Here is a 111675-nt window from a genome sequence, read left to right on the forward strand (position 1 = left end):
GTTTTCGACTCGGCCTCCGTGCCTCGATCAAAAACGAGCGGGCATCCATGCCCGCTCCCGCCTGCGGCGGCTGTTCCCGTCCGTCACCCTCGCCTACGAAACTCGCCTCGAGGGTGGGCACCGAGGGCTCTTTTCATTCATGAGGTTGGGTTGGTGGGAGAGCCGGTAGGCCTGGCGTCGACGCGCGCGCCGCCGAGTCGCGAGGCGCAGCCCTCCCGCTAACGGTGTCATCACGCCGCGCCGGTGGACGCTTCCGCTTGAGGCCATGCGATACCCCGCTTGTTGTAGGAGCCCATCCTGTGGGCGACATCTTGTCGCGAGCACGCCACAGGTCCTGTTGCGGTGAGGCGAGAGTTGTCGCTCACAGGGTGGGCTCCTACACAGGGGCGCGTGGCGGCTGGCGCGATGTTGCATCGAGCCTCACCCTCGCTCTCCGGCCCACTCACCTCAGTCATCAAACGAGACTTCGGCGCCCACCCTCGAGGCGAGTTTCGGAGGCGAGGGGGACGGGAGGGAATAGCCCCGCAGGGGGCTTGGCCATGGAGGGCCAAGCCTTTTTGACGAGACACGGATGTCTCGTCGAAAAGCCCCTCACGGCACCCGGTTCGCGGCCGTAGGCCACATAGGTACATGGCCGCGTAGCGGCATCCTTTGCGAACGCTGGAGACCTGTCTGAGCAGCGAGGGTGGGCGCCGAAGGCTCGCTGCCTCACGGCCCAAGTGTACAAAGCGATGGCGCAGCCGAGCCCCCCAACGCGATGCCGAAGGCGAGCCCTCGCCCTTACGGATCACCGCGGCACTAAAGCGCCGGGGCGAAATCCGTGCGGCGGCGGCGGTGCGGGTTTACGTTAGCCAGGCGTGATAGCGCCAGCAAGCGTGCCGTACGCATCCACGCCACCACGATCACCCCCACCTGCACAATCAAGAACGCCACCAAGGTACCGCTGCCCGCCGCCGTCGTATGCCCGCGCCACGACGCAATCAGCACCGCCAGGATGCCGCCCACCAGCGTGATCACCAGATACACCAGCAACGTCGCGAACGGGCGGCGCAGGAACTGCATGAAGCCACGGCCCAACGCACGGAACGCCGAACGCAGCGTCACATCCGCAATGTAAGCTGCGCGCGCCGACTCGACGATGCACTGCACGATCACGAATACCAGCAACGTCGCGCCCAGCGCCACGTTAGCCCACAGGTCCGCATCCGATTCCAGGAATGCCGCATCGCCCTTATCGGACGCGAGTGACGACAGGCCATGGGCCGCCAGCCCGAACAGGATGTAAGGCACCAGCGACAGGATAAGCAACCGCAACATGCGGCCATACTCCGTGGCGCCACCTTGCAGCAGAGCGCCAAAGCTCAATGCCCTGCCCGCCCGCCCCCCGGCGACGACCATGCCAGTGAGGAAAGGCGAGATCGCCAGCGTCACCAGCACGCCGGCAAAGAACGCCATCCCAGTCCAGCGGTTGTCGCGAAGGCCCGCCATCACGTCGGCAAACATCAAGCCATCGAAATGACTGGCATAGCGCTCCGCATGCACGCTGTAGCCCAGCATGCCATCAAGCAGGCTCCAGAAAGGCAGCGCCACCACCAGCGTGGGCAACAAGGTAAACAGGATCCACAGCAGCATCACGCGCCACTGCAAGCCGCCGAGCGCGCCGGCGCCGAGTGCAGCGATAGCAGAGCGTTTCACTTGGCCGTTCATAGGGTCACCAGCAGGCTGTAGATGCCCTGGAACAGGGCGGCGAAGTCTGACGTCCAGCGGCGCGTCGCGGCGTGGTTCGCGTCGACCGTGCGGCTGTCGTTGAGCTTGTTGCTGTCGAGGTAGATCTTCTGTTCGGGATCCAGTTCGGCCGATTTCGCCTTCACCGGTTTGGTGAATTCGAAGCGCGCCCAGCGCCGCTGGTCATCCCAGCGCACCGTCTCCACCGAATCATCGGCGAAGGTCACCTTCAGCACCTGCGGCACCGGCGCGCCATCGCGCCAGACAGTCACGATCGTGCGATACGGGAACGGACCGGTGCCCGGCTTGGCATCGGGGTGCGCCTTCTCCCACGCATCGCGCTGCTTGTCGATCGCATCGTCGTTGTCTTCGCTCGACAATTCGACGCGCTTGCCATCCTTCACCGAGGTACCGGCCAGCGGGAGAACCTCTTCGCTGCTGATGGCCTTCACCTGGTCATCTATGCGGTCGGTGCCATAGACGTATTGCTCGAACACCTGCGCCACGACCTCCGGCTTACCCGATACCTCGGCCAGCGTGGCCTGCAGGTCGCCGATGCCCGGATGGCGGAAGTGCCAGGTCGCGTAGTACTGGCGGAAGGCCTTCTCCGTCACATCCTTGCCGAGGCGTTCCTCAAGATCGTGCATGGCGGTCGCGGTGCGCGAATAGACCGTGCCGTACTGCGCGCTCGACAGGCGATCCCAGGCATTCTGGCCCAGTGGATCACCCGGGTGGGCCAGCGTCGCCATCATGCGTTCCAGGGCGAACACATTGATCGGGGGCTCTACGCCGAAGAACTGCCAGATCGGTTTGGTGAGGTAAACATCCTGCTTGCGCTCGCGCAGCATGCGCTCGTCCCAGTATTCGTTCAGGCCCTCATCCAGCATGGGCTCTTCGAATTCATTGGAGGCAAGCAGGCCATAGAAGTAGCCGTGGCCGAATTCATGGATGGTCACGAAATCGATGAGCCATTCCGAGAGCGTCTTCGGTTTCAGGTCCTTCGCGTTATCCGCAGTGAAGAACGTCGGATATTCCATGCCGCCGGCTTCGCTGGCATTGAACGGCGGGATCACCCCGGTAACCGTCTTGTACGGATAGGGGCCCAGCGTGTCCGAGAAATAAGTAAGCGAATCGGTAGTGGCCTTCAACACCGGTTTCGCATCCACCTCGTATTCGGCCGGGTAAAGCACCTTGACCTTGACGGTGGGGCTGCCTGGGCCGTTCCACGTGGTTTCAATGGTCTTGAAGTCGGGTGCCGCCATCCATGCAAAGTCATGCACGTCGGCCTGGGTGAAGTGCCAGGTAAGGTCGTTACCCTCCGGCACCGGGTCGCCCTGCTGCTCGCCCACGGCGGCTACGGTGTAGGCCTTGGGCACGGTCATGTGCACATCGAACTCGCCGAAGTCGGCGTAGAACTCGCTGTTGAAATGGAATTCGTGGACGTTCCAGCGTGGCTCCGTTGCCCCACGCTCGCCCGGCAGCTCGAGCACGCCGATCTTCGGGAACCACTGCGCCACCAGGTGGAACTTGCCCACGTAACCCGTTCGCTCGATCACGCGGGGCAACTGGCTGTGGAACGCCATGTCCAGCGTGACGCTGCCGCCCGCCGGCACCGGCTGGGCCAGGTCCACCCGCACCACGGTGTGATCGGTCGACGGGCCCTTATCCGGGTGGACGAAGGTCCATTTCAGCGTGGCGCCGTCCTGCTCCACATGCTGCAGGTCGATATAACCCCACTCGCCCTTCTTGGTCTTGCCCACGCCGCGGGAGCCGCCATCCGGCGCAAGCACCTGCCGCTCGGAGAAGAACGTGCTCCCTTCACCCTCGAACGCATTGAGGTAGAGGTGAAGGAACACGGCGGATACGGGACGATCGCTGCGGTTGCGCCAGGTCAGCTGCTGCTGGCCATCGACCGTGTGCTTTTCCGGATCGAGCTTCGCCTGGATCCGGTAGGAGACCACCCGATCGGATAGCGTGGCCTCGCTACCGGTGCGCGGGCCGCCCCATGCTGTTGGCGCACTCGGCGTGCGTACGAAAGCGGCATGCGGCGACGCGAACGGAATCTCGCTGGGAACCACGGGAGCGGGAACCGAACTAGCGGCGGCAGGGACCGGCGGCGGTACGGTGGGAGCCGGAGGGCTCTGGGCCCAGGCGGCGGTGGCGCAAGAAAACGCGCCCGCTATGACAAGACGTACGACCCTGGCTGCCTCGCGGCGCATGCTTCCACCCTCCCCTTGAATCCAGCGAGATTGCTGGACGCATCACAGGCCCGATATAGGCCAGAGGTCACGGGTAGCCGTCAAGCCTCAGCCGGCGAATTCGCGTTCGCGCATCCATTTGGTGACGATCCATTTCTCGCCCTTGAGCACCGGCGCCCCACCATGGAGCGACAGCGGATCGAGCGATCCATCCGCCGCGGCATATTCAAAGTACAGGCCCTGGCCCTTCCGCGGCACGTAACTGAAGTCGATGCGCGGGAAGATCGTTTCACCGCCCGCCTCCACGTTATCCAGGTACATGATGAGCGTGGAAACGCGCTGGCCGCCCGTCGCAATGTGCGGCGCACTGCCCTTCTGGTCGGGCGCGAAGTAGTCGAAGTGGGGCATGTACTCGCCGCCCACGCCGTAGCGCATGACCTGGAGGCCTTCGCCGTGTTCCTCGGTTAGCTGCATGATCGCCGCCGTACGGGCATCGATGCGCTGCACCAGCTCGTTCTCGGCGCGGTGGAAATACGCGCCCTCGCTGGTACGAATATCCATGACGGTGTTGCTACCCGAATCGGGCGCCACGACCGCCGAGCGGGCCAGGCGCGAGCGGGCCATGGCGATCATGCCAGCGCATTCCGCGTCGTCGAGCACGTTATCGAGTACGGCGATGGTGGGGCGTGCGACGCGCACCAGCACACGGATGTCCCGGTCGGGCGTGCGAATGACGTGGCCGGGCGCGAGGCGGCTGCTGAACGCGTGGGCGCCGGCTTCAGCTGCGGAGGGCGGTGCCGTTCCTCCAAAAACAGCATCCGCGATGGCATCGCGCGCCGCCCGCTCGTCGAACTGGTGCTCCTTCATGGTGGCCAGAAGGTCGGCGGGGGCATTGCCACCTGCCAATGCCTCGCCGATCCAGCGATGCCAATCCGGCGTAATCTTTGTATGTCGGCGTGCTTGCATGGCGCCATTGTGCATCGACCGGGGGGTTCCATGCAGTCCATCATCCGTGCCTCGTTTATGGTTCAGCATCGAGATCGGGGCGGACGGCGCCCCTGCGGGCGACCTTACCTATTCGCTGCCCGACTGACTCCCCAGCCATGCCAGCTTTTTTGCCTTGGGCAGGCGCTTAATCTCGTGCTCGGCACGCGAGGCCGCGGAGCGATCCGGGAAAGGTCGGGCGCCAAGCAGCTTCACGGGCGGGTTGGCGCGGGTGTAGCGCGCACCCTTGCCCGCCGCGTGCGCGGCATAGCGCGCCTCGAGGTCATTGGTGATGCCGGCATACCAGCTGCCGTTCCGGCATTCGATCAGATAGACGTACCACATACACACAGCATAATGCCCTGATGAGCTACGACCTCGCCGTCAATCTTCCCCTCCGTGCCGCGCCGGTTGCCCGCCTGCGTGAGGCGCTCGCCAGCTTCCCGCTGGACGACGGGCTCCTTGCCTATCCGACACCTGCCGGGGGCTTGGCCGTTCGCGAGGCCATCGCTGGCTGGATGCGACGGCACAGCGGGTTTAACGCAGTGGACCCGCGCCGCCTGCTGCTGACTATCGGCGCGCGCCACGCACTGGTCCTGGCGCTGGAAGAAACCTGTGCTCCGGGTGATACGTTGCTGATGGAAGAGCTCACCTTCCACGGCTTTCGTCTCGGCGTGCTCGCCCATGGCGTAAGGCCGGCGGCGGTCGCGGTGGATGCGGAAGGCATGCGCCCGGACGCGCTGGAAGATGCGGTCCACCGTACGGGTGCCCGGACGGCCTATGTGCAACCGACACTGCACAACCCAACCACCGCCACCATGTCACTGCGGCGGCGCGAGGCCATTGTCGAACTGGCCCGACGGCTGGACCTCACCCTGATCGAGGGTGATGTGTATGCCGCCCTCGGCTGGCAGGGCACCGACACGCTCCCGTCCCTGGCGGAACTGGCACCTGAGCGCGTACTGCACGCCGGCGGCATGGGCAAGGTGCTCGGCCCAGGCTTGAGGATCGGCTGGCTGCTCGCGCCGGATGACGGCTCTCACCACCGCCTTACCGAAGCGCTGCAGTTGGCCACCGACGGCCTGGCACCCTTCCTGCCGGCCATCGTCGCGGGCTGGATGGCGGATGGCACCGCCGATGGCCTGCTGGGCACCCTCGCCTCGTCCATGCGCGACCGCAACCTGCTGGCTCGGGAGATCCTGGGCGAAGGCCTGCGGACCAACGGGGGCATGCATGCCTGGCTACCGCGGGATGATGCCGATGCCGTTTACGAGCGTGCGCGCGCCGCCGGCGTGCTGGTGACACCCCCGGTGCCATTCAATGCCGAGGGAGGGGTCGGGCGTGGCCTGCGCATCTGCCTGGGCGCCGAAGAAGGACCGGGCCGCCTGGAACAGGGCCTCGCGACCCTGGCCAGCGTGCTTTAGGCCTTCTTCGCTGCGGTTAGCTTTTCGAGCGCCTTGCCTACGGCGGCGAAGGCGAATGCGCCCGTCACATGCGTCGCGGCGCCGAGGCCGCCACCACAATCCAGCTTGAGCGCATCGCTACCGGGCGGCCGCACGCCGCACACGCTGCCGTCGGCCTGCGGATACTGCACGTTCTGCAAGGAGTACACCGCCGAGACGCCGAAGAAGCGATCGGGGTTGCGCGGGAAGTTGTGCTCCTGCCTAAGCCGCTTGCGGATCATGCTGAGCATGGCGTCATGCTCCGTGCGCGACAGGTCGCGCACCCGCACCTGGGTCGGATCGGTGCGCCCGCCGGCGGAGCCCACGGTCACCAGTGGCACCTTGCGCCGCCGGCACCACACGATCGTCTCCAGCTTCACTTTCAGCGCGTCGCAGGCGTCGATCACCACATCGTAGTTGCGATCCAGCAGCTCATCCAGCGATGACGGGGTGAGGAACTGCTCCATGGCCTCGAGCCGGACGGTAGGGTTGATCGCATGTGCACGTTCGGCGATTACGCCGACCTTCGGCTTGCCATATTGGCCATCGAGGGCATGCAGCTGGCGGTTCGTGTTCGACAGGCAGACGTCATCGCCGTCAATAAGCGTAAGCCGGCCAATGCCGCTTCGCGCCAGCGCTTCGGCAGCCCACGAACCCACGCCACCAATGCCGATGACGCAGACGTGCGCGTGGGCGAGGCGGTCCAGGGTGCCGCGGCCATAAAGCCGCTCGATGCCGGCGAAACGTTCGGCCTGGGCCGTGCTCACGTGGGTCTCTGGGTGAAATTGTGTGTGCATTATCTCATATTGAAACAACAGGCCCGTCGGCTATGCTGACGGCCTCGCTAAGCCATGGAAAACCAATGCGCGCGCTGCTCCTTGTCGTGCTGGGCCTTGCCATAGGCGCGCTGGGCGCCACGTTCGCGATCTCGGCCCTGCGCCAGGGCACGCCGTTCCACGATGGGGTCATGGCCGTCATGCAGCACCACATGGGCGCGCTCCGGGCCAACGTGCGGGCGAACCAGTGCGATGCCAAGGCCTCCGCGTTCCGGCTGGGGCGGCTCCGCCAGGAGGCCGGTGATATCGGCGAGGCGTTCCCGGGCACCGACCAGGGTTTTGGCCACGCCGCGGGCAAGCTCGCTGCCGCCCTGGATGGGGCCGTGGGCGCGCAACCGGCCACCTGCGAGGCCCTGGCCGCTGCGCTCAAGCCGGTGGGCGACGCCTGTTCGGCCTGCCACCAGCAGTACCGCTAAGGCGACGCACGACCCATGGCCATGCCCTCGCCGGACGACCAGCCCCCGCCGCGCCAGCCTTACCTGAAACTGCAGCTGTGGCTGTTGCTCCGGGCCCTGGCGCGGTTCGAAACCACCATGTGGCTGCGTACTCGCTACTCGCAGCCCAAAATGGTGGCCATCGGCGTGGTCGGCAGCTTCTCGCTGGCGGTCTACTACCCGGTGTGGGCTTACCTGTTCCCGCAGCCCTACGAAAACCTGCCCATGCGGCTGGCGTGCAGCGCCACGTTCATTCCGCTCGCCCTGTTGCCCTGGTGGCCGCGCCGCCTGCGGGCCTACTTGCCCACGTACTGGTATTTCGCCATGACCGTGGCCATGCCTTTCTTCGTGGGCTACATGACCTTGCGCAACGCCACGCCGCCCTGGCTGATGACCCACATGGCCTGCGTGATGCTGCTCATGATGCTGTTCGACATCGTGAGCTTCCTCCTGGTATTCACGACCGGTAGCCTGCTGGCGGCCCTGGCCTTCGCCCTTTCCCCCGGCGCCGTGCTCCATGGCCAGACCATGCTTGAATACGTCCCGCTGCTGCTGTTCGGCATCGTGGGTGGCGCCACGTGCACCGTTTCGTCGAACATGGCCGAACAGAGCCGGATCGACGCGCTGACCGCCACCTCCAACAATATTGCCCACGAGCTGCGCACCCCGCTTGGCTCCCTGCGCATCGCCGCCCGCGCGGTGGCCCGCTATATGCCCGACCTGATCCGCAGCCACCGCCTGGCCGAAAGCGAGGGCCTGGCCGTACCTGAAATGCGGACCCAGAACCTGCACGCCCTGGAGCGCAGCATCGGCGTCATGGAGCGCGAGGTCACCTACGCCAATACCATCATCGACATGCTGCTGCTGTCGGCCCGGCCCATCGGCGAGGTACCGCTGACCCTTCTAGGCGCCCGCGATTGCGTGGAACAGGCCCTGCGCCGGTTCCCGTACGGCTCCCGGGCCGAGCGTGAACGCATTACCCTGTCGGCCACGGGGGATTTCCCCCTGCTGGGCGAAGAGACCCTGGTGGTCCATATTCTCTTCAATTTGTTGCGTAACGCCCTGTTTCATACCGATCGGGCCGGCAAAGGCGAGATCAAGGTGTATATAGAAGCAGGCGAAAACGGCAATCACGTCCGGGTCCACGACACCGGCCCCGGCATACCACCCGACGTACTTCCCCGTATTTTCAATCGTTTTTATTCGTATTCGAGCGATAGCGCGGGTACGGGCAACATCACGGGCCTTGGGATAGGTCTCGCTTTTTGTCGCGCGGCGATGGAGCATATGGGCGGAGGCATCGTATGCCGCACCAATCTGGGTGAATTCACGGAATTCACTCTCACGTTCCCGATTACGGAGGCCGGGGTCCGGCAGTGATGACGCTGAACTCGCAGGGCGATATCCAGCCCTTCCATTTCCCGACGACCACGGTGCTCGTGGATGACCACGAGGAATACCTCGATGTCGTCCCGTTGCTGCTCGACCCCATGGTCCGGGTACGCACGTTCAGTTCCCCGCGCAGCGCGCTGGCCACACTGGGCAACAACGGCAGCCGCCCTGTGCCCGGCGGCGGCTGGCTGTACCGCTGGAAGGATCGGCCATCGGAAACGCAAGAACTTGTGGCACTGGACATCGATTCCATCCACCGCGTGGTTTACGACCCTGAGCGATTCGCCGAGATCTCGGTCGTCGTCGTGGACCAGGCCATGCCCGAAATGGATGGCATCACGTTTTGCAAGCGCTTGCCGAATCCGCATATTGGCAAGATCCTGCTGACCGGCCGCGCGGACGATGCCACGGCGATCGACGCGTTCAATTCCGGGGTGATCGACCGCTTCATCCGCAAGAACGATCCCCTGGCGATAGAGAAGCTGCAGACCGCGATCGTGGAATTGCAGCGGCGGTACTTCGAGCGGGCCAGTGCGTTCGTGGCGGAAACCCTTGCCCTTGGCAATTTCCGTTTCCTGCGCGATCCGGCTTTCCGCGATGTCCTGCAGAGCGTCACGGCGACGTTCCAGCCGGTGGAATGCTACGTGCATTGCAACCCGACCGGCCTGCTGCTTGTCGATGCCTGGGGCATCGGCCGCTTCCTGCTGGTGCAAACGGACGAAGACCTGCGCACGCATTACGAGATCGCATCCGATCTGGGCGCACCTTCGGCAGTGCTGGAAGCCCTGCGCAGCGGCGAGGCGCTGCCCTGGTTCAATTCGCGCGACGGGTTCTACCACAAGGGCGTGGAAAATCCGGAGGCACACATGTACCCCGCCACGGCCGTTTCTGGCGAGCAGTGGTACTACTACGCCCTCATCGATGACGTGGAGCGCTTCCGCCTCCAGCACGTCAAGTCGTACCGCAGCTGGCTGCGCGAACAGGACCTGAGCCTTTCGGCCGATAGCCGACCGCGCTTTATCTGACCCAAACCCTAACAGCCTCTCGCTGACACCCCAGGTGCCGGATCCACCGGCGCCAAGGGGTGCGCATGCCTATATGCTCGTGGCGTGGTCGCTGCGGCAGTTCATTCCGCCTGCGCGGCCCTCTCACCAATTTGGCAGGGCTCGCGCCCAGGCCGTTCTGGCCGGCGCGGAATGCCTCTCTCGTTTACGCGCCTGCCCCAGGCGAGGCCGGCGTGCGCGTGTCGTCGCGAGACGGCGCCGTGGATATCGCCTGTCCTTAAGCCAACGAGAGAGAGAGCTCCCCATGGAAAACGTTTCCGTCCTGCATCCCATTGCCAAAGCCCCGCAGCTGCCCGAGTTCGTCCAGCGTCGCGTAGAACGATTTCACCGCGAACGCGTTGCCATCGACTGGGGTGGTCGTCACATTTTGCGCGGCCGCAAGCCAGCAGCACACGACCTGATGCTGCAGAGCAACGATTACCTCGCTATCGCGGGCCATCCTGCGATCGTCGAAGCACAGCGCGCTGCACTCGCTGCCGGCGGCCTGGGCATGATGATGTCGGCGCTGTTCCAGCAAGATGCCGACCAGCCCCTGCACCGCGCAGAGACTGAACTGGCCCGCGCCGTCGGGAGTGAGGACGGCATCCTTGCCCAGTCGGGCTTCGCCGCCAATGTGGGCCTCATCCAATCGATCGCGGGCGAACGTGTACCCGTATACGTGGATATGCTGGCGCACGCGTCGTTATGGGAGGGCATTCGCAGCGCGGGCGCCAAAGCCGTATCCATCCTGCATAACGATGTGCAGCACCTCGAGCGGCAATTGCTACGCAACGGCCCCGGCGTCATCGTGGTGGATAGTGTGTACAGCACCAACGGGAGCCTCGCGCCGCTGTGCGATATCGCGGACCTCTCCGAGGCGCATGGCTGCGTCTTCGTCGTGGATGAATCGCATTCGCTGGGCACGCACGGCATGCGCGGTGAAGGGCTGGTCGCGAGCCTTGGCCTCAACGACCGTGTTCACTTCATCACCGCCAGCCTCGCCAAGGCCTACTGCTCGCGCGCCGGCTTCATCGCCTGCACCACGCGGTTCAAGGACTACTTTGGTTGCGAGGCGTTGCCGGCAATCTTCAGCTCGTCGTTACTGCCGCACGAACTGGCGGGGCTCTCGGCCTCGCACAAGGTCATCCAGACCGAGACGTGGCGACGTCAGCGCCTGCGCGAGGTCACCCGTTACGTGCGTCGCGAACTCACCGCCATGGGTTACCCCATCGGGGACGGTACGGAGCAAATCATTGCCTTCGAAGCGGGCCAGGAAATTCTTACCGGCCATGTGCGCGATGTCATGGAAAAGCACGGGGTGTTTGGCTCGGTCTTCAGCGCCCCCGCCACGACAGTGAATCGCTCGCTACTGCGGCTGACGTTGAACGCCGGAATGGATGACCATGCGGTACAGCACCTGCTGGATGCGTGCCGCAATGCACGTGACGACATGAACCTGCCCGAATGGAGTGCGAGCCGCCGCCTGCGCAAGGAGGAGGCTCGCGCCGCTGCGGCCGAGGTGGCCTGAACGTGCGCGGCGCGCGTCCGTTGCCTTCAGCGCAGCGTGACGCGCCCGCGCAGGATGTCCCAGAACATCACCCAGTCGCCCATCAGGCTGTAAAGCGGATGCTGGAAGGTGGCTGGGCGGTTCTTCTCGAACACGAAGTGACCGATCCATGCGAACCCGTAACCGCCCACCGGCGCTAGCCACAGCCACGCCGCGTGGCCGGTGACGAAGGCCAGCATGATCGCCACGATGACCAGCAGGCTGCCGGCGAAATGAAGCCGGCGGCAACGCACATCGGCATGCTCACCGAGGTAGAACGGATAGAAGTCGCGAAACGTAGCGAAGGTGGCCATGGAAGGCTCCGCGTCAGTACGTGGGTAAGGGAATGCGCTCGTGCTCATCGCCGGGCACGATAGGAAAGCGTCCGTCGCGGTTGGTCCAATCGGCCTTGGCCTGTTCAATCAGCGCCTGAGAGCTGGCGACGAAATTCCACCAGAGGTGGCGTTCGCCATCGAGCGGCGCACCGCCAAAGAGCATAACCAATGAGTCCTGCTTCGCCTCGAGTACCGGCGGTTCACCATCATGCGCCACCGCCATGTCGAGAGCGTTGAGCTCGAGCCCGCCAAAGCTCGCCGCGCCCTCCACCACATAGGCACCCCACTCGGCATGCTGCTCGGGCATGGGCAGTCGCGCGCCCGCCGTGAGCCGTGCCTCGACAAAGAACATGGGCGCGAAAACACGCACGGGCGACTCGGTGCCAAAGGCATCGCCGGCGATCACGACAAGGCGACCGCCCTCCACGTCCACTTTGGGCAGCGCCGCTGCGGGATGATGGTGGAACTCCGGCGCCATTTCTTCATGGGTCTTCGGCAACGCGACCCACACCTGGATACCGTGCAGTTTCTGGCCATGGTGGCGCTCATCGGGCGGCGTGCGCTCGGAGTGTGCAATGCCACGCCCCGCCGTCATCCAGTTCACATCGCCCGGGTGGATATCGACGTTGCTGCCCAGGCTGTCGCGGTGGCGGATCGCACCATCGAACAGCCACGTGACCGTCGCCAGGCCGATATGTGGATGCGGCCGCACATCCATGCCGGTGTCTTCGCCGAAATCGGCGGGGCCCATCTGGTCAAAGAACACGAACGGACCCACATGGCGGGCTTTCAGGTGCGGCAACATACGACGCACCTTGAAACCATCGCCCAGATCGCGCTGTTTGCCGTCGATGAAATCGGTGGTCATGGCATGGCTCCGTTGAACATGGACGCAGGGTACCGCATGAGGGGCCGCACGCCTTGCACGTTCGCCGCGGACTAGCCCAACCACTCGCCAATGCGTGTTGCGATGTGCCCCGGTACCTTCATCCATGCGAAGTGGTCAGCCTTCGCACCCGCGAGGTCCTCCGGACCAATCACATCGATGGTTCGGGGCGCATCAGGCATTTTGTCGAGGAGAAAGCGCAGGGACGGTTCGGGTCCGAGCCAGTCATCCCGCAAGCGCAGGGCAAGCACAGGCGCGTTCTGCTGGCGCATGGCGGCATCGAGGTCCACCGCCATGCCCTTTGCGGCATAACGCCCGGTGCGGCCGCTGCGCGCCCAATCGGCGATGACACCGCGCGCCTCATTGCCGCCAAAACCGATCTGGCGCCCCGGTAGCCGGCCAACGATGCTTGCAAGCACCGGCGCGCCGATATACGCCAACCCTACCCATGGATGGAAGCGCCGCCAGTAAGGTGAGCCGCTGGCGACAAGCACGATCCCCTTCACGAGCGGATCGCCGATGGAGGCCAGGATCGTGGATAACTGCCCGCCCAGGCTATGCCCACCGACCAGCAGGGACGTGCCGGGGAAGGCCTTGGCAAGCGCTGAAAGGCTCGACGGCAGGTCGTCACCCAGCAATACGCGGTATCCCCAGTTGCAGCGCCGGCTCGCGCGCTGGTCGCTCGAACCATGGCCGCGCCATTCATGGATGCCTACTGCAATGCCCAGGCCCGCCAGCGCCCTGGCCAAGGGCTCGTAGTGACGAGCCGCCACGCCAAGTGCCGGTACCCACAGCAACGCGGCACGTGGTGCGTCCGCAGGTCGGAACAGCAGCAGGTCGGCGCGCGCACCATCGGCCATGCGCAACGGCATGGCCGCGCGCGTCCCGTCGACAAGTTCACTCATGCGTTTCGAAAGCCCATAAGTGGAAAGGCTCCTCCGGCGACAGGGGGCCGGAGGAGCCAAGGTTCTTTCAAAGGCAGACTGGGCGATGCCAGCCGCAAAGGCTTTACTTCGGCACGACGTTGTCGGCCTGCGGGCCCTTCTGGCCCTGAGTCACTTCGTACTCAACCTTCTGGCCTTCCTGGAGGGACTTGAACCCATTGCCCTGGATGGAACGGAAATGCACGAAAACGTCGGGGCCACCACCGTCCTGGGTGATGAAGCCGAAACCCTTCGCATCGTTGAACCACTTCACCGTACCTGTTGCCATCACACACACCTCTAGACTCGCACTCGAAAACCCGGCTCGAAAAGCCGGCGACTTACTGGGCATGCAGGACCGGGTGAGGCGATGGAGCGTGATCAACGAACGCGCGCACATCGGGTCACTCGCGTGACCGCGCAGACACAGTACGAGTGATCATAACCACATTCGGCGAGGATTCTGTAGGGGAATGCCTACATAGGACGATTTTTTGACACCCATCACGCACATAGACGTGAAGGAAACGCGAAATCGGGTCTTTTCCTAGGAGTTTTGGGGTGCCCTCCCCATCGATCACGCTTACGAATCGGTTCATTCGCTTTGCGAACCCGCCGATGACGACGCCTGACGCAGCAGATGTCGCTGGCGCACGCGAAGCACAAAAAAAGCCCGGCTTTCGCCGGGCTTTTTCAATCAGACGGGTTGTCCGAAGGCTTAGGCCTTCTGGACTTCCTCAGCCTGCAGGCCCTTCTGGCCGTTGACAACCTTGAAGGAGACCTTCTCGCCTTCGGCCAGCGACTTGAAGCCGTTGCCCTGGATGGCGCGGAAATGGACGAAGACGTCCGGGCCGTTCTCACGCGAGATGAAGCCGAAGCCCTTCGCGTCGTTGAACCACTTCACGGTGCCGATTTCACGATCCGACATATGTAACACTCCAAACGGAATAACTAATTGAATAACCAGCAACTTTTTATAAAGTTGCCGCTTACTGGTGTGCAAGGAAACGCGAGGAGCGAAGCGATGTGGCAGATCCGTGATCAGCGGCATCGGGTCAACGGAACTCTATGACCCCGGCAAACACAGCGGGCGGATCATACCTGTCCCCGCGGAAAATAGCGATGGAGCGCTTTTCCTTAATTTCCCGTTCGTACTAACGCAATAACGTTACGTTCACCCGTGATCGGGCAAATCGTTGGTCGCGTCGCACCCCCCGGTGCGATTTGGCCCACCATCGAATCATGCTCCGCAAAGGGGGACCGACCACCATGAAGACCATCCTGAACCGACTTGCCCCGCTGGCCCTCTGCGCCATCGCCCTCGCCGCCTGCTCGGACAACAAGCCCAAGCCCACCACCACCCAGACGGTCACCGCGGCCCCGTCCTCAACCTCCCGGACCGCTACCACCACCGTCACGAATGTACCGGCGGCGAAGAAGAGCGGCTCGGCAGCCACGCCGGCTGCCAAGGGTGGCCCGCTGCCCAACAGCACCGGTATTGCCGCGTGCGATGAATACCTGGCCAGCTACAAGAGTTGCCACCTGGCGGCCGGCATCTTTGCGCGCGACCAGATCGAGCCTCGCTATGAAATGATGCGCGAAAGCCTGCTGCGCCAGTCGCAGGATCCGGATATGCGCGACCAGCTGCAGAACCGTTGCGTATCCCTGGCCACCCAGCTGAAGGATGCCCTGCACGGCAAATCGTGCGCCGATACCCCGGCGCCCGCATCCACGCGCTGATCAGCCGGCACAGGCCAGCTTGAGTTGGGTGCGCAGCCCCTTGGGTTGCGCACCCTCCACGGCAACGCGCGGCGTCCCATGCCATGCCGCGCATTCACAGATCGCTGCGGCGATACCCTCGATCAACGCCGGCGACAGCGTGATCCCCTCTTCCAGCCACACACCCAGGACCTGGAACAGGCCGGCGCTACGGTGTGCCTTGGCATCAAGCCGCCCCACGAGGCGACCCCGGTGCAGGATGGGCAGCGCGTAGTAGCCGTAGCGGCGCTTCGCGGCAGGCGTGTAGCACTCGATCGTGTATTCGAAACCGAACAGATCAAGCGCACGGGCGCGGTCCCATACGACGGGATCGAACGGCGAAAGCAGCGTGGTGCGCGTGGCGCGCAGCGCGTTGGAAGCCGCCTTCTCGAGCAGGCCCGCATGGTCCACATGCACGTACGCCGGCTCATCCCACCCATCCACCGCCACGCGCACCAGCGTGCCCAGGGCGAGCAAGGGCTCCAGTTCGGCATCCGTCACCCGTGGCTTCAATCGGTAGTAGTCGGCGATCCAGCGGGCCGGAGCGATGCCCAGTGCCTGGACGCTGCGGGCGATGAAATGCTGGCGCACCGCGTTTTCATCCAGTGTGCCCTCCGATGGCGACTGTGGCCAGCGCGCGGTGACGCGTTCGGCCAAGTCGTATACGCGCTGGAAGCGTTCGCGGCGAAGCACCATGAGCTTACCCAGCGCGAACCACGCCTCCAGCCATTTCTTCTCTGGTTTCCATCCCCACCACCCCTTGCTGGCCGGTGTGTCACGCTCAAAATCCGATGCCATCAACGGGCCTTGGTTGCGAATGCGCTCAAGTAGCGCATCCATGTCGGCGCGCGCTTCGGCATGCGTGCGCTCAGCGAGCTTCTGGGCCCAATGGCCTGCGCGGCCCAGCCGGTAGTCACGGTGATAATGAAATTCGCCCGTGGGCACGAACGACGCCTCGTGGGCCCACGCTTCAGCCAACAACCCATCGGCCAGCGCATCATCCAGCCATTCGTTGCGGTAACTGCCCAGGCGGGAAAACAGCACCATGTAGGGACTACGCGCGACAACGTTGATCGTATCGATCTGCAAGATGCCCATACGCGCCACCGTTGCGCTAACGTCGGCCTTGCGCGCCTTGCGCGTGGCTCGCTTCAGCAGACCCTGGGCCTCCAGGTGCAGCAATTGGGCGGATCGGTGCGACAGGCGGAGCACGTTGCCTGTCGAGGTCTCGTCGGATACGCGTGATGCCACGGTGGAGGCCTTTACGCAGTTGGGCCACCATTAAATCGCCCCTTGCTAGCGTCGGCAACGATGTCACGAGCGACGCCCGTGATGCCCTACCACGCTACTTAACGGAGGCTTTCGATGAAGATGCAAGTACGCGCCGTTGCCTTAGGCGCCTCGCTGCTGCTGGCAGGCACGGCGTTCGCCCAGACCGCTCCCGCCGACCAGACTCCGCCGCCTCCGCCGCCGGGCCAGACCCTGCCCACGGACCCGTCGCAAGCGCTGCCGCCCCCGCCACCGGGCGAAGCAACGCCCCCGCCGCCGCCCGCCGATAACGCAGGCATGCCGCCACCGGCCGCAGGTGCACCGCCTCCGCCGCCCCCGCCGCCCGCCCCGCCCGTGCCCCCTGCACCGCCCGCGCCCGGCGATAACGGTGCCGCAGGCATGACCAGCGGTACATCCATGGCCACGCCGCAGGGCCAGGTGCAGGTCAACAGCGGCCCGGCTGCACCGAAGCCCGCCGGCCCGGCGCCGGACTTCAAGACGCTTTCGGGCGGCAAGGGCTATATCACCGCCGAGCAGGCATCGGCCTACCCGCTGCTGGCAAACGATTTCCAGTACGCCGATAGCAACCGTGACGGCCGCATCAGCAAGGCCGAGTACACCAAGTGGGTCGCCCATTCGGGCGCGGGTACCCAGTAACGCGCGAGCGTACGGGCCGGGAGCGGTCACCACCGCTCCCGGCCACTATTCCTGAACGGGACGTGCGCTTGCACGCGCCCCATACATTTGCGGCGGATACACTCCCGGCTTGCCGCCAGGGCGGACGGCTAAGGAGTATCACCGCATGAAACGAATCCACGCCGCGGGCGCGCTCAGCGCGCTCGCCTTTTTGAATGCTGTGCCCGCACTGGCACAGAACCCGAGCCCCATGGATATCCGCGCCTGCTCGGCGATCGAAACCGACTCGCAGCGCCTGCTTTGCTACGACAAGGCCGTTGGCCGTACGCAGATGCCGCAGGCCGCCAAGAAGGAAGACGCCAAGGGGCACTCGGTCTCCGTCGACCTGGCCACTCGCGAATCAGGGGATGTGGCCCGCCCGCTTTCGCTACTGGATAGCCGCTGGGAACTCTCACCGGAATCGAAGCTGGGCACACTGAACCTGCGTGGCTACAAGCCGACGTACGTGCTCCCATTCTTCGGCACGACCAACCAGAACAACACGCCGCACAGCCCCGCACCCGACCACACGGTATCCACGCCCCAGGAGCTGGATAACGTTGAAGCGAAGTTTCAGATCAGCCTCAAAACCAAGGCGGTCGAGAATCTGTTTGGTGATAACGGTGACCTATGGGTGGGCTATACCCAGTCCTCGCGCTGGCAGGTTTACAACAAGGACAACTCCCGTCCGTTCCGCGAAACGAACTACGAGCCGGAGGCGCTGCTGGTGTTCAGCACGCACTACAGCATCCTGGGCTGGGACGGCCGCCTGGCCAGCATTGGCATCAACCACCAGTCGAACGGCCGCGCGGATCCTCTCTCGCGCAGCTGGAACCGCGTCGTGGCCGATTTCGGCTTCGAGCGTGAGGGTTGGACGGTGATGCTGCGCCCGTGGTGGCGCATTCCGGAAGCGCGCAAGGACGATGACAACCCCGATATCCAGGATTACATGGGGCGCGGTGAGATCCAGGTGGTCCACGAAGTGGGCCGCAACGAATTCGCGCTGACGGCGCGGCATTCGTTCCGTACGGGTGACCGCTCGCATGGCTCGCTACGTGGTACGTGGAGCTTCCCGGTGGTGAACAACCTGCGCGGTTATCTCGAGGTGTTCAACGGGTATGGCGAGAGCCTGATCGATTACAACCACCGGGCGACGTACCTGGGGGTGGGTGTTTCGTTGCTTGACTGGTATTGAGCGGGGCCGAGGCGTCACCGCTCCGTTGGCTTTTCGCGTGCAAGCACGCTCCTACAACAGCGTGTCAGGCCATCGGCGGATCGCCGCGACATGACCGTGTAGGAGCGCGCCTGCGCGCGATCACGGCACCACCTTAGTGGTGGTGGCCGCCTTCACCGTGCACATGGCCGTGCGAGAGCTCTTCTTCGCTGGCTTCACGCACGTTGGTGATTTCCACCGCGAAGTGCAGGGTCTGGCCGGCGAGCGGGTGGTTGCCGTCGACCGTGACGTTATCGCCTTCGATCTTCGAGATCGTGACGTTGATCGAACCCTGGTCGTTGCGGCCCTGGAACTGCATGCCCGGCTGCAGGTCATCGACGCCCTGGAAAGCGGCCTTCGGCACGACCTGGATCAGCTCCGGGTGACGCACGCCGTAGCCCTCTTCCGGGGCCACATCCACCTTGAACTGGTCACCGGCCTGGCGGCCTTCCAGCGCCTTCTCGAGGCCCGGCACGATATGGCCTTCGCCGTGGATGTAGGCGAGCGGCTCGCGACCTTCCGAGCTGTCGATAACGTTGCCCTGGTCGTCGGTCAGCGTGTAGTGAAAGGAAACAACGTTGCGATTGCCGATCTGCATGAAATTCTCGCTCTGGGTAAGGGGGATGAAGGGGGAATTCGCCTTCGCTGCCCCGTAAGGCTAGGGGAGAGGCCGTTTCGGTGCAAATCCGGGCGCCCCCGGATGCTGCGGCGCAACCCGCCAGGGCGGCTCGATCTGCTAATTTCTCCCGTTTTCCCCCACCCCATCCGCGCGTTGCCGGGAGCCCCATGTTCGACTGCATTCTGATCGCCAACCGCGGCGAAATTGCCTGCCGCGTGATCCGGACCTGCCGCCGCCTGGGCATTCGCACGGTGGCCGTGTACTCCACGGCCGATGCCGATGCCCAGCACGTGCGCCTGGCGGACGAGGCCTGGCCGATCGGAGGCCCACGCCCGGCGGAGTCGTACCTGCGCGGCGATGCCATCATCGAGGTGGCGAAGAAGACCGGGGCCCAGGCGATCCATCCGGGCTATGGGTTCCTTTCAGAAAATACGGATTTTGCCCGGGCCTGCGCCGCCGCGGGCATCGCCTTCATCGGGCCCCGCCCGGAGAGCATCGATGCCATGGGCTCGAAGGCGGCGGCCAAGGCCCTGATGGAAAAGCACGCGGTGCCCCTGGTACCCGGTTACCACGGCGAAGACCAGGACCCGGCGCGCCTCGCCGCCGAGGCGGAGCGCACCGGCTTCCCCCTGATGATCAAGGCCGCCTCGGGCGGTGGCGGCAAGGGCATGCGCATCGTGCGCGATGCCGCGGGCTTCGCAGAGGCGCTGGCCTCGGCCCAGCGTGAAGCGGCCAACGCGTTCGGCGATACCCGCGTGATCCTGGAACGTTACGTGGAGCATCCGCGCCACATCGAATTCCAGGTGTTCGGCGATACCCACGGAACCATCATCCACCTCAACGAACGCGAGTGCTCCGCACAGCGCCGCTATCAGAAGGTGCTGGAAGAAACGCCCTCCCCGTTCCTGGATGAGGCACGCCGTACGCGCATGGGCGAGGCCGCTGTGGCCGCCGCACGGGCCGTGAACTACGTTGGCGCGGGCACCGTGGAATTCATCGTCGGCCAGGATGGCGAGTTCTTCTTCATGGAAATGAACACGCGCCTCCAGGTAGAGCACCCCGTCACCGAGGAGACGCTCGGACTCGACCTGGTGGAGTGGCAGTTGCGCGTGGCATCGGGTGAACCGTTGCCGCTGGCGCAGGACAAGGTGAAGGCGCACGGCCACGCGATCGAAGTGCGCCTGTACGCCGAGGACCCCGAGGCCCATTTCCTCCCGGGCTCGGGCAAACTGGTGTCTTTGACACTCCCGGCGCCATCCCGCCACGTGCGCCTGGATGGCGGCGTGGTGGCAGGTGATACCGTCACCATCTTCTACGATCCGATGATCGCCAAGCTCATCGTGTATGGCGAGAACCGCACCGATGCGCTCGAGCGCCTGCGCGATGCGCTGGCGCATACGGAGATCGTCGGTCCAAAGTCCAACGTCGCTTTCCTCGAGCGCCTCATCCGCCACCCCGTGGTCGTTGAAGGCCGGATCGATACGGGCTATCTCGATCGCCACCTCAATGAGTTCCTCGCAGGCGATACCCAGGCAGGTGACACCGAGCGCTTTGCCGCCGCCATTGCCATGCTGATGGCGGACGAAAACGAACACAGCAACCCGGCGCAGGATCCGCATTCACCGTGGGGCGGTGCCGATGGCTGGCGCCTGGGCCACCCGGGCAAGCGGGTGGTCGCCCTCATGGAGGGCGATACGCGTCATGAAATCGATGCGCACGGCCACGCCGGGCATTACGTACTGCGCGAAGGTGATGCAACGGCCGCCGTGACCGGTGCCCGCCTGGGCGCTGATGCGCTCTCGGCTCGTTTCGATGAGCAGGCCCGGCGTATTCCCCTGGTCGCCACCGGCACCCGCGTACGCGTGCACGATGCCGATGGCCGGCGCTGGACCTTTGAACGCGCGCCGGCGTTTGCCTGGGCCGGGGCGGCGGGCGACACCGCCCGGCACGTCGTCGCGCCCATGCCGGGTCGCATCGTGCTAGTGCGCGCCGCCGCGGGCGATACCGTGGAAGAAGGCCAGGAACTGCTCGTGATGGAAGCGATGAAGATGGAACTGGCCTTGAAGGCGCCCCGCGCCGGCCGCATCGAATCCATCTCGGCCGTGCAAGGCGATTTCGTGGATGCCGACAGCATCCTGGTCCGCTTTGCTGAATCGGCCTGACCGGAGCACGCATGAACGCCTCAAACCATGTCCGCATTGTTGAAGTCGGCCCGCGCGACGGCCTGCAGAACGAAAAAGCCATGCTGCCCGCGGCGGTGAAGATCGAACTGATCAACCGCCTGTCTGAAACCGGCCTGCAGACCATCGAAGCCACCAGCTTTGTCAGCCCCAAGTGGGTGCCCCAACTGGCCGATGCGGCCGACGTATTCCTCGCCATCCGCAAGGCCCCGGGCGTGGTCTACCCCGTGCTGGTGCCGAACCTGCAGGGTTACGAGCGCGCACGTGAGGTGGGCGCGACCGAAGTGGCCGTGTTTACCGCGGCATCGGAAGCGTTCAGCCAGAAGAACATCAATGCGTCGATCGATGAATCGATCGACCGCTTCGTGCCGGTGATGGAACGCGCGCGTGCCGATGGCGTCGCCGTGCGTGGCTACGTCTCGACGGTACTGGGCTGCCCCTACCAGGGCGAGGTGCCGGTGGCCGATGTGGTGCGCGTGGCAAAGCGACTGCACGACCTGGGCTGCCACGAGATCTCACTGGGCGACACCATCGGCGTCGGCACGCCAGCCAAGGCGCGCGCGATGCTTCGCGCCGTGGCTTCCGAGGTCCCCATGGCGGCGCTGGCGGTGCATTTCCACGATACGTACGGCCAGGCCCTGGCCAACATCCTGGCCTGTCTTGAGGAAGGCGTGCGCGTGGTCGATAGCGCGGTCTCGGGCACCGGTGGCTGCCCCTATGCCAAGGGCGCCACCGGCAACGTGGCCAGCGAGGATGTGGTGTACATGCTGCACGGCATGGGCATGAGCACGGGCGTGGACCTGGATCGCCTGGTGCAGACCGGCGCGTGGCTGGCCGCGCAGCTGGGCAAGGACACCGCCAGCCGGGTGACCAAGGCCCGTACGGCGGCCTGAGGCGTGGGCGGTGACGCCGGAACCTAAGGCATGGCAGCATGCCCCCATGGCCTCCCCAGACCCCCTCCTTCGCCCCATTGAGCCCCGCGACGACGCCCAGGTCGCCGCGGTCATCCGTGCCGTCATGCCTGAGTTCGGTGCCGACGGCCCCGGTTTCGCCATCCACGATGCCGAGGTCGACCACATGTCGGCGGCCTATTCGGGCGGCCGTAAGGCCTACTTCGTCGTAGAAATTGATGGCAAGGTCGTCGGCGGTGCGGGCATCGCCCCGCTCGAAGGCGGCGATGAAGAAACCTGTGAACTGCGCAAGATGTACTTCCTGCCCCAGGCACGTGGCACGGGTGCAGCATCACGTTTGATGCGGCTGTGCCTGGATGCCGCGCGGCGGGAGGGCTTCACGCGCTGCTACCTCGAAACCCTCACCGGCATGGATGCGGCGCAAACCGTCTACCTGCGCCATGGGTTCACGCGCATCGATGCGCCCATGGGTGGCACCGGCCACTTCAGCTGCGATCGCTTCTTCCTGCGCGCACTGAACGACGGTGACCTCATCGTGGCGCCGAAGCCGCCGTCGCTGGCCTTTGCCATCGATGACCCCGGCCGCACCGATGTAGTGGCACTGATCGAACAACTGCACGGGTACCTTTCGGACCTGGATCGCCATCCCGTATCCCCCGCCGTCACGGTCGAAAGCCTGCAGCGCCCGCACGTCACCTTCATGACTGCGCGCGTCGACGGCATTCCCCTTGCCTGTGGCGCGGGGCTCGATCACGGCGATTACGTGGAGCTGAAGTACATGTACGTGCTCCCGGCGTGCCGCGGCATGGGCCTGGGCAAACAGATGCTGGAAGCCCTGGAAACGCAGGTGCGCAAGACCGGCGGGAAGCTCGTCCGCCTCGAGACGGGGACCGCGCAGACCGAATCGATCGAACTCTACGAGCGCTCCGGCTATCGCCGCTGCCCGCCCTTCGGCGATCATCATGCGCGTCCCGGAAGCATCTTCATGGAAAAGCCCTTGTGATCCGAATCGCCACCGAAGCCGACGCTGCTGCGTGCCACGCCATCTACGCACCCGTCGTCGAAACCAGCGCCATTACGTTTGAGACTGAACTGCCAGGTGAGGCCGTGATGCGCGAGCGCATTCGCACGCGCATGCAGAACCACCCATGGCTGGTGTGGGAAGAGGATGGCGAAGTCATTGCTTATGCATATGCGGGGCGGTTCCGCGAGCGTGCCGCCTACGACTGGATCGCCGAAACGTCCATCTACGTGCACGAAAAGGCCCGCCGTCGCGGCATCGCGCGCAAGCTTTACGGGGTTCTGCTGGATGCCATGCAGCGCCAGGGCATCAATCAGGCGGTGGGTGTGATCACCCTACCCGGCGACACCAGCGTGGCCATGCATGAGGCCATGGGCTTCGCGGCGGCCGGCGTCTGGCCGAAGGCCGGCTACAAGCTGGGCCGCTGGTGGGATGTGGGCGTGTGGAGCAAGTTCATGAGTGAACCGGCCGTCCCGCCGCCGCCCGTGATCCCGTTCGCCACCCTGGCCGCAAGCGGCGCGCTGGACGACCTGCTGGGCTGAATTCGCCGGCTGTTTTTGCGGCGGCGCGGCACCGCCCGTGGGCTTGCCTCGGCTAAACTGCGCCTCTTTACCCCCGCTATCCCCGGAGTATCCATGCAGCTCGAACAGGTCAGGGCCGTTATCACCGGCGGCGCATCCGGTCTCGGCCACGCCGTCGCCCAGCGTCTTGTCGCCGCCGGCGCCAAGGTCGCGCTCTTCGACGTCAATGAAGAGAAAGGCCACGCCGCCGTCGCCGCCCTGGGCCCGAACGCCAGCTTCCAGCGTACCGACGTCACCTCCGAAGAAGGCGTGGTCGCCAATGTTGCGGCAGCCGCGCAGGCCATGGGTGGTCTGAATCTGGTCGTGAACTGCGCGGGCATCCTCGGCGCCGGCCGCGTGCTGGGCAAGGAAGGCCCTATGCCGCTCTCCACCTTCAGCACCACGGTGATGGTGAACCTCGTCGGCAGCTTCAATGTGGCCAAGGCCGCGGCGCAGCTCATGCAGGCCAACGCTACCGGTGAAGATGGCGAGCGCGGTCTCATCGTCAACACCGCATCCGTGGCTGCCTACGAAGGCCAGATTGGCCAGGCCGCGTACTCCGCCTCCAAGGGCGGTGTCGTCGGCATGACCCTGCCGATGGCGCGTGAGCTCTCGCGCTTCGGCATCCGCGTGAACACCATCGCCCCGGGCATCTTCTGGACCCCGATGGTGGATGGCATGCCGCCGCAGGTGCAGGAATCGCTCTCCGCCTCCATCCCGTTCCCGTCGCGCCTGGGCAAGCCGGAAGAGTTCGCCGATCTCGTCGCCTTCCTTGTCGGCGCACGCTACGTCAACGGCGAAACCATCCGCCTGGACGGCGCCGTTCGCCTCGCGCCGAAATAATCCAACCACACCAGCATCGAAGCCATGAAAGCATCCGAAGTCAAAAAAGGTAACGTCGTCGAGAATGACGGCACCGTGTATCAGGTGCGCGATATCGAGCGCAGCTCGCCGAGCGCACGTGGCGGCAACGTCACCTACCGCTTCACGCTGTACTCCATCCCGGGCAACCGCAAGTTCGACCTGAGCGTGCGTGCCGACGATGAGCTGAAGGAAGTCGACCTTGCCCGCCGCCAGGCGAAGTTCTCCTACATGGACGGCGAGGCCTTCGTCTTCATGGATGACGAGGACTACACCCAGTACATCCTGGACGCGGCCACCGTTGGCGACAACGCCAGTTACATCGTCGAGGACGCCGAGGGCTACTACATCCAGGTGATCGACGATGCGCCGGTCGGCCTGCAGGTGCCGAGCAGCGTGGTGCTGACCGTGGTCGATACCGCGCCCGAGCTGAAGGGTTCGAGCGCCACCAAGCGAAACAAGCCGGCCAAGCTCAACACCGGTATTGAAGTGCAGGTACCGGAGTACATCACCAACGGCGAGAAGGTAACGGTGAACACCCTCACCGGCGAATTCTCAGGCCGCGCCTGATGAACACCACGGGGCGGAGCGCGTTGACGCACCCGCCCCGTGCTTTCGCTCGCTGTCCAGTCAGGAAGATTGAGGCAGAATCACAAGCCCACAGGAAGGGCCACCCCACGCCACCATGAGCAACGGCTACTCGCTTCGCGCCAGCGTCATCGATACGCTGATCCGGACGAAGCGTCCCGATGTCCCCATGCGCGTCGCATTGCGCAATACCGCGGCCGTCATCCTGCCCCTCGCCATCGGCCTGTACGCCGGCTACCCGCAGGCAGGCATCGGCATCGCGGCAGGTGCGCTCGATACCATGTTCTCGGACCAACCCGGTCCCTACCAGCAACGCCTGAGCCGCCTGTTCCTCGCCGCGCTTTCCGCCGGCGCGGCGGGCCTCGTCGGCTTCCTTATCGGCAGCCATGTGTTGCCCATGGCCTTCGCCTGCATCGTGTGCGGTTTCTTCGGCGGCCTGCTCGTGGTGTTCGGCCCCGACCTGGCGCGCGTCGGTATGACCAGCATGCTGCTGCTCGTGATCTGTGCGGCCGTGCCGACCGACCTGCGTGGCGCGCTCGGCGGCGGGGCCTCGATCTTCGCGGGCGGCATGTTGCTCGCGGTGTTCTCCGTCGCGGCGTGGCCGCTGCAACGCTACCTGCCGGAGCGGCGCGCGCTGGCCGGCGTTTATCGCGGCCTGGCCGATCTGGCCGCGCAACCGCTGCGCGAAGGCGAGGCGCCGGGCCTCACCGAGGCCATGAACGACCTGCAGACCACCCTGCTCGGCCGCCACCACGCACGCGGCCGCGCCATGGAAGCGTTCCGCGTACTGCTGGAACTGGCCGAGCGCGTGCGCCTGGAACTGGTCGCCATGGCCGAACTGGAAACCCGGCGCGATGGCATGGGCGAGATGTTCCGCACCGACGCGGCCCGCGTGCTGCGCGCCACCGCGGCTGCCCTGGATGCCGCCGAGCCGCCGGAAAAGGCGCAGCGCGCGCTGGCTACCCTGCAGGCGAGTGAACGCGCATTGCTCGCCGCTGGCGCGACAGGCATGGGGCTCACGGCGCATATCCAGGCCTTGTCGGGCCAGCTCGCCGCCGTGGTGCGCAACACCAACTGGGCGGGCAGCCGCGGTGAAGAACGTGCGCAGCGCGAGGAAACCACGCTGCCTGAGACCCTGCGCAGCACCTCGCCGCTGGCCACGATCCGCGCCAACCTTACGCCGCAATCGGTGGCGTTCCGCCATGCGGTGCGCTGCGCGGTGGTGCTCACGCTTGCCTTTGTGGTCTCACGCTACTTCCAGCTGCCGCATGGCTACTGGCTGCCGATGACGGCCGCTATCGTGCTACGCCCCGATTTCGCGGCCACGTTCAACTTCGGCCTGCTGCGTGTCGTGGGCACGGTACTCGGCCTGATGCTCACCACCCTGCTGCTCCGCCTCACCCCCGATGCGGTGTGGGCGCACCTCACCGTCATGACCGTGTTGTGCGTGGCGTTCCGTTACCTCGCTGGCGCGCACTACGGTATCGCCGTGGCCGCCCTGACGGGCACCGTTGTGGTGCTGCTCTCGTTCGAAGGCGTGGATCCCTTCAACGCCATGTCCGATCGCGTGTTGAACACCGCGCTGGGTAGCGCCCTCGCGTTGCTGGCTTATGTGTTGTGGCCATCGTGGGAGCGCCACCGCGCACGCACGGCGCTATCGGAGATGCTATGCGCCTACGCGGATTACCTCGATGCGCTCGTCGCACCGGCAGATGCGCGCACGCGCCAGGAAGTGCGTAGTGCCACGCGTACCGCACGCACCAACGCCCAGGCATCGGTGGACCGCATGCGCGCCGAGCCCGGGACGCCCGCCCTGCTCCAGGAGCTGGCCGAAACGCTGTACGCCAACGGTAACCGCGTCGCGCGCACCGGCATGACCCTCGAAGCGCTGATCGAAGCGGGCGATGTGCCGCCCGAATGGGAGCACGTCGGCCCCTTCATCAGGGAAGCGTCCGGTGAACTGCGCCGTTTCGGCCAGGCACTCACCCACGCCGAACCCGTGGTCACCCCGCCGAACCTGCGCGAGCACCAGCGAGCGCTGGTCGAGGCCCTGGCGCGCGCGCAGGATCGGGCAATGGCCGACGTGATCGCCCGCCTCACCGACCGGCTGACCGATAACGTGGACACCATCGCGCACGTGGTGAACCGGCGGAGTACGGCGCCCGCTTAGGGCATGCTGCACCGCCAGAGGCTTTGCGGGGCCGCCGGCCCTACACTCGGGCCATGCTCAAGATCGACACCCACGCGCACATCCTGCCCCGGGACTGGCCCGATCTGGCGTCCCGTTTCGGCGACGACCGTTTTCCCGTGATGACCCATTCTGGCGGCCATCACCGGATCTATCGCGGCGGGAAGTTCTTCCGCGAGGTGTGGGAATCCGCCTTCGACATGGATCACCGGATCGCCGATTACGCCCGCTTCGGCGTGGGCGTACAGGTCGTTTCCACGGTGCCTGTGATGTTTTCCTACTGGGCCAAGGGCTACCAGGCGCTTGAGCTGCATACGCACCTGAACGACAGCATGGCCGAGGTGTGCGAGGCACGGCCGCGTCACTACGCCGGCATCGGCACGGTGCCCTTGCAGTCGCCCGATCTCGCGATCCGCGAGATGGAGCGCTGCATCGGTGAGCTCGGTTTGCAGGGTGTGCAGGTCGGTTCGCACTGCAATGACTGGAACCTAGACGCGCCGGAGCTGTTCCCCTTCTTTGAAGCGGCCGCGGACCTGGGCGCGGCGGTGCTCGTGCACCCTTGGGACATGATGGGCACCGACAGCATGCCGAAGTACTGGCTACCGTGGCTGGTCGGCATGCCTGCCGAGCAATCGCGTGCCGCGTGCTCGCTCATCTTCGGCGGCGTGCTGGAACGGCTGCCGGAATTAAAGGTGATGCTCGCCCACGGCGGCGGCAGCTTCCCCTATTCCATCGGCCGTATCGAGCACGGCTTCCGCATGCGCCCGGACCTGGTCGCCACGGATAACGCCCGCAACCCGCGCGAATACTTCAAGCGCCTGTATTTCGATTCCTGCGTGCACGATGACGCGGCATTGCGCTACCTGCTGGAAACCGTCGGCACCGACCGCGTGATGCTCGGTACCGATTACCCCTTCCCGCTGGGCGAGCAGGAGCCCGGTAGCGGCATCGAAGCCCTGGGCCTGGATGAGACCCGCCGTGCCCGCCTGTTCCATGGCACCGCACTCGAATGGCTGGGCTGCCCCCTCGCCCGCTTCCAGCCCGTCGCTGCCGTGGCGTGACGCGGCGCACACCGCCGTCGCGGCCGGTTCGCAACGGGTATGCCAAAATGGCAGGACTTCCCGGGGGAAATTCGACCAATGCTTCGCAAGTTGCTGCGCGCCCTTCCGCTTGCCCTCACCCTGGCCGCACCGGCCGCCAGCGCGACCGATGTCGCCATGGCCGATGGCGTCGTCCATTTCACGGTGCCGGAAACCTGGTCGCTGATCATGCAGTCCAGTGGCGAGACCGAGACCCAGGTGTTCCAGGTGCCCGGCTCCAGCCATGCCGATGCCACGCTCTCCCGCGTCACCATCACGCTGAAGAAGGCAGCCGACCTGCGCTCCTTCCAGACCTTCTCGGGCGAAATGCGCAGCCGTGCGACCAACCTGAAGGATTACGCGGCCGGTACGCCCAAGGCGCCGACGGAGAACGTGTACTCGGCGAAGGAAGGCACCACGAAGCTCGATTACTACGAGCGTTACTTCTTCGCCAACGGCTACGCGATCCAGCTACGCTGCGTACGACCCGATGGCGATGCGAAGTTCAGCGCAACGTTCGACAAGGGTTGCGCGGACGTCGCCAGCTCCATACCCCAATAAGTTTCCAGGTTTTTCGCTATGAACGGTTTTGAAGCCACGCGCGCCTGGGCCGAAGCCCAGGATGCTGAAGACCCGCTGCGCCGCTTCCGCGACGAGTTCCACATTCCACCGCACCACGGCCGCGACACGCTGTACTTCTGTGGCAACTCGCTCGGCCTGCAGCCGAAAGGCGTGCGCGCCGCACTCGAGGCCGAACTGCACGATTGGTCCGAACTGGCCGTAGAGGCCCATTTCCGCGGCCGTTCGCCGTGGATGCACTACCACGAGTATGTGCGCGACGCGATGGCCGAGGTGGTCGGCGCGAAGCCGCTGGAAGTGGTCGCGATGAACACGCTCGGCGTGAACCTGCACCTGATGATGGTGAGTTTCTACCGCCCCACGAAGGAGCGTCCTGCGATCCTGATGGAGGCCGGCGCGTTCCCCACCGATCGCTACGCGCTTGAGTCGCAGGTACGCTTCCACGGGTTCGATCCGGCGACCGACCTGATCGAACTGCAACCCGATGGCCCCGGCGGCACGCTCTCCATGGAGGCCATCGAAACGGCCATCGCCGAGCACGGCCACCGCGTGGCGCTAATCCTGCTGCCCGGCATCCAGTACCGCACTGGCCAGGTGTTCGAGCTGGCCCGCATCGTTGAACTGGGCCATGCGGCCGGCTGCATGGTCGGCTTCGATCTGGCGCATGCCGCCGGCAACCTGCCCCTGGCGCTGCACGAGACCGGCCCCGACTTCGCCGTGTGGTGCACGTACAAATACCTCAACGCCGGCCCGGGTGCCGTCGCCGGCGCGTTCGTGCACGAACGCCACGCCCACGCCGATGTCCCGCGCTTCGCCGGCTGGTGGGGTCACGACAAGAGCACCCGCTTCCAGATGGGCCCGCAGTTCGTGGCCACCCCGGGCGCAGACGGCTGGCAGCTCTCCAACCCACCCATCCTGGCGCTCGCCCCGTTGCGCGCGTCGCTGGATGTGTTCACGCGTGCGGGTATGCCCCGCCTTGTGGAAAAGAGCCGCCGCCTCACCGCCTACCTCGACTGGCTGATCCGTTCCCGGCTCGATGACACGCTCGATATCGTCACACCGAACGATCCCGCCCAGCGCGGCGCTCAGCTTTCCGTCCGCGTCCGTGCCGGCCGCGAGGCGGGCCGCGCGCTGTTCGAGTACCTCGAGAAGAACGGTGTAATCGGTGACTGGCGCGAGCCTGATGTGATCCGCCTCTCTCCCACGCCGCTGTACAACCGCTACACCGATTGCCTGGGCGCCGTGGAGGCGATCGAGGCCTGGCGCGCGAGCCAGGCATGAGCATCGGTGATCTCTACCCTGCGCCGCATGTGGAACGCGGCGAAGGATTCGCCATGCAGGCGACGACACACTGGCTGCGGCTGGTCCCGGGCCGCACGCTGTTCGGCATGAAGGCAGGCGGCCTGCCCGTGCAGCTGCCGGACCTTCCCGAAGGCGTGCGCCATCGTGGACTCGAAGCGGCGACGGACGGCCACCGAGTAGCCTTGATCGACGTCAGCAGTCACTGGCTGCTCGACCATCCCGAGCTCACCGACCGCTACATCGCCAACCTCCGCAGCGTGATCACCAGCAAGGCCGCCCGCATGGATGGCTATGCGAAGCACGTCGCCATCCACGGCAGCATCGAACTGTTCCTCGGCCGTGAGCTTGATCGTGTGCCGCTGGAGATCGAGGCGGGTGACGGTTCGTACGAGGTCGCCGTGGACCTGCTGGCCAATGCACCGCGTGAGGGGCGTACCGCCTTCGCGATGCCGCCCGGCGTCGGCGCATCGAAATACGACGATCCGGAATTCCTTGCCGGGACGCAGTCGTGGATTGATGGCGAGCGGTTGTTGGTGGAGTTCAGGCCTGAGGAGGGTGGGCGGCAGGAGACGATCGCGGTAGATCGAACGCAGTTTCTGGCATCGCTTAAGCGTTGTTGGATGGCTGCGCGCGCCGTGAGTGAACGGTTGCGCAGCGGGCTGGCAAACCTGGCCTGACCACGCAGCGGACATACACACGATGCGAGGCGTGCCAGAAGACGCACGCCCGCCGGTCGGCAGTCAGTCTTCCAGGATCAGGCTATCCGACCGCGTATCCCGCATGCAAAGGTAGACGATAAGCGACAACGCAATCATCACCGTGACATACCAGTAAAAGCCCTGCTCCCACCCTGCCCCTTTGAAACTGAGCGCGACGTACTCGGCGGTACCGCCGAAGATCGTGTTGGCGAGTGCGTACGGGAGCGCAACGCCGAGGGCGCGAATGTGTGCCGGGAATAGTTCGGCCTTCACCACCGCGTTGATCGAGGTGTAGCCCGTCACGATGACGAGGGCCGCCATGACCAGCAGCCCTGCGACGACGGGGTCGCGGGTTGTCTCCAGCGTGCTGAAGATCGGATAGGTGCACAGGACGCCAAGCACACCGAAGGCGATCATCAGCGGCTTGCGGCCGACGCGGTCGCTAAGTGCGCCCGCGACGGGCTGGAGCAGCATGAAGACGAACAGCGTGATCGCATTGATCTGGCTCGCGGCCTCCCGGCTGAAGCCACTGGTGTTCACCAAGAACTTCTGCATGTAGATCGAGTAGGCGTAGAAGGCGAGCGTGCCGCCGGCCGTAAGGAGCATGACCAGCATGGTCTCCTTGGGGTGGTGCCTGAACAACGCAACGAAGCCTGATTTTGGCGCATCCTTGCCCTGGCTGTTCTTGAAGCTATCGGTTTCGGCCAGGCCACGGCGAATGCGAAACACGACGATCGCGAGGACGGCGCCAATGGCGAACGGAATGCGCCAGCCCCACGCATCCAGGGCGTCCTTCGTCATCGTGCCCTGCAGTGCGACCAGCAGCAAGATGGCCAGGAGCTGCCCGGAGATCAACGTCACATACTGGAATGAGGAAAAGAAGCCTCGCCGGTCCTTCCCCGCCATCTCCGAGAGATAGGTCGCGCTGGCACCGTATTCGCCACCCACCGACAAGCCCTGCATCATGCGTGCGATGACCAACAGCGCCGGTGCCGCCATGCCAATGGCCGCGTAACCCGGGGTGCAGGCGATGATGAGCGAGCCGGCGCACATGAGCGTCACCGACAATGTCAGGCCCGCCTTTCGCCCCCGACGATCCGCATAGATGCCCATGATCCACGCGCCGATAGGGCGCATCACGAAGCCCACGGCAAACACCGCTGCCGCGCTTAACAGCTGCGCGGTCTGGTTGCCCTTGGGAAAGAAGTGCGGCGCGAAGTACAGCGTAAATGCCGCATAGACGTACCAGTCGAACCATTCAACCAGGTTACCGGTCGAGCCGCCGATGATGGATTTCAGACGGCTCTTCGTCGTAGTCGCTGCGGCGGTGGCCGCCGGGCGATGGGGTGCAGGGGATGTCATCGAAACAAGCAACCGGTACGCGAAACAGAAGTTCGAACTTACACGACGAATGGCCAGCGACGCGTGGCACCCAAACATACCCATGCAAGTCAATGACTTAGATTCGACAACCTCACCAGTGCGTACACGGTTAGACGCAAGTGCCTACGAAATCGCTCACCGAGCTGCCGATCTGTTCGCGACCGTAACGTACCTAGAGCCGATGCCGCGTCTGCCCTTCCCCCCGCACCACAAACCGCTCCACCGTCAACGACTCCGCGCCCATCGGCCCGTACGCATGCAGCCGCGTCGTGGAGATGCCGATTTCGGTGCCCAGCCCGAGTTCGCCGCCATCGCTGAAGCGCGATGAGGCGTTCACCATGACCACGGCGGAGCGCAACGCTTTGACGAAGCGATCGGCGGCGATGATGTCGCGGGTGGAGATCACCTCGGTGTGGTCCGAGCCGAAGCGGCGGATGTGGGTGATGGCTCCTTCGATATCCGTAACCACGCGTACGGCGATAACAAGGTCGAGGAATTCGGCGGCGTAATCCTCGTCGGTCGCCACCTCGACCTCGGGCGCGAGCACGCGAGAGGTCTCGTCGCCGCGCACGGTAACGCCACGCGCATGCAGTGCGGCCACCGCCTTGGGCAGGAACGAGGCGGCGATATCGTGATGCACCAGCAGGGTTTCGAGGGCGTTGCAGACGCCAGGGCGGCTGGTTTTACCATCGATGAGAAGATCGATCGCGAGGGCTTCATCGGCCTCTTTATCGACATACAGGTGGCAAACGCCTTTGTAGTGTTTGATCACCGGTACGCGGGCGTGTTCAGCAACGAAGCGGATAAGCCCTTCTCCACCGCGTGGAATGGCGAGGTCGACGATATCGGTGAGCTGGAGCAGTTCCACCATCGCGTCGCGGCTCGGGTCATCAATGACGGTGATGGCGGCTTCGGGCAGGCCATCGTCGCGCAGCGCGCGGCGCAGGGCTGCGGCGATGGCGAGATTGGAGTGCATGGCATCGGAACCGCCACGCAGGATGGCGGCATTACCGGCCATCAGGCAAAGCGCGGCGGCGTCTGCGGTCACATTCGGCCGCGCCTCGTAGATCATGGCGATGACGCCTAAGGGGATGCGTACGCGCTCCACGCTGATGCCGTTGGGACGGATCTCGCGGCGGGTCACCAGGCCGACGGGATCAGGAAGCTCAGCGACCTGGCGCATGGCGGTGACGACACCCGCTACGCGGCCCTCGTCCAGACGCAGGCGATCCAGCATCGCCGCGCTGGTGCCGTTATGGCGGGCCGCTTCGACATCGCGCGCATTGGCTTGAAGTACGTGGTGTGTGTCGGCCGCCAGTGCATCGGCCATGCGGTTGAGCAGGCGTTGCTTGGCCGCCGTATCCAGCGCCGCGATGGCAGGCGCGGCGTCGCGGCAGGCCAGGGCCTGGTCTCGCAGGTTCGTCATGGGAGCCTCGCGGGTTCGGGTAGTACCACCAGATCATCCCGGTGGACGATGGTTTCCCCATAGCTGTAGCCCAGCACGGCCTCGATGTCACGCGTGTGCCGCCGGGCGATCCGGCGCACATCGGTGGCGGCGTATTGGGCGATGCCGCGGGCGAACGGCACGCCGTCGGCCGCAATCTCGATCACATCACCCCGGGCGAACTCACCGGTGGCATCGCTCACGCCGCCGGGCAGCAGCGACGCGCCGCGGCCACGCAGGGCCTCGACGGCACCGCCATCGACGCTGATCCGCCCCATCGCCGGGGCATGGCGTAGCCAGTACTTTCGTGCTGCCAGGCGCGACTGGGGCGCACGCAGGCGCGTACCGGTGAGGAAGCCGTCGGCGAGCCGGGCGATGGACCGTGTATCCCGGCCGTCGAACAGCACGGTTTCGATGCCGGCGGCCGCGGCCTTCATGGCCGCCTCCAGCTTGGTGCGCATGCCGCCCGTCCCTGCGGCCGTCCCCGCACCGCCGGCGCTTTCCAGATGCGCCGCCGTGAGCTCCAGCACCTCGGGTACGGGAACGGCGGCGGGGTCGACGCGCGGATTGGCGGTGTAGAGCCCTGCGATATCCGAGGCGATGAACAACACATCCGCATCGACCAGCGCGGCGACGATCGCCGCGAGATTGTCGTTATCACCAAGCTTCAGCTCATCGACGGCGACGGTATCGTTCTCGTTGATGACCGGAATCGCCCCCAGCGCCAGCAGCTCGCGCAGCGTGGTACGGGCGTTGAGGTAACGGCGACGGTTGCGCAGGTCGTCGTGAGTAAGCAGGACCTGGGCGACCGGGGCATCGAAGAAGGTTTGCCACAGGCCGACCAGGCGGGTCTGGCCGAGTGCCGCGAGCGCCTGGCGGCCGCTGAGACCTGTACTTCGCGTGGGGGCGGGGGCGAGTCCTCGACCGGCAGCCACGGCGCCCGACGACACGATCACCACTTCCCTGCCCGCATCGCGGCTGGCCGTCACGAACGCGGCTAACGCGTCGGCGTGGGCGCCGGTAAGCGCACCCTCTGGCGTGGTAAGCAGGCTGCTGCCGACCTTGAGGACGGCGCGGTGCCAGTCGGGGAGTGCCTGTTCGGTGAAACCGGGTGACATCGTGCCTCCGAGTACGAAGCTGGGCTTTGTGTAGGAGCGCGCTTGCCCCCGAAGAGGGGGTAAACGCGCGATGGGCGTTGCGGCGAGCAGCCATCGCGCGCAAGCGCGCTCCTACAGGGTCACCCTAGCGTCTCAAGCCTCTTGCGCAGTATGTCGAGCATCAGGTCATGGCCTGCGCCGGGCGAGGTGCGCGCGGCCAGGCTGGACTCGGGCGAGCGGCCTTCACCGGCGGAAGCGGCGGTCTCGGCCGCGGCGCGGTAGGCGTCGCGGAACGGGACGCCGGCCACGGCCTGCTCGATCGCCACGTCCGTCGCGTACATCGCCGGCTCAATCGCCGCACGCATCTTGTCGGCCTTCCACTCGAAGCGAGCCAGCATGTCCGGCAGCAGTTCCAGCGCGCCCAGGCCCATGGAGAAACCATGGAACAGCGAACCCTTGGAGAACTGCAGGTCGCGCTGGTAGCCCGAGGGCAACGACAGCAGCTGCTCGATCTCGGTGCGTGCAGCGGCGACGCTGGCGTAGCTGGCGCGCAGCAGTTCCACCACATCGGGGTTGCGCTTGTTCGGCATGATCGACGAACCGGTGGTGTATTCCGCCGGCAGCTTCACGAAATCGAACTCGGCCGTAGTGAACAGCGACAGATCCCACGCCAGACGGCGGGTATCGAGCAGCGCGGTGCCTACGGCGTCCAGCGCGGCCATCTCGAACTTGCCGCGCGAGAGCTGGGCGTAGATCGGCGAAACCTGCATGCGCGCGAAGCCGAGCGCCTGCGTGGTGTGCGCACGATCCAGCGCCACGTTCACGCCATAACCAGCCGCCGTACCCAGCGGGTTGGCGTCGATCAGATCCAGTGCCTGGCGGGCACGCAGCGTGTTATCGATGAAGGCTTCCGCGAAGGCAGCGAACCACATGCCCGTGGAGGAGACCACGGCACGCTGGATATGCGTGTAGCCCGGCATCGGTACCGCTTCGCCACCGGCGCGCTCAAGGCACACCTCAGCGATACGGCGGCACACCGCTTCCAACGTCGCGAGCTTTTCCTTCAGCCAAAGGCGCGTCGCCACCAGGATCTGGTCGTTGCGGCTGCGCCCGGTATGCACACGGCGACCCGCATCGCCAAGGCGCTCGGTCAGGCGCGCCTCGATAGCCGAATGGCCGTCCTCGAAGCGCTCGTCGAGCACGAACGCGCCGGCCGAAAAATCGGCGGCCAGCGCATCGAGCTCGCGCTTCAGCGCATCACGCTCATCGGCCGATACCACGCCAATGTTGGCCAGGCCTTCCACGTGCGCCTTGCTGGCGGTGATGTCGTGCAGGAAAAACTCGCGATCGAGGACCACGTCGTTGCCGGCGAGGAAACGCATGATCTTTGCGTCGACCTGCGTGTCGGATTTCTGCCAGAGCGGCTGGGTCATCGTGGGGTCCTTACAAGGGAATAGCGGTGAGCTCGTCGAAGCCGAGCGCACGGTTCACGTTCTGCATGGCCTGGGTGGCAGCGCCCTTCAGCAGGTTATCCAGCGTCGCCACGACCACTACGCGCCGGCCATCGACCGACAGGGCAAAGCCGCCCACTTCGAGATAATGCTTGTGCGCGATCTGGCTCACCCACGGCGCCTCATCCACCACGTGGATCAGCTTCTCGTTCTCAAAACGAGCCTCGAAGCGGCGGACGATGTCCTCGCGCCTGGCCTGCTTGGCCAGGTACAGATTCGTCGTCACGGTCAGGCCACGGAAATGCGGCGCAACGTGCGGCATGAACTCCACCGGCATGCCCAGGTGACGGCTGGCTTCCTTCTCATGCATGTGCCCGGTGAGCGAGTACGGCATCAGGTTATCGCGCAGCTTGTCCGGGTCGTTGCGATCCGACGGCGTGGTTCCCGCGCCCGAATAGCCGGAAACGCCGAACGACACCGGTGGCGCGGCCAACAGGTCCTTGATCGGTGCGATCGAGCACTGGATGGCGGTGGCATAGCAACCGGGATTGCTGATGCGATTTTCGCCACGCCAGCGGTCGCGGTACAGCTCGGGCAGGCCGTAATACCAGCGCTCGTCGAAGCGGTAGTCCGCGGAAAGATCGACGATGACGGTGTTACCACCCGCCTTGTCGATCGCTTCCACGTACGGCGCGGCCTTACCGTTAGGCAAGGCGAGGATCACGACATCCACGCCCTGCTCTGCTACGCCGGCCGGGTCGAGGTTGGTGTAGGCAAGGTCGCCCTTGTACACGTCGTTATGCTCGGCCAGGCGCTGGCCGTCCAGCTCGCGCGAGGAGACGAACGCCAGTTCCAGCGACGGATGACGGGCGATGAGGCGGATCAGCTCGGCGCCCGTATGGCCGCGTGCGCCGACGATACCGATGGTCTTGGTGGCCATGGCTTGGGTTCAGTCCTGCAAAGTGGGCACGCGTGTCGCGCAATGCGCGACACAACGCTCGATGTCGGCGAAGTTGTCCAGGCCGTACCAGAACACCTTCCAGCGCGACTGCTTGTAGCAGCCATCCGACTCCGCGTAATAGAAGTGGTTGATGACGTTGCCATGGCGCGAGCGCCAGAACAGCTTCGGGTTCTCGTCGCGCATCACCTGCCACACAGCGCGGCCCAGGCCTTCACCCTGCGCATCGTCCAGTACGGCGAACTTGTCGAGATACGCGAAGCCATCTTCCATGGTCAGGATCATCGCGGCGCGGTAGTTTTCCGACACGTACACGCGGTAGACCCTGGTCCGTTCGAAGTAATCCGGTACCACGGTGCGGCCGAAGCTGGACTCGATCAGCGTCTTCATCCGTGGCAGGTCCACGCCTTCCCACGACTCGAAGCGAAGAACGCGTTCGCCACGGCGAACCAGCGTGCCCGAGCCCTTGTGGGTGAACAGTTCCTTGGCCAGGTCGGCCGGGCGCGTGATCGATACCGACGAGGTCAGCGGCAGGTCGTCGAGCAGGTCCTTGATCTGCTCCACCTTCAGGCGCATGCCTGAATGAAGCCACGGCTGCTGGATGAGGTGATCAAATTCGGTCGAGAGGTTGATCGAATCGATGATGTTGCCGTCGCCATCGAGCAGGCCGCCCGTGCCCGTGAGGAACACGATCTTGTACGGCTGCAGCACGCGCACCAGTTCATTGGCGGCGAAATCGGCATTGATGTTGAGGATCTGCCCTGAATCGGTTTCGCCCAGGCTCGCGATGACCGGAATGGAGCCGGCGCGCAGGCTGGCCTCGATCGGCGCCAGGTTGATCGCGCGCACCTTGCCGACCAGGCCCAGCTGGTCCGGATCGAGGTAATCGGCGGTGAACACGCCCGAAGGCACCGAGGTGGCCCGGGTATCCACTTCCTGCAGCGCCTCGACCAGGCGCAGGTTCTGCGACTGGAACACGCGGCGAACGATCGCCAGCGCTTCCGGCGACGTCACGCGCAACCCGTTCACCGTCTTCTTCTCGATGCCGGCGGCGGCAAGCTCTTCGTCGAGCTGCGGGCCGGCGCCATGCAGAACGATGGGCGTCAGGCCCACCTGCTGCAGGAACGAGAGCGACGACGTCAGGTCGGCGAGTTCATCGCGCAACACGGCGCCGCCCACCTTCACGACCGCAAAGCGTGCGGCATCGAGCTGGGAGAAGCGCTTGAGGTACTGCTGGATCTCGCGCGCGCTGCCCATGGCGGAGAGCAGGCGGACGATGGTCTTGCGGGTGTTTTTAGATTCCACGTTCGACGATCCGGTGGATGGTCTGGGCGTAATGGGCGAGCTGGTCAAGCGCGACCCATTCGTCGGCGGTATGGGCCTGGGCGATATCGCCGGGACCATAAACGAAGCAGGTGTACCCCGCCTTGGAGAACAATGCGGCCTCGGTCCAGAAATCCACGGCGTTACCCACCGGGATCTCCAGCTCATCGGCAAGATCGCGCGCGGCGAGGCGGCGCGACTCGGCCGTGGCGGTATCACCGGCCGGCAGCGAATCACCGCGGAAGGTTTCGCCAAATTCGACCGGCTGCGGATCGACCAGCGTGCGGAAGGTCTCCAGCAGCTGGTCCGCATCCATAGAAGGCAGCGGGCGGAAGCCGAAGCGCACTTCGGCCGTCGGCGCGATCACGTTGGCCTTGATGCCGCCTTCGATCTTGCCGAGGTTGAAGCGCAGGCCAGTGAGGCCACCGAAACGTTCATGCGAGAGCGCCTGCACGTGATCCAGCGCAGCCGCCCCCCAGCGCACGGCCTGGTGCAGCGCGCTGTCGGAAGGCTTCTGCTCACCCGAGGCATGGCCGGCACGTCCCTTGAACTGCATGAGCACCGAGAGGATGCCACGGTGCGCCAGCACCGCTTCACCCTTGGTCGGCTCGGCGACGATGACGGCATCGTACGCGGGCTTGTCCTTGAGGAAGCCATCGATGCAGCGTGCATCGTTGGCCTCTTCATCGGTCGAAAGCAGCAGCGCCATATCGCCGTTCGAAGCGTTCGCCACAGCAACCAGAGCCGCTGCAGCGCCCTTGATGTCACACGCGCCCAGGCCAATCGCCCGGTCCTCGGTCACGCGCAGTTCGTGCGGGCTCGCCGTCCAGTGCGGCGAATCCGGCACGGTATCCAGGTGCACGTTGAACAGCACCTTCGGCGTGCCACGCACGGCGTAAAGGTTCACGGCGCCCGCGCCGAAATCCGTGACCTGCACGTCGAACCCCGGGAGGTTCGCGCGCAGGTAATCGAAGATGCCACCGGTGCCGATCTCGCGCGGCGGGTTGCGCGTGTCGTACGAGACGAGCGCGCGCAGGTGGTCGAGGGTTTCCTTCAGGAGATTATCCATGGGTGCTCGATCACTTCCCGCCGTTGGCTCGGTCGACTTCAGCCCAGATCGTCGAGCTCATGCCGTACAGCTTGATAAAGCCTTCGGCTTCGGCGACGCCCCAGTCGGCGGCCTGCGCGTAGGTGGCCTTCTTCGAGTGGAGCAGGTTCTTCGATTCCACCTTCACGGCGTACACGGTGCCACCGCGGGTCTCGATGATGACCTTGCCATCGACCTTGCGCTGGGTGCTCACCAGGTAGGCTTCCAGGTCGGCCTTGATCGGGTCGTTGAAGAAGCCTTCGTAAGCGATCTCGGTCCACTTGCGGCCGATTTCCGGCTTGAAGCGGTTCTGCTGCTTCGACAGCACGGTCTCTTCCAACGCACGGTGCGCCGTGAGCAGCGCGGTGAGTGCCGGCGCTTCGAACACGATGCGGCCCTTCAGGCCGATATTGGTATCGCCGGTGTACAGGCTGCGGCCCACGCCGTACCTGGCGAGCTCACGGTTGAGGAAACCCAGGATTTCCGGACCGGTCGCGGCGTTGCCGTTGAGCGAAGTGGCCACGCCCTTGTCGAAGCCCAGTTCGATGCGCAGCGGTTCAGACGGCCATTCAGCGCGCGGTGCGCACCAGGCCACCGCGCCCTCTTCCGGGATCTCCCACGCATCGATCTCGCCGCCGGAGATGGTCACGCCCAGCACGTTCTCGTTGATGGTGTAGTGCTTGGTCTTGGCGCGGACTTCGAAGCCCTTGTCCTCCAGGTACTTCTGCTCGTAGGCGCGCACCTGGGTGTGCTCGCGCTGGATCTCGCGGATCGGCGCGATGATGGTGTAGTCGCCGAGTGCCTTCACGGTCAGGTCGAAGCGGACCTGGTCGTTACCCATGCCGGTGCAGCCGTGGGCGAACAGCTTGGTGCCGAGTTCGTCGCATCGCTCGAGCGACGCCTTAACGATGAGGTAGCGGTCGGACACCAGCAGCGGGTACTGGCCCTGGTAGAACTCGCCGGCCCAGATCAGTGGGGTGACGAAGCTATCCCAGATCGCCTGCGACGCATCGACCGTGCGGTGCGAGGCGGCGCCGAGTTCGTGGGCGCGCTGCTCGATGTACTCGCGCTCTTCAGCAGAGACGCCGCCGGTATCGACGAACACGGTGTGCACGGCGTAGCCGCGCTCCATCAGGTAGGGGACGCAAAAGCTGGTGTCGAGGCCGCCCGAAAAGGCGAGGACGATATCTTTGCTGGACATGCTGGCTCCGGAAATCAAGGCGTTTTAATGGGGTAAGGCGAACACAAGGGCGTTACGGGCAGGTGGCGGCGGGTACGGGCCGCCACTGCGTGATCAGAAACCGAGGCCGGACTTCACGCCGGGCTGCGCCATGAGCGACGCCATGACGGCCTTCTGGACGTGCAGGCGGTTTTCCGCCTCGTCGATGGCGATGCAGGCCGGCGAATCCATCACCGCATCCGTCGCCTTGATGTTCCGGCGCAGCGGCAGGCAGTGGCTGAAGAGGCCGTTATCGGTCAGGGCCATCTTGGCCTCGTCCACGATGAAGTGCTTGTTCGCGTCGCGAATGGCCTTCTCTTCATCCCAACGGCCAAAGTACGGAATGGCACCCCAGCTCTTCGCATAGACCACGTGCGCGCCGCTGTAGGCCGCCTCGATATCGTGCGAGACCTGCAGCGAGCCACCGTTTTCCTTGGCGTTCTGCGTGGCGAAATCCATGTAGCGCTGATCCAGGATGTACTCGGGCGTGGGGCAAAGCAGGGTGACGTCCATGCCCATCTTGGTCGCGATCAGCAGCGCCGAATTGGCCACGGCGGTGTTCAGCGGCTTCGGGTGGTAGGTCCAGGTCAGGACGTACTTCTTGTTCTGCAGGTCACCCAGGTGCTCCTTCATGGCCAGCGCATGGGCCAGCTCCTGGCACGGGTGGGTGATGGTCTCCATGTTGATGACCGGCACCGTGGCGTACTGCGCGAACGCCTTGAGCACCTTGTCCTGGCGATCGACCTGCCAGTCCTGGAATTTCGGGAAGGCACGGACGGCGATGATGTCGACGTAGCGCGACAACACGCGGGCCACTTCGGCGATGTGCTCTTCGGTATCACCGTCCATCACGCTGCCGACTTCGAACTCGATGGGCCACGCATCCTTGCCCGGCGCCAGCACCACCGCATGGCCGCCCATCTGGAAGGCGCCGATTTCGAAGCTGGTGCGGGTGCGCATGGACGGGTTGAAGAACATCAGGGCGATGGACTTGCCGGCCAGCTGCTGGCCCTGGGGCGAGCGCTTGAACTCGGCGGCCTGCTCGAGCAGGGCGTCGATTTCGGCGCGGCTGTAGTCGGTGGTGTTGAGGAAGTGGCGAACGGTCATGGCGGTCCAGATCGGTCGGTGGCCTGGCGAAGGCCGTGGGAGAAAGGTGAGATTGCGGAATCCAGAACGAAAAAACCCGGCACGGGGCCGGGTTTTTTAGTCGTTGCGTATGAAATGCGCGCGACAGCCTACCCGGCCGAGTATCCGATGTACGGTCGACGAGCACGGGACGTCATCCCTGCGGCCATGCGGGCGCTGGTGTAGACGTTCGAGGTGTAGTCGGCGTGGGACACGGTCGGGGTCGGAAAAAAGGTGAAGCGTCGATAATGCCGTGGATTGGTGCGCTGCGCAACTGCCCCGCGAAGCCGAAGGCGAGCTGTATCGAGCGCGCCAAAAGAAAAAGGCCGCGATTGCTCGCGGCCCTTCCCATCTGCCTTGCCGGAACCGGTCAGTCGGCCGGGGAGACGCTCACGCGAACGCGGAGGCGCTCGCCCGGGTCGTAGTTCAGGCGCGAAACGTAGACCTCACCGCGGTAGCGGTACTCCACGTCGTAGCCCGCGATGCGGCGCTGCTCGGTCACCGAGCTCACGTCGCGGCAGCGGGTTTCCGTGCCCTGGTACACCGTATCGCCACTGCGCGACACGTTGTTGCCCACCACGCCGCCGGCCACGGCGCCAGCCACGGTCGCGGCCTTGCGGCCATCGCCCTTGCCTACCGTATTGCCCAGGACGCCGCCCACGACGGCGCCCAGGATGGTACCGGCCGTGCTGCCACTGCCCTGCTGGCGGGTCGTCACCTGCTGGTCGTAGCACTCCTGGCGCGGGGTTTCCACGCGGGCCACGCCGTATACCGGGTCGACGCGCAGCACGTCCGCCCAGCCGAAATGGGTGTTGTCATCCGGCCCGGCCGACTGCGACGGCGGGGGCGGGCCATAACGATCCTGGGCACTGGCACCGGTAGCGAAAACCGCGAGGATCAGCGCGGGGATAAGCAGGCGAGACATTTAGGAAAACCTCCAGCCGGCGCACAAGAGCGCCTACTGGGTGCCATTTCATCAAGTTCACGCTGAATCCACGCTTAGGTCTTCCCTGCGGGAATCCGCGCTGCCCTGTCAACCATTTCGCCACTCGCGCGTGCACGGTCTGCGCCCGGCCTTGCTACTATTTCAGGCCGGCCCAGGCCGCCGGCCCGCCCCGCATGGACACCCGATGACGATCTCGCTCTACAACACCCTGACTCGCCGCACGGAAGCGTTCGCCCCGCTCGATCCGGACCGGGTGACCATGTATGTCTGCGGGCCCACCGTCTACAACTACATCCACATTGGCAACGCCCGGCCCCCGGTCGTTTTCGACGTGTTGGCCAGCCTGCTGCGCCGCCATTACCCCAACGTGGTCTACGCCCGGAACATCACCGACGTGGACGACAAGATCAACGCCGCGGCCGCCGCGGCCGGGGTGCCGATCACCGAGATCACCGGTCGCTATGCCCAGGCCTACCGCGACGATATCGCCAAGCTGGGCGTGGCCAAGCCCGACGTGGAGCCCCACGCCACGGCACATATCGCCGAGATCATCACGATGATCCAGCGCCTGATCGCCTCAAAACACGCGTACGAGGCCGAGGGGCATGTCCTGTTCCACGTGGCCTCTTACCCCGCTTACGGCGCGCTCTCGGGCCGCGACCCGGACGAGCTCATTGCCGGTGCGCGCGTCGAGGTGGCCCCGTACAAGAAGGACGCCGGCGACTTCGTGCTGTGGAAGCCGTCCGACGAGACGCTGCCCGGCTGGGACAGCCCCTGGGGCCGCGGCCGCCCGGGCTGGCACATCGAGTGCTCGGCCATGAGCGAGGCCCACCTGGGCGAAACCATCGATATCCACGCCGGCGGTGTCGATCTCACCTTCCCGCACCACGAGAACGAGATCGCCCAGAGCGTCTGCGCCCATGGCGGTAAGCCATTCGCACGATTCTGGCTGCACAACGGCATGCTGACCTTCGAAGGCCGGAAGATGTCGAAGTCGTTGGGCAACGTGCTTCAGTTGCACGAATTGCTCACCAAACACTCCGGCGAAGCGCTGCGCCTGATGCTACTGCGCGGCCATTACCGCCAGCCCCTTGATTGGTCGGATGCCGCCCTCACCCAGTCGGTACGCACGCTGGATGGCTGGTATGGCGTGCTGCGTGACCTGGCCGACGTGCCTTCGGGCGAGTTCTCGGTGCCGGCCACGGTGGAAGCGGCGCTGTGCGACGACCTCAACACCCCGCAGGCGCTGGCCGAGCTTTCACACCTGGCCGATGCGGCACGTCGCGCCACGGGCGGTGAGCGCATCGCGGCCAAGGCCGCCCTGCTCAACGGTGGTGCTCTGCTGGGCCTGCTTCAGCAGGACCCGGAAGCCTGGTTCCAGCAAGGTAACCCTGGCGACGCCATCGACGCCGCCATGGTGGAGGCCCTCCTCGAGGAACGCCGCGCCGCCCGCGCGGCGAAGGATTTTGCCCGGTCCGACGCCATCCGCGACCAGCTCAAGGCGCTGGGCGTGGCCATTGAAGACGGTGCGCAGGGCACGCGCTGGAGTGTGGTGAAGGCATGAACAACCTCGTAGATCCGCAGGAACCCACCGCCGCCGCGGCCCAGGCCGCCATCGCGGAGGAATTCGGCTTTTTCGGCGACTGGACCGAGCGCTACCAGTACCTGATCGACCTGGGCAAGCAGTTGCCGCCGTTCCCCGATCACGAGAAGAACGAAGAGAACCGCGTACACGGCTGTCAGTCGATGGTGTGGCTGACCCGCTCGGGCGACGCTGCGAAAATGCACTTTGAAGCGACCAGCGATTCGGCGATTGTTTCGGGCCTGATCGCGTTACTGCTACGCGTGTATTCCGATCGTTCCGCGCAAGAGATCGTGGATACCCAGCCGTCGTATATCCAGGACATCGGGCTGGCGAAGCATCTTTCGCCCACCCGCTCCAATGGCCTCGCCGCTATGCTCGTGCGGATCAAGGCTTACGCGGCGGAAGCGCTGGCGTAGTCTGCGCCCCCTGTAGGAGCGCGCTTGCGCGCGACGCTCCTGGCCCAGGGTGCCGCCTGCCGGCGGATCGCGCGCGAGCGCGCTCCTACAGGGCTGCCCTACTTCTCACTTCCTCGAATGTCTGGTCCCTCACCAGCACGCCGTTTTCCCACACGGTTTCCATGGCGTGTTCCCAGCCGTGATCGAGCGGCATGTCTTCGGCCCGCGCCAGCCCGTCCGGAATCGAAACGGTCTTCCAGGTCCCGTATTCGCGGTGGCGCGTCAGCGTCAGGCGCCCGCGCTGGGAGAACTTGCCGGCGTCCGTCACGGGTGCCTTGAACACATCGACCCACTGGCCATCGATACGCGCGGCCGAGCATTTCAGCGCGAACTTCTGCGTGTCGCGGTCCACCTTCTGCAGCAGCGCGCCGCCCATGCCAAAGGCGATGTTGTCGGTCGCGTAGCCGGCGCCGGTCAGGCGCTCCAGGATGGCGCGGATGCTTTGCGGGTTCACGCCATCGCCCTGGATGACGCGGACATGGTTCAGCACCTTGTAGCCCTTGCCGTTTACCGTGCTACCGAAGGCGTCATCCAGCAGCGCGACGCACTGGTGTACCACCTCGACGGGGTCGCCCGAATCAGGGCGGACCACCAGGGTCCCACCCGACGCAATGACCTCCTCGCGGAGCGTTTTTCCCCAGTGCTCGCGAACCGCGTGGAAGATGTCGTAGCTATCCGACACCACGGCCACGAGGGAACCGGGTTTTGCGAACTGGCGGAGCATGTTGCGGTACGCGTCGACCTCGCGTTCGCGCCCCCAGCTGGTGATGGTGCTGTGCTCGGCGGCCGGGATGGAGTACCCCGCCATGGGCTCGCCGTAGAAGGCTTTCGCCGCCAGCACGCCCTGCACGGTATCCGTGCCACGGAAGTTCACCAGGTGCGCCATGCCGCCGATCGCGGCGGATTCCGCGCTGGAAACACCACGTGCGCCAAAGTCGTGCAGCTTGAAGAGAAGCTGGCCGGCGGGGTCATCACTGGTTTTTTCGAGGAAGGCGGCGATACAGCGCTTGACCTGCCAACTCAGCGTAGCCACCGTCACCGGGTACCACAGGCGCAGCAACAGCGTTTCGAGGTAGCTAGGCACCCAGGCGGCCTGCGGGTCGGTCGACTCGATCGTGACCAGCGCCTGGTGCGTGGGCACGACGCTGCCCTCCGGCACCGCGCGGATGCGCATGGGCAGGCGGCCGCCATGCACATCCACCACGTGCCGCCAGCCCGGCTCGTTGAAGGGCTCGCCATGCGCGGCGAAGAAATCGCGCGCCTCGTCCACCTGCGCATGGGTTACCGGGTGGGCCAACCACGCTTTCAGGATGGCCTGGAGGCCGAAGAACACGGTGCGGTCGAACAGGCCACCGCGCGACTCGACATAGAAGAATGTCGCATCGGTCCCGGGCGGGTACTGGAGCCAGTGGCTCGCCTTGTAGCTATCCGTGTTGAGGATCAGGTTCTGCAGTTGCGGGAACATGGGGTCTCCTGGGAGCGCAAACGAAAAACCCCGCCTTTCGGGCGGGGTTTCGCGTTGGCAGGAACGATACGGCGGCTTAGTCGCCCATCTGCTTCTGCAGGTGCTCGCGGCGCTCCTGCGCATCGAGCGTAAGGGTGGCGATGGGGCGCGCATCGAGGCGGCTGACGCCGATTTCCTCGTCGGTCTCCTCGCAGAACCCGTAGCGGCCTTCCTCGATCCGGCGCAGGGCCTTGTCGATCTTGGAGATGAGCTTGCGGTAGCGGTCGCGGGTGCGGAGCTCCAGCGAGTTTTCCGTCTCGCGGGTGGCGCGCTCGGCTTCGTCGCCCACATCACGGACCTCCTCACGGAGGTTATCCATGGTCTGGCGCGATTCCTCGACCAGCTGCTCCCGCCAATCCTTCAGCTTATTGCGGAAGTAGGCCAGGTGCCGCGGGTTCATGTATTCCTCGCTGTCGTCGGGCTTGTAGCCCTTCGGCAGGTCGATGATGGTGGAAGCCGGCAGTGCATAGCGGCCGTCTTCGCGCGTGATTCCGTTTTCAAGTGTGGTGCTGTTCATGCTGGCGTGCGCGGACTTCTCGTTACTGGATGGGGTAGCGCTACCCACCGCGGACGCCTTGCGTCCGGTGGCGGGGGCGGCGGCCTTGGCCACCGGCGCCGGCGCGGGTGCCGGCGATGCCTTCACCTGCTGCTTGGGAGTGGCCTTGGCGGCGGAATGTTCCACCACCGGGGCCGATTTCTTTGCGGGCGCGGGTGCCGCCTTGGGGGCCGGTGCCTTTGCCGCGGGCTTGGCCGGCGCCTTGGGGGCCGCCGCCTTCGTCACGGGCGCCGCCTTGGCGGGCGCCTTCTTTGCGGCGGCAGGTTTCGCCACCGGTGCCGCAGCCGCCTTCTTGGCGGGTGCCGCGGATGTCTTCGGGGCCGCCTTGGCCACTGGTTTCGCGGTTTTCGCCGCGGTTTTCGCTGCGGGCTTGGCCGCCGCGCGCACCGCCGTCTTCGCCGGTACCTTGCCCCCGGCCGCAACCGTCCTGGTCTTCGTCGCGTCACCCGCCCCGCCCTTCTTGGCGGCAGCCTTGGCAACGGTGGAACTACGAGCGTTTTTCGCCATTTCCTTCACCTCGGTGGCCGTGGCGGCGGGGTGTTATAGCCCAGATGCGTTACCCCAGCAACCTATCTTCTGGGATACTGTCAGATACCCGACGCCGGCACCCACCTGGCCTTTCGAGAACGTGACCCGCCTCCTCCTCTTCCTGTTGTCCCTTTACAAGCGGTGGCTTAGCCCGCTGCTAGGGGCCAATTGCCGGTTCCATCCATCCTGTTCCGATTACACGCGGATTTCCATAGCCCGGTTCGGCCCGCTCAAGGGCTCGGTACTGGGCGGCTGGCGCATCCTGCGCTGCCAGCCCCTCTGCGAGGGTGGCCATGATCCTGTCCCTGACCAATTTGTCCTGCGCCGCTGCGGCGCCCAAGGAGCTCATACCCATGACTGATGCCTGGCTGATCAAGAACGCCGAACTGGTGAATGAAAACCAGCGATTCGTCGCTGACGTTCGCATCCGCGACGGAAAAATCGCGACGATCGCGCAGGGATTGGAAAAGGAGCGTGATGAAGAAGTGATCGACGCCAGTGGCCTGCTCCTGTTGCCCGGCATGATCGATGACCAGGTGCATTTCCGCGAACCGGGCCTCACCCAAAAGGCCGATCTCGCCACGGAATCGCGCGCCTGCGCGGCCGGCGGCATCACCAGCTTCATGGAAATGCCGAACACGAAGCCGCCCGCGCTCGATCGCGACAGCCTCGAGTACAAGTACACGCTGGCGGCCGAAAAATCGGTGGTGAACTACGCCTTTTACATGGGCGCCAGCAACGACAACCTTGAGGCGATTCGCGCCCTCGACCCCAAGGCGGCACCGGGTGTGAAGGTGTTCATGGGCGCCTCGACCGGCAACATGCTGGTCGATAACCCCGAGACGCTGGACGGAATCTTCCGCGACACCCCCGTGCCGATCATCACGCACTGCGAAGACACGCCGATGATCGACGCAAACCTGGCCAAGGCCCATGAAAAGTACGGCGAGGACATCCCCATGTGGGAGCACCCGCACATCCGCTCGCGCGAGGCCTGTATCAAGTCGACCCGGCTGGCCATTTCACTGGCAAGGAAGCACAACACCCGCCTGCACGTGCTGCATATTTCCACCGCCGATGAGCTGGCCCTGTTCGAGCCGGGCCCCATCGAGGGCAAGCGGATCACCGCCGAGACCTGCGTGCACTTCCTGCACTTTGGTGGCAAGGCCGATTACGACGAGAAGGGCTCATTCATCAAGTGCAACCCGGCGATCAAGGACGAGGCCGACCGCGAAGCGATCATCAAGGCGCTGGCCGAGGGCCGCCTGGACGTGCTCGCCACCGACCACGCCCCGCACCTGCTCGAAGAGAAAGAACAGAAGTACGACAAGGCTCCGTCCGGCCTGCCGCTGGTGCAGTTCGCCTTGCAGGGCGCCCTGCAGCGCGTGACCGAGGGCAAGCTCACCCTCGAGCGCGTGGTGGAAACCGTGTGCCACAACCCGGCGAAGCTGTTCAACGTGATGAACCGCGGCTTCCTGCGCGAAGGCTATGCGGCGGACCTGGTCCTGGTGGACCCGAACAAACCGCACACGGTGACCCGCGAGGAAGTGCTCTCCAAGTGCGGGTGGTCGCCGTTCGAGGGCTACACCTTCAGCAGTAGCATCGCCTCGACCTGGGTGAACGGCCAGCGCGTGTTCGATGGCAAGAAGGTCGATGAAAGCATCCGCGGCCAGCGCCTCGAGTTCGACCGATGAGGAAATTCGCAATGGATTGCGACGGCGCCATGCCCACGAATCGCGTGCAAGCACGCTCCTACAAACTCAGCCCTGTAGGAGCGCGCTTGCGCGCGATCGGGCTGGCGGCAGCGCTGACGTGTACCGGCGTTTCCGCCGCAGCCACCTCCGACATCCCGACAACCATGTCCCAGGGCGCCCTCATCATCGCCCACGCCCCACCCGGCTCCGCCGTGCGGGTGAACGGCAAGCCAGTCCACGTCGGCGCCGATGGCGTCTTCGTGTTCGGCGCCGGCCGTGATGAAAAGGGCCCGATCAACGTGGCCGTGGGCAGTCGTACCGTGAGCGTCGCCGTGACCCCGCGCGACTGGCCCATCGAGCGCGTGGAAGGCGTCCCGCCTAAGACGGTGAACCCGCCACCGGAGATCGCTACCCGGATCGAACATGAACAGGCCCTCGTCGTCGCGGCGCGCAACCGTGACGATGCGCGCGAGGACTTCGATCATGGGTTTATCTGGCCCGTGACCGGCCGCATCAGCGGCCGCTTCGGCAACCAGCGCATCTACAACGGCGACCCCAAGGCCCCTCATTCGGGCATGGATATCGCCGTGCCCGAGGGCACGCCGGTGAAAGCACCAGCCGATGGCATCATCACCTTCGCGCAGCCGGACCTGTATCTCACCGGCGGCACGGTGCTGCTCGACCACGGCTTCGGCCTGTCGTCGAATTTCCTGCACCTGTCACGGATCGATGTGAAGGTAGGTCAGCGGGTGCACCAGGGCCAAGTGATCGGTGCCGCGGGCAAGACCGGGCGCGCCACCGGGCCGCATGTGCACTGGGGCTTCAACTGGTTCGGGACACGGCTGGATCCGCTGTTGTTGCCGGGGATCCAGCCGGTAGCGCCGTAGTTCGTCAGCGTGCCTTGCTGGCGAAGGCCACTGCGTCGTGCGGATGCAGGCTTTCGTGGTGCGCCACGCGCACGTGGAAATCGGCGACGCCCGGATCGGCTTCCAGGGTTTTCTGGATGCGGCGGGCGGCGTCCTCGCAGAACATAAGGTTGCTGCCGTTGGCGAGCGCGAACGCCTGCTCGTCGGCACGCTTCACGGCGGTCTGCACCGGGGTACCCAGCGCGGCTTCCACGTTATCGATCATGCCGATCAGGTTGAATACACCCTCACCCTTCGGCGCCACGCGGATCGTGGCCGTGCTGCGCTGGGCGTGCGGCGTGGCGATGATGCCCTGCTCCGTACCGAGCCAGGCCAGGATGGTTTCGCGGTCCAGCGCCTGGTCGGCCGGGAACGACTTCACGAAGTTGTCCTGGATAAGCTGGCGCGACAGCGCGGCGGAGGCCGGGCACGTGGAGGAGTACACCACGTCGGTCGTCACTTCGAGATGGAACTGATCGCCGCGCATCGTGGCGTCGATCGTGATGGGATAGGCGCGCCAGCCGCTGTTGTCGCTGCGCAGCGCGCGGCGGCGAACCAGGTGCTCGAAGCCGATGGTGATGCGGGCGTGGTCGGACAGACCTTCATGCGACGACAGGAACTCGCCCAGCAGCGCGCGGATGCCCGCCACGCTGAGCGGGCCAGCCGACAGTGCCTCGGACACCAGCAGGTACAGGCGCGACATGTGGATGCCGCGCTTCTCCGGCCTGGTGAGGTTCACGAAGGCACCGACGCGGGCACCCGTGGAACGCACGTCGCCATCGCCAGCATCGAACGCGACCGGCATTTCCATGCCATCCATGCCGACCCAGTCGAGCGTGCCAATGGCCAGGGCGTGCTCCTGCGACGCAACGTCGGGCAGCAGGCGGGTCGGGGAATCTTGGATGTACATCGGGGGTTCCTTGGGACTTAAGGTCGTTTCCGGCCGTTCGCCCCGAGATGGGGGCCATGGCCAATGGCTCAATGGTGTGTGCCCGGAAACGCTGCGTTCAGCCCAACCGGCCTGCCTGCCGCGCCGCGCGCCAGGCGCGGAAGGCGGTGGCAGGGCCGGTACGGGCCTGGCGCTTGTGTAATTCGGCGAAGGGCTCAGGCGCGCGCGCGGCGCCCCGCGCCGTGGCAAGCGCCGTACGGCCCTCCAGGCCCCGGAAGGTGGACAGGGGCTGCCCCTTGCCCAGCGCGGCGCTCAGGCCGGCTGCCAGGTCGCCCAGCTGCGCCTTGATGGCCTCGCGGCGGGCCGGGGAATCGTCCTTCAGCTGCCCGCGGCTCAGGCCGTGCCGGGCCAGGCGTGACATAGGCAGCGGCAAGCGCTCACGGTCGGCATCGAACTCCAGCCGCGAAAGGGCGAAGACCAGGTGCGACAACGTGGCGATGTCGGCGGCGGCCTCGCTGGGTGCCTCCGGACCAAACCACCAGGCGTTCTCCAGTGCGGCCAGTGCGCCGTGCATATTGCGCGAGGCGACGACCTGCGCGGCGAAATCCGACGGCGTGCCCTGCTCCAGTTGGGCCATGGCCGCGAGTACGGGGGCAATCCAGAGCTGCGGCGTGACGATCTTCGCCCGCTCGCTCGTGAACAGGGCCTTGGTCAGGGGATGACGGCCGCCGCTGGCACCGGCACCGGAGAGTTCCTCCGCCCACCACTGAAGCTTCGCGGCAGCCACCTGAGGCTCGCGAATGCCGTAGGCCGAGGAGATCAGCTCTTGTTCGAACGCCGCGAGCGCCACGCGCTCATCGCGCACGGCCGGGTCGATGAAGCCCAGCGCCACGCGCTGCTGCGGCTGCACCGCCAGCCATTTGTCGATATAGCTTTGGGTCGCGCCATCGCTCATGCCGGCACCTCGCCCACGCCCAGCAACGCAGCCAGGTCATGCGGGTGGTCGACCACGACATCGGCCCCCCACGCGTCCGGGTCGCCGCCATCAAGGTAACCCCAGCGCACGGCCACGGTGAACAGGCCCGCCGCGTGACCCGCCACGATGTCGCGTCGGTCATCGCCCACGAAAACGGAACGTGCCGGGGCGCACCCGGCGGTCTCGCACGCCAGCAGCACAGGCGCAGGGCCGGGCTTCTTTACCGGCAAGGTATCGCCCGAGACCACAGCGGCCGGCTGCCAGTGCGGCACGGCCTGCGGCAGCAACGCATCGGTGAGAAAGCCCGGCTTGTTCGTGACGATGCCCCAGCGGATGCCTGCGCCAACCAGCCCGGCAATCATCGGTTCGATACCCGCGAACGGCACCGTGTGTGCAGCCATGTTCGCCTCATACAAGGCGAGATAGCGCGGCACCAGCGCGAGGACGCCGGCGTCATCCCGATGTGGGAAACCCACGCTGATGATGGCACGCGAACCACGCGACACGACCGGGCGCACCGCTTCGTACGCCGGCGGTTCGACGCCCTGCTCCGCGCACAACAGACGCAGGGCGTGGTCGAGATCCAGCCCGCTGTCGAGCAGAGTGCCATCGAGGTCGAAGAAGACCCCTTCGGGCTTGAAGGGCAGCTTGCTCACGCCGGCTTCCTTGCCGACAGCACGTAGTTCAATGCCGTGTTACGGGTGAGGCTCGCGTTGCGGGTGAGCGGGTTATAGGCGAGGCCCGAGATGTCTTCGAGTTCCAGCCCGACGTGGCGCAACATGGTCGCGACTTCCGAGGGCTTCAGGAACTGCGCGTAGTGGTGCGTGCCACGCGGCAGCAGGCGCATTACGTACTCGGCGCCGACGATCGCTGCACCGAACGCGGCTGGCGTGCGGTTCAACGTGGACAGGAACAGCTGGCCGCCCGGCTTGAGCATGGCCGCAAGGTCGCGGATCAGCACGAACGGATCGGGCACATGCTCGATCATTTCCATGCAGCACACGACGTCGAACGACTCGCCCTCGGCAGCGGCGAGTTCTTCAGACGACTGCACGCGGTAATCCACCTGCAGGTTCGATTCGAACAGGTGCAGCTTCGCGATCTCGATCAGCTTGGCGCCGAGATCGATGGCGGTGACGTTGGCGCCAGCGCGGGCCAGGGCCTCGCTGAGCAGACCGCCGCCGCAGCCCACGTCGACCACCTTCGCGCCGCGCAGGTTGGCGCGGCCGGCGACGTACGCCGAGCGCACCGGGTTCAGGTCATGCAGCGGGCGGGATTCGCCATCGGGATCCCACCAGCGTGCGGCGAGCTTTTCAAAGCGCGCGATTTCTTCCGCGCTGACGTTGGCGTTGGTTTGCATCGTGGTTGCCTCAGGGGAAACGGCGCACGCGCCACTCGTGGACGGTAAGCGTGGACGAGCCGGAAACATGCAGCGGATCGCCATGGGCGATCTGCGTGGCGGTTTCCAGATCGGCCGCGCGCAATAGGTAGGCACCGCCGGCACCATCGGTAAACGGGCCGGTCATCTCAAGCAGGCCACGCTCGATCAGGCTGTCAAGGAACACCATGTGCTCCTGAGCCGCCGAGGCCTGGAACCCGGGGTTACGCATGGCCATCACCAGGTAGAGGTGGGCAGTATCGTTCACGGGGTGTCCTCGGCAGTATCCTCGGCCGCGATGCGCTCGCGCCAGCCGCGAGCTTTGTCGCGGATGGCTTCGACATCGATCCCTACCAGGGTCTTGTCGGCGAGCTTGCGCTTGCCATCAATCCATACATCGCTGACCTGGTGGCGGCCCGTGGCGTACACCAGCTGGGATGCCACGTGGTACAGCGGCTGCGTTTCAAGATCATCCAGACGCACAGCAGCCAGGTCGGCCCGCTTGCCCGGCTCGATCGAACCGATTTTTTCGCCCAGGCCAATGGCCTTCGCGCCGTTCAACGTCGCGGCACGCAGTGCGCTCGCGGCGTCGAACGCGGCGGCATCGCCAGCCACGGCTTTCGCCAGCATGGCGGCGGTGCGCATCTCGCCGAACATATCGAGATCGTTGTTGGAAGCGCAGCCATCGGTGCCGATCGCGACGTTCACGCCAGCGGTGCGCAGTTTCTCGGCTGGGCAGAAGCCCGAGGCGAGCTTCAGGTTCGATTCCGGGCAATGCACCACCGAAACGCCGGCCGCTGCGCACGCCGCGATCTCGCCATCGGTCAGCTGGGTCATGTGCACCGCGATAAGGCGCTCGTTGACCAGGCCCAGCTTCTGCAGGCGCTGGAACGGACGCATGCCATCGCGCGCCTTCCCTTCTTCCACTTCCTGCGCCGTCTCGTGCGTGTGCAAGTGCACCGGAATATCGAGTTGTTCGGAGAGCATGCGGATGCGCTCGAAGTTCTCATCCGAGACCGTGTAGGGCGCGTGCGGCGCGAACGCGGTGGTGAGCAGTGGTTCGCCGCGCAGGCTGTCGTGCACTTCCTCAGCCCGCAGGAAGTATTCATCCGAGGTCTTCGCCCACGGCGTGGGGAAATCGATGACCGGCAGGCCAATGACCGCGCGAAAACCCATCTGGCGGTAGGTCGCTGCGATCACATCGGGGAAAAAGTAGTTCTCGTTGGCGCAGGTGGTACCACCGCGGATCATCTCGGCAACGGCCAGTTCCACGCCATCGCGGATGAAGTCCGGGCCCATCACGCGGCCCTCGGCCGGCCAGATGTGTTCCTGCAGCCACACCATCAGCGGCAGGTCGTCGGCCAGGCCACGCAGCAGGGTCATGGGGTTGTGCGTGTGCGCGTTGACCAGGCCCGGGATCAGGGCGTGCTCAGCCAGCGATACGCGTTCGCGCGGATTGTAGTGCTTGCGCGCCTCATCGGCCGGCAGGATCTCGATGATCTCTCCACCGTCGATCGCCACGGCGTGGTCGTCGTACACCACACCGTGCGGTTCCACGGGAACCACCCAGCGGGCTTCGATCAGGAGGTCGATCTCTCGGATGTCATCGGAACTCATGCATGCCTCTCGAAAAGGGTTACCACGGCGATTTCCCTGCGCCTGATAAGCGAACGGCACGGCGCCCGGGGGGCGGCCGTGCCGTCGCGTTGGGTCGAGCGAAGCCGCCTTACTTGACGCGGCTGTCGTACTCGCCCGTGCGGGTATCGACCTTGATGATTTCGTCCTGGTTGACGAACAACGGCACGCGGACCACGGCACCGGTCTCTAGCGTGGCCGGCTTGCCGCCACCGCCCGAGGTATCGCCACGGACGCCCGGATCGGTTTCGACGATCTTCAGCTCAACGAACTTCGGCGCCTGCACGGCGATGATCTGGGTTTCGTTGAAGATGGTGATGACGCACTGCTCGTCGCCCTTCAGCCACTTCCAGGCATCGCCCATGGCGGCCAGGTTGGCCCGGTACTGCTCGAAGGTCTCCGAGTGCATGAAGATCCACTCGCGGTCATCGCCGGTGCCTTCGATGTACGAGAAGCTGGCATCGGTATCGGTGGCGTTCGCCTCTTCGTACGAATCGCTCGACTTGAGGGTCAGCTCGGTGGTGCGGCCGTCCTTCAGGTTGCGAACGCGGATGCGCGTGAACGCCTGGCCCTTGCCCGGCTTGATGAAGTCCGCTTCGGTGATGACCCAGGGATCGCCGTTGTGCAGGATCTTCTTGCCCGTTTTGACGTCATTGAGGCCAAGGCTTGCCATGTGTTGCATGCTCCAGAGGTGAATCCGCCCGCCGGGCGGCTAAAATAGGGGTCTGTTACGGGCACCAAGGCCCGCCCCAAGGCCCACCATGATAACCGCAAGCCCCACTCCCCGCCTACCGACGCCAGCCCAGGGCTGGCGCGAGGCCTGGCGGGAGGCCATTACCGATGCCGGGGAACTCCTCCGGGCCGTCGGCCTGGGCCACCGCGCCGACCTGCTCCCGCCCGATGACGCGGGCTTCCCGCTGCGGGTGCCGCGCGGATTCGTGGCGCGCATGCGCCAGGGCGACCCGGCCGATCCGCTGCTCCTGCAGGTGCTGCCCCGGGCCGCCGAGCACGCGCAGGCAGCCGGCTATAGCGTGGACGCCGTGGGCGACATGGCCGCCAAGGCCGGCCATGGGCTACTGCACAAGTACGATGGCCGCGCCCTGCTGATCGCCAGCGGCTCCTGCGCGGTGAACTGCCGCTACTGCTTTCGCCGCCACTTCCCCTACGGCGAGGAAATCGCCGCGGCCGCCCAGTGGCGCGAAGCACTGGCCCATGTCGCCGCCGACACCTCGATCCGGGAAGTCATCCTGTCCGGTGGCGACCCGCTCTCGCTGGCTACCCACAAGCTCGACGAGCTCACCCGCGGCCTCGCCGGCATGCCCCACGTGATCCGGCTGCGCATCCACACCCGGCTGCCGGTCGTGCTGCCCGAGCGGATCGACGATGCGTTCGTGGCCTGGCTGGCGGCGCTGCCCGTGCAGAAGGTCGTGGTGCTCCACGCCAACCATGCCAACGAGTTCGATGCCACGGTCGACGCCGCGTGCGCTCGCCTGCGCGAGGCGGGGGCCACCCTGCTCAATCAGTCCGTGCTGCTGCGGGGGGTCAACGACGACGCGGACGCCCTTACGGCGCTTTGCGAGCGGTCGTTCGCCGCAGGCGTGCTGCCCTACTACCTGCACCAGCTCGACAAGGTGACTGGCGCCGCCCACTTCGAAGTGCCGGATGAGCAGGCCCTGGCCCTGGTGGAGACGCTGCGCGCACGCTTACCTGGGTACCTTGTCCCAAAACTCGTTCGTGAATTGCCCGGCGACCCCTCAAAGCGTCCCATTGCCGATTTCGCGCGCTAGTATGGTGCCATCCGGCCGGCACCAGCCCGGCGGGACCGCGAGACAGGGGGAGCATGCCGGTACATGGCGTGCTGGGTGGAACTGCGGTAACCAAGAAGAAACATGAAACACGACAACGTCATTCGCGTCCTCTTTATCGAAGCATCGGTGGAAGAGGCGGAACTACTGATCAATGTCCTGCGCAACGGCGGTATCGCCGTGCGCGCGTCGCGCGCCACAAGCGCCGATGAGATCCAGGCCTGCCTCGACGAACAGGTGCCCGACCTGGTGCTGATGAACCCGGCGGTGCCGGGCATCGAAGCCGCCGGGGTCCTTCGCCAGCTCGACGCCAGCGGCCGCGACCTGGCCGCCATTGCCGTGCTTGAGCACCTGGACGACGACGAGGTCTCCGACCTCCTCGCCGGCGGCGTGCGCGGCGTAGCACTGCGCAAGCGCCACGACCAGATCCTGGCCACGGTGCATCGCGAGTTCCAGTCGCTATCCATGCGCCGCCAGGTCCGCCGCCTGGAAACCGCCCTGCGCGAAACCGAGCGCCGCTGCGATTCGCTGCTGGATTCATCCCGTGATGCCATCGCTTACGTGCACGAGGGCATGCATGTCCGCGTAAACCAGGCGTACCTCGAGGCGTTCGGGTTCAACGAATACGACGACATCATCGGCCTGCCGATCCTTGACCTGATCTCCGGCACCCACGCGGATGACTTCAAGAACGCGCTGCGCGCCGTATCGAAGGGGGAAAAGACCCCGCCGCCGATGGACCTGCTCGCCCGCCGCGACGACAGCAGTACGTTCAAGGCCGTGGCGGATTTTGCCCAGGCCACCTTCGAAGGCGAGGCCTGCCTGCAAATCGTGTTCCGCCAGCAGACCGTGGACCCGGCGCTGGTGGCCCAGCTTTACCAGGATCCCGTCACTGGGCTGTTCAACCGCGCACGCACGCTCGAGCATATCGACGAGGCCGTGGCCGCGGCTGCGGCCGGCCGCGCGGGTCAGGCGGTACTCCTGATCGAGCCGGATAACTGGAAGGAACTGGTCGCCAGCGCGGGTATCGCCAACGCCGACCAGGTGCTGGCGAACCTGGCGACGCGGATCAAGGAAGCGCTTGATGATGAGGACGTGCCTGGCGTACTGGGTGACCACACGTTCGGCATCGTTCTGGCGCCGCGCGGCGACCTGGAGCACGCCGCCCTTACCGAACGCCTGCGCGCCAGCATTTCCGATGCGATTGTCGATGCGGGTACGCGCTCACTGACCGTGACGGTCACTGTGGGCGGCACCCTGCTGGCCGAGAAGAACGCCAACGCCGAAACCGTGCTTGACCAGGCCAGCGCCGCGCTGCGCAACGCGCAGAACCAGGGCGGCAACCGGGTGGAGCTGCACGATCCGGCCGCGCGTGAAAAAGCGGACGCCGAGCGCGAGCAGTACTGGCTGGACCTGGTTCGCGAAGCGCTCGCCCAGGATGGCCTGCGCCTGTACCACCAGCAGATCATCAGCCTGCAGGATGCCGCGGGCGAGTATTACGACATCCTGGTCCGCATGCGCGGGCCCAAGGGCGATGTACTGCCGTCGTATTTCTTCCCCGTGGCGGAGCGCAATGGCCTGCTGCCGGCGATCGACCGCTGGGTGCTGGGCCATGCCATCGACGCCCTCGCCCACCGCGAGAACGATGGCCTGACCACCACGTACTTCGTGAAGATTACCGCGCAATCGCTGGAAGACCCTGACCTGCTGCCCTGGCTCAAGCGCCGCCTCGAAACGGCCAAGCTACGCCGCAGCCAGCTGGTCATTGCCATGCCGGAATCGAAGGTACTCACCATGCTGCGCAAGGCCCAGGAGTTCTCCGTGGGCTGGCGTCAGTCGGGCGGCAAGTTCGCCATCGAGCAGTTCGGCTCGGGCCTGAACTCGTTCCAGATGCTGACCCATGTCGAGGCCGATTTCCTGAAGATCGACCGCAGCTACATGACCGACCTGCCGCAGCACCCGGAAAACCAGAAGCGTATTTCGGATATCTGCAAGGAAGGCCATGCCACCGGCAAGCAGACCGTGGCGGAATGGGTGGAGGATGCGGTGAGCACCTCGCTCCTGTTCGCCTGTGGCGTCGACTTCGTGCAGGGCAATTTCCTGCAGGAGCCGGCGAAGGTGCTGGCTGAGGAATACCTGCCCGTTTAACAACGGGCACTGACGGACACAAAAAAGCCCGCGATCGCTCGCGGGCTTTTTTGTATGCCTTGCGGCAGCCGATTACTCGGCGGCAGCGGCAGCGGCAGCCTTCTTCGCGACCTTGGCGGCAGCGGCGGCGGCCACGTCTTCCTTGATGCGGGCAGCCTTGCCTTCCAGGCCACGCAGGTAGTACAGCTTGGCGCCGCGGACCTTACCCTTACGCTTCACTTCGACCGAGTCGATAGCGGCGCTGTGGGACTGGAACACGCGCTCGACGCCCGTGCCGTGCGAAATCTTGCGGACGGTGAAGGCGGAGTGCAGGCCACGGCTACGCTTGGCGATGACGATACCCTCGAACGCCTGGACGCGCTCGCGGTTACCTTCCTTGACCTTGACGTTCACGACCACGGTGTCGCCAGGGCCGAAATCCGGCAGCTGGCGGGTGATCTGCTCGGCTTCGAACTGTTGGAGAAGTTTGTTCATGGCACACACCTGTCAATTTTTGTTACGGCGGTCGTCGCCGGCCGCACCGTTTGGCCGTGCATATTCACGGCGGAATTCATCCAGCAAAACCCTGGATTCATCATCCAGGACAAGCTGCGTTAGCAAATCCGGCCGGCGCAGCCAGGTTCGACCTAGCGACTGCTTCCTGCGCCAGCGGCGAATGGCCGCGTGATCGCCTGAGAGCAAAACCTCCGGCACGCCACCCCACGCATCGTGATGCACGGGGCGGGTGTAGTGCGGGCAATCCAGCAGACCGTCCGAGAACGAATCCTGCTGATGGGACTGTGCATCGTTCAACGCACCTTCCTGCAGACGACCCACCGCATCGATAACCACCGCTGCGCCAAGCTCGCCGCCAGACAGCACATAATCGCCGATTGAGAGCTCTTCGTCGACCTCGTGCTGGACCAGCCGCTCGTCCACACCTTCATAACGTCCACAGATCAGGGCAATTCGCGGCATATTTGCCAGCGCTTCCACCCGTTTCTGCGTCAGCCGCGCACCTTGCGGGCTGAGGTAAATCACGTGCACCGGCTCCGGTGCCGCTTCGCGAATGGCCGCCAGGGCCGCCCGCAGGGGTTCGATCAACATCACCATGCCTGGCCCACCGCCAAAGGGGCGGCCATCCACGGTGCGATAATTATCGGTGGCGAAATCGCGCGGGTTCCAGGTTTCCACCTGGAGCAGCTCGCGCTGCTGCGCCCTTCCTACCACCCCGATACCGGCCGACTGACGGACGAAATCGGGAAACAGCGTTACCACGTCGATGCGCATGATCTTCGGATACCGCTGTTCAGAACTCGGGGTCCCAGTCCACCACGATGCGGCCGGCGTCGACATCGACTGACTGCACGTAGGGGCCCTGGACGAACGGGACCAGACGCTCCTTTTCGCCATCCTTCACCACCATGACATCGTTGGCGCCGGTGGAGAAAAGGTGACTTACCTTGCCGAGGGAGACAGATTCCGTGGTAACCACCTCGAGACCCTCGAGATCGAACCAGTAGAACTCACCCGGCGCGGCGGGCGGAAACACATCGCGCGAGACCGTAATCTCGCAACCGATGAGCGTTGCCGCCTGGTCGCGATCCTCGATACCCGGCAGGGAGGCAACGATGCCCTTGCCCTGCGCGCGACCGCGGATACCGCTCATCTCCCGTTCCACGCCCGGCGCGGTCAGCAGCCAGGGCTGGTACCGGAAGATCTGGAGGCGGGGCTCGGTCCAGCTTTCGAGCTTGACCTCACCCTGCACACCGTGGAGCCCGACAATGCGCCCTACGCGGACGCGCCGAACAGGCTCCGTCGCCATCAGGCAGCCAGCTTGCCGGCTTCCTTGACGAGCGCGCGGACCTTATCGGTCAGCTGGGCACCCTTGGCCACCCAGGCCTGGACCTTGGTGACGTCGAGCTCGAGACGCTTATCAGCGCCCGATGCGACCGGGTTGTAGTAGCCAACGCGCTCGATGTTACGACCGTCGCGCGGGCTGCGCTGGTCGGTCACAACGATGTGATAAAACGGACGGCCCTTGGCGCCACCGCGCGAAAGACGAATCTTGACCATAAGTTACGTGCTCCAGAGTGCCGGATGCCGGCAAGGCGCGCGCGAGAAGCGGGCGCGGTAAAGCCGGACATTTTAGCCAAAGTTTTCAGAAATGGAAGTACCTGCGGGTACTTCCGTGGCCCAAAGGCCGGTTTAGCGCGGCGGCATCATCCCACCCATGCCGCCCATGCCCTTCATCGCGCCACGCATCTGGCGCATAAGGCCCTTGCTGCCGCCCTTGGACAGCTTGGACATCATCTTTTCCATCTGCATGAACTGCTTCAGCAGGCGGTTCACATCGGCCGGCTGCGTGCCCGAGCCACGCGCGACGCGGGCCTTGCGCGAGCCGTTCAGGAGATCCGGGTGACGGCGCTCCTTCTTGGTCATGGAGCCGATGATGGCGACCATTTTCTTCAGTTCGCCGTCGTTGACCTTCGATTTCACGTTCTCAGGCAGGCTGGAGACGCCGGGTAGCTTGTCCATCAGGCCAGCCAGGCCGCCCATATTGTTCATCTGCTCGAGCTGGTCGCGCATATCGTTGAGATCGAAGCGCTTGCCCTTCATGACCTTCTCGGCCAGCTTCTGGGCTTTCTCGTGATCGACCTTGCGCTCGACCTCTTCCACCAGCGAGAGCACGTCGCCCATGCCGAGGATGCGCTGGGCAACGCGATCCGGATGGAACGGCTCAAGGGCATCGGACTTTTCGCCGGCGCCAAGGAACTTGATGGGCCGGCCGGTGACATAGCGCACCGACAGCGCGGCACCGCCACGGGCGTCACCATCCGTCTTGGTCAGCACCACACCGGTAAGCGGCAGCGCATCGGAGAACGCCTTGGCGACGTTCGCCGCATCCTGGCCGGTCATCGAATCGACGACGAACAGGGTTTCAATGGGGTTGATGGCGCCGTGGAGGGCCTTGATCTCCTCCATCATCGCTTCATCGACATGCAGGCGGCCGGCGGTATCCACCAGCAGCACGTCGATCACCTCGCGGCGAGCGGCGGCCACGGCGGCCTTGGCGATATCCACCGGGTTCTGGCCGGCTTCGGACGGGAAGAACGAGACATCGACCTGCGAGGCGAGCGTGCGCAGCTGTTCAATAGCGGCCGGACGGTAGACGTCGCAGCTGACCACCATCACGCGCTTCTTCTTGCGCTCCTTGAGGAAGCGGGCAAGCTTGCCAACGGTGGTGGTCTTGCCCGCGCCCTGCAGGCCGGCCATGAGGACCACGGCGGGCGGCTGCGTGGCGAGGTTCAGCTCGCTGTTGGCAGCGCCCATGACGGCGGTCAGCTCGTCGCTGACGACCTTCACCAGGGCCTGGCCCGGCGACAGGCTCTTCATCACTTCCTGGCCAACGGCGCGCACCTTCACACGCTCGACCAGCGCCTTCACCACCGGCAAGGCAACGTCGGCCTCGAGCAAGGCGATACGTACTTCGCGCAGGGTCTCGCGGATGTTTTCTTCAGTCAGCCGGCCGCGACCACGCAGGCGGTTGACGGTGTCGGAGAGGCGTTGGCTGAGCGATTCAAACATGGCGAGAGCCGTCGGGGATGCCGTAAACGACCGATTATAGCCGGTAACCGCTGCGCAGGAGCGGCGCAGGCAAATGCCACTGTGTCGCATTCCGCTCCCCTACCCCGCTATGCCACACTGCGCGTCCATGATCGTCACCCTTTCGCTGGTCGCCATTCTCTTTTACCTGTCTGCCGCCGGCGTCCTCGCCAGGCCGCTGGTGACGGGCGGGCAACCGTTGGCCCGCTGGGGCATGGCACTCGCGCTGGTGGCCGCGCTTGCCCATGCCGGGGCGCTGCTCGGCGCTCACCGTGGCACGCTCGATCTGCACTTCTTCGCCGCGCTCTCACTGGTGGCGTGGATCGCCTCGGCGCTCACCCTGGTGGTGAACGTCTCCCGGGCGGTTGCGGGCCTGGGCATCCTGATTTTCCCGCTATCGGCGGCCTTCCTGGCGATCGATGCCTTCCTCGCTCCGCGCACCGCGCCGATGGCGATGACCTGGCAGATCGAGATGCATGTGACGATCGCCGTGTTCGCGTTCGGCTTTCTCTCCCTGGCGGCTGCCCTCGCCATCCTGCTTGCCATCCAGGAGCGCGCCTTGCGGCGCAGCCGGTTTGGGCACTGGGTGCGCGCCCTGCCCCCGCTGACACTGACCGAGGTGCTGCTGTTCCGCCTGATCGCCGTCGGTTTCGTGCTGCTTACCCTCACCCTGGTCACGGGCGCGCTATTCGTCGGCGACCTGTTCAGCCAGCACCTGGTGCACAAGACGGTGCTGTCGATCGTGGCCTGGGTGGTGTTCGGGGTGTTGCTGTGGGGCCGCTGGCGTCATGGCTGGCGCGGCATCCGCGCGGTGAACCTGACGCTGACCGGCATGGGGATCCTGCTGCTGGCATTTTTCGGCACGAAGCTGGTGCTTGAGCTGATCCTGCATCGCACGGCCTGAGAGAACGGCGTCACCGCTTCGTTGGGTTTTCGCGCGCAAGCGCGCTCCTACACCAGCAGTCACGTGGCCGATCGTTACTCCCTGGACGCATCGATCGCCTGGGAAAGGCGCTCCACCCCGATGACTTCCATATCGCCCACGCGGCCGCGCTTGGGTGCATTCGCAGCGGGCACGACGGCACGGCGGAAGCCATGCGTGGCGGCTTCTTTCAGTCGCTCTTCCCCGTTTGGCACGGGGCGGATTTCGCCCGACAGGCCCACCTCGCCGAAGGCGATGGTTTTCTCCGGCAGCGGCCGATCGCGCAGGCTCGAGAGCACCGCCATCAGCACGGGCACATCCGAAGCAGTCTCCTGCACGCGGATGCCGCCGACGACGTTCACGAACACGTCCTGGTCGTAGGCCGCAACACCACCATGCCGGTGGAGCACCGCAAGCAGCATGGCAAGGCGATTCTGCTCCAGACCCAGCACCACGCGGCGCGGATTACCCAACGACGATTGATCCACCAGCGCCTGCACCTCGACCAGCAACGGGCGAGTGCCCTCACGGGTCACCATCACCGCACTGCCCGGGGTCGGCCCGGCATGCGCGGAAAGGAAGATCGCCGACGGGTTCGGCACTTCGCGCAGGCCCTTTTCCGACATGGCGAACACACCCAGCTCGTTCACCGCACCAAAGCGGTTCTTGAAAGCACGCAGCACGCGGAATCGGCTGCCGGATTCGCCTTCGAAATACAGCACCGCATCGACCATGTGTTCGAGCACGCGGGGCCCCGCGATGCCGCCCTCCTTCGTCACGTGGCCCACGAGGAACACGGAGGTACCGGTCTCCTTGGCGAAGCGGGTGAGCTTGGCGGCCGATTCGCGCACCTGGCTTACCGAACCCGGTGCCGCGGTAAGCATCTCGGTCCAGATGGTCTGGATGGAATCGATAACCAGCACGCGCGGCCGCGCCGCGGCGGCCTGCTCAAGGATGCGCTCAATGCAGGTTTCGGCGAGCGCATGCAGCGGCGCGAGCGGCAGATCGAGCCGCTGTGCGCGGCCAGCCACCTGGGCAAGCGATTCTTCGCCCGTGACGTACAGGCTGGGCAAAACGGCACCCAGGGTGCCGAGCATCTGCAGCAGCAGCGTTGATTTGCCAATGCCTGGGTCGCCACCGATCAACACCACCGAGCCATCGACCAGGCCGCCGCCCAATACCCGGTCGAGCTCGCCGATACCGGTGTTGGTGCGGGCTTCCGCTGTGAGCAGCACCTCGGTGAGCGGCGTGATCTGCGGGGCGCCTGCGGCGTTACCGGCGTAACCGCCACGGCGCGCGCCGGTCGTAGCCACGGCGTTAGGCTTCGCCGCCTGAACGACAAACTCGGAGAGCACGTTCCATTCGCCGCATTCGGCGCACTGGCCCTGCCACTTGCTGTGTTCGGCGCCGCACTGCGTGCAGACGTAGGCGGTCTTGGCCTTGGCCATGTGCTTGGGTTTCCTGGAGAAGCAGGCGGGCTGTATAGCGCACCCGCGTCGCACGGGGCGATATTGGGGCGTTAGCCCTCGTCTTCCACGAAGAGTACGCGACGGGTCATGCCGCAGGTGAGATCGTAGGAGATGGTGCCGGCGGAGGCCGCCACCGTTTCCACCGGTAGGCCCTCGCCCCACAGGGTGACGCGGTCGCCGACACGCGCATCAGGGATGCCGCGCAAATCGAGGGTAATGAGATCCATGGACACACGGCCTACCAGCGGTGCCAGCTTGCCATTCACCAGCACCGGTGTGCCCTGCGCGGCGCTGCGCGGGTAACCGTCGCCGTAGCCGATCGCCGCGACACCTACGGCCATGTCCTCGGGGCAGGTATAGGTCCCGTTGTAACCGACGCGCTCGCCCTTCGCGAGGCGGTTGATCGCGACCAGGCGGGTCGCCAGTGTCATCGCGGGGCGAAAGCCGAAATCCGCTCCGCTGCGGCCTTCCACGACGGACAGGCCATACAGCAGGCCGCCGGTTCGGACCCAGTCGCCGCGCGCATCCGGCCAGCCGAGCACCGCCGCCGAGTTCGACAGGGCGCGCGGGCCGTCCAGACCCTGGGTCGCATCACGGAAGCGCTGGATCTGCGCCGCGGTGTCGTGGCCTTCGAACTCTTCCGACGAGGCAAAATGGGTCATGAGGCCCACTTCAGGTGCGACAGCCGGCATGGCCTTCAGCAGGCCGTGCACCTCACGCGCCCGCGCCGGGGCAAACCCGAGGCGGTGCATGCCGGTATCGACCTTGATCCACACGGTGAGCGCCCCGCGCGCCGGATCGGCCTTGGCGAGCCACGGCAGCTGGGCGTCGTGGTGGATCAACGCTTCCAGCTTCAGGCGCTGCATTTCGGCGATATCGGCGGGGGTATCGGGGCCGGAAAGTACGACGATGCGTTGCCGGTGGCCCGCTGCCCGCAGCCGCAGGCCATCGGCGATCGCTGCAACGGCGAACGCTTCGGCCTCGCTATCGAGCGCGCGTGCCACGCGCTCAAGCCCATGCCCGTAAGCATCCGCCTTGACGACAGCCATCACCCGTGCCCCCGTGGCAAGCGCACGCACGCGGGCAAGGTTATGGCGCAAGGCACCCAGGTGAATGGTGGCGACAGTGGTACGACTCATACGGGACGCGTTCTCTGTAGGAGCGCGCTTGCGCGCGTTTCCCGGCTGGGACAAGCGCCCAAGTGTACCCGCCGCGCCGGGGCACCCGCATGGCACGATGATGGCGGGCGGCGGGAAGCCGCCCGCGCGACGAACTTACTTCGCCAGATCGAAGTGCTCCGACGATACCCAGCCACGGTTGCCGTGCTCGTCTTCCACCTCCCACGCAAGCCCCGATTTCTCGCCGGTTGGATAAACGGTCATGCCGGGATCCAGCGAACGGACGATTTTCGATTTCGGCTGAGCCAGGGCACGCATGGCTGTCGGCTTGCTGATGGTGCCGGACTGGCGCGTGTTTGCCTTCGAGGCGTTGGACGGCAGGCCACCCAACTCGTCGACCAGCTTGGTGTAGGCATCGAGGTAGGCCATGGTGATGACCTGGCCCTGGGTGGTGTTGGCGTATGCGCCAACCGATGCGCCACCCGATGCATCAGAACCCCACAAACTACCCGACGCACCGAACCCAAGATCGTTCTTCTCGCCGTGGCCTTCGGTCATGGCTACTTGCTCGGAGGAGCGCACGTCTGTCACCGTGAGCACGACATCGGCCGTCTTCGAATTGATCGTGATGTTGCTGGCCAGGCGCCCGGCGGTACCGCCCACGAGGCCGCCGACCAGCGCGCCGATCCCGGCTCCGCCGGCATTGCGATTGCTTGCCACCAGATCCGGCACCATCACGTAATCAGCCGCCTTGATCTGCCCCTTGCCCAGGTTCGAACCACCGCGCAGGTCGCCACCCGCCGCAAGCTCGCGCTCACGCATGGCCGCGCCCATGCCCATGCCGCGATCGACCAGCGTGAAGCAGCCCGACTTCTGCACGAATACCTTGATCAGCCTGGTCGGCGAAGGCAGCTGCTGCTGTGTCCACCAGTGCACACCGCCCTCCGGCTCGATCACGGAAATGCTGCCGAGCTTCTTGCCGCACTTGGGAATGGCCTGCACCTTGGCCTCGTGTTCACGCTGCGATTTGGTCACCAACGGGTTCGCCGCGGTGCACGCCGACAGCATGAACGACGCGCCGATGGCCGCCACCGTAATGGCCGCGGTCTTGCTGAAGAATTCCATGAGTAATCCCTGTCCTTGCGCGCCCGGAAGAAAAGGCCTGCCCGGGTTACGGGCGCGTGGACGGACAGGCTGTCGCGAGACCGGGAAATGCTATCGGTCGCTGCGCAAGGACTGGATTAGGAGAACTCCTAAAAGTGCGTACGAATCGCCCACGATGTGTTGTGGGCGCACACCGACAAATCAGGACTTCGTATCAGCGAGTGCCGCATCAATGGCTTTCTGCGCCAGCGGCGCCATGACCTTGTAGCCCGCTGCGTTGGGGTGCAGGCCGTCGTCACTCAGGTCGGCACGCAGCTGCCCGCTCTTATCCAGCATGGCATCGAAGTAATCGATGTAGCCCAGGTGCTCGCGTGTGGTGTAATCGTGAATCCATGCATTCAGCGTGTTGATATCCGCTGGCGGCCGCCGGGTGCTGGAGGTGGCGTCGTGATAGTTGCTGATCGGCAGCAACGTGGCGATGACCACATGGATGCCGTGCGCGCGCGCCAGCTCCGTCATCGACATCAGGTTGTCCTCGATCATCTGCAACGACGAGGGACCCGTATTGCCGGCGATGTCGTTGGTACCGGCAAGAATGACGACCACGGAGGGCTTCAGCGCGATGACATCGGCACGGAAGCGCACCAGCATCTGCGGCGTGGTCTGGCCACTGATACCCCGGTTGATGTAACCCTTGCCTGGAAAGAATTCGCCAATGGGGCGGCCCCAGCCGTCGGTTATCGAATCACCCATGAAGACCACACGTTTCTCCCCCGGCTTCAACGGCGGGTACGTCGCGTTGTCCTTCGCGAAGCGCGCAAGTAACGGCCAGTCGTTCAGGCGCTGCTCGATATCGGCCTTCTGATCGGCGGTGGGGTGCTCGGGAAGCACCTGGCGTTCGTTATTCGTTGCCATGCCAGTAGCCGAAGCCGCCGACAAAGCGATCGCAAGCATGACCTTACGCAGCATGAGTCCCCTCCTCCCTTTCGGCCCGGCGCGGGCTATCCGCCGATACTGAGTGAGGGGCGCCCCGCACGCAACGGGGCGGGGTCACAACTTCGCTACGATAAGCCTCATGACCCGTGTCCTCTTCCTTTGCGGCAAGAACCGCCTGCGCAGCCCTACGGCCGAGCAGGTCTTCGCTACGTGGCCTGGCGTGGACACCGACTCCGCCGGCGTGAACCACGATGCCGATTGCCCGGTGAGCATGGAGCAGGTGCGCTGGGCTGATCTGATCGTGGTAATGGAAAAGGCGCACCTGGCGAAGTTGCGGAAGGGCTTTAAGCAAGGGCTGGGGAGGGCCCGGGTGGTGTGCGTGGGGATTCCGGACGATTACGACTATATGCAGCCGGAGTTGGTGGCGTTGCTTGAGTTGAAGGTGGGGCCGTATTTGCGTTGAGGGGTACGCCTCGCACGGATCGCGCGCAAGCGCGCTCCTACAGGAGCCGGGTGAGCAACGGGATGTACATCCGGGCAAAGCCGATCTAGAGGAAGGCGAGGATCCCGTCGTCTATGGGGTCGTCGAGCAGCACGCGGCGGTCGGCCTCGTAGCGGTGGGTAACGTGCCAGGGGCCGCTCCTGCCCTGCCTGGGTAGCTGGGCCTCACCGCGCATGACGTAGCCGGCGTGCAGTGAATCCATGATGCAGGCATCCGTAGCCTGCCCCGGCGAGGCTGGTGGAACGACAACATGTGCGCCCTGCGCATCCATGGCCTGCAGCAGGCGGCAGACATATTGCGCGGCCAGGTCCACCTTCAGCGTCCATGAGGCATTGATGTAGCCGAACAACACGGCCGCGTTCGGAATGCCTTCGAGTAGGACGCCCTTATAGGTCATGAGGCGTCCCGGGTCACGTGGCTCGCCGTCTACATCCAGCGTCATGCCGCCCAATACCTGGAGCTGGAAGCCGGTCGCGCTGATCACGATGTCCGCATCGAGCGTGGCGCCCGACGCCAGCGTCAACCCGGTGGGGGTGAAGTGAGCCACCGTATCCGTCCAGACCGATGCCTTACCGTCACGCAGGGCATCGAACAGATCGTTATCGGGTACGACGCAAAGCCGCTGTGTCCAGGGTGCGTAGGCAGGCGTGAAATCAGCGAGTGAAGCGGCGCCGTCCAGGCGACGGCGTACGCCGGCCAACAGCAGCGCGCGAATGCGCCTTGGCCAGCGCATGGCGGCTTTGTAGAGGGTCCGCTGGAGCGCGATGTTCCTGCGCCGTGCCAGTGAGTAAACGATCCGCGCCGGCAGCACATGCAGGAGCGCCGTCGAAATGGCATCGCGCGACGGCACGGAAAGCACATAGCCAGGCGAACGCTGCAGCATGGTTACGTGCGCCGCCTTCTGGGCAAGCGCAGGAACAAGCGTGACCGCCGTCGCGCCACTGCCAATGACGACGACGCGCTTTCCCTCCCAGTCCACATCGGCCGGCCAGTGCTGCGGGTGGATGAACTGGCCCTGGTACTCGTGGAGGCCGGCGAACTCGGGGACGTAGCCTTGTTCATAGGCGTAGTAGCCGGTACAGCCGACCAGGAAATCAGCGCGGAATGCATGCGCCTCGCCATCCTCGTCCACCGCCGTCACGGTCCAGCACCTGGCCGATGACGACCACGACGCATGCGTCGTCCGCATGCCGAAACGCACCAGGCGCTCAATGGCGTACTCGCGGGCCGTTTCGTTGATGTACTTGAGGATGGCCGGCCCATCGGCCAGCACCTTCAGCGCGTTCCACGGCCGGAAGCCAAAGCCGAACGTGAACATGTCGGAATCGGAACGCACACCCGGGTAACGGAACAGGTCCCAGGTGCCACCGATCGCGCGCCGCCGTTCCAGGATGCCCACCCGTTTGCCCGGGCAAGCCATGGCCAACCGGCACGCCATGCCGATGCCGGATAGCCCGGCGCCGATGATCAGGACATCGAAGTGCTCGCTGGCCATGCGCACCCCCGTCGATACGACGAGGGTACGCCGATCAATCGAACGTGCCTACGTAGGAATCCGGGGCCCAGTTCTCAAACTTGGTGTAGTGGCCCAGGAAGGCCAGCTTCACCGTATCGGTTGGGCCGTTACGCTGCTTGCCGATGATGATTTCGGCCAGGCCCTTATCGGGCGATTCCTTGTTGTAGTAGTCGTCGCGGTAAATGAACATGATGACGTCTGCGTCCTGCTCGATAGCGCCGGATTCGCGAAGATCCGACATCATCGGACGCTTGTCGGCACGCTGCTCCAGCGAGCGGTTGAGCTGCGACAGTGCGATCACCGGCACATTCAGCTCTTTAGCGAGAGCCTTGAGGCCACGCGATATCTCGGAGATTTCCGTCGCGCGGTTCTCGCTATGACCGGGAATCTGCATGAGCTGCAGGTAGTCGATCACGATCAGGCCCAGGCCATGCTCGCGCTGCAGGCGGCGCGAGCGCGAGCGCATTTCCACCGGCGACATCGCAGGCGTGTCGTCGATGAAGATCTTGGCATCGGAAAGCATGGTGATGGCCGAGGTGACACGCGGCCAGTCCTCCTCAGCCAGATCACCATTGCGCAGATGCTGCGCATGGATGCGGCCCAGCGAGGAAATGAGACGGAACGCCAGCTGGGAGGCCGACATTTCCATGGAGAACACCGCCACCGCCTTCTTCGAGCGCATGGCGGCCGCCTCGGCCAGGTTCAGGGCGAACGCGGTCTTACCCATCGATGGGCGCGCCGCGACGATGATCAGGTCGGAGGGCTGCAGGCCGGCCGTGAGCTCGTCCAGGTCGGTAAAGCCCGTCGAAAGGCCGGTCAGCTGGCCGCGGTTCTCGTAGCGCTCGGTGAGCTGGCGAAACGCGTCGCCCACGGCTTCGCGCATGGACACGATATCTTTCTTGCCACGCGCACCGGATTCCGCGATGCGGAACACGCGCTGCTCGGCAAGCTCCATCACTTCCTGGACGCTCTTGCCCTCGGGGCGGAAGCCATCCTCGGTGATCGCCGTGCCCGCATCGATCAGCTTACGCAACACGGATTTCTCGCGAACGATATCGCCATAGGCAGCAATGTTCGCGGCGCTGGGGGTGGAATTGGCCAGCTCCAGCAGATACGTGGGTCCACCGACCATTTCGTCGAGATCGTTGGACTGGAACCACTCGCCGAGCGTAATGGCATCGCAGGGCATGCCCTTCCCCGCCAGTTCGTTGATCGCCCGCCAGATCATCCGGTGATCCTTGCGGTAGAAATCCTCGTCGGTGAGCTTGTCGGCCACCTTGTCCAGCGAATCCGGCGAGAGCATTAGCCCGCCCAGCACCGCCTGCTCCGCTTCGATGGAGTTGGGCGGGACACGCAGGGCATCGATGGCGGATGGCTCGCGGCGGCGGCGCTCACCGCGCTCACCACGATCGCCGCGGTTGCCGCGCTCGGGATTGAAGGACATGGATTACCTCGTCATGCAGGCGGCGCTCACCCGGGCCCGGGTTGCCGTACAGGCATGATACGCGCAGGGGTCGCACGCGTTGAGAGGATAAGTCTGTGGATAACTTGTGGGAAAGGCCGTAAACGGGTTATTTCGGCGGTTTGCCGTACCGATATTCGCCGATAAGCCAGAATTTCCGCTCGTCCACACCGTGCCGGTGCGCCCGGTAGTCACCGTACTGGGCCTCCACCGAGAACCCCCGCCCGAGATCCACGAGCACGCCAGCATCCACTTCATCGCCAAGCATGGCGCGCCCCTGCACCGGCCGGAAATGCCGGTAGGTCACTTGCCAGGTGACGGGACGGCCCACGTCCACCGTACCGAGCAGCCCCACATAGCGCTCGCGCAGGCCGCTGTTGGGAATACGGAAGGCGACAACCCAGCCGTTGAACGCTCGGGCGGCGCCATACGCCACATTCACCGCGTTACGGCCATTGCCCTGCAGCATCTCCTCGCCCACTCGCGCCGATAGCGGCTTGTAGCCAAACGTCGCGTCCAACAGGTGGTAGCCAAGGCTGAAGTCGGCCGGGTTATTGGCGTAGTCGTGTTGCCGCGCCATTTCCGCCGTCCAGGCCAGCGTGGGACCACCCTGCCCGAGCGCCTGGGTCCCGGTGTAACGCAAACCCAGGGTCTTTACCGAATTCGTGGCGACCGTGTCATTCCGCACGAAGTAGCCATAGGCGGTGACCTTGCCGATCGGCAGCGCCTGGTCGGCATGTAGCAGGTGGGCATTGAGCTTCCAGCGGCGCTGGTCGCGATCGTGAAAATTTGCACCCACCGTCCGGTTCACCCGCCCAAGCCAGTAGTACTCGAGTTGCGCGCCCTGCCAGGCTTTCCAGGTGAGGTGTGCACCATCGAACGACTGCAGGTTCTGCCGCCACGGGTTGTTGCTGAAGAAGCGGCCGTTATCGATGCGGACGTACTGCCGCCCGGCGCGCACGGCGATATCACCCTTCTCGTAGTGGATCCACGCGTTGGTGATGCCCGTGGAGGCAGGATCCGCTTCGGCCGGGTAAGGCGTGATGCGTGCCGACCCATCGTCATACTGGCGGCCGAACAGCGACCAGGTGCGGATACCTTCACCGTAGGCGCTCCAGCCATCGCCGATCGCCCACAGGTAGCCCAGCTGTAGCCGCTGCGTGTTGGCGTGGCCCCGCTTGGGCTTACCGTCGGAATGCAGGTTGCTGTACCGGTAGCGCGTCTCGATATACGGCGCGCTTTCCTGAGGCGCCTCGGCTGCAAACGCCGACATCCCCACCATCGAACTCCCAGCCATGCCCATGCACGACCGCCACCACCACTGCTTCATTACCAACCGACCCTGCTTTGCAACGTAATCGGTAAATGTAGGCAGGCGGGTGTGCAGCGCCAAGGCGGCAGAGCTGCAGGCCTTGCGTGGCGCGGCCTTCGAAATTTGCCCCGTCCTCGCCGGCACAAGCCTGCATGAGAAATGTAGGAGCGGGGGGGGGGGGGGGGGGGGGGGGGGGGGGGCGGCCCCCCCCCGCCCCCCCCCCCCCCCCCCCCGTGTGGTGGGGGGCGGGGGGGGGGGGGGGCGCCCCCCCCCCCCCCCCCCCCCCCCCCCCCCGCTCCTACAAAGGATCAAAAAAAACGGGCGCCCCTGGGGGCGCCCGCTTCGTATCGCTAAAGGTAGTGCGGAGCTTACGCGCCGACGACCTTGACCTTGACCGTCTGCGACACGTCGGCGTGCAGCACGATGGTGACATCGTATTCGCCGGTGTTGCGGAACGGGCCTTCGGCCTGGATGACTTCGCTCTTGTCGACTTCGAAGCCCTTCGCGGTGAGCGCTTCGGCAACGTCACGCGGGGTGACCGAGCCGAACAGCTTGCCTTCCGGCGAAGCGTTCACTTCGATGGTGACTTCAGCGTTTTCGAGCTTGGCAGCGCGGCCTTCGGCGCCCGACAGCTGTTCCTTCGCCTTGGCTTCGTACTCGGCGCGACGCGCTTCGAACGCTTCCAGGTTGGCGGCGGTGGCGCGAGCGGCCTTGCCGGTCGGGAGGAGGAAGTTACGACCGTAACCCGGCTTGACGTTGACCTTGTCGCCGAGGTTGCCGAGGTTCTTCACCTTCTCGAGGAGAATGAGTTCCATGGGGTATTCCTTTCGTTAGCACGGGTGTGGCCCGCGCAGCCAGGACGGTTGTCCGAAATGTGCCTGAAGCGGAAAGCCCTCCCCCATGCGAGGGAGGGCTAACTGATCAGACGTCGTGGTTGTCCGTGTACGGCAGCAGCGACAGGAAGCGGGCGCGCTTGATAGCGGTCGCCAGCTGGCGCTGGTAGCGCGCCTTGGTGCCGGTGATGCGGCTCGGGACGATCTTGCCGTTCTCAGTGATGTACTGGCGCAGGGTGTTGAGATCCTTGTAATCGATCTCCTTCACGCCCTCAGCGGTGAAACGGCAGAACTTACGGCGGCGGAAAAACTTGGACATGTCTGTATTCCCCGATTAATCGTCGCTGTCGCGATCGTTGTCGTTGACGCCACGGTCGTCGCTGTCGTCGTCACGGCGGCCACGCGAACCCTTCTGCTCATCCTTTTCCTTGCTCTTCAGGATGAACGACTGTTCGGTGTCGGCTTCGTCACGACGGATGACCAGGTGGCGCAGGACGGCGTCGTTGAAACGGAAACCCGTCTCGAGCTCGTTCAGGGCGTTCTGCGAAACCTCGATGTTCAGCATCACGTAGTGAGCCTTGGCGAGGTTTTCGATCGGGTAAGCCAGCTGGCGGCGGCCCCAATCTTCCAGACGGTGGATCTTGCCGTTGTCGCCTTCGATCAGCGTCTTGTAACGCTCGATCATGGCCGGCACCTGCTCGCTCTGGTCCGGGTGGACCAGGAACACGACTTCATAATGACGCATGGTGGCTCCTTGTGGATGCACCCCTTGCGGGGATGGCAGCCTCCCGGACGTACGTACCGGTGAGGCAAGAAACCCCTCCGGACGGAGAGGTAGCCGCGCATTTTAAGGAGAAACGGGGAGTTAGGTCAACACAGGGGAAAACACACCCTATGGGCGCGCGCCTGCGCGCGATCCGGCCTGGCCTCAGGAAACGGTAAAGCTCTCGCCGCACCCACATTCCCCGGTGGCATTGGGGTTGTGGAACACGAAAGAGGCATTCAGCCCCTGGCGCTGGAAATCGATGACGGTGCCGTCGACCAGGATGAGGCTTTTGGGGTCGACCACGACCCGGATCCCGTCGATATCGAGCACCTGGTCCTCAGGGCCCACCACACCGGCCAGGTCCACCACGTAGCCGAAACCCGAGCAGCCCATGCGCTTTACCGCGAAGCGGACACCCGCGGCCTCGGGCGCTTTCGCGAGGAAAGCACGCATGCGGTCGGAGGCGGCGGGAGTGATCTGGATGCTCATGAAAGCGTTTTCTTACCGTGGTATACCGGGGAACGGTGCCGTTCACGCGACCGTTACTTTATTATACAGGGTCGCGTTCCTATGCGCCCGATATGCGGCGCCCTTTCTGGAGTTTCAATCGATGACGGTGGTAAGCGTCAAGCAGGCCCTCGCCGGCGGCACGGCCGCGGCGGATCAGGAAGTCACGGTACGTGGCTGGGTGCGCACCCTGCGCGAATCCAAGGGCGGCCTCTCGTTTGTAAACGTGAGCGATGGCTCCTGCTTCGCCCCGATCCAGGTGGTGGCCACCGCCGATCTCGCCAATTACGAGACGGATGTGAAGCATCTCTCGGCCGGCGCTGGCGTCATCGCCACCGGCAAGCTGGTGCCCTCGCAGGGCAAGGGCCAGGCCTTCGAGATCCAGGCCTCGAAGATCGAGGTCACCGGTTTCGTCGAGAACCCGCTCACCTACCCCATCCAGCCCAAGCAGCACTCCATGGAGTTCCTGCGCGAAGTAGCGCACCTGCGCCCGCGCACCAACCTGTTCGGCGCCGTCACCCGCGTGCGCCACACCATGATGATGGCGATCCACCGCATCCTCACGGAACAGGGCTTCTTCTGGATCAATACGCCGATCATCACCACCTCCGATGCCGAAGGCGCCGGTGACATGTTCCGCCTGTCCACGCTGGACCTGGCCAACCTGCCCCGCGACGACAAGGGCGGCATCGACTGGAAGAAGGATTTCTTCGGCCGCGAAGCGTTCCTTACGGTATCCGGCCAGCTCAACGTCGAAGGCTATGCCATGGCGATGAGCAAGGTGTACACCTTCGGCCCCACGTTCCGCGCCGAGAACTCCAACACCACCCGCCACCTGGCGGAATTCTGGATGGTTGAGCCGGAAGTCGCCTTTGCCACGCTCAGCGATATCGCCGACCTGGCCGAGGTATTCCTGAAGGGCATCTTCAAGGCCGTGCTGGATGAGCGCGCGGATGACATGGCGTTCTTCGATGAGCGCGTGATGCCGGGCGCCGTAAAACGCCTCGAAGATTTCATCGCAAAGCCTTTCGAACGCATCGATTACACCGATGCGATCAGCATCCTGCAGAAGTCCGGCAAGACGTTCGAGCACCCGGTCGCCTGGGGCGTGGACCTGCAGACCGAGCACGAACGCTTCCTCGCCGAGGAACATGTGGGCCGTCCCGTGGTCGTCATGAACTACCCGGAAGAGATCAAGGCTTTCTACATGCGCCTGAACGACGATGGCAAAACCGTGGCCGCCATGGACGTGCTGGCCCCGGGCATCGGCGAGATCATCGGCGGTGCCCAGCGCGAAGAGCGCCTGGATTACCTGGACCGCCGCATGGATCAGTTCAAGCTGGATAAGGACACCTACAACTGGTACCGCGACCTGCGCCGCTACGGCACCGTGCCCCACGCCGGCTTCGGCCTGGGCTTCGAGCGCCTGCTGGTGTACGTCTGCGGCCTGGGCAACATCCGCGATGCCATCCCCTACCCCCGTGCGGCAGGGAGCGCCGAGTTCTAATTCACCGAATCGATCATGCCCCGCATACTTACCCGCCTGTTCCCCCTTGCTGTCGCCCTCACCGTGTTGGGCGGCTGCAAGACAATCGTGCCGCCGAACTTCCGGCCGCCGGAAAATCCGTCGGTCACGGTGGATCTCGCCCGCAAGGCGCTCGATAACGCCGATCCGTGCTGCGGCAGCTTCGCCGACCTGTCCTACCAGGACATGCTGCCCTGGCAGCCGAAGCGCTTTGAGCTGACCAAGGAGACGCCGGTTGCCAACCTCAATGGCGATCGCAGCTACTTCCTTGCGTTCCGCCTGCCGCAGGGCGCGCAGACGCCCTACACGATCGCCATGAAATCCGAGCTCAACGGACGCTGGCTCAGCTCGAGCTACCTGTTCGCACCTACCGTGGTGATCCTGGACGACGCGTTCCAGCCGCTGCACGCGGAAGATATCCAGCTGTGCGAATACATCGGCTGGACCAGCGAAACGACGGGCGCGTTTGGCAAGTTCAAGGTGGAAGACGACCGCGCGCGCTACCTGGTGGTGTATTCCTCGGCCAAGCAGCAGAAGGCCCAGACATACTGGGAGCAATCGCCCACCACGTTCTCTGCCGAGGCGCCGATCAAGATGAACTCGGCGGGCAACTTCAAGATCCAGCATGGTCCGGACGGCGTCGTGTACGTCGGCATCGAGAACGACACCTACAAGAGCGCACTGAAGAACGCCGTGTGCGGCCAGGCCGCACCGGGCAATGGCGTGATCAACACCCTGAAGGATGTGGTCAGCACCGATCTGCTCGGCAAGGATGCGCAAAAGAAGGAAAAGGGTAGCTAAGGACCATGGTCGCCGCGGTTTATGTCTACCTCTTGCTCCTTATCGGTGCCGTACTGTTCTTCGTGCTGCATTTCGTATCGCAGTGGCGCTTCTCCAGCCTGCTGAAGAAGCGCTACCCCGATCACTGGAAAACCATTACCGAGGCCGATACCGGGCGCCCGAATGGCATGGCCAACTGGCTGCGCGTGCGCCGGGTGCTTCGCTCCGATGCCCCCGCCCTGTTCAACGATGCCGACCTGAACCGCTGGCAGGCCTGGTGGCGGCGCACGCCGTGGCTGGCCTGGCCGTGCTGGTTTGCCGCGATGGCGATACAGTGGTGGGCGATGAAACAGGGCTGACCGCCCGCCACCCACCAAGGAGCGCCGCATGGATCTTCGCCTCACCGGACGTCACGCACTGGTCTGCGGCGCCTCGCAAGGCATAGGAAGGGCCACGGCGTTCGAGCTGGCCGAGCTCGGCGCCAGCGTTACCCTGCTCTCCCGTTCCGCCGATGCCCTGAAGGCCCTGGCCTCGGAACTACCGGCCGCTCAGGCCGGGCAGAAGCACGACTACCTTGCCGTGGACATGCTCGATACCGAGGCCCTCGCCGCTGCCGTCGGGGCCGTGGTGAGAGACCACGCCGTGCATATCCTGGTGAACAACAGCGGCGGGCCGCCGCCGGGCGCGGTCCACACCGCCGATACCGAAGCGTTCCTCACGGCGTTCCGCCAACACATCGTCAGCGCCCAGGTACTGGCCCAGGCCTGCCTGCCGGGCATGCGCGCCGCGCACTACGGCCGCATCGTCAATGTCATCTCCACCTCGGTGAAGGAACCCATTCCCAACCTGGGCGTCTCCAACACCGTGCGCGCCGCCATGGCGGGCTGGGCAAAGACCCTTTCGGGGGAAGTGGCCCACGATGGCGTCACCGTGAACAACGTACTGCCGGGCTACACGCGCACGCCACGCCTGGATGCGCTGGTCGAATCCAGCGTGAAGGCCGGCCGTGGCCGCGATGAGGTGGAGCGCGGCTTGCTCGCAAGCGTACCCGCGGCGCGCTTTGGCGACCCCGCCGAAGTGGGCGCGGTCATCGCCTTCCTTGCCAGCCCGGCCGCCGGCTATATCAATGGCGTGAGCCTGGCGGTGGATGGCGGGCGCACCCGCAGCCTCAACTAAGGGTGCGCCCATGCTCACGCTCAGCAACCTGATTGATGGCGAGCCAAGGGCCCCACGTAGCGGCCGCTACCTGGATGTGATCGACCCCGCCGTGGGCCAGCCCTATGCCCGCTGCCCGGATTCCGCCGCCGAGGACGTCGCCGATGCGGTGGCGGCGGCATCCCGGGCGCAGTTGCGCTGGTCAACCCTGCCAGCCGACGCCCGCGCCCGCTGCCTGTACCGGTTGGCCGACCTGATCGAAACACGGCTCGAGGCGTTCGCCGCGGCGGAATCGCAGGACAGCGGCAAGCCGCTCGCCCTGGCCCGCGCGCTGGATATTCCCCGCGCCATTGCCAACCTGCGTTTCTTCGCGGCGGCGGCCACCCAGTTCGCCGGCGAGTCGCACGCCATGGAACACGGCGCTATCAATTACACCCTTCGCTTGCCGCTGGGCGTGGTCGGTTGCATCAGCCCATGGAACCTGCCGCTCTATCTGTTCACGTGGAAAGTGGCCCCTGCCCTGGCCGCCGGCAACGCCGTGGTGGCCAAGCCCTCCGAAGTCACCCCGTACACAGCGTGGTTGCTCGGCACGCTGGTGAAGGAGGCGGGCTTTCCCGACGGCATCTTCAATATCGTCCACGGCACCGGCCCCGCCGTCGGCGAAGCCATCGTCGTGCACGATGCCGTGAAAGCGGTGTCGTTCACCGGCAGCACGCGCACCGGCGTGGCGATCGCCTCGGCCGCCGCACCGCGGCTTAAAAAGGTATCGCTCGAGCTGGGTGGCAAGAACCCCGCCATCGTGTTCGATGATTTCGAGTTCAACGACACCACGATGGCCACGATTGTCCGCTCGGGCTTCGCCAACCAGGGCGAGATCTGCCTGTGCGGGTCGCGGCTGCTCGTACAACGCGGCATCTACGAGCGGTTCCGCGAAGCCTATCTCGAACGCGTGCGAGCACTGCGCGTAGGCGATCCGCAGGTGGCGAGCAGCGACCTTGGCGCGCTGGTATCGAAGGCGCACTTCGACAAGGTCATGGGCTGCATCGAGCGCGCCCGTGGCGAAGGCGGCAGCATCCTCGCGGGCGGCGAACAGGTCGCCGTGGGCGGCCGCTGCGCCGGGGGCTGGTTCGTGGCACCCACCGTGATCGAAGGCCTGCCGTTCGATGCCGCGACAAACCAGGAAGAGATCTTCGGGCCGGTCGTGACGCTTATCCCCTTCGATACTGAGGATGAGGCGCTGGCGATCGCGAACGGCACGCCCTACGGGCTGGCCGCTTCGCTGTGGACCCGCGATCTTTCCCGCGCCCACCGTATGGCGGCGAAGCTGGATTTCGGCATCGTGTGGGTGAATTGCTGGATGCTGCGCGACCTGCGCACGCCATTCGGTGGCAGCAAGCAATCGGGCGTGGGCCGCGAAGGCGGCTTCGATGCCATGCGTTTCTTCACTGAAGCAAGGAATGTCTGCATTGACCACGGACTCTGACATCGTCCGCACCGATGGCGCTCCCGCGCCGGTGGGTGCCTATCCCCATGCGCGTCGCGTGGGCAACTTGCTGTTCCTGTCCGGCGTTGGGCCGCGCACCCCAGGCACGAACGCCGTGCCGGGCAACGTGATGGATGCGAATGGCATCCTGGTGGCTTACGACATCGAGGCGCAGTGCCGGCAGGTGTTTGCCAACGTACGTGCCGTGCTTGAGGCGAGCGGCGCGCGCTGGGAGGATCTGGTGGATGTCACCGTGTTCCTCACCCATATGAACCGCGATTTCGCGACCTATAACCGGCTGTACGCAGAAGCGTTCGCGGGCGTGGATGCGTGCCGGACAACGGTCGGCGTCACCGCATTGCCCACGCCCATCGCGATCGAGCTGAAATGCGTGGCAGCGCTACCGGTGTAGGAGCGCGCTTGCGCGATGCGTTTGCTACGGAGAGCTGCAAGCTGGCCGCCTGACGGCGGATCGCGCGCAAGCGCGCTCCTACAAGGTGAGTTCCTTCGCGCCATCGAGGCAGGCCTGGAGCATGTCGCTGATCAGTAGCTGGACGCGGGCGGCCTGCTTGGGCAGGTATTCGAAACTGTCTTCGTCCATGTAGGTGATCTGCGACAGCTCGAGCTGGATGGCGCTGATGCCCTCTTCCGGCTTGCCGTAGTTGCGGGTGATGTAGCCGCCCTTGAACCGGCCATTCACCACGAACGAGTAATCGCTCTGCGCTTCGAGGATGGCGGCGACCTTCGCCTGCAGGGCGCCATGGCAACTGATGCCATCGGCGGTACCCAGGTTGAGGTCCGGTAGTTTGCCGTCGAACAGCATGGGCACATGGCTCCGGATCGAATGCCCATCCCACAACACCACGTGGCCGTGCAGCTTCCGCAGCCGGCTAAGCTCATCCCACAGGGCGCGGTGGTAGGGCTTCCACCAGTGCTTCACCCGGTCGGCGATCTCCTCGGCCTCCGGCTCGGCGCCGCCACGGTAGATGTCGTGGCCATCGAACATGATGGTCGGCACCAGGCCGGTTTCCTTCTTGCCCGGGTAAAGCGCGTGGCCATCGGCCGGGCGGTTCAGGTCCACGACGTAACGCGACACCACCGGGCGGATCACGCTCGCGCCCATGCCCCTGGCGAAGTCATAGAGCTCCGCCACATGCCAGTCCGTGTCAGGCGAACGGCGCGCCGGCCGCTTCATGCGCGCGGCGATCTCATCGGGGATGACGCTGCCGTTGTGCGGCAGGCTGATCAGGAGCGGCGCGGTGCCGCGGTGCAGGGAGTACGGGGTCATGGGCGCAGTGTAATGCTCAACCGGGGACGCGATCACCCATGGTCACCATTTCCTCGGCCGACGTCGGGTGGATGGCCATGGTGGCGTCCAGGTCGCCCTTCGTGGCGCCCATCTTCACGGCCACCGCGAAACCTTGCAGGATTTCGTCCACCCCCGGGCCCAGCATCTGCATGCCCACGATGCGCGACTCCTCGCCCACGCAGATGAGCTTGAAGCGGACATACATAGGCCGGTGGGCCAGCGCCAGTTGCATGGGCACGAAGGTTTGCTTGTACAGGTGTACCTCGTCGCCATAGGCGCTACGGGCCTCCTGCTCGCTCATGCCCACGGTGCCGAGCGGCGGATGCGAGAACACCACGCTGGGTATGTTCTGGTAATCGAGCTTCGAACGCGGGAGGTTACCAAAGAGCCGATCGGCCAGCTTGCGCCCGGCATTGACCGCCACCGGCGTCAGCGCCATGCGCTGGGTGACATCGCCCACGGCGTATACGCCGGGTATGCCGGTTTCCTGGAAATCATCGACCTCGATCTGGCCATCGCTGTTGGTGCCCAGGCCGATGGCGCTAAGGTCCAGTGAGGCGGTATTGCCATGCCGGCCGACCGCCCAGATCAGCAGGTCATATGGGCCGGGCTTCGTACCCTTGTCGCAATCGAGCACCAATGCACCGGGCGTGCCGTGCACCGCGTCGATCTGGCATTCGTAATTGATAACGATACCGTGCTTGGCCATCTCCTCACCGAGCTGGTAAGCCATCTCCTCATCGAACCCGCCCATAAGCCGGTTGCGTACATAGAGATCCACCTCGCTCCCGAGCGCACGCAGTACGCCAGCAAGCTCGACCGCGACATAGCCGCCGCCAACGATCGCGGTGCGCTTGGGGCACGCGCGCAGATCGAAGAAGCCATCGGACGACACGCCCAGGTCAAAGCCGGGCTTGTCCAGCCGGTTAGAGGAAGACCCCGTGGCGATAATGATGTGGGGTGCCGTCAGGATCCGCTCGCCGGCAGCGAGCCGATGCGGCTCGATGAAGCGCGCCGTGGCATGGACAAGGGTCACGTTCCACTTATCCAGCTGCTGCCGGTAGCTACCGTGGATGCGCTCGATGTAAGCCTGCCGCCGGGCGATGAAGCCCGGCCAGTCGAGCTCGCCGGGCTTATCGGTGAAACCGTAGTCGTGCGCGATGTATTGCGCCTCGGCCATCTGTGCGGCGTACCACATCGCTTTCTTCGGCACGCAGCCATGGTTCACGCACAGCCCGCCCAGTTCACGTGGTTCCACCAGGGCGACGTTCGCGCCGTGTTTTGCCGCGCGGATCGCCGATGCCAGGCCACCGGAGCCTCCCCCGATCACGATGAGGTCGAAGGCTTCGTCGGACATGCGTGGCTCCAGTGGGACAAGGGGTGGCGACACCGTAACAAAGTCGTCCTAGCGTTGCGTGTGAATTCGCGGCCCCGTTACAGCCCGAAGCGCGCAGGTGAGTAAGGCGCGGCATCCAGCACCGGTGCGGGGCCAGCCAGCAGCCCCGCGACCAGCTCGCCCGTCGCCGCCGACATGCTGATGCCGAGCATGCCGTGCGCCGTGGCATACACGAGATTCGACCACTGCGAGCTCGGCCCGATGATCGGCACTTCATCCACGCTCATCGGCCGCCAGCCCCACCATGGCGTGACCTCACCCTGCCCTTCGGGTTCGTGCAGGTATTCGGAGGCGCCGCGGCGCAAGGCGTCGATGCGCACCTCGTTCAAGCCCTCGGCAAAGCCCGAGAACTCCATGGTGCTGCCAAGGCGATAGCCGGAAACCCATGGGGTAACGCAGACCGCCGCCTCGCGCAACACGAGCGAGTGCGTGGGCGCGTTCACCGGTGGCCGTTCCCATGTGAGGGAGTAACCCTTGCCAGGCTGCATCGGCAGGCGGATATCGAGCAACTTGCTTACCAGCGGCGACCACGCACCCAACGCCATCACCACGCGGTCACCACTGAACACACCGCCGGTCGTACGCACATGGGTAATACGCGCACCATCGGTCACGAAAGAATCGACGCGCGCACCGGTTTCGATCGCGCCGCCGAGTTCGCGCACGCGGCGAGCGAGTTCGGCCACGTAAAGGTCGGGACGCAGGCGCGCATCACCGGGGTGCAGGAGCCCGCCGACCACGCCATCGCGCAGCGAAGGCTCCAGCGCCAGCACGTCGTCGCCCATGAGCACGCGCACGTCCATGCCCAGGCGGCGCAAGAGCTCCACGTGCGGCCGGTCGTTCTGCAGCGCGCGTTCGTCGCGGTAGACGTACAGCTCGCCCACATCCTCGAACTCGCAAGCCAGCTCATCGGTGGCGATCAGCTCGCCGATCAGCGCGCGCGATCGAGCGAGGATGGCGCCACGCGCCTCACCGGCACGCTGGTAGTCGCGCCACGTGCAACGGCGCGCAAAGCCGAGCAACCAGCGAGCGCGCTCGGGATCGGGAAGTGGATTCACGTACAGCGGCGCGTCCTTGCGCAGCATGGAGCGCAACGCCGTCCCCACCATACCGGGCATGGTCAGCGGCCCGGCATGGCTGGGGGTGATGGTGCCGCAGTTGCCGTGCGAACTGCCGCTGCCAGGCGTGTGCTGTTCGAGCACTCGCACACTGGCGCCAGCTTTGAGCAGGTAAAGCGCACAAGCCAGGCCGACCACGCCCCCGCCCATGATCAGCACATCACTTCGGGATCTATCCATGGCGCCAGTTTAACGGGCGGTCCCCGCCGTGGCGCCCTGTCCAGGAGATAAATTCGCGCAGATTGAGAGGTATTCCACGCAAATCATTGATTTGATACCCTCCCCGTGCCGATCCTGACAGGGGAAACGCCCGATGCAGCCAGTGATACCCACCCTTTCCCCGCTTCGCGCCATCGGGTGCGTAGCGCTGGGCGCCACGCTGGCGCTGCTCGCCGCCTGCGGCAGCAGCCCGCATCGTCCGTCGTCGTCGCAGCGGAACAACCCCGCGTCGGCCGTGCCGCTGGCCAAAAACCTGAACTGGTCGACCAAGCCCGCCGCCGCGCCGCCGGCAGACGCCGCGAACGACGTGCTGTTCCGCGCAATCGGCCTGGTAGGCACCCCGTACCGCTGGGGCGGCAATACCCCCGCCGGCGGCTTCGACTGCAGTGGTCTGGTCAACTACATCTACCTGACTTCCACCGGCCTGCGGCTGCCGCGCACATCGACCGAGATGGCGTCGCTCGACAAGCCAAAGGTGAGCGAATCCGACCTCGAAAGCGGCGACCTGGTCTTCTTCGGCCGTGGTCACGTCACACATGTGGGCGTGTACGTGGGCAAGGGCCGGTTCGTGCATGCGCCCAATTCCGGCGGCACGGTGCGCCTGGATGAGCTCGATGGCGCCTACTGGAAGGAAAACTTTGTCTATGGTCGACGCGTTCTAAACTGAACGAAAGGCAACATAGACCCTGCTTCCGGATAAATTAGATTGCGCGCTATTTAATTGCGTGCTCTACTAGCTTCACGGCCCGGGACGACCCGGTGCTTCCTCCCCTGTCAGCCAGAAAGGAAAGCTTCCATGAGCAACGTGTCGAAAATCGAAAAGGTCCTCTATACCGCCCACGCTGAGGTCGCCGGCGGCCGCGAGGGCCACGTCAAGAGCAACGACGGCCTGATCGACCTGCAGCTGCGCCTGCCGAAGGAAATGGGTGGCAATGGCGGCGGCAGCAATCCGGAACAGCTGTTCGCGGCCGGTTACGCCGCTTGCTTCGAAGGCGCCGTGCGCTTCGTGGCTGGCCAGAAGAAGGTCAAGGTCGACGGCGCGTCGGTGAAGAGCGAAGTCGGCATCGGTCCGCGCCAGGGTTCGGGCTTTGCGATCAACGTGAAGCTGGCCGTGAGCCTGCCGGGCGTGGATGACGCCACCGCCCAGGACATCGTCAAGACCGCCCACGAAGATATCTGCCCGTACTCGCACGCCACCCGCGGCAACATCGATGTGGACGTGAGCGTGAACGGCAAGGCACTCGCCTAAGCCTTCCACCGGATGGGGGCACCACGCCCCCATCTTCCGGCACAGGGAATGTCGCCGGGCGTGGCGCACAGTGCGCCAACGCCACGACACAGGGATGGGGCATGACACCGTTGGACAAGCAGGCCCGCATCGCCGGGCTTTGGTTTCTCGTTGTGATTCTCGCCGCCCCCGTGCGGCTAGTCGTCGTTCCCGATGGGTCGGCGCGTGATGTCATCGAGCACCTCGCACTCTTTCGTGCAGGGATACTGACCGATCTGCTGTCGGGCGTCGCGATGCTGTTCCTGACGTTCTCGCTGCGGCGGCTGCTCATCGGCGTGCACCGCGATATAGCCAATACGCTGGTGATCCTGGGTGGGATTCTTCCGGCGGCCCTCTACGTAGTAAACGTGGGTAACGATGCGGCCGCGATCATCCTTTCGAAGGGCGCGCCCTATCTTGATGCGTTTTCCGAGGCCCAGCGATTCGCCCTTGCTGAACTGTTCCTCCGGCTCCACGATCGCATGGTCGTCGCCGCCGAGCTTTTCTGGGGCCTGTGGCTTCTACCCCTGGCCATGCTGGTATGGCATTCGGGCTTCTTGCCACGCTTGCTTGCAGCCTGGCTTCTGCTCAACGGCATCGCCTACATCGCGCAATGCATCGCAGGGTTCGCATGGCCCTCGTTCGCGCCCACGCTTTCTTCCCTATGCGCCCCCGTACAGTTTGGCGAGATCGCGTTTGCGCTCTGGCTGACCGCCCTGGGCGCCCGCCCCGGTTTCCGCCAGAAGGAGCTCGCGTAATGGCAAGGCTCGAAGACACAAGGGTTCCGGTGCGCTTGCGCCTCGCCGGCCTATGGACATCGCTGATGTTCTGCTACGTGTATGGCGATTACTTCGGCTTGTACGGCAAGGGCAAGTTGCAGGAAATGATCGACGGTAGCTTCGGGCCGCTTGGGCCGACGACTGCAGGCGTGCTAGTCGGCGTAAGCCTGATGATGGCGGTTCCGGCGTTGATGGTGTTCGGCTCGATGGCACTGCCAGCTGGGCTCGGCAAATGGATGAATATCGTGCTCGGCGTGGTTTACGCCGCCATCATGCTGCTCACCATGCCAGGCGCGCCCGCGTTCTACCTGACCTTGGGCGTGATCGAGGTACTGTTGAGCCTTGCCACGGTGGTAACCGCCTGGCGCTGGCCACGGCTCGCCTGACACGAGAGACATCTGTAGGGGTGCGAAAAAAAAGGCGGCCAGATGGCCGCCTTTTTTGTTGCACCGGAAAGCGTGGCGCTTAGTGCGCGCCGTCGCCGTTCGGGTGGGCGTGGCCGTGTGCGATCTCTTCTTCCGACGCATCACGCACCGACTGCACATCGATGTTGAAGGTGAGGGTCTTGCCGGCCATCGGGTGGTTGGTGTCGATATCGACCACGCTAGAACCGACCTTCTGCACGACCACGGCCTGCTGGCCGCCTTCCTTGAGTGACAGAACGGTCGTGTCGCCAGCCTTCAGGCCCTTGCCCTGGTTCGGGAAGTACTTCTTCGGCACGCGCTGGGTGGCGCCTTCGCGACGCTCGCCGTAGCCCTGTTCAGGCGCGATTTCGAGGTCAAACTTGTCACCGGCCGACTTGCCTTCCAGACCCGCTTCCATGCCCGGGATCAGCTGGCCGTGGCCCAGCAGGATCCACAGCGGATCACCGCCCTCGATCGAGCTTTCGACCTTCTCGCCATTGACGGAGAGGGTGTAATGGAACGAGATGACCTTGTCCTTGCCAGCCTGCATGATGGTTTCTACCGGATGAAAACGGGGCATTTTACCGGGCCCCGGGCCCGGCGTCACGCCGCCCCGCTATCCCGGCCAAAGCCCCTGCCCCGGGCCTCGGGACCCAGCCAGGTCAGCACCGCCAGCAGCACGGCGACGGCGGCAATCCAGACTGACATGGCGAAGGCGAAATCGCCCCCACGCTGGTCGGCCAGCCAGGTCTGCGCCGTCGCCGTGATGGCGGCCAGCAGGTTGCCCATCTGGTAGGCGAAACCAGGCAAGGTGCCGCGCACGGCATCCGGGGAAAGCTCGTTGAGGTGGGTGGGCACGACGCCCCAGGCGCCCTGCACCATCACCTGGATAAGGAAGGCGCCCAGGCCCAGCAACAGCAGCGAGCCGCCGTACATCCACAGCGGGATGACCGGGATCGCCAGCAGGGCGGCGATGATGATCGCCTTGCGACGGCCGATTTTTTCGGACATCGAGCCAAACGTGAGTCCGCCTGCCAGGGCGCCAAGGTTCAACAACGCCGTCAGCATGAAGGCCGTCGCTGAGCCCGCCGGGATTTTCAGCGTCTCCTGCACAAAGGTTGGGTACATGTCCTGCGAGCCATGGCTGAACATGTTGAATGCGGCCATCAGCAGCATGAGGTAGACAAAGAGCTTCCAATGCCCGCGCATGGAATCCATGACGCCCTCGCGCGGCTGCTTCTTGCGCTCTTCCCATACCGGGGATTCGGGCACCTTGCGACGGATGTACAGCACCAGCAGGGCTGGCAACGCACCCACGATGAACAGGCCGCGCCAGCCGATGTGATCCACCAGCAACCAGTTGGCCAGCGCCGCGAGGAAGAAGCCGCACGGGTAGCCGCTCTGCAGCAGGCCCGATACGAAGCCGCGCGATTTTGGCGGGATGGACTCCATGGCCAGGGATGCGCCGATGCCCCACTCGCCCCCCATGGCAATGCCGAACAGGAAACGCAGCCCGAGCAGCACGGCCAGGCTGGGTGCGAACGCGCAAGCGATTTCGAGCACGGAGAAAAGCACGATATCGAACATCAAAACCGGGCGGCGGCCGTAGCGATCGGCCAGCCGGCCAAAGATGAGCGCGCCGAGCGGACGCGCCGCGAGGGTCAGGAACAAGCCGTAGGTGACCTCGGCCTTGGGCACGTTGAACTCGTGCGCCACGGCCAGGATGACGAAGGTCAGCAGGAAATAGTCGAAGGCATCGAGGGTCCAGCCCAGGAAACTGGCGATGACCGTGTGCCGCTGGGTGTGGTTCAGTTCGCGCAGCGCGGCAGGCAACGGCATCAGAATTTCCTCAATGACAGACCGCGGCAGAGGCTAGCACAGCGCGAAATACCAACATGGGGCTCACGGCCCCATGACAGGGCGCCGCTACACTTGCCCGTGCTGTCAGCAACGACACCACCACGACCAACGGAGGACGCCATGCAGTTTCCGCGCTTGATCGTTTCGCTCTGCCTCTCCAGCGCGCTCGCCACCGGGACAGCATTTGCCCAGGCCGCGCCGCAGCCGTCGCCACAACCCGCGGCGCATCCGCAGGTGGAGGCCACGGGGCAAAGCCCACATGCTTCCACACCCGGCGCATCGGGTGAATCCAGCGGCGCACCGGCCTTCTCCGACCTCGACAAGGATGGCAAGGGCATTACGCGTAGCCAGATTCCGAAAGATAACGAAGCGCTGAAGCAACTCCGCGCCCACTTTGGCGAAGCCGACCTGGACCACAATGGCCGACTGAACGCCGCCGAATACAATGCCTACGTCAACAAGGGCAGCGCACCGCCACAGAACTGATCGCTCTCAACCTGGCGGGGCATGTCCATGCCCCGCCACACCCATGGATGGCACCCAAACCATGATTCCAGACCGCCACGTGCGGCAACGCATCGCCTCCCGCTTCAGTCGCCGCGGCGATCGCTTCTATATCCACGGCAAACTGGCCACCGATCCGGTGTATTCCGCGTGCGCCGCCGCTATCGCCGGCCGGCGCCTGCCGCTGCTCGATATCGGCTGCGGGCTGGGCCTTCTTGGCCATTACCTGCACGCCATCGATGCGCTGGAAGGTTACGTGGGCCTGGATAACGACCCGCGCAAGATCGCCATGGGTCGCGAAGCCGCGCAGCGCGCCGGCCTCGCGCGCGAATTGACCCTTCGCCAGGATGAGGCGACAGCGCCGCAGGGCCTTCGCGGCCATGTGGCCTTGCTGGATGTCCTGCATTACCTGCCCGAGGATCGCCAGGCGGAACTGCTGGCCAACGCGGTGGACCACCTGGCCGACGACGGCGTGCTGATCCTGCGCAGTGTCATCCGCGATGGCTCGTGGCGTTACCGCGCCACGGTGCTCGAGGAGCGTTTCATCAAGGCCGTGGGCTGGATTCCCGGGGGTGCCCAGTACTTTCCGACCGAGGGCGATATACGCCAGGTGCTGGAGCCGCGCGGCATCCACGTCCGCTTCCGCCCCCTGTTCGGCCACACCCCCTACAACAGCTGGCTGATGACAGCCTCGCGCCATGCGGCCTGAAGATGAACGGGAGCATCGCGCTTACATGGCCAAGAACGGCTGAAACCATGGCGGCGTATGTTGCGCCGCAAAACGTGCTAGAATCGGCGAGTCGTGCCGTCGCTATCGACTCCCTTGCGGAGCTTCGGCGCCGGTCCTGAACCGTAGGACCGCGCCCCTCCCCCACCCCCGAACAGCGCGCACGACACCGGCCAGCCCGTTGCCCTTCTTGGCACGCGCGGCCGCCGAATTCATCGCTCGCGGCGCGGTTCCAGGGAACGCCCGGGCACACAGGAGTCACCCCCAATGTCCTTTGAATCGCTGGGCCTAGCGCCCGCGTTGCTGCGCGCGCTTGCTGAGGCCGGCTACGAGAAGCCGACGCCGATCCAGGCCGCCGCCATTCCCGAGGTCCTCGCGGGCCGCGACCTGATGGCCGCCGCGCAGACCGGCACCGGCAAGACCGCCGCTTTCCTCCTGCCCGTGCTGCACAAGCTGGCCAACACGCCGATGCTCGAGGGCCGCCGCCCCATCCGCGTGCTTATCCTCACCCCCACCCGTGAACTCGCGGCACAGGTGCAGGACAACCTTTCCGACTACGCCAAGTACGTGCGCATCAGCAGCACGGTGATCTTCGGTGGCGTTGGCATGGGCAACCAGCTGCACGCCCTGCGCCGTGGCGTGGAAGTCGTCGTCGCCACCCCGGGCCGTCTCATCGACCACATGATGCAGCGCTCGGTCGACCTTTCGAAGGTCGAAGTGCTTGTGCTCGACGAGGCCGACCGCATGCTCGACATGGGCTTCCTGCCGGCGCTCAAGCGGATCCTCTCCGCCGTGCCGCAGAAGCGCCAGACGCTGCTGTTCTCGGCCACGTTCGCACCGGAAATCAAGGCGCTTGCGCAGCAGTTCATGCGTGAGCCGCGCGAGGTTTCCACGGCTCCGGCCAACACCGTGGCCAACACCGTGACCCACCGCGTACACCCGGTGGATGCGGCGAAGAAGCGCGACCTGCTGCTGCACCTGCTGGCGCAGGACAGCCGCCGCCAGACCCTGGTGTTCAGCCGCACCAAGCACGGCGCCGACAAACTCGTGCGTTTCCTGGAAGCGGCCGGCCTGCGTGCCGCCGCCATCCACGGCAACAAGAGCCAGAATGCCCGCACCCGTGCGCTGTCGGATTTCAAGACCGGCCGTACCACGGTGCTTGTGGCTACCGATATCGCCGCCCGCGGCATCGATATCGACCAATTGCCGGTGGTGATCAACTTCGACCTGCCGATGGTGGCCGAGGATTACGTGCATCGCATTGGCCGCACCGGCCGCGCGGGCGCCGAAGGCCAGGCGGTATCGCTGGTCAGCCACGATGAATCGGGCCTGCTGCGGGATATCCGCCGCCTGCTGAAATCCGACCTTGAGCTGGTGAACGTGGAAGGCTTCGAGCCAAGCACGCCGCTGCGCCTGGATGCCGGTGCGCCACGTCCGAAGCAGCAGCAGCGCCAGGCCGGCGGTGGTGGTGGCGGTGGCCAGCGCCAGGGCCAAGGTGGTCAGCGCCAGGGTGGCCAGCGCCACGCGGGCAATGGCCAGGGCGAAGGCGGCCAGGGCCGCTCGGGCAATGGCGGTCGTCCGTCCTCGCACCGCCCGCACGGCCATTCGGCCGCAGGTACGGGTGAGAACACCGGCAACCACAAGCGCCGTCGCCAGCGTCGCGGCCCGGCCACCAACAAGGCCTGATGGCCTAGCCGCATGGGCGATGGTGCGCCCGTGCGGCAATCGGGATCATGCGGGGCTTGGCAGGCCCTTTCCGATGTAGGTACCACCCCGCATGACCCGTTTCCATCGCTTCACCACGCACACCCTGCGCACCCTGTTCGGCCTGCTATTCATCTTCGCCGGCCTGAACCACATCTTCGGGTTCTGGGAACCTCCGGCACCGCACACCAATGCCGGGCGCGCTTTTATCGCCGGCCTGGGTGCCAGCGGATTCATCATGCCGCTGCTTGGCGTCCTGTTTACCTACGCGGGCGTGGCACTCATCGCCCACCGCATGACGGCACTGGCCCTGTTGCTGCTCGCCGCCCCGGTCGTCGTGATCTTCGGCTTCCACTTCGTGACCGAAGGCGAGGCGTTTGGCCCGCATATCTTCGTACTGGCGAGCTATCTCTGGCTGGCCTGGGAAGAACGCGCGGCGTGGTCCGCCCTGTTCTCCGCCGATGGCAAGAAACCCACGCCCACGGGGGCGTCGCCGTTTACCCCTGCGTTCTGATCTTCGCCGTGAGCACGTGGTCTTCCCACAGGCCTTCGATCTTCAGGTAGCGCTTGGCGTAGCCTTCTTTTTCAAAGCCCAGCCGTTCCAGCAGGCGGCCGCTGCGGTCGTTGCGCGGCATGTAGTTCGCCATGACCCGGTGGAAATCCAGCGGGCCAAACGCGTAACGCACCGCCGCATCCAGGGCCTCGAACATCAGCCCCTTCCCTTCGTGCTTGTGGCCGATGCCATAGCCAAGGTGGCAGGCCTGGAAAACGCCGCGTACCACGTTGGCGAAGGTGAAGCTGCCAACCATTTCGCTGCTATCCGGCGTCAGCATGACGAAGGGAAACCCACGATCGGAGCGGGCCGCTTCCAGGCCGGCTTCGATCGTCTGGCGGCAACCCTCCAGCGTGTAATGCGATGCGTTTCTCAAGGGTTCCCACGGCCGCAGGTGCTCGCGGTTCTCCACGCGGTAGCGCAGGAGCAGCTCCGCCTCCTCGATATCGAGCAGGCGGATGAGCAAGCGCGACGTGCGCATGCGGACGGGTTCACTCATGCGGTCAGCACTTTCGCATGGTGGCGCAGGTGATCTTCCACGAAGCTCTGGATGAAGTAGTAGCTGTGGTCGTAGCCAGCGTGCATGCGCAGCTCGAGGGCCTGCTTCGCATCCTCGCAGGCCGCTTCAAAACGCTGCGGCTGCAGCTGGTTCACCAGGAAACCATCGGCCTCGCCCTGGTCGATCAGGATGGTGCCGTTGAAGCGGGCGCCGTCTTCGATCAACGCGGTGGCATCGTGTTTGCGCCAGGCTTTTTTGTCATTGCCCAGGTACCGGGGAAACGCCTTCTGGCCCCAGGGCACGTTCGCCGGCGCCACGATGGGCGCGAACGCCGACAGCGATCGATAACGGCCCGGGTTGCGCAGGGCCAGGGTCAGTGCGCCATGGCCGCCCATCGAATGCCCGAAGATGCCCTGCCGGCCCATGTCAAATGGGAAGCGTTCCTGCGCCAGCCGCGGCAGCTCATCGATGAGGTAGCTGTACATGCGGAACCGTGCCGCCCAGGGCTCCTGGGTGGCATCCAGGTAGAACCCGGCGCCCTCGCCGAATTCCCAGTCGCCGGTGGCCCCGGCGATCCCGGTGTCACGCGGGCTGGTATCGGGCATGACCAGGGCCAGGCCCAGTTCCGCGGCCAGGCGTTGGGCGCCCGCCTTGATCGTGAAGGTTTCCGCCGTACAGGTCAGGCCGGCCAGGTACCACAGGACTGGCACAGGGCCCTTTTCCGCCGCAGGTGGCTGGTAAACGGCAAACTTCATGGGGCCGCCGCACGCCTCGGAAACATGCGTGTAAAAGCCCTGTATCCCCCCGAAGCAGCGCTGCTCCGACACCGTATCAATCGCCGCCATGCCTTTACCCCTCTGGAAACTGACCGATGAGTGTAACGCCGGCGTGACAAACAGCCACGGCGTGCCACGTAAGCCCCTGATCGCTGCTACAATACCGTTACTGCCCGGCGCCGAATCCGCCGCCGCGCCCCTCCCCGAGGCTGCCATGACATCCCCCGATACTGACAACGCTCCGGCCCTGCCCGGTTTCAGCGCGCTCGCGCTCGACGCTAACGTCGTCCGCGCCCTGACCGATGTGGGTTATGAGACCCCTTCGCCCATCCAGGCCGCCACCATCCCGCCGCTGCTCGAAGGCCGCGACGTGATCGGCCAGGCCCAGACCGGCACCGGCAAGACCGCGGCGTTCGCGCTGCCGGTCCTTTCGCGCATCGACGTGAAGCCGGGCAAACCGCAGGCCCTCGTGCTTGCCCCTACCCGCGAATTGGCCATCCAGGTGGCCGAGGCGTTCCAGAAGTACGCCACCTACATGCCGGGCTTCCAGGTCCTGCCGATCTACGGCGGCCAGAGCTACGGCCCGCAGCTGCAGGGCCTGAAGCGCGGTGCGCAGATCGTGGTCGGCACCCCCGGCCGCATCATCGATCACCTGGACAAGGGCACGCTGGATCTTTCCGCCCTGAAGTTCGTGGTACTCGATGAGGCCGACGAAATGCTGCGCATGGGCTTCATCGACGATGTCGAGAAGCTGCTGCAGGCCACGCCGGAAGGCCGCCAGGTGGCCCTGTTCTCCGCGACCATGCCGGCACCCATCCGCCGCATCGCGCAGACGTACCTGAAGGATCCGGTCGAGATCACGATCAAGAACAAGACCACCACCGCGGCGAACATCCGCCAGCGTTACTGGTGGGTCAGCGGCGTGCACAAGCTGGATGCGCTTACCCGTATCCTCGAAGCCGAAAGCTTCGATGCCATGATCGTGTTCGCCCGCACCAAGTCGGCTACCGAAGAACTGGCCAGCAAGCTGCAGGCACGTGGCTTCGCGGCCGCCGCCATCAATGGCGACATGGCCCAGGCCCAGCGCGAGCGCGTGATCGAGCAGCTGAAGAACGGCAAGCTCGATATCCTGATCGCCACCGACGTCGCCGCCCGCGGTCTCGACGTGGATCGCATCAGCCACGTGCTGAACTACGACATCCCGCACGACACCGAGTCGTACGTGCACCGCATTGGCCGCACCGGCCGCGCGGGCCGTAACGGCGAGGCCATCCTGTTTGTCACCCCGCGTGAGAAGAACCTGCTCCGCCAGATCGAGCGCGCCACGCGCCAGCCGATCGAGCAGATGCAGCTGCCGACCATCGAGGCGGTGAACGACACGCGCGTGAACAAGTTCAACCAGCGCATCACCGATACGCTGGCGTCGGGCGACCTGGGCCTGTTCCAGCAGCTGGTCGAGAAGTTCGAGCAGGAACACAACGTGCCGGCGATCGAGATCGCCGCTGCGCTGGCCAAGATCGCCCAGGGCGACCAGCCGCTGCTGCTTGAGCCGCCGGCCAAGCGTGAGTACTCCGAACGCCCGCCGCGCGAGTACGACCGTGAGCGCCCGCAGCGCGATTTCGACCGCGACCGCGGCCCGCGTGATGGTGGCGATTTCAACGATCGCCGCCCGGTGCGCGAAGGCATGCGCCAGCCGCGTCCGCACACCACGGAATCGGGTAAGAAGACCTACCGTATCGAAGTGGGCCACGAGCATGGCGTGAAGCCGGGCAATATCGTGGGCGCGATCGCCAACGAAGGCGGCGTAGAAGCCAAGTTCATCGGCCGTGTAAGCATCCGTGACGATTACAGCCTGATCGATCTGCCGGATGGCATGCCGGCGGAAACGTTCAATCACCTGAAGAAGGTGTGGGTGGCGCAGCAGCAGCTGAAGATCAGCGAGTGGGATGGCACGGAGCAGCCGCAGAGCGGCGCGCCGCCGCAGCGCCCCCGCGGCAACTTCCGCCCGCAGGGTGCCCGCTCGGGCGCACCGGGTGGCGGCAAGCCGCCGCGCCGCAAGCGCGATTACTGATCGACAAAAAGCCCGGCTCTAGCCGGGCTTTTTGTTTGCGGGCTCGCCTTCGGCCTCGCGGTATCTAATCGGATCATTCGCGTTCGCGAACGCGTGTGACCAGCGGCTTGCGCCGCCTCGCTCTGGTGGGCTTGAGGCAGAGAGCCGTCGGTGCCTACCCTCGCTGCTCAGACAGGTCCTCCGCGTTCGGTGCGGAATGCCGCTGCGCGGCACGTGTACTTATTTGGCCTTCGGCCGCTCTCTTGTGCGGAACTCGCCTCGAGGGTAGGCACCGACGGCTCTTTTGATCCTAGAGGTTGGGTGGTGGGAGAGCCGCGGCATTGTCTGCGGGGAGATTGGTGCGTTCGGACACCTGCGGACGGACAGCGGCTTCGTCCGCGGACAGTGGTGGTCGTGTGGCTTGGTTCGGCGCAAGCGGCGTCGTGGCGCCGTTTGTGGGCCGTCGGCGGGATTGGCACGGCGGATGCAACGTCTTGGGCAACGGGGCCTGGCCCCAATCGCCCCACCTCACGGAACATCACCATGAAAACTGAAACCTTCCTGCTCAAGTCCTTCTTCGTCGCGGCCGTGCTGACCTGCGTCTTGGCCATGGGTTCGTTTGTCACGGCCAGCCCGTCTCAGCTGCCGGCGACTGTGGTGGCCGTCGCGCAGTGATGGGTTACGGCGTCATCGCTGCGTCGGCTGATCGCGTGCAAGCACGCTCCTACACGTGCTCCTGGCACCGGCCATCATCGGCATGCCGCACTCCGCTCTCACCCATCGGCCTACGCCGCGGCAAAGACACAGGCCGATCCTGTGGGCGACATGTTTCGCGAGGCACGCAGGCCCTGCCGCGGTATCGCGCAAGCTGTCGGCCACAGGTTGGCTTCCTGCAAGGGCATGGCGGCACAAGATGCGAGCTCGCCCATCACGCCACCTCATGGGTGAAGAGAGCCGTCGGTGCCCACCCTCGAGGCGAGTTCCGCACAAGAGAGCGGCCGTAGGCCAAATAAGTACATGGGCCGCGTTAGCGGCCATCCGGTCCGAACGCGGAGGACCTGTCTGAGCAGCGAGGGTGGGCACCGACGGCTCTTCGCCTCAACACCACCAGAGCGAGGCGGCGCAGCCGCTAGAAACACGCATTTGCCCAAAGCGAATGAACCGCTTCATCCGCGCGACGCCAACGGCGAGCGCTAGGCGAAGTCTGCCAACGTAAGCGGCGGCATGCCGTACTTAGCGCGCGCCCGGTCACACTGCGGGCTAGGCGTGCCATCTTCCCATGCCGCCTTCAACTCCCGGCAAGGCGACGGGCGCAGCGCATAAATGCCGCAATGCGTCGCCACCCCCACCTCACCCACCAGTGCCGTGCAATGCGGCTCATAGGTGTTCGTGCCCAGCATATTCACCCGGTGCGCCCCGAGTTGCTCGGTCAGCCCGGCCGGCGTCACGCCGCCGGCCGCATCAGTTTCCATCCAGTGAAACGCCACGCGAAACGCCGCGCAGCAGGCGCCGCAGCGCATGCAAGGGTGAGACATAAGCTGATCAGATCGAACCTGAAAACGTATTGCACTTACCGATATCGCCGGACTGGAAGCCAACGGTAAACCAATGCACGCGCTGCTGCGATGTGCCATGGGTGAATGAATCCGGCACCACGCGGCCCTGCGCCTGCTCCTGCAGTTTATCGTCACCGATAGCCGTCGCCGCATTGAGCGCCGATTCGATATCACCCTGCTGCAGCCAGTGCTGCCGCTGCTGCGAATGGTTCGCCCATACACCTGCGAAACAATCGGCCTGCAGTTCCTGGCGCACCGACAAGCCATTCGCGCCTTCCATGCGTGCCCCGCGACGCCGTGCTTCATTCACCTTATCGAACACGCCGACCAGGTTCTGCACGTGGTGGCCCACTTCATGTGCAATGACATAGGCACGAGCAAAGTCGCCGGATTCGTGGAACTGCTGCTGCATCTGCTGGAAGAAACCGAGATCAAGGTAAACCCGGTGGTCACCCGGGCAATAGAACGGGCCCACCGCCGATGAGGCCGAGCCGCAGGCCGTACGGACGCCATTGCGGAACAGCACCAGCTTGGGCTGCTCATACTGCTGGCCGTTGGCCGCGAAGATCTCGCCCCAGGTGTCCTCGGTCTCGCCCAGGATCGCGCGGACGAAGTCCACTTGCGGATCGTTGGCCTCGGCAGTCTGTGCGTGCCGGGGCGCTTGTTGGCTCTGTGGCGGCGCGACCGAGCCATCACCGCTAAGCAGGGCCGTGGGGTCTTTGTAGAACACCAGGCCAAGGATGGCGAGCAGGATGATGCCGCCGATGCCCAGCCCCCGGCCGCCGCCGAAGGAGGGTCCGCCGCCACCGCCGCTGTCGCCGGCGTCTTCCACGTTGTCGCTTCTACGGCCTTTTTCCCAGAGCATGGCGTCCTCCTCTCCCCGTCCGCGCGCCCCCGCGAGACCTGTGCCGCATGATCGCACGGACCGTTACCGGTAAACTCGGGGGTTTGCGTCGTCCCCCGGATCGTTTCATGAACAGTCAGCTCCCCGCCGTCGTCACCCTGCTCACCCTGCTCCTGATGTTCTTCACGGTATGGGCCGTGGGCCGTGCCCGCAGCCGCTACGGCATCAAGGCACCGGCGATCTCGGGCGATCCGGCCTTCGAACGGGCCTGGCGGGTACAGATGAACACGCTGGAAAACGCCGTGATGTTCATTCCGGCGCTGTGGCTGGCCGCCCAGTACGTGGATCCGCTGTGGGCGGGCATCGCCGGCATGGTCTGGCTGGCGGGACGCCTGTGGTACGCCATCTCGTACCTGCGCGACGCCTCGCGCCGTGGGCCGGGTTACATGGTTTCCATGCTCGCCTGGGCGGTCCTCATGCTGATGGCCGCCGGCGGGATCGGCATGGCCATCATGGAGAACAACGCCGCGCCGGCGGACGACGCGACGCAGCAGGGCTAATACCCTGCCGTCCAGGAGTCGCATCAGGCGGAGTCCGCCGGGTCAGTCGTCTGTAGCGGGCAGCTCAACAACGCGCACGCGCTGGATGCGGGCGCCCTCCATCGCGGTGACCTCGAAGGCCAGCCGTTCGCTTTCGAACGTATCGCCCACGCCCGGCAAGCGGCCCAGCTGCTGAAGTACAAAACCGGCAAGCGTGGCGAAATTGCCCTCGCTGGCGCCGGGCAGGCGGTGGCCCAGCAGGTGCTCCACGCGGCGAACGTCCAGGCTGGCATCGAGCAGCCACGCGCCATCCGGCTCACTGACCGCCGAAGGATCGCCTTCACCGCTTTCGTGGGGGAATTCACCGGCGATGGTCTCGAGCACGTCGGCCGGCGTGACCAGGCCAAGGATGCTGCCGTACTCATCGACGACCAGCGCGACCTGCAACGGCGCGCGGCGGAACTCGTCGATAAGGCGCAGGACGCTGAGCGATTCCAGCACGGTGATCGGCTTGCGCACGGCCGTTTCCGTTACCAGGCGGCCATGCTCGGTCAGGCTGGCCAGCAGGTCGCGGGATGACGTGACGCCAATCAGCTCATCCAGGTCACCGTTCGCCACCAGCATCCAGTGGTGCGGCGATTCACGGGCTTCGGTGAGCAGGCTCGACAGGTCATCGGAGGGATCGACCCAGACGATCTCGGTGCGCGGTGTCATGATCGAGCGTACGGGACGCTGCGACAGATCCAGCACGCCCTGCACCATCTCCAGTTCGTCCCGGCCGAAGACCGACGGCTCCGCCTGCTCCACGTCAGGCGCCTTCTTGCCCTCGCCTTCTTCATCCACGCTGCCGCCCAGCAGGCGCAACACGGCCTTGGCGGTGCGGTCACGCATGATGCGGCCGCCAAGCAGCAGCGAGCGGCGCCGGTTGCGGCGCATGGTCTGGTTGAACACCTCGATCATGATCGAGAAGCCGATCGCGGCGTACAGGTAGCCCTTGGGAATGTGGAAGCCAAAGCCTTCCGCGATCAGGCTGAAGCCGATCATCAGCAGGAAGGACAGGCACAGGATGACCACCGTGGGCCGCGCGTTGACGAATGCGGTGAGCGGCTTGCTGGCGGTGATCATCAGCGCCATGGCCACCACCACGCCCACCATCATGATCGACAGGTGATCGACCATGCCGACCGCCGTGATGACCGAATCCAGCGAGAACACCGCATCGAGGATGACGATCTGCGCGACAGTCAGCCAGAAACTGGCCTTGCGGGCGCCCTTGCCTTCATGGTCGTCGCCGGCCTCGAGGCGCTCATGCAGCTCGAGCGTGGCCTTGAATAGCAGGAACGCGCCGCCGATGAGCAGGATGAGGTCGCGCCAGGACAACCCGAACCCATTCCACTGGAACAAGGGCTGGGTAAGCGTGACCAGCCAGGACATGGCGGCCAGCAGGCACAGGCGCATGACCAGCGCGAGGCCAAGGCCCAGCAGGCGCGCGTGGTCGCGCTGGCGGGCGGGGAGCTTGTCGGCGAGGATCGCGACAAACACCAGGTTATCGATACCGAGGACGATCTCCAGCACGATCAGCGTGAGAAGACCCGCCCAGGCCGAAGGGTCGGCTAACCAGTCGAATGCAAACATGGGACGGCGCCGGGAGCGCCACCTTTCCTCCTATAAGTGACCGGTGACTATACAGGGCAAATGTGAAGGTCTGTGCCGGAAGCCATCGTTGCGCGGGCGGAAGGCCGTCGGCTACGTTGGCGCATGCCTAACGATCCCGTCTTTCCCTCTCTCCCCGCCGATTCGCTGCCTGCCGGCTCCGCCCGCCGCCAGGGGCCGGGCTGGGTCGAGACAATTCTCATCCTTGTCGCCTACTTCGCGCTGCAGTTCGTGCTGGGAGGCGCGTTTGGCCTGGCCTCGCAGACCCTGGCGAAGTTCTTCCCCAACAGCGTCCCCGGCCCGGGCGACCGCCTGGTCACCGTGGTCATCCTCACCCTGGTGGGAGCTGCCGTCGTCACGCTGGCGCTGGTCAAGCGGCGCTGGGCACCCCTGCTCCGCGATGGCGGCCCCGCTGGCTTTGGCTTCACGGCCCCGACGGGTGCGCAGATAATGTTCGGCGCGGTCATGGGCGTGGTTGCCCCGCTCGTGGGCGGGCTCCTCACTCAGTTGCTGGCCGGTGACCACACGGTAAGTCAGTCGGTGAGCGAGCTGGCCGATAGCGCCCACGTCATCATGCGCATTGCGCTGTTGCCGGTGGCGGTGCTGGTCGGGCCGTTCGTCGAGGAAGTGCTGTTCCGCGGTGCCCTGCTTGCGCTGCTGCGCACCCGGTTCGGCGATGGCTGGGCCATCGCGGCCTCTGCCGTGGTGTTCGGCATCGTGCACCTGCCCGACCTGGGCGGCCTGTGGTACGCGGTGCCTAACCTCGCCCTTGTCGGCGCCCTCTGCGCGTGGCTGCGCGTCCGCAGCGGCTCGATCTGGCCAGCGTTCGTCTGCCACGCGGCGAACAACGCGCTGGCCACCATGGCCTGGTTCGGCTAAAGCGTTTCCAGCGACGCCACCATCCGCGCCAGCCTCGGGCTGGCATAACACTGCGAGCCCACGGGTATCAGGCCCACCTTGCTGAACTCGCCCCGGTACCAGCTCGCGGTGCGGCCGAAAAACGCCTCGCGATCGCCACCGGGATCGTCCTCGCGGGTGTACACCTCGAGGAAGGCCAGGCCTTCGGCCATCTCGCCAATGCCGGTCAGCCCGCTCCGGATCTCGGCCGGCTTCAGGTAATGCAGCACATCAGTGCACACGATCAGGTCAAAGCGCGTGTCGAAGCGCAGCTCGGCCAACTGGCCAAAGCGGGCGTAGCCGATGTTGCGCGAACGGCCGTAACGGGCCACGGCGTATTCGCTCGCCTCCAGGCCGCGGTACTCGATGCCCGGGCGCAGGCGGCGCAGCACGGCCCGCCATGGCGCTTCGCCACAGCCGATGTCGAGCACGTTACGGACGGGACGTCCAAGATAGAACTCGGCCTGCCCCAGCACCATGGCGACCTTGCGGGTGAGTTCCGCGGTGGACCGCACGGCGTGGTCCGCGCTGCGGTACCACTTGTCGAAATAGGCCTGGTCGTAGGTCTTGGGCATCGCGCGCATCCCGCCGAAAACGCCCATCCTACCGGGCGTACACTTTCAGCACACGCCTGCCGCCGCATCGTGGCGGCATCGGACAGGAGATACCCATGCCCCGCATCCAGCTTCGCATTACCGGTGACCGTGATGTATTCGACGATGTCGTAAACGCCATCCATGGCCTTGACCGCATTGAGTACGTGGAAGAGATCGACGATTTCGCCAGCGATATCCGTGATGATTCCAGCTCGCTCGACCTGTCCGACGACGTGGGCTCACGCACTTACACGGTGGAAATCGAAGTGCCCAACGACAAGGTGGGCGAGCGCGTCCGGGAAGTCGCCGAAGAAACGGCTGGAACCCGCGAGGCGGCCATCGAATTCGTCTACCCGGACGAAAACGAGATCTGACGTTGGCCGGAAATGTGAACCGTCGCAAACCCCGGGGGTAAACCTTCCCCCACCCTGTCCCGTTTGAGGTTTATCGCGCCTCGAAGGGAGATCCCGATGCGTCGTTTCCTCGTGGCCTTCCTTGCCACCTGCCTGTGCCTGCCTGCCGCCGCCGCGGAGAAACCCCTGAGCCAGGAAGATGCCGCATGGCTCGATCGCGTCACGTTCGGCGTCGATAGCGCCACGGTGGCCGCGTATCGCGACCAGGGCCGGCGCCATTTCCTGCAAACCCAGCTCCACCCGCGCGGCGATGGACTGCCCCAGGCCATTGCCGCGCAGATCGCTGGCTTCGATGTCATGAAGACGCCAACCGATGCGCTGCTTGCCCAGGTTCGCGACCAGTACCGCGATATCAACGCCATGCCCGACGGCGATGCCAAGCAGGAAGCGCGCAAGACGCTACAGAAGCAGGGCAACCAGTACGCCCAACAGGCACAGGCCGCCGAGCTTCTGCGGGCCATCTACGATGAAAACCAGCTGCGCGAGCAAATGGTCTGGTTCTGGCTGAACCACTTCAGCGTGTTCCAGAACAAGGGCCGCGTGCGCTGGCTGGTGGCCGACTACGCACAGAACACCATCCGCCCGCACGCGCTGGGCAAGTTCCGCGACCTGGTCATGGCGACGCTGAAGAGCCCGGCCATGCTCGAATACCTGGATAACGCCCAGAACGCGCGTGACAAGATCAACGAGAATTACGCGCGCGAACTGATGGAGCTGCACACGCTGGGCGTCAACAGCGGCTATACGCAGGCCGATGTGCAGAACCTCGCGCGCATCCTTACCGGCGTCGGCGTCAACTTCGATGGCCAGCCACGCAAACTCCGCCCCGATCTGCGCCCGTATTACGTGCAGGAAGGCGTGTTCGAGTTCAACCCGAACCGGCATGACTTCAGCGACAAGGTGTTGCTGGGTAAGCCGATCAAGGGCGGTGGCTTCGATGAAGTGGAGAAAGCCGTGGACCTGATCGTGAGCCAGCCGGCCTGTGCCACGTTCATCTCCACGAAGCTGGCGAAGTATTTTGTCTCGGATAACCCGCCGCCCTCGCTCATCACCGCCATGGCGAAAACGTTCCGCCGCACCGATGGCGATATCGCCGAGGTGATGGAGACCATGCTGACCTCGAAGGAATTCACCGCGTCGCTGGGCAAGCACTATAAAGATCCCACCCAGTTCCTGGTCTCCACCATGCGCCTCGCCTACGACGGCAAGCCGGTGGAAAATCCCCGCCCGCTGGTGAACTGGATCAATCAGCTGGGCCAGGCGCCGTTCGGCCGGATCACGCCGGACGGTTGGCCGACGTCGGATTCGGAGTGGTCCAGCTCCGGCCAGGTGGCCAAGCGCTTTGAGATCGCCCGGGCGATCGGCAGTGGCGCCAACCATTTATTCGACCTGGACGAGGCGGGGACACGCTCCGTAGGCGGTTTTCCACAGCTCACGACACCCACCTACTACGCGACGATCGAGCCGGCGCTAGGCCCGAAGACGCGTGATGCCCTTTCACAGGCCACGTCGCAGCAGGAGTGGAACACCTTCCTGCTCTCCTCGCCCGAATTCAATTACCGCTGAGGTTCACCATGGACCGCCGCCAGTTTCTCTTTGCCCTTGCCGCTACCGTTCCCGCGCTCACGCTCGGGGGCAAGGTGTTTGCCGCACCCGCCAGCTCGCCGCGTTTCCTGCTCGTCTTTCTTCGTGGCGGCTACGATGCGAACAATTTGCTGGTGCCTTACGCCAGCGATTTCTATTACGAGTCCCGCCCGACCATCGCGCTGGCGAAACCGACGCCGGGCGATCCGAAATCGGTGCGGGCGCTCGATGCCAACTGGGCGCTTACGCCAGCGGTCGCGCAGAGCATGGGCCCGCTGTGGGACAAGAAGCAGCTCGCCTTCATCCCGTTCGCAGGCACGGACGACCTGTCACGCAGCCACTTCGAAACCCAGGACAACATCGAATCCGGCGAAGCGGGCGACGCGCGCAGCTACGCCTCGGGCTTCATGGGCCGCTTGAGCGGCGTGCTGCGTGGTGTGCCGCCGATCGCATTCACCGATGCGTTGCCACTGTCGTTCCGGGGAACCGGCGATGTACCGAATATTTCGCTGAAAGGTGGCGGCAAAGCGGTGTTTGATGACCGCCAGTCGAAGATTTTGGCCAGCATGTACGAAGGTACGCCCTTGCAGGCGGCGGCGACCGATGGCCTGCAACTGCGCCAGCAGGTGGCGCAGGATCTGCAAAGCGAAATGGTGGCCGCTAGCCGCGGTGCGGTGAATGCACGCGGCTTTGCCCAGCAGGGCCAGCGCATGGCCACGCTGATGAAGGACCGCTTCCGTCTTGGCTTCGTGGATGTGGGCGGCTGGGATACCCACGTGAACCAGGGCGGTGCCGATGGCCAACTCGCCAATAACCTGGACAACCTGTCGCAGGGCCTCGCCACCTTCGCCGATGGCCTGGGCGAGGCAGAGTGGAACAACACGGTGGTGGTCGTGGTGTCGGAATTCGGGCGCACGTTCCGGGAGAACGGGAACAAGGGTACCGATCACGGCCACGGCACGACCTATTGGGTGCTGGGTGGCAAGGTGAATGGCGGGCGTGTCCTCGGCAGCCAGGTGGTGGTGAATGCTGCCAACCTGCTGCAGAACCGGGATTACCCTGTGCTCAACAACTACCGCGATGTACTGGGTGGGTTGATGAAGCGGATGTATGGGCTTTCGGACGCCGATGTGGGCACTGTGTTTCCGGGCGCCAGGGCGCGTGATCTTCGGCTTGTGTGAGAGCATCGCGCGCAAGCGCGCTCCTACAGGTCTGCCGTGTATTTTGTGCCATTCGCTATGGTAGGAGCGCGCTTGCGCGCGATCGGCTCACCTCACGGCTGCCAGGTCTGACCACCCGGATTCGACAGCTGTCGATCCAGGTAATACGCCGCGCTGATAAACGCCAGGTGGGTGAGCGCCTGCGGAAAATTGCCGAGCGGGTCACCCCGCAAGCTGAGTTCCTCGGAGAACAATCCAAGGTGGTTCGAATACAGGACGCCGCGCGCCATGATCTCGCGCGCTTCGTGCAGCCGCCCCGCGCGAGCCAGGCACTCCACATACCAGAACGTGCATGTGGTGAACGCGCCCTCCCCGCCCTCAAGGCCATCGGCATTCCGGTAGCGAAACACGAGCCCGTCATCCGTGAGTTCATCGCGTATCGCTTCGAGCGTCGCAAGCCACACCGGATCGGTTGCCGAAACAAAGCGGACGAGCGGCATCATCAATAACGACGCATCAAGATCCGTCCCGCCTTCACTCTGCACGAAGTAGCCATTCTCCGGGTGACGGAAATTCGCCCAGATGTCCTCGGCAATGCGATCGCGCTCCGCGGCCCACTCCACCGTTGGCCCGGGCAGGGAGCGCTTTTGAGCCAGGCGAATGGCACGATCCAGCGCCACCCAGCACATCAGCCGCGAGTGCAGGAAATGCCGTGGCTTGTCGCGGATCTCCCAGATGCCCTCGTCCGCGTCACCCCAGTGCCTGGACACGTGATCGACCATGTGCCGCACGTGGCGCCAGCCCGCGTGGCTGGACGCCGTGCCGTACTTGTTGGCCAGGTACAGGCTATCCATCAGCTCGCCATAGATATCGAGCTGGGTCTGCGTGCGTGCCGCGTTGCCGATCCGCACCGGGCGGGATCCGGCGTAACCGGCAAGGTGGTCAAGCGTGGACTCTTCGCGAGCCTCGCTGCCATCCAGCGAGTACATGATGCGCAAGGCCGAATGCTTGTCGAGCTTCGCCAGGCGGTCTTCCGTCCACTGCCTGAAGTGTTCTGCCTCCTCGATGAAACCAAGGCGCATGAAGGCATACACCGTGAACGAGGCGTCGCGCATCCAGGTCGCGCGGTAATCCCAGTTGCGTTCGGCGCCGGTGGCCTCGGGCAAGCCAAACGTCGCCGCCGCCGCGATGGAGCCGTGCCTGTGCGAAGTGAGTAGCTTCAGCACCAGTGCGGATCGATCAACGCGTTCGCGCCAGCGGCCCTTGTAGTTCGATCGCCGCGTCCATCGGCGCCACGCATCGGCGGTGGCGGTGAGTGCGTTTTCGCATTCGTCAGCCGTGAGTGGTTCGTGTTCTTCATCGCCCAGCATGAACCACGCGTGCTCCCCTGCCTCAAGCGTGAAGCTCGCTTCCGCCTCACCCTGGCCGATATCCAGCGGCACAGTAGCGGCCAGCCGTAGCGAGCGCTTGCCCGCGTGAAACACCGCACTATCGCCGTAGGCCTCTACATCGGGCACCTCCCGCGCGTAATCGAACCGCGGCCGGCAACGCACCCGGATGTCGACGGTTCCGCGAAGTACGCGCACGCAGCGCAGCAGAGCACGTGGAACGCGCGCCCTGGCTTCAGGATGCGGCATGACATCGGTGAGTTCGACGCTGCCCTCCTCCGACATCCAGCGCGTCATGAGCACGTTGGTCTCGGGCACATACAGCTGCATGCGGCGGGGATCGGCGAGCGTCGGCTCCACGCTGAACTCCCCACCCTCCTCCGGGTCCAGCAGCGCCGCGAAGATCGTGGGGCTATCCAGGTGGGGCCAGCACATGAAGTCCACGGTGCCATCGGTGGCGACCAGCGCTGCCGTATCCAGGTCACCGACGATGCCGTGCTCGCCGATCGTGCGGCCGGGTACGGGATTGGCAAGGTTTGGCACAGCCATGGCTCCTTCGCCGGGTTCGGCCAAGGAATGACACGCCCGGCGTGAAGGTTTGGCGGAGAGCGCTTAGAACTCCAACCGGTACGCCACCTTCACCAGCCCCTCGTTCACGTCTTTCAGCGAGAAGCCGCGACGGAACTGCGAATCCACTTCGTCGTTCGTGTCCTGCTCGTAACCACCGCGGTTGTACACGATGTAGAGGTTCGATAGCGGGGCGATCTCAAAGCGGTAGCGGACCTGGAAGCCAAGGTTGGCGACACCAAGGCCATCGATCGGTTCGTCGCTGGGTCGCGCGCGGCCGGTGCGGTCGATCTCGTAGGCACCGCGCAGCTTGGCACCCACGGCCAGGGTCTGCAGCTTCACGCGCAGCTCCTGGCGGCTGCCGAAGTTCCAGTTCACGCCGCTGTCGATGCCCACCGTGCGCCCGTCGTACGAGCCCACCAGGTTGTCGTGCTGCCAGATCAGCCAGTTCGGATCCCACTCGTAGCTGGCCCCGGCGAACACGCTGAAGGCATCGGTGATGAAGAACGTGGGCACGAACTTGAAGTAGTAGCCAAGCCGGTGGTAGCCGGTGAGCTCGTTGCCGCTGATGTAGCCTTCCGCTTCCCAACTCCAGCGGCCAATACGCGGGCGCGTGCGTTCGTACTGCAGCTTCGCAGTGGGCGGGTTGCGCACGGGGTTGCCGCCGCGGGTAAGCAGGTCGTCGTACGATGCGGTGAATGCATCCAGCCGCCACTGCTCATTGCTGCCGTCACGCCGGTTGGCATTCAGCTGCACGCGAAAACGGCGGCTCACCAGCAGGCCCTCGGTGTTATCCAGGTTGGAGATCCGGTAACGCCACAGCAGCGAGCTGTACGCCGAGTCCTCCGGCAAGCCGGTCACGCGCTGGCGTACTTCGTAGTGGAAGTACGCCATGTCGTTACGCGGCAGGTAGCCGAAATCGTTGATATCCAGCCGGCGGCCGAAATACATGCCCAGCCACTGCTGCGCCCAGGTATCGTTCATCTGCCAATAGGCGATGGTGGTGGCGCCCAGGCCGGAACTGTTCGCCTGCGGCTGGTCGATCTTGCTGCCGACGATGTTGCTGGTGATGTTGAACGCCTCGTTCGGCTGCCAGCGATGGTCGATGCCCAGCACGTTGGCATCGCGATCGTCGTAGGGGTGGCTTACGTGGGTGGCCAACATGCCGAAGCTCTGTGTCCCGACGGTGCGCAGCAGGCGCAGCGCACCAAAGCTGCGGCCCGCATCGCCTTTTTCCTGGGCGGTGAGGATGCCGTAGCTGGTCTGGCCCACGCTGCCGTTGACCTTCACGGCAGCGGAAATATCCGCCGGGCCGTGTCCGTCATCCGATTCACCACCGACGCGGCGGGTGTAAACCAGCTGCGAGTAATCATCGAGCAGGCTGAAATCGAAGATGCCCTGGTTCTCGGTGAAGAACGGGCGCTTGTCGGTGAAGAACGTTTCTTCCGGCGAGAAGTTCACCACCAGGTCGTCGCTTTCCACCTGGCCGAAATCCGGGTTGATCGTCGCCGTCAGCTGGGTCTGGCCATTCGGCTTCCACAGGATATCGGCGCCCTGCTCGAACGAGGCGCCGCCGTGACCGTGCTCCATCTTTCCAACCACATAGGGCGTCACCGCGAACAGCGATTGCGTGTACGCGGGCAGCTGCACCTTGTGGAACATGGAGAGGAAGCGCCCCTGGTCGAAGCTGACGGCGGGCCACGCCATGCGCTCGCCCGTGGCCGCGATCACGCGATCGATGTACAAGCCAATGGTGCGCGTATCGCCTTCGGGCTTGCGCATCTGCGCCACGTACCAGGGGATCAGCACTTCCACGCTGTAGCCTTCCGCATCCTCGGAGACGGCGTGGTCCCAGATACCATCCCAGTCGTAGCTGAAGTCCGATTCGTTGGTGATCACCTCATCGGCGATACCGCCGGTGGACTTCACCTCGAAATCGAAGCCGGTACGGCCATCGCCGTCGAAATCGACCATCACGTTGATGCGATCGACCAGCGCGTCTTCGTCACGCCGGGCCGCCTGGCGCGAGCGCGGGATATCGGGCGATTGGGTAACGCGGATGGCCGCCGCCAGGCCCTTGGGCGTGGAGAGCACCCAGGCCTCGGTCGGCTGGCTGCCGGGCTTGCCCGTGCGCGGCTGGGTATCGCGGAAATCGGTGATGTGCTGCGCGCCCGCCCACTCGGCCGGATCGATATGGCCATCGATCACCACCCCATCGCGCGCGGCGGTTTCCGCGTGGATGGCGCCAGCGGCGAGGATGAGGGCGGCAAACAGGGTGAAGCGAGCGCGCATGCGGGGTCCGTGCGTAATTTCCTTCGCCTAGGATGCCCGCCGGATCGCAAAGGTTTGCCATGACCGGTGGCACAGGCGGCTAGGCTAGTTCCCTGATGAGGTCGATCAGGGCGCGCAAGGTGGCCGGCACATGGCGGCGCCCGGGGTAATAAAGGGCGAGCCGGTCGAACGGAGGCGTCCATTCGCCCAGCACGTTTTCGAGGCGCCCGGCGGCAAGATCGGCCTCCACGTCGTACTCGCTGAGGTAGACCAGCCCGATGCCAGCCAAAGCCGCCTCGCGGAGCAGCACTGGATCATCGAGGGTCACCGTGCCCGGCACGTCCACGCTCAATGCCTCGCCATGCCGCTCGAACTCCCAGTGGTAGATGTGCCCCGAGGCCATACGGGCACGGACCGAGACGTGCCTGGCGAGGTCGCCCGGGCTCTCGGGGCGGCCGTGGGTGGCGAAGTAGCCGGGTGACCCCACCACCAGGTGGCGTATCCGCGGCCCCAGCGGCACCGCCACCATGTCGCCCGGGACGATATCGGTGGTGCGGAAGCCGGCGTCGTAGCCGTCACGGACGATGTCGATCATCCGCGCCTCGGTGACCAGTTCCAGCTGCACCCGCGGGTAGCGCTGCATGTAGGGGATGAGCAGGGGTTGCATGAGCCGCCTTGCAGCGCCGCCTGACGTGTTCAGCCGCAAGGTGCCGACCAGCTCATCGCTGGCCTCGCCCGCCCGCGCGATCGCATCGCGGATCCCTGAGACCGCCGGGCCGATGTCCTCGACGAAGCGCATGCCGGCATCGGTCAGCCGCACGCTGCGGGTCGTCCGGTGGAACAACCGGGTGCCGATCCGGGCCTCCAGCGCCGCGACGGACTGGCTGAGGGCCGAGGTCGACATCTCCAGTTCTGCCGCGGCACTACGGAAGCTCCCGTGCCGGGCCACCGCCAGAACGGCTTCGAGTTCGGTCAGGCCACTGCGCATTATCCGCTCCAGCTTCATACCGCATTCGGGTTTGTGCAGCTTATCAGGCTAATGGATGGACCTCATCCTGTGGGTTGTCCCCCCACCGGAGTCCCAGACCATGCATGACCTCAACCAGATCTATATCGATGGCGCCTTTGTCACCCCACATGGCGAGGAGCGCTTCGAGCTGTTCAACCCGGCCACCGAGGGCGTGATCGGCACCGTGCGCCTGGCCGATGCCGAGGATGCGCAGCATGCCATCGCCGCCGCGAAGCGCGCCCTCCCGGCCTGGTCGCGCACGACCCTGCCCGAGCGTGCCGCCCTGCTCCGCCGCATGCACGATGCGATCGCGGCACGCGAGGATGAATTGTTCGCTGCGATCACCGAGGAATATGGCGCACCCGTGTCGCGTTCGCGCTGGATGGCCCAGTACGCCGCACAGGTGTTCCTTGGCGCCATCGATGCCATGGAACACTTCGCATTCGAACGGGAAATGGGCATCGCCCACGTAGTGATGCAGCCTGTCGGTGTGGTCGGCCTGATTACGCCGTGGAACAGCAATGCGAGCTTTATCACCGGCAAACTGGCGTCGGCACTCGCTGCTGGCTGCACTGCGGTGATCAAGCCAAGCGAGATGAGCGCACTGCAGACCCGCGTGGTGATGGAAGCGCTGCACGAAGCCGGCGCGCCGGCCGGCGTGTTCAACATCGTGACCGGTCGCGGTGATGTGGTCGGCACGGCGATTACCGCCAGCCCCGATGTGCGCAAGGTATCGTTCACCGGATCCACAGCCGTGGGCAAAAGCATCCTTCGTGCCGCTGCCGATGACGTGAAACGCGTGACGCTGGAGCTGGGTGGCAAGTCGCCCACCCTCATCCTGGACGACGCGGATTTTGCCGTGGCCGTGCCGATGGCTATCCAGGCGGGCTTCATGAACAGCGGGCAGGCGTGCATCGCCGGCACGCGCCTGCTTGTCCCGCGCTCGCGTTTGGCCGAGTTCGAGGCGCTCGCCACGGAAGCAGTCAACGCGTGTGTCTCGGGGGACCCGGCCAACGCCGACACCACCATGGGCCCCATGGTGAGCCAGAAGCAATGGGATCGCGTGCAGGGCTACATCCGCACGGGCATCGAGGAAGGCGCCCGCGTGCTTGCTGGTGGCGAGGGCCGCCCCGAAGGCCATGATCGCGGCTGGCTGGTGCGGCCCACCCTGTTCACCGATGTGCGTAACGACATGGCCATCGCCCGCGATGAAATCTTCGGGCCGGTGCTCGCCATCATCGCGTACGACGATGAGGAGGAAGCCATCGCCATTGCTAATGACACGAACTACGGTCTCTCGGCCTACATCGCCACCACCGATCTCGCCCGCGGTGCACGCGTCGCGGCACGCATCGATTCGGGCCGTGTCATGGTGAACACCCTCACCCATGAGCCCAAGGCGCCGTTCGGTGGCTTCAAGCAATCGGGCCTGGGCCGCGAGAACGGCGTGCTCGGGTTGGAGCCTTACCTGGAGCCGAAGGCCATCATCGGCCTGGGCTGATTCACGGCGGCGGCGGTGGCGTTGCGGCGCGGAACGTCACCGCCATGAAGTGCCTGGGGACGCCATTTTCCGCGGGCGTCCTTTTTAGCCACGCTGCCGCAGCGCCATCCTGTTTCAGTGTGGCATCGAGGAAATGCAGCACGTACCGGGCTGACCATGCATGGCTGGTGTTGGCATCGTCCCGGCCGTAGTCAGCAATCTGATCCTCGGCGAAGCGCTCG

Annotated in this window: 112 protein-coding genes and 1 pseudogene (1 of these 113 only partly in view); 51 read left to right on the forward strand and 62 right to left on the reverse strand. The window is 65.2% G+C overall.

The features are described from left to right. Positions 1-798: 798 nt before the first annotated feature. From ABIE56_RS07525 to ABIE56_RS07540, 4 genes are all read right to left on the reverse strand, one after another. Entirely contained in the window at positions 799-1695 is an 897-nt protein-coding gene (locus tag ABIE56_RS07525) for a hypothetical protein (protein WP_429243194.1), read from the reverse strand. Between the two features lie 8 nt (positions 1696-1703). Continuing rightward, positions 1704-3803 carry a M1 family metallopeptidase gene (locus tag ABIE56_RS07530; RefSeq protein WP_429243195.1) on the reverse strand — a complete coding sequence of 700 codons (2100 nt, stop codon included), beginning with the start codon at positions 3801-3803 and terminating at the stop codon, positions 1704-1706. Positions 3804-4031: 228 nt separating this feature from the next. After that, entirely contained in the window at positions 4032-4889 is an 858-nt protein-coding gene (locus ABIE56_RS07535; protein WP_429243196.1) for a 2OG-Fe(II) oxygenase, read from the reverse strand. Between the two features lie 108 nt (positions 4890-4997). Next, positions 4998-5252 (reverse strand): GIY-YIG nuclease family protein, encoded by a 255-nt coding sequence (locus ABIE56_RS07540; RefSeq protein ID WP_429243197.1) that lies wholly within the window; start codon positions 5250-5252, stop codon positions 4998-5000. Positions 5253-5272: 20 nt separating this feature from the next. Between ABIE56_RS07540 and ABIE56_RS07545 the strand changes: the two genes are divergently transcribed. After that, positions 5273-6331: a PLP-dependent aminotransferase family protein gene (locus ABIE56_RS07545; RefSeq protein WP_429243198.1), complete on the forward strand. Its 1059-nt coding sequence runs from the start codon at positions 5273-5275 to the stop codon at positions 6329-6331. On the opposite strand, the gene tcdA is transcribed toward ABIE56_RS07545, so the two are convergent. Next, positions 6328-7146 (reverse strand): tRNA cyclic N6-threonylcarbamoyladenosine(37) synthase TcdA, encoded by an 819-nt coding sequence (tcdA, locus tag ABIE56_RS07550; RefSeq protein WP_429243199.1) that lies wholly within the window; start codon positions 7144-7146, stop codon positions 6328-6330. The genes ABIE56_RS07545 and tcdA overlap by 4 nt on opposite strands. A 65-nt stretch (positions 7147-7211) precedes the next feature. Here tcdA and ABIE56_RS07555 point away from each other — a divergent pair, with 65 nt between their 5' ends. From ABIE56_RS07555 to cqsA, 4 genes are all read left to right on the forward strand, one after another. Then, on the forward strand, positions 7212-7601 hold the full coding sequence (locus ABIE56_RS07555) for a cytochrome c (protein WP_429243200.1): 390 nt from the start codon (positions 7212-7214) through the stop codon (positions 7599-7601). A 15-nt stretch (positions 7602-7616) separates the two neighbouring features. After that, positions 7617-8999, forward strand: a complete 1383-nt coding sequence (locus ABIE56_RS07560; RefSeq protein ID WP_429243201.1) for a sensor histidine kinase — start codon at positions 7617-7619, stop codon at positions 8997-8999. Next, the gene (locus ABIE56_RS07565) at positions 8999-10036 is read left to right on the forward strand and encodes a response regulator (RefSeq protein WP_247428214.1); all 1038 of its coding nucleotides are present in this window, start codon (positions 8999-9001) and stop codon (positions 10034-10036) included. The genes ABIE56_RS07560 and ABIE56_RS07565 overlap by 1 nt, the downstream gene beginning before the upstream one ends. Positions 10037-10319: 283 nt before the next feature. Further along, positions 10320-11582 carry an alpha-hydroxyketone-type quorum-sensing autoinducer synthase gene (gene cqsA / locus ABIE56_RS07570; protein WP_429243202.1) on the forward strand — a complete coding sequence of 421 codons (1263 nt, stop codon included), beginning with the start codon at positions 10320-10322 and terminating at the stop codon, positions 11580-11582. A 26-nt stretch (positions 11583-11608) separates the two neighbouring features. Here cqsA and ABIE56_RS07575 read toward each other — a convergent pair whose 3' ends face one another. The 5 genes from ABIE56_RS07575 to ABIE56_RS07595 all read right to left on the reverse strand — a co-directional run bounded on the left by ABIE56_RS07575 (position 11609) and on the right by ABIE56_RS07595 (position 14672). Then, on the reverse strand, positions 11609-11914 hold the full coding sequence (locus ABIE56_RS07575; RefSeq protein WP_429243203.1) for an Mpo1-like protein: 306 nt from the start codon (positions 11912-11914) through the stop codon (positions 11609-11611). A 13-nt stretch (positions 11915-11927) separates the two neighbouring features. Further along, on the reverse strand, positions 11928-12803 hold the full coding sequence (locus ABIE56_RS07580) for a pirin family protein (RefSeq protein ID WP_429243204.1): 876 nt from the start codon (positions 12801-12803) through the stop codon (positions 11928-11930). Positions 12804-12874: 71 nt separating this feature from the next. After that, positions 12875-13726: an alpha/beta hydrolase family protein gene (locus ABIE56_RS07585; protein ID WP_429243205.1), complete on the reverse strand. Its 852-nt coding sequence runs from the start codon at positions 13724-13726 to the stop codon at positions 12875-12877. A 103-nt stretch (positions 13727-13829) separates the two neighbouring features. Further along, entirely contained in the window at positions 13830-14033 is a 204-nt protein-coding gene (gene cspE, locus ABIE56_RS07590) for a transcription antiterminator/RNA stability regulator CspE (protein WP_216161052.1), read from the reverse strand. Positions 14034-14462: 429 nt separating this feature from the next. Next, positions 14463-14672: a cold-shock protein gene (locus ABIE56_RS07595; RefSeq protein ID WP_036111834.1), complete on the reverse strand. Its 210-nt coding sequence runs from the start codon at positions 14670-14672 to the stop codon at positions 14463-14465. A gap of 341 nt (positions 14673-15013) precedes the next feature. Here ABIE56_RS07595 and ABIE56_RS07600 point away from each other — a divergent pair, with 341 nt between their 5' ends. Continuing rightward, complete coding sequence (locus tag ABIE56_RS07600; protein WP_429243206.1) at positions 15014-15484, forward strand: hypothetical protein; 471 nt, start codon at positions 15014-15016, stop codon at positions 15482-15484. Here the strand turns inward: ABIE56_RS07600 and ABIE56_RS07605 are convergent, their stop codons facing one another. Further along, positions 15485-16753: a winged helix-turn-helix domain-containing protein gene (locus ABIE56_RS07605; RefSeq protein ID WP_429243207.1), complete on the reverse strand. Its 1269-nt coding sequence runs from the start codon at positions 16751-16753 to the stop codon at positions 15485-15487. Positions 16754-16867: 114 nt separating this feature from the next. Here ABIE56_RS07605 and ABIE56_RS07610 point away from each other — a divergent pair, with 114 nt between their 5' ends. Beyond that, a complete protein-coding gene (locus tag ABIE56_RS07610) occupies positions 16868-17428 on the forward strand; it encodes a hypothetical protein (RefSeq protein WP_429243208.1) in 561 nt (186 codons plus the stop codon). Between the two features lie 145 nt (positions 17429-17573). Then, positions 17574-18641 carry a phospholipase A gene (locus tag ABIE56_RS07615; RefSeq protein WP_429243209.1) on the forward strand — a complete coding sequence of 356 codons (1068 nt, stop codon included), beginning with the start codon at positions 17574-17576 and terminating at the stop codon, positions 18639-18641. Positions 18642-18774: 133 nt separating this feature from the next. Here ABIE56_RS07615 and ABIE56_RS07620 read toward each other — a convergent pair whose 3' ends face one another. Beyond that, a complete protein-coding gene (locus tag ABIE56_RS07620) occupies positions 18775-19257 on the reverse strand; it encodes an FKBP-type peptidyl-prolyl cis-trans isomerase (RefSeq protein WP_429243210.1) in 483 nt (160 codons plus the stop codon). Between the two features lie 188 nt (positions 19258-19445). Between ABIE56_RS07620 and ABIE56_RS07625 the strand changes: the two genes are divergently transcribed. The 12 genes and pseudogenes from ABIE56_RS07625 (at position 19446) to ABIE56_RS07680 (ending at position 31224) form a co-directional block, all read left to right on the forward strand. Continuing rightward, positions 19446-21440: an acetyl/propionyl/methylcrotonyl-CoA carboxylase subunit alpha gene (locus tag ABIE56_RS07625; RefSeq protein ID WP_429243211.1), complete on the forward strand. Its 1995-nt coding sequence runs from the start codon at positions 19446-19448 to the stop codon at positions 21438-21440. Between the two features lie 11 nt (positions 21441-21451). Beyond that, on the forward strand, positions 21452-22351 hold the full coding sequence (locus ABIE56_RS07630; RefSeq protein WP_429243212.1) for a hydroxymethylglutaryl-CoA lyase: 900 nt from the start codon (positions 21452-21454) through the stop codon (positions 22349-22351). Positions 22352-22397: 46 nt separating this feature from the next. Continuing rightward, positions 22398-22886 (forward strand): annotated as a pseudogene (locus ABIE56_RS07635) (GNAT family N-acetyltransferase); the annotation flags it as partial. A 78-nt stretch (positions 22887-22964) separates the two neighbouring features. Continuing rightward, a complete protein-coding gene (locus ABIE56_RS07640) occupies positions 22965-23372 on the forward strand; it encodes a GNAT family N-acetyltransferase (RefSeq protein WP_429243373.1) in 408 nt (135 codons plus the stop codon). After that, a complete protein-coding gene (locus ABIE56_RS07645; protein ID WP_429243213.1) occupies positions 23369-23932 on the forward strand; it encodes an N-acetyltransferase family protein in 564 nt (187 codons plus the stop codon). The genes ABIE56_RS07640 and ABIE56_RS07645 overlap by 4 nt, the downstream gene beginning before the upstream one ends. 93 nt (positions 23933-24025) lie before the next feature. Then, entirely contained in the window at positions 24026-24793 is a 768-nt protein-coding gene (locus ABIE56_RS07650; protein WP_429243214.1) for an SDR family oxidoreductase, read from the forward strand. A 24-nt stretch (positions 24794-24817) separates the two neighbouring features. Next, the gene (efpL, locus tag ABIE56_RS07655) at positions 24818-25381 is read left to right on the forward strand and encodes an elongation factor P-like protein EfpL (RefSeq protein WP_429243215.1); all 564 of its coding nucleotides are present in this window, start codon (positions 24818-24820) and stop codon (positions 25379-25381) included. Positions 25382-25496: 115 nt separating this feature from the next. Next, positions 25497-27569, forward strand: coding sequence for an FUSC family protein (locus ABIE56_RS07660; RefSeq protein ID WP_429243216.1), 2073 nt, complete (start codon positions 25497-25499; stop codon positions 27567-27569). A gap of 53 nt (positions 27570-27622) precedes the next feature. Continuing rightward, on the forward strand, positions 27623-28648 hold the full coding sequence (locus tag ABIE56_RS07665; RefSeq protein ID WP_429243217.1) for an amidohydrolase family protein: 1026 nt from the start codon (positions 27623-27625) through the stop codon (positions 28646-28648). Between the two features lie 78 nt (positions 28649-28726). Further along, on the forward strand, positions 28727-29227 hold the full coding sequence (locus tag ABIE56_RS07670; protein WP_429243218.1) for a hypothetical protein: 501 nt from the start codon (positions 28727-28729) through the stop codon (positions 29225-29227). An 18-nt stretch (positions 29228-29245) separates the two neighbouring features. Beyond that, on the forward strand, positions 29246-30526 hold the full coding sequence (gene kynU, locus ABIE56_RS07675) for a kynureninase (RefSeq protein ID WP_429243219.1): 1281 nt from the start codon (positions 29246-29248) through the stop codon (positions 30524-30526). Continuing rightward, positions 30523-31224, forward strand: coding sequence for a hypothetical protein (locus tag ABIE56_RS07680; protein ID WP_429243220.1), 702 nt, complete (start codon positions 30523-30525; stop codon positions 31222-31224). Before kynU ends, ABIE56_RS07680 begins: the two co-directional genes overlap by 4 nt. A 63-nt stretch (positions 31225-31287) precedes the next feature. Here the strand turns inward: ABIE56_RS07680 and ABIE56_RS07685 are convergent, their stop codons facing one another. The 10 genes from ABIE56_RS07685 to ABIE56_RS07730 form a co-directional block, all read right to left on the reverse strand. After that, positions 31288-32607, reverse strand: coding sequence for an MFS transporter (locus ABIE56_RS07685; protein ID WP_429243221.1), 1320 nt, complete (start codon positions 32605-32607; stop codon positions 31288-31290). Between the two features lie 193 nt (positions 32608-32800). Further along, positions 32801-34054, reverse strand: a complete 1254-nt coding sequence (locus ABIE56_RS07690) for a glutamate-5-semialdehyde dehydrogenase (protein ID WP_429243222.1) — start codon at positions 34052-34054, stop codon at positions 32801-32803. Then, positions 34051-35190 (reverse strand): glutamate 5-kinase, encoded by a 1140-nt coding sequence (proB, locus tag ABIE56_RS07695; RefSeq protein ID WP_429243223.1) that lies wholly within the window; start codon positions 35188-35190, stop codon positions 34051-34053. The genes ABIE56_RS07690 and proB overlap by 4 nt, the downstream gene beginning before the upstream one ends. A gap of 119 nt (positions 35191-35309) precedes the next feature. Then, on the reverse strand, positions 35310-36602 hold the full coding sequence (locus tag ABIE56_RS07700) for an argininosuccinate lyase (protein WP_429243224.1): 1293 nt from the start codon (positions 36600-36602) through the stop codon (positions 35310-35312). A gap of 10 nt (positions 36603-36612) precedes the next feature. Continuing rightward, on the reverse strand, positions 36613-37560 hold the full coding sequence (argC, locus tag ABIE56_RS07705; RefSeq protein WP_429243225.1) for an N-acetyl-gamma-glutamyl-phosphate reductase: 948 nt from the start codon (positions 37558-37560) through the stop codon (positions 36613-36615). Between the two features lie 9 nt (positions 37561-37569). Beyond that, complete coding sequence (locus tag ABIE56_RS07710) at positions 37570-38883, reverse strand: acetylglutamate kinase (RefSeq protein WP_429243226.1); 1314 nt, start codon at positions 38881-38883, stop codon at positions 37570-37572. Then, on the reverse strand, positions 38873-39970 hold the full coding sequence (locus tag ABIE56_RS07715; protein ID WP_429243227.1) for an acetylornithine deacetylase: 1098 nt from the start codon (positions 39968-39970) through the stop codon (positions 38873-38875). Before ABIE56_RS07715 ends, ABIE56_RS07710 begins: the two co-directional genes overlap by 11 nt. 10 nt (positions 39971-39980) lie before the next feature. Further along, on the reverse strand, positions 39981-41189 hold the full coding sequence (locus tag ABIE56_RS07720) for an argininosuccinate synthase (RefSeq protein WP_429243228.1): 1209 nt from the start codon (positions 41187-41189) through the stop codon (positions 39981-39983). Positions 41190-41282: 93 nt separating this feature from the next. Next, complete coding sequence (locus ABIE56_RS07725) at positions 41283-42314, reverse strand: N-acetylornithine carbamoyltransferase (RefSeq protein WP_429243229.1); 1032 nt, start codon at positions 42312-42314, stop codon at positions 41283-41285. A gap of 388 nt (positions 42315-42702) precedes the next feature. Further along, entirely contained in the window at positions 42703-43257 is a 555-nt protein-coding gene (locus ABIE56_RS07730; RefSeq protein WP_429243230.1) for a glycine zipper 2TM domain-containing protein, read from the reverse strand. Between the two features lie 205 nt (positions 43258-43462). On the opposite strand from ABIE56_RS07730, the gene cysS reads away from it, so the two are divergent. Together cysS and ABIE56_RS07740 are read left to right on the forward strand one after the other, a co-directional pair. Further along, complete coding sequence (gene cysS, locus ABIE56_RS07735; protein WP_429243231.1) at positions 43463-44842, forward strand: cysteine--tRNA ligase; 1380 nt, start codon at positions 43463-43465, stop codon at positions 44840-44842. Beyond that, positions 44839-45279 carry a SufE family protein gene (locus ABIE56_RS07740; RefSeq protein WP_429243232.1) on the forward strand — a complete coding sequence of 147 codons (441 nt, stop codon included), beginning with the start codon at positions 44839-44841 and terminating at the stop codon, positions 45277-45279. The genes cysS and ABIE56_RS07740 overlap by 4 nt, the downstream gene beginning before the upstream one ends. Before the next feature lie 85 nt (positions 45280-45364). Here the strand turns inward: ABIE56_RS07740 and ABIE56_RS07745 are convergent, their stop codons facing one another. Further along, a complete protein-coding gene (locus ABIE56_RS07745) occupies positions 45365-46783 on the reverse strand; it encodes a nicotinate phosphoribosyltransferase (RefSeq protein ID WP_429243233.1) in 1419 nt (472 codons plus the stop codon). 76 nt (positions 46784-46859) lie between these two features. Continuing rightward, a complete protein-coding gene (dksA, locus tag ABIE56_RS07750; protein ID WP_429243234.1) occupies positions 46860-47885 on the reverse strand; it encodes an RNA polymerase-binding protein DksA in 1026 nt (341 codons plus the stop codon). Between the two features lie 121 nt (positions 47886-48006). On the opposite strand from dksA, the gene yidD reads away from it, so the two are divergent. Genes yidD through ABIE56_RS07765 form a run of 3 tightly spaced genes read left to right on the forward strand, consistent with a single transcriptional unit; the run spans position 48007 to position 50487 of the window. After that, positions 48007-48267, forward strand: coding sequence for a membrane protein insertion efficiency factor YidD (gene yidD / locus ABIE56_RS07755; RefSeq protein WP_429243235.1), 261 nt, complete (start codon positions 48007-48009; stop codon positions 48265-48267). After that, positions 48260-49600: a dihydroorotase gene (locus ABIE56_RS07760; protein WP_429243236.1), complete on the forward strand. Its 1341-nt coding sequence runs from the start codon at positions 48260-48262 to the stop codon at positions 49598-49600. The genes yidD and ABIE56_RS07760 overlap by 8 nt, the downstream gene beginning before the upstream one ends. 29 nt (positions 49601-49629) lie before the next feature. Further along, entirely contained in the window at positions 49630-50487 is an 858-nt protein-coding gene (locus tag ABIE56_RS07765; protein ID WP_429243237.1) for a M23 family metallopeptidase, read from the forward strand. Positions 50488-50491: 4 nt separating this feature from the next. Here the strand turns inward: ABIE56_RS07765 and folE2 are convergent, their stop codons facing one another. From folE2 to efp, 7 genes are all read right to left on the reverse strand, one after another. Next, the gene (gene folE2, locus ABIE56_RS07770) at positions 50492-51415 is read right to left on the reverse strand and encodes a GTP cyclohydrolase FolE2 (protein ID WP_429243238.1); all 924 of its coding nucleotides are present in this window, start codon (positions 51413-51415) and stop codon (positions 50492-50494) included. Positions 51416-51512: 97 nt separating this feature from the next. After that, positions 51513-52349, reverse strand: a complete 837-nt coding sequence (locus tag ABIE56_RS07775; protein WP_429243239.1) for a squalene/phytoene synthase family protein — start codon at positions 52347-52349, stop codon at positions 51513-51515. Beyond that, positions 52346-53026, reverse strand: coding sequence for an HAD family hydrolase (locus tag ABIE56_RS07780; RefSeq protein WP_429243240.1), 681 nt, complete (start codon positions 53024-53026; stop codon positions 52346-52348). The genes ABIE56_RS07775 and ABIE56_RS07780 overlap by 4 nt, the downstream gene beginning before the upstream one ends. Beyond that, positions 53023-53730 carry a bifunctional 2-polyprenyl-6-hydroxyphenol methylase/3-demethylubiquinol 3-O-methyltransferase UbiG gene (gene ubiG, locus ABIE56_RS07785; protein WP_429243241.1) on the reverse strand — a complete coding sequence of 236 codons (708 nt, stop codon included), beginning with the start codon at positions 53728-53730 and terminating at the stop codon, positions 53023-53025. Before ubiG ends, ABIE56_RS07780 begins: the two co-directional genes overlap by 4 nt. A gap of 10 nt (positions 53731-53740) precedes the next feature. Continuing rightward, positions 53741-54016 (reverse strand): YciI family protein, encoded by a 276-nt coding sequence (locus ABIE56_RS07790; RefSeq protein ID WP_429243242.1) that lies wholly within the window; start codon positions 54014-54016, stop codon positions 53741-53743. Next, entirely contained in the window at positions 54013-55365 is a 1353-nt protein-coding gene (locus tag ABIE56_RS07795; protein ID WP_429243243.1) for a TRZ/ATZ family hydrolase, read from the reverse strand. Before ABIE56_RS07795 ends, ABIE56_RS07790 begins: the two co-directional genes overlap by 4 nt. 109 nt (positions 55366-55474) lie before the next feature. Beyond that, positions 55475-56056: an elongation factor P gene (gene efp, locus ABIE56_RS07800; protein ID WP_429243244.1), complete on the reverse strand. Its 582-nt coding sequence runs from the start codon at positions 56054-56056 to the stop codon at positions 55475-55477. 88 nt (positions 56057-56144) lie between these two features. Here efp and epmB point away from each other — a divergent pair, with 88 nt between their 5' ends. Beyond that, complete coding sequence (gene epmB / locus ABIE56_RS07805; protein WP_429243245.1) at positions 56145-57170, forward strand: EF-P beta-lysylation protein EpmB; 1026 nt, start codon at positions 56145-56147, stop codon at positions 57168-57170. A gap of 102 nt (positions 57171-57272) precedes the next feature. Then, positions 57273-59336 carry an EAL domain-containing response regulator gene (locus tag ABIE56_RS07810; protein ID WP_429243246.1) on the forward strand — a complete coding sequence of 688 codons (2064 nt, stop codon included), beginning with the start codon at positions 57273-57275 and terminating at the stop codon, positions 59334-59336. A gap of 72 nt (positions 59337-59408) precedes the next feature. Here ABIE56_RS07810 and rplS read toward each other — a convergent pair whose 3' ends face one another. From rplS to ffh, 5 genes are all read right to left on the reverse strand, one after another. Beyond that, complete coding sequence (gene rplS / locus ABIE56_RS07815; protein ID WP_429243247.1) at positions 59409-59810, reverse strand: 50S ribosomal protein L19; 402 nt, start codon at positions 59808-59810, stop codon at positions 59409-59411. Positions 59811-59822: 12 nt separating this feature from the next. Further along, positions 59823-60605, reverse strand: coding sequence for a tRNA (guanosine(37)-N1)-methyltransferase TrmD (gene trmD, locus ABIE56_RS07820; protein WP_429243248.1), 783 nt, complete (start codon positions 60603-60605; stop codon positions 59823-59825). Between the two features lie 19 nt (positions 60606-60624). Next, on the reverse strand, positions 60625-61140 hold the full coding sequence (gene rimM, locus ABIE56_RS07825; protein ID WP_429243249.1) for a ribosome maturation factor RimM: 516 nt from the start codon (positions 61138-61140) through the stop codon (positions 60625-60627). Further along, positions 61140-61391, reverse strand: a complete 252-nt coding sequence (rpsP, locus tag ABIE56_RS07830; RefSeq protein ID WP_429243250.1) for a 30S ribosomal protein S16 — start codon at positions 61389-61391, stop codon at positions 61140-61142. Before rpsP ends, rimM begins: the two co-directional genes overlap by 1 nt. Before the next feature lie 132 nt (positions 61392-61523). Next, on the reverse strand, positions 61524-62903 hold the full coding sequence (ffh, locus tag ABIE56_RS07835; protein ID WP_429243251.1) for a signal recognition particle protein: 1380 nt from the start codon (positions 62901-62903) through the stop codon (positions 61524-61526). A 127-nt stretch (positions 62904-63030) separates the two neighbouring features. Here ffh and ABIE56_RS07840 point away from each other — a divergent pair, with 127 nt between their 5' ends. After that, complete coding sequence (locus tag ABIE56_RS07840; protein WP_429243252.1) at positions 63031-63825, forward strand: cytochrome C assembly family protein; 795 nt, start codon at positions 63031-63033, stop codon at positions 63823-63825. A 74-nt stretch (positions 63826-63899) separates the two neighbouring features. Here the strand turns inward: ABIE56_RS07840 and radA are convergent, their stop codons facing one another. From radA to ABIE56_RS07860, 4 genes are all read right to left on the reverse strand, one after another. Further along, positions 63900-65291 (reverse strand): DNA repair protein RadA, encoded by a 1392-nt coding sequence (radA, locus tag ABIE56_RS07845; RefSeq protein WP_429243253.1) that lies wholly within the window; start codon positions 65289-65291, stop codon positions 63900-63902. A 71-nt stretch (positions 65292-65362) separates the two neighbouring features. Beyond that, positions 65363-66451 (reverse strand): alanine racemase, encoded by a 1089-nt coding sequence (gene alr, locus ABIE56_RS07850; protein WP_429243254.1) that lies wholly within the window; start codon positions 66449-66451, stop codon positions 65363-65365. Positions 66452-66586: 135 nt separating this feature from the next. Then, positions 66587-67555: a CsgG/HfaB family protein gene (locus ABIE56_RS07855; RefSeq protein ID WP_429243255.1), complete on the reverse strand. Its 969-nt coding sequence runs from the start codon at positions 67553-67555 to the stop codon at positions 66587-66589. A 180-nt stretch (positions 67556-67735) separates the two neighbouring features. Further along, complete coding sequence (locus tag ABIE56_RS07860; protein WP_429243256.1) at positions 67736-68503, reverse strand: SGNH/GDSL hydrolase family protein; 768 nt, start codon at positions 68501-68503, stop codon at positions 67736-67738. Between the two features lie 106 nt (positions 68504-68609). Between ABIE56_RS07860 and ABIE56_RS07865 the strand changes: the two genes are divergently transcribed. After that, a complete protein-coding gene (locus ABIE56_RS07865) occupies positions 68610-68933 on the forward strand; it encodes a low molecular weight protein tyrosine phosphatase family protein (protein WP_429243257.1) in 324 nt (107 codons plus the stop codon). Positions 68934-69018: 85 nt separating this feature from the next. Here ABIE56_RS07865 and ABIE56_RS07870 read toward each other — a convergent pair whose 3' ends face one another. From ABIE56_RS07870 to ABIE56_RS07900, 7 genes are all read right to left on the reverse strand, one after another. Next, positions 69019-70467, reverse strand: a complete 1449-nt coding sequence (locus ABIE56_RS07870) for a flavin-containing monooxygenase (protein ID WP_429243258.1) — start codon at positions 70465-70467, stop codon at positions 69019-69021. A 34-nt stretch (positions 70468-70501) separates the two neighbouring features. Then, positions 70502-71932, reverse strand: a complete 1431-nt coding sequence (locus ABIE56_RS07875; RefSeq protein ID WP_429243259.1) for a replicative DNA helicase — start codon at positions 71930-71932, stop codon at positions 70502-70504. Between the two features lie 127 nt (positions 71933-72059). Then, positions 72060-73223 carry an alginate export family protein gene (locus ABIE56_RS07880; protein WP_429243260.1) on the reverse strand — a complete coding sequence of 388 codons (1164 nt, stop codon included), beginning with the start codon at positions 73221-73223 and terminating at the stop codon, positions 72060-72062. 407 nt (positions 73224-73630) lie between these two features. Continuing rightward, the gene (gene rplI, locus ABIE56_RS07885; protein ID WP_429243261.1) at positions 73631-74077 is read right to left on the reverse strand and encodes a 50S ribosomal protein L9; all 447 of its coding nucleotides are present in this window, start codon (positions 74075-74077) and stop codon (positions 73631-73633) included. A 106-nt stretch (positions 74078-74183) separates the two neighbouring features. Next, a complete protein-coding gene (rpsR, locus tag ABIE56_RS07890; protein ID WP_045830959.1) occupies positions 74184-74414 on the reverse strand; it encodes a 30S ribosomal protein S18 in 231 nt (76 codons plus the stop codon). A 15-nt stretch (positions 74415-74429) separates the two neighbouring features. Continuing rightward, positions 74430-74840 (reverse strand): 30S ribosomal protein S6, encoded by a 411-nt coding sequence (rpsF, locus tag ABIE56_RS07895; protein ID WP_429243262.1) that lies wholly within the window; start codon positions 74838-74840, stop codon positions 74430-74432. Positions 74841-75023: 183 nt separating this feature from the next. Then, a complete protein-coding gene (locus ABIE56_RS07900; protein WP_429243263.1) occupies positions 75024-75350 on the reverse strand; it encodes a HesB/IscA family protein in 327 nt (108 codons plus the stop codon). 121 nt (positions 75351-75471) lie between these two features. Between ABIE56_RS07900 and asnS the strand changes: the two genes are divergently transcribed. From asnS to ABIE56_RS07930, 6 genes are read left to right on the forward strand one after another with little or no spacing between them, the layout of a single operon-like run. Continuing rightward, positions 75472-76875, forward strand: coding sequence for an asparagine--tRNA ligase (asnS, locus tag ABIE56_RS07905; protein ID WP_429243264.1), 1404 nt, complete (start codon positions 75472-75474; stop codon positions 76873-76875). 15 nt (positions 76876-76890) lie between these two features. Continuing rightward, positions 76891-77694, forward strand: coding sequence for a MalM family protein (locus tag ABIE56_RS07910; RefSeq protein ID WP_429243265.1), 804 nt, complete (start codon positions 76891-76893; stop codon positions 77692-77694). Between the two features lie 5 nt (positions 77695-77699). Continuing rightward, positions 77700-78032, forward strand: a complete 333-nt coding sequence (locus tag ABIE56_RS07915) for a hypothetical protein (protein WP_429243266.1) — start codon at positions 77700-77702, stop codon at positions 78030-78032. A gap of 28 nt (positions 78033-78060) precedes the next feature. Next, complete coding sequence (locus ABIE56_RS07920; protein WP_429243267.1) at positions 78061-78849, forward strand: SDR family oxidoreductase; 789 nt, start codon at positions 78061-78063, stop codon at positions 78847-78849. Between the two features lie 10 nt (positions 78850-78859). Then, complete coding sequence (locus tag ABIE56_RS07925) at positions 78860-80311, forward strand: aldehyde dehydrogenase (RefSeq protein WP_429243268.1); 1452 nt, start codon at positions 78860-78862, stop codon at positions 80309-80311. Further along, complete coding sequence (locus tag ABIE56_RS07930; protein WP_429243269.1) at positions 80295-80723, forward strand: RidA family protein; 429 nt, start codon at positions 80295-80297, stop codon at positions 80721-80723. The genes ABIE56_RS07925 and ABIE56_RS07930 overlap by 17 nt, the downstream gene beginning before the upstream one ends. Before the next feature lie 78 nt (positions 80724-80801). On the opposite strand, the gene hutG is transcribed toward ABIE56_RS07930, so the two are convergent. From hutG to ABIE56_RS07945, 3 genes are all read right to left on the reverse strand, one after another. Then, positions 80802-81599, reverse strand: a complete 798-nt coding sequence (gene hutG, locus ABIE56_RS07935) for an N-formylglutamate deformylase (RefSeq protein ID WP_429243270.1) — start codon at positions 81597-81599, stop codon at positions 80802-80804. Positions 81600-81615: 16 nt separating this feature from the next. Further along, positions 81616-82977: a glutathione-disulfide reductase gene (gene gorA, locus ABIE56_RS07940; protein ID WP_429243271.1), complete on the reverse strand. Its 1362-nt coding sequence runs from the start codon at positions 82975-82977 to the stop codon at positions 81616-81618. A gap of 77 nt (positions 82978-83054) precedes the next feature. Further along, positions 83055-84314: an NAD(P)/FAD-dependent oxidoreductase gene (locus ABIE56_RS07945; protein WP_429243272.1), complete on the reverse strand. Its 1260-nt coding sequence runs from the start codon at positions 84312-84314 to the stop codon at positions 83055-83057. Positions 84315-84447: 133 nt separating this feature from the next. Here ABIE56_RS07945 and ABIE56_RS07950 point away from each other — a divergent pair, with 133 nt between their 5' ends. The 4 genes from ABIE56_RS07950 (at position 84448) to ABIE56_RS07965 (ending at position 86785) form a co-directional block, all read left to right on the forward strand. Continuing rightward, on the forward strand, positions 84448-85020 hold the full coding sequence (locus ABIE56_RS07950; RefSeq protein WP_429243273.1) for a C40 family peptidase: 573 nt from the start codon (positions 84448-84450) through the stop codon (positions 85018-85020). 129 nt (positions 85021-85149) lie between these two features. Continuing rightward, positions 85150-85602 carry an organic hydroperoxide resistance protein gene (locus ABIE56_RS07955; protein ID WP_429243274.1) on the forward strand — a complete coding sequence of 151 codons (453 nt, stop codon included), beginning with the start codon at positions 85150-85152 and terminating at the stop codon, positions 85600-85602. A gap of 101 nt (positions 85603-85703) precedes the next feature. Then, on the forward strand, positions 85704-86378 hold the full coding sequence (locus ABIE56_RS07960; RefSeq protein WP_429243275.1) for a DUF4386 domain-containing protein: 675 nt from the start codon (positions 85704-85706) through the stop codon (positions 86376-86378). Beyond that, complete coding sequence (locus ABIE56_RS07965; protein ID WP_429243276.1) at positions 86378-86785, forward strand: DUF6326 family protein; 408 nt, start codon at positions 86378-86380, stop codon at positions 86783-86785. Before ABIE56_RS07960 ends, ABIE56_RS07965 begins: the two co-directional genes overlap by 1 nt. A 79-nt stretch (positions 86786-86864) precedes the next feature. On the opposite strand, the gene ABIE56_RS07970 is transcribed toward ABIE56_RS07965, so the two are convergent. Continuing rightward, positions 86865-87353, reverse strand: a complete 489-nt coding sequence (locus tag ABIE56_RS07970; RefSeq protein ID WP_429243374.1) for an FKBP-type peptidyl-prolyl cis-trans isomerase — start codon at positions 87351-87353, stop codon at positions 86865-86867. 53 nt (positions 87354-87406) lie between these two features. Further along, positions 87407-88642, reverse strand: a complete 1236-nt coding sequence (locus ABIE56_RS07975) for an MFS transporter (protein ID WP_429243277.1) — start codon at positions 88640-88642, stop codon at positions 87407-87409. A gap of 141 nt (positions 88643-88783) precedes the next feature. Between ABIE56_RS07975 and ABIE56_RS07980 the strand changes: the two genes are divergently transcribed. From ABIE56_RS07980 to ABIE56_RS07995, 4 genes are all read left to right on the forward strand, one after another. Continuing rightward, positions 88784-89149, forward strand: coding sequence for a hypothetical protein (locus tag ABIE56_RS07980; protein ID WP_429243278.1), 366 nt, complete (start codon positions 88784-88786; stop codon positions 89147-89149). Between the two features lie 61 nt (positions 89150-89210). Continuing rightward, positions 89211-89876, forward strand: a complete 666-nt coding sequence (locus ABIE56_RS07985; protein WP_429243279.1) for a class I SAM-dependent methyltransferase — start codon at positions 89211-89213, stop codon at positions 89874-89876. A 285-nt stretch (positions 89877-90161) separates the two neighbouring features. Then, the gene (locus ABIE56_RS07990) at positions 90162-91580 is read left to right on the forward strand and encodes a DEAD/DEAH box helicase (RefSeq protein ID WP_429243280.1); all 1419 of its coding nucleotides are present in this window, start codon (positions 90162-90164) and stop codon (positions 91578-91580) included. 91 nt (positions 91581-91671) lie between these two features. After that, positions 91672-92112 (forward strand): hypothetical protein, encoded by a 441-nt coding sequence (locus ABIE56_RS07995; protein ID WP_429243281.1) that lies wholly within the window; start codon positions 91672-91674, stop codon positions 92110-92112. Here the strand turns inward: ABIE56_RS07995 and rimJ are convergent. Both rimJ and fghA read right to left on the reverse strand, forming a co-directional pair. Further along, the gene (gene rimJ, locus ABIE56_RS08000) at positions 92096-92650 is read right to left on the reverse strand and encodes a ribosomal protein S5-alanine N-acetyltransferase (protein WP_429243282.1); all 555 of its coding nucleotides are present in this window, start codon (positions 92648-92650) and stop codon (positions 92096-92098) included. The genes ABIE56_RS07995 and rimJ overlap by 17 nt on opposite strands. Continuing rightward, entirely contained in the window at positions 92647-93495 is an 849-nt protein-coding gene (gene fghA, locus ABIE56_RS08005; protein WP_429243283.1) for an S-formylglutathione hydrolase, read from the reverse strand. The genes rimJ and fghA overlap by 4 nt, the downstream gene beginning before the upstream one ends. A gap of 145 nt (positions 93496-93640) precedes the next feature. On the opposite strand from fghA, the gene ABIE56_RS08010 reads away from it, so the two are divergent. After that, on the forward strand, positions 93641-95497 hold the full coding sequence (locus tag ABIE56_RS08010; RefSeq protein WP_429243284.1) for a DEAD/DEAH box helicase: 1857 nt from the start codon (positions 93641-93643) through the stop codon (positions 95495-95497). Positions 95498-96019: 522 nt separating this feature from the next. After that, positions 96020-96151: a hypothetical protein gene (locus tag ABIE56_RS08015; RefSeq protein ID WP_429243285.1), complete on the forward strand. Its 132-nt coding sequence runs from the start codon at positions 96020-96022 to the stop codon at positions 96149-96151. A gap of 518 nt (positions 96152-96669) precedes the next feature. On the opposite strand, the gene ABIE56_RS08020 is transcribed toward ABIE56_RS08015, so the two are convergent. Both ABIE56_RS08020 and ypfJ read right to left on the reverse strand, forming a co-directional pair. Next, positions 96670-97011: a YkgJ family cysteine cluster protein gene (locus ABIE56_RS08020; protein WP_429243286.1), complete on the reverse strand. Its 342-nt coding sequence runs from the start codon at positions 97009-97011 to the stop codon at positions 96670-96672. 7 nt (positions 97012-97018) lie between these two features. Continuing rightward, entirely contained in the window at positions 97019-97897 is an 879-nt protein-coding gene (gene ypfJ / locus ABIE56_RS08025; protein ID WP_429243287.1) for a KPN_02809 family neutral zinc metallopeptidase, read from the reverse strand. Between the two features lie 107 nt (positions 97898-98004). On the opposite strand from ypfJ, the gene ABIE56_RS08030 reads away from it, so the two are divergent. Beyond that, a complete protein-coding gene (locus ABIE56_RS08030; RefSeq protein ID WP_429243288.1) occupies positions 98005-98436 on the forward strand; it encodes an MAPEG family protein in 432 nt (143 codons plus the stop codon). A 42-nt stretch (positions 98437-98478) separates the two neighbouring features. Here ABIE56_RS08030 and ABIE56_RS08035 read toward each other — a convergent pair whose 3' ends face one another. Then, on the reverse strand, positions 98479-100050 hold the full coding sequence (locus ABIE56_RS08035) for a hemolysin family protein (RefSeq protein WP_429243289.1): 1572 nt from the start codon (positions 100048-100050) through the stop codon (positions 98479-98481). A gap of 123 nt (positions 100051-100173) precedes the next feature. Here ABIE56_RS08035 and ABIE56_RS08040 point away from each other — a divergent pair, with 123 nt between their 5' ends. Next, positions 100174-100947 (forward strand): CPBP family intramembrane glutamic endopeptidase, encoded by a 774-nt coding sequence (locus ABIE56_RS08040; RefSeq protein WP_429243290.1) that lies wholly within the window; start codon positions 100174-100176, stop codon positions 100945-100947. On the opposite strand, the gene ABIE56_RS08045 is transcribed toward ABIE56_RS08040, so the two are convergent. Beyond that, entirely contained in the window at positions 100944-101540 is a 597-nt protein-coding gene (locus ABIE56_RS08045) for a class I SAM-dependent DNA methyltransferase (RefSeq protein ID WP_429243291.1), read from the reverse strand. The genes ABIE56_RS08040 and ABIE56_RS08045 overlap by 4 nt on opposite strands. A gap of 95 nt (positions 101541-101635) precedes the next feature. Here ABIE56_RS08045 and ABIE56_RS08050 point away from each other — a divergent pair, with 95 nt between their 5' ends. The 3 genes from ABIE56_RS08050 (at position 101636) to ABIE56_RS08060 (ending at position 104739) form a co-directional block, all read left to right on the forward strand. After that, a complete protein-coding gene (locus ABIE56_RS08050) occupies positions 101636-101935 on the forward strand; it encodes a hypothetical protein (RefSeq protein ID WP_429243292.1) in 300 nt (99 codons plus the stop codon). A gap of 96 nt (positions 101936-102031) precedes the next feature. Then, positions 102032-103540, forward strand: coding sequence for a DUF1800 domain-containing protein (locus ABIE56_RS08055; protein ID WP_429243293.1), 1509 nt, complete (start codon positions 102032-102034; stop codon positions 103538-103540). A gap of 8 nt (positions 103541-103548) precedes the next feature. Further along, entirely contained in the window at positions 103549-104739 is a 1191-nt protein-coding gene (locus tag ABIE56_RS08060; protein ID WP_429243294.1) for a DUF1501 domain-containing protein, read from the forward strand. 92 nt (positions 104740-104831) lie between these two features. On the opposite strand, the gene ABIE56_RS08065 is transcribed toward ABIE56_RS08060, so the two are convergent. The 3 genes from ABIE56_RS08065 to ABIE56_RS08075 form a co-directional block, all read right to left on the reverse strand. Next, positions 104832-106655 carry a glycoside hydrolase family 15 protein gene (locus ABIE56_RS08065; protein ID WP_429243295.1) on the reverse strand — a complete coding sequence of 608 codons (1824 nt, stop codon included), beginning with the start codon at positions 106653-106655 and terminating at the stop codon, positions 104832-104834. A 63-nt stretch (positions 106656-106718) separates the two neighbouring features. Next, entirely contained in the window at positions 106719-108965 is a 2247-nt protein-coding gene (locus ABIE56_RS08070) for a DUF5916 domain-containing protein (RefSeq protein ID WP_429243296.1), read from the reverse strand. Between the two features lie 79 nt (positions 108966-109044). Further along, complete coding sequence (locus ABIE56_RS08075) at positions 109045-109950, reverse strand: LysR family transcriptional regulator (protein WP_429243297.1); 906 nt, start codon at positions 109948-109950, stop codon at positions 109045-109047. Positions 109951-110032: 82 nt separating this feature from the next. Here ABIE56_RS08075 and ABIE56_RS08080 point away from each other — a divergent pair, with 82 nt between their 5' ends. Then, a complete protein-coding gene (locus ABIE56_RS08080) occupies positions 110033-111454 on the forward strand; it encodes an aldehyde dehydrogenase family protein (protein WP_429243298.1) in 1422 nt (473 codons plus the stop codon). A 1-nt stretch (position 111455) separates the two neighbouring features. On the opposite strand, the gene ABIE56_RS08085 is transcribed toward ABIE56_RS08080, so the two are convergent. Next, positions 111456-111675, reverse strand: partial view of a hypothetical protein gene (locus ABIE56_RS08085; RefSeq protein ID WP_429243299.1) — the final stretch only. Its footprint extends 962 nt past the window's final position; the window shows 220 of its 1182 coding nt (coding positions 963-1182); its start codon lies beyond the right edge, outside the window; it ends in the stop codon at positions 111456-111458.

The organism is Luteibacter sp. 621 (genome assembly GCF_050435445.1).
GTDB lineage: Bacteria > Pseudomonadota > Gammaproteobacteria > Xanthomonadales > Rhodanobacteraceae > Luteibacter.

Coding starts and splice junctions, on each gene's coding strand:
- ABIE56_RS07690 (WP_429243222.1), bottom strand. CDS start 34,054: ATGACGAACCTGCGAGACCAGGCCCTGGCCTGCCGCGACGCCGCGCCT.
- ABIE56_RS07535 (WP_429243196.1), bottom strand. CDS start 4,889: ATGCAAGCACGCCGACATACAAAGATTACGCCGGATTGGCATCGCTGG.
- efp (WP_429243244.1), bottom strand. CDS start 56,056: ATGGCAAGCCTTGGCCTCAATGACGTCAAAACGGGCAAGAAGATCCTG.
- ABIE56_RS07760 (WP_429243236.1), top strand. CDS start 48,260: ATGACTGATGCCTGGCTGATCAAGAACGCCGAACTGGTGAATGAAAAC.
- tcdA (WP_429243199.1), bottom strand. CDS start 7,146: ATGCACACACAATTTCACCCAGAGACCCACGTGAGCACGGCCCAGGCC.
- ABIE56_RS07950 (WP_429243273.1), top strand. CDS start 84,448: ATGCAGCCAGTGATACCCACCCTTTCCCCGCTTCGCGCCATCGGGTGC.
- ABIE56_RS07585 (WP_429243205.1), bottom strand. CDS start 13,726: ATGAGTGAACTTGTCGACGGGACGCGCGCGGCCATGCCGTTGCGCATG.
- ABIE56_RS07565 (WP_247428214.1), top strand. CDS start 8,999: ATGACGCTGAACTCGCAGGGCGATATCCAGCCCTTCCATTTCCCGACG.
- ABIE56_RS07900 (WP_429243263.1), bottom strand. CDS start 75,350: ATGAGCATCCAGATCACTCCCGCCGCCTCCGACCGCATGCGTGCTTTC.
- proB (WP_429243223.1), bottom strand. CDS start 35,190: ATGTCACCCGGTTTCACCGAACAGGCACTCCCCGACTGGCACCGCGCC.
- gorA (WP_429243271.1), bottom strand. CDS start 82,977: ATGTCCGACGAAGCCTTCGACCTCATCGTGATCGGGGGAGGCTCCGGT.
- ABIE56_RS07980 (WP_429243278.1), top strand. CDS start 88,784: ATGCAGTTTCCGCGCTTGATCGTTTCGCTCTGCCTCTCCAGCGCGCTC.
- ABIE56_RS07630 (WP_429243212.1), top strand. CDS start 21,452: ATGAACGCCTCAAACCATGTCCGCATTGTTGAAGTCGGCCCGCGCGAC.
- efpL (WP_429243215.1), top strand. CDS start 24,818: ATGAAAGCATCCGAAGTCAAAAAAGGTAACGTCGTCGAGAATGACGGC.
- ABIE56_RS07545 (WP_429243198.1), top strand. CDS start 5,273: ATGAGCTACGACCTCGCCGTCAATCTTCCCCTCCGTGCCGCGCCGGTT.
- ABIE56_RS08040 (WP_429243290.1), top strand. CDS start 100,174: ATGCCTAACGATCCCGTCTTTCCCTCTCTCCCCGCCGATTCGCTGCCT.
- ABIE56_RS07615 (WP_429243209.1), top strand. CDS start 17,574: ATGAAACGAATCCACGCCGCGGGCGCGCTCAGCGCGCTCGCCTTTTTG.
- ABIE56_RS07670 (WP_429243218.1), top strand. CDS start 28,727: ATGCTTCGCAAGTTGCTGCGCGCCCTTCCGCTTGCCCTCACCCTGGCC.
- ABIE56_RS08050 (WP_429243292.1), top strand. CDS start 101,636: ATGCCCCGCATCCAGCTTCGCATTACCGGTGACCGTGATGTATTCGAC.
- rpsF (WP_429243262.1), bottom strand. CDS start 74,840: ATGCGTCATTATGAAGTCGTGTTCCTGGTCCACCCGGACCAGAGCGAG.
- folE2 (WP_429243238.1), bottom strand. CDS start 51,415: ATGTACATCCAAGATTCCCCGACCCGCCTGCTGCCCGACGTTGCGTCG.
- ABIE56_RS07775 (WP_429243239.1), bottom strand. CDS start 52,349: ATGAGCGATGGCGCGACCCAAAGCTATATCGACAAATGGCTGGCGGTG.
- ABIE56_RS07600 (WP_429243206.1), top strand. CDS start 15,014: ATGAAGACCATCCTGAACCGACTTGCCCCGCTGGCCCTCTGCGCCATC.
- dksA (WP_429243234.1), bottom strand. CDS start 47,885: ATGGCGAAAAACGCTCGTAGTTCCACCGTTGCCAAGGCTGCCGCCAAG.
- ABIE56_RS08060 (WP_429243294.1), top strand. CDS start 103,549: ATGGACCGCCGCCAGTTTCTCTTTGCCCTTGCCGCTACCGTTCCCGCG.
- trmD (WP_429243248.1), bottom strand. CDS start 60,605: ATGCGCATCGACGTGGTAACGCTGTTTCCCGATTTCGTCCGTCAGTCG.
- ABIE56_RS07540 (WP_429243197.1), bottom strand. CDS start 5,252: ATGTGGTACGTCTATCTGATCGAATGCCGGAACGGCAGCTGGTATGCC.
- rimJ (WP_429243282.1), bottom strand. CDS start 92,650: ATGAGTGAACCCGTCCGCATGCGCACGTCGCGCTTGCTCATCCGCCTG.
- ABIE56_RS07860 (WP_429243256.1), bottom strand. CDS start 68,503: ATGCTGCGTAAGGTCATGCTTGCGATCGCTTTGTCGGCGGCTTCGGCT.
- ABIE56_RS08070 (WP_429243296.1), bottom strand. CDS start 108,965: ATGCGCGCTCGCTTCACCCTGTTTGCCGCCCTCATCCTCGCCGCTGGC.
- ABIE56_RS07660 (WP_429243216.1), top strand. CDS start 25,497: ATGAGCAACGGCTACTCGCTTCGCGCCAGCGTCATCGATACGCTGATC.
- ABIE56_RS08020 (WP_429243286.1), bottom strand. CDS start 97,011: ATGTCTCACCCTTGCATGCGCTGCGGCGCCTGCTGCGCGGCGTTTCGC.
- ABIE56_RS07730 (WP_429243230.1), bottom strand. CDS start 43,257: ATGTCTCGCCTGCTTATCCCCGCGCTGATCCTCGCGGTTTTCGCTACC.
- rpsR (WP_045830959.1), bottom strand. CDS start 74,414: ATGTCCAAGTTTTTCCGCCGCCGTAAGTTCTGCCGTTTCACCGCTGAG.
- ABIE56_RS07870 (WP_429243258.1), bottom strand. CDS start 70,467: ATGGCCAGCGAGCACTTCGATGTCCTGATCATCGGCGCCGGGCTATCC.
- ABIE56_RS07865 (WP_429243257.1), top strand. CDS start 68,610: ATGACCCGTGTCCTCTTCCTTTGCGGCAAGAACCGCCTGCGCAGCCCT.
- ABIE56_RS07910 (WP_429243265.1), top strand. CDS start 76,891: ATGCCCCGCATACTTACCCGCCTGTTCCCCCTTGCTGTCGCCCTCACC.
- ABIE56_RS07665 (WP_429243217.1), top strand. CDS start 27,623: ATGCTCAAGATCGACACCCACGCGCACATCCTGCCCCGGGACTGGCCC.
- rplI (WP_429243261.1), bottom strand. CDS start 74,077: ATGGAACTCATTCTCCTCGAGAAGGTGAAGAACCTCGGCAACCTCGGC.
- ABIE56_RS07580 (WP_429243204.1), bottom strand. CDS start 12,803: ATGACCACCGATTTCATCGACGGCAAACAGCGCGATCTGGGCGATGGT.
- ABIE56_RS07855 (WP_429243255.1), bottom strand. CDS start 67,555: ATGGAATTCTTCAGCAAGACCGCGGCCATTACGGTGGCGGCCATCGGC.
- ABIE56_RS08075 (WP_429243297.1), bottom strand. CDS start 109,950: ATGAAGCTGGAGCGGATAATGCGCAGTGGCCTGACCGAACTCGAAGCC.
- ABIE56_RS08065 (WP_429243295.1), bottom strand. CDS start 106,655: ATGGCTGTGCCAAACCTTGCCAATCCCGTACCCGGCCGCACGATCGGC.
- ABIE56_RS07740 (WP_429243232.1), top strand. CDS start 44,839: ATGAACAACCTCGTAGATCCGCAGGAACCCACCGCCGCCGCGGCCCAG.
- hutG (WP_429243270.1), bottom strand. CDS start 81,599: ATGACCCCGTACTCCCTGCACCGCGGCACCGCGCCGCTCCTGATCAGC.
- ABIE56_RS07960 (WP_429243275.1), top strand. CDS start 85,704: ATGACACCGTTGGACAAGCAGGCCCGCATCGCCGGGCTTTGGTTTCTC.
- ABIE56_RS07575 (WP_429243203.1), bottom strand. CDS start 11,914: ATGGCCACCTTCGCTACGTTTCGCGACTTCTATCCGTTCTACCTCGGT.
- cqsA (WP_429243202.1), top strand. CDS start 10,320: ATGGAAAACGTTTCCGTCCTGCATCCCATTGCCAAAGCCCCGCAGCTG.
- ABIE56_RS08035 (WP_429243289.1), bottom strand. CDS start 100,050: ATGTTTGCATTCGACTGGTTAGCCGACCCTTCGGCCTGGGCGGGTCTT.
- kynU (WP_429243219.1), top strand. CDS start 29,246: ATGAACGGTTTTGAAGCCACGCGCGCCTGGGCCGAAGCCCAGGATGCT.
- ABIE56_RS07715 (WP_429243227.1), bottom strand. CDS start 39,970: ATGGATAATCTCCTGAAGGAAACCCTCGACCACCTGCGCGCGCTCGTC.
- ABIE56_RS07985 (WP_429243279.1), top strand. CDS start 89,211: ATGATTCCAGACCGCCACGTGCGGCAACGCATCGCCTCCCGCTTCAGT.
- ABIE56_RS08055 (WP_429243293.1), top strand. CDS start 102,032: ATGCGTCGTTTCCTCGTGGCCTTCCTTGCCACCTGCCTGTGCCTGCCT.
- ABIE56_RS07620 (WP_429243210.1), bottom strand. CDS start 19,257: ATGCAGATCGGCAATCGCAACGTTGTTTCCTTTCACTACACGCTGACC.
- ABIE56_RS07880 (WP_429243260.1), bottom strand. CDS start 73,223: ATGTCGGCGTTTGCAGCCGAGGCGCCTCAGGAAAGCGCGCCGTATATC.
- ABIE56_RS07875 (WP_429243259.1), bottom strand. CDS start 71,932: ATGTCCTTCAATCCCGAGCGCGGCAACCGCGGCGATCGTGGTGAGCGC.
- cysS (WP_429243231.1), top strand. CDS start 43,463: ATGACGATCTCGCTCTACAACACCCTGACTCGCCGCACGGAAGCGTTC.
- ABIE56_RS07955 (WP_429243274.1), top strand. CDS start 85,150: ATGAGCAACGTGTCGAAAATCGAAAAGGTCCTCTATACCGCCCACGCT.
- ABIE56_RS07745 (WP_429243233.1), bottom strand. CDS start 46,783: ATGTTCCCGCAACTGCAGAACCTGATCCTCAACACGGATAGCTACAAG.
- ABIE56_RS08045 (WP_429243291.1), bottom strand. CDS start 101,540: ATGCCCAAGACCTACGACCAGGCCTATTTCGACAAGTGGTACCGCAGC.
- ABIE56_RS07990 (WP_429243280.1), top strand. CDS start 90,162: ATGTCCTTTGAATCGCTGGGCCTAGCGCCCGCGTTGCTGCGCGCGCTT.
- rpsP (WP_429243250.1), bottom strand. CDS start 61,391: ATGGTCAAGATTCGTCTTTCGCGCGGTGGCGCCAAGGGCCGTCCGTTT.
- ABIE56_RS07720 (WP_429243228.1), bottom strand. CDS start 41,189: ATGTCCAGCAAAGATATCGTCCTCGCCTTTTCGGGCGGCCTCGACACC.
- epmB (WP_429243245.1), top strand. CDS start 56,145: ATGATAACCGCAAGCCCCACTCCCCGCCTACCGACGCCAGCCCAGGGC.
- ABIE56_RS07920 (WP_429243267.1), top strand. CDS start 78,061: ATGGATCTTCGCCTCACCGGACGTCACGCACTGGTCTGCGGCGCCTCG.
- ABIE56_RS07810 (WP_429243246.1), top strand. CDS start 57,273: ATGAAACACGACAACGTCATTCGCGTCCTCTTTATCGAAGCATCGGTG.
- ABIE56_RS07965 (WP_429243276.1), top strand. CDS start 86,378: ATGGCAAGGCTCGAAGACACAAGGGTTCCGGTGCGCTTGCGCCTCGCC.
- ABIE56_RS07650 (WP_429243214.1), top strand. CDS start 24,026: ATGCAGCTCGAACAGGTCAGGGCCGTTATCACCGGCGGCGCATCCGGT.
- ABIE56_RS07995 (WP_429243281.1), top strand. CDS start 91,672: ATGACCCGTTTCCATCGCTTCACCACGCACACCCTGCGCACCCTGTTC.
- ABIE56_RS08080 (WP_429243298.1), top strand. CDS start 110,033: ATGCATGACCTCAACCAGATCTATATCGATGGCGCCTTTGTCACCCCA.
- alr (WP_429243254.1), bottom strand. CDS start 66,451: ATGAGTCGTACCACTGTCGCCACCATTCACCTGGGTGCCTTGCGCCAT.
- asnS (WP_429243264.1), top strand. CDS start 75,472: ATGACGGTGGTAAGCGTCAAGCAGGCCCTCGCCGGCGGCACGGCCGCG.
- cspE (WP_216161052.1), bottom strand. CDS start 14,033: ATGGCAACAGGTACGGTGAAGTGGTTCAACGATGCGAAGGGTTTCGGC.
- radA (WP_429243253.1), bottom strand. CDS start 65,291: ATGGCCAAGGCCAAGACCGCCTACGTCTGCACGCAGTGCGGCGCCGAA.
- ABIE56_RS07685 (WP_429243221.1), bottom strand. CDS start 32,607: ATGACATCCCCTGCACCCCATCGCCCGGCGGCCACCGCCGCAGCGACT.
- ABIE56_RS07555 (WP_429243200.1), top strand. CDS start 7,212: ATGCGCGCGCTGCTCCTTGTCGTGCTGGGCCTTGCCATAGGCGCGCTG.
- ABIE56_RS07945 (WP_429243272.1), bottom strand. CDS start 84,314: ATGGATAGATCCCGAAGTGATGTGCTGATCATGGGCGGGGGCGTGGTC.
- ABIE56_RS07915 (WP_429243266.1), top strand. CDS start 77,700: ATGGTCGCCGCGGTTTATGTCTACCTCTTGCTCCTTATCGGTGCCGTA.
- rimM (WP_429243249.1), bottom strand. CDS start 61,140: ATGGCGACGGAGCCTGTTCGGCGCGTCCGCGTAGGGCGCATTGTCGGG.
- ABIE56_RS07700 (WP_429243224.1), bottom strand. CDS start 36,602: ATGACCCAGCCGCTCTGGCAGAAATCCGACACGCAGGTCGACGCAAAG.
- fghA (WP_429243283.1), bottom strand. CDS start 93,495: ATGGCGGCGATTGATACGGTGTCGGAGCAGCGCTGCTTCGGGGGGATA.
- ypfJ (WP_429243287.1), bottom strand. CDS start 97,897: ATGCTCTGGGAAAAAGGCCGTAGAAGCGACAACGTGGAAGACGCCGGC.
- ABIE56_RS07795 (WP_429243243.1), bottom strand. CDS start 55,365: ATGAGTTCCGATGACATCCGAGAGATCGACCTCCTGATCGAAGCCCGC.
- ABIE56_RS07970 (WP_429243374.1), bottom strand. CDS start 87,353: ATGCAGGCTGGCAAGGACAAGGTCATCTCGTTCCATTACACCCTCTCC.
- ABIE56_RS07925 (WP_429243268.1), top strand. CDS start 78,860: ATGCTCACGCTCAGCAACCTGATTGATGGCGAGCCAAGGGCCCCACGT.
- ABIE56_RS07840 (WP_429243252.1), top strand. CDS start 63,031: ATGATCGTCACCCTTTCGCTGGTCGCCATTCTCTTTTACCTGTCTGCC.
- ABIE56_RS08030 (WP_429243288.1), top strand. CDS start 98,005: ATGAACAGTCAGCTCCCCGCCGTCGTCACCCTGCTCACCCTGCTCCTG.
- argC (WP_429243225.1), bottom strand. CDS start 37,560: ATGGCCACCAAGACCATCGGTATCGTCGGCGCACGCGGCCATACGGGC.
- rplS (WP_429243247.1), bottom strand. CDS start 59,810: ATGAACAAACTTCTCCAACAGTTCGAAGCCGAGCAGATCACCCGCCAG.
- ABIE56_RS07680 (WP_429243220.1), top strand. CDS start 30,523: ATGAGCATCGGTGATCTCTACCCTGCGCCGCATGTGGAACGCGGCGAA.
- ubiG (WP_429243241.1), bottom strand. CDS start 53,730: ATGCAAACCAACGCCAACGTCAGCGCGGAAGAAATCGCGCGCTTTGAA.
- ABIE56_RS08015 (WP_429243285.1), top strand. CDS start 96,020: ATGAAAACTGAAACCTTCCTGCTCAAGTCCTTCTTCGTCGCGGCCGTG.
- ffh (WP_429243251.1), bottom strand. CDS start 62,903: ATGTTTGAATCGCTCAGCCAACGCCTCTCCGACACCGTCAACCGCCTG.
- ABIE56_RS07765 (WP_429243237.1), top strand. CDS start 49,630: ATGCCCACGAATCGCGTGCAAGCACGCTCCTACAAACTCAGCCCTGTA.
- ABIE56_RS07560 (WP_429243201.1), top strand. CDS start 7,617: ATGGCCATGCCCTCGCCGGACGACCAGCCCCCGCCGCGCCAGCCTTAC.
- ABIE56_RS07610 (WP_429243208.1), top strand. CDS start 16,868: ATGAAGATGCAAGTACGCGCCGTTGCCTTAGGCGCCTCGCTGCTGCTG.
- ABIE56_RS07595 (WP_036111834.1), bottom strand. CDS start 14,672: ATGTCGGATCGTGAAATCGGCACCGTGAAGTGGTTCAACGACGCGAAG.
- ABIE56_RS07975 (WP_429243277.1), bottom strand. CDS start 88,642: ATGCCGTTGCCTGCCGCGCTGCGCGAACTGAACCACACCCAGCGGCAC.
- ABIE56_RS07625 (WP_429243211.1), top strand. CDS start 19,446: ATGTTCGACTGCATTCTGATCGCCAACCGCGGCGAAATTGCCTGCCGC.
- ABIE56_RS07725 (WP_429243229.1), bottom strand. CDS start 42,314: ATGACCGTTCGCCACTTCCTCAACACCACCGACTACAGCCGCGCCGAA.
- ABIE56_RS08010 (WP_429243284.1), top strand. CDS start 93,641: ATGACATCCCCCGATACTGACAACGCTCCGGCCCTGCCCGGTTTCAGC.